Raw genomic sequence first — 113944 nt, 5'->3', positions numbered from 1 at the left:
ACGGGTGTTTCCTCGTGGATGACAGGGACGTGGCCCTACAGTACGAGGCGGGTTGGCTGTGGCCATAAGACGAGTTCGTTCTGGTCTGATAGGTAGCGCTTATGGCTAAAACGGTGCGTGCCGGGCACCGCATTGGTGCGCAAGGCACTGCTGGCGTGCCATAACCAGGGCTTATACCTGGGCGGCGGCCTGGCCTGGGTCTTGCAAACCTTGGATAAACCTACCCTGTAGCCGCTGCCGCAGGCTGCGATAAGGGCCGAAGGACCTTCAAAAAGCAGGGTCGCTTCGCAACCCATCGCAGCCTGCGGCAGCGGCTACAGAGACGCGCAATGCAGTTCCTTTATTTTAAACAAGAGCATCGCCATCGTGAATCTGCGTCGTTTGAAATACTTCGTGAAGCTGGTGGATATCGGCAGCATGACCCAGGCCGCCGATGTGCTGCATATCGCTCAACCCGCCTTGAGCCAGCAACTGGCGACCCTCGAAGCCGAGGTGCAGCAGCAGTTGCTGATCCGCACCAAGCGCGGGGTCACGCCTACCGCTGCGGGCAAGGTGTTGTACGGCCACGCGCAGTTGATCCTGCGCCAGTGCGAGCAGGCGCAAAACGATATCAACACCTGCGGGCAGGCCCTGTCCGGGCAGGTGTCGGTGGGCCTGGCGCCCGGTACGGCGGCCTCGGCGCTGTCCTTGCCCTTGCTGCGTGCAGTGCGTGAGCGCCACCCCGGGATCGTGCTGTACCTCAACGAAAACTACGGTATCACCCTCAGCGAGCTGATCATGAACGGGCGCATGGACATGGCCGTGCTCTATGGCGGCCGCGAAGTGCATGGCCTGAGTTTTGTCTCGCTGCTGCGCGAGCCGCTGTTCCTGGTCACGGCCGACCCCGCGCTCAAGGGCCGCGAGCAGATTGCCCTGGCCGAGCTGGCCGCGATGGACATGCTGATGCCGCGCCCCTACAACGTCATTCGCCGCCTGGTCGACGAAGCCTTTGTGCGCATCGGCGCCAGCGCCCGGGTGGTGGCCGAGATCGAATCGCCCTCAACCTTGAGCGCCGCTGTCGCCGGCCATTTTGGCTGCACCATCCTCCCCGAATCGTCGGCGCGAGTGATGTTGGGCAGTGGCGATTTGCAGATGTGCCGCATCGTCGAACCTGAAGTCGAAGCGCCGCTGGCCCTGTGTCTGTCGGGGCATTTGCCGTTGTCAGTGCCCGCGCAGGCGGTCAAGGCAATCATCCTGGAACTGGTGGCGCAGATGCGCGGCAGCCTGATCTGAGGGGTCATAAGGGCGGCTTATTACCCCACATTCAAAGCGTCTTGGCCGGGTTTTGCCCGTCTCGCTACATTGGCCCCATCTACTTAGACACGCTCGAAGCAAGGGGCCATGTATGGATTCAGAACGCATCAAAGGGCTGATGGAGTTGCTCGCCGAATCCGATCTGCTCGAACTGAGCCTGACCGAAGGCGACACCACGGTGCGCCTGTACAAGCAGGCGGGCACCGCGCAGCTCGTGCCCCCGGTGGTCAGCGAGCGCCCGCCGGCAGCGCCTCGACCCAAGGCGACGGCCGCTGTGGCGGGGGGTGAAATCAAGTCCAGCCTCTACGGCGTTCTGCACCTCACCCCGGCGGCCGGTGAGCCGCCCTTTGTCACGGTCGGCGCGCAAGTCGAGGCGGGGCAAACCGTGGCCATTATCGAGGCGATGAAGATGTTTCATCCGGTCAAGGCCAAGAACGCCGGGCAGATCAGCGAGATTCTCGTCCAGGGTGGTAACGAAGTCGACGCTGGCCAGACGCTGTTTCGTCTCGGCTGATCCATGCCCTTTAGCTTTCAGGTGAATGCCATGTTCGACAAAGTACTGATCGCCAACCGTGGCGAAATCGCCCTGCGTATACAGCGTGCCTGCCAGGGGTTGGGGATTAAAACCGTGGTGGTGCATTCCGAAGCCGACCGCGACGCGCAGTATGTGAAAAACGCCGATCAGGCCCTGTGCATTGGCCCTGCGGCGCCAGGCCAGAGCTATCTGAATCAGGCGGCGCTGCTGTTTGCGGCCAAGGTCAGCGGTGCTCAGGCGATCCATCCGGGCTACGGTTTTCTCTCCGAAAACGCCGGTTTTGCCGAGCGCATCGAAGCCGCCGGGCTGACGTTTATCGGCCCCAGCGCCGCCTGCATCCGCACCATGGGCGACAAGGTCGCGGCCAAGCGCGCCATGCGGGAGTCCGGCGTACCCTGCGTGCCCGGCCCCGATTCGGTAATGCCCACCGATGAGGCGAGCATCCAGGCCATTGCCCGCGACATCGGCTACCCGGTGATCGTCAAGGCCGCCGGTGGTGGCGGCGGGCGCGGCATGCGCGTGGTGAGGCAGGTACACGACCTGATCGAAGCCATCAACCTGACCCGCGAAGAAGCGCGGCTGGCGTTTGGCAATCCCGAACTGTATATCGAAAAATTCCTCGACCACCCGCGTCATGTCGAAATTCAGGTGCTCTGTGATGCCTACGGCCATGCGATCTGGCTGGGTGGCCGCGATTGTTCCTTGCAACGCCGTCACCAGAAAGTGCTGGAAGAAGCCCCTGCGCCGGGTATCGACCCGCAACTGATCGCCAGTGTGGGCGAGCGTTGCGCGGCCGCCTGCCGGCAGATCGGCTATCGCGGCGTGGGCACTTTCGAGTTTTTGTATGAAGACGGCGAGTTCTTTTTTATCGAGATGAACACCCGTTTGCAGGTCGAGCACCCGGTCACGGAAATGACCACCGGCATCGACATCGTGCAGCAGCAACTGCGCATGGCCCGGGGCGAAGTGCTGAGCTTGCGCCAGCAGGATGTGCAGCTCAACGGCCATTCGCTGGAGTGCCGGATCAACGCCGAAGACCCGCAGACTTTTATGCCCACGCCGGGGCTGGTGCAGCGCTGGGAAGTGCCGGGCGGCTTTGGTGTGCGGGTCGATTCCCATGTCACAACCGGCTACCGGGTGCCGCCTTATTACGACTCGATGGTGGCCAAGGTCATCACCCACGGCGCCACCCGTGACGAAGCGCTGGCCCGTATGCGCCTGGCCCTGGGGGAAATGTGCGTGGAAGGCATCACCACCAATATACCGCTGCATCTGGCGATTCTCGACGATCCGGGGTTCTGTGCCGGCGGCGTTGACATTCATCATCTGGAGCACTGGCTGCAGCACAGGAGTCCGACATGAGCGAGCAACCCGTGATCAGTTTGCTGGGCTCTACGGCCCTGCTGTTCGAAGCACCGGGGGCGCTGGCGCTGGTCCCGCAGCAACACCTCTGGAACCTGGCTTTACAGGCCGCGCAATGGCCCGAGATCGACGAAGCCGTGCCCGGCATGAACAACCTGATGCTCACCTTCCGCACGCCACCCCGCGACCTTGCCGGGTTGCGCGAGCGCTTGCTGCAGGCGTGGCAGCAAAGCACGCCGCTGGCGCTGGAAGGTCGCATTATCGAACTGCCGGTGGTGTACGGCGGTGAGCATGGCCCGCATATGCAGGATGTGGTTGAGCACACCGGGCTGGATATCGACACCATTGCCCATCTGCATAGCGAGCCGTTGTACCCGGTGTATGCCTTGGGCAGCCACCCTGGCTACTGCTACCTCGGTGGCATGGACGGGCGCCTGGCAACCCCGCGCCGGCAAGTGCCGGTGCTCAATATCGGCGCCGGGGCGGTGTCGATCGGTGGCGTGCAGACCGGCGTTTCGGCCTCGGCCGGCCCCAGCGGCTGGAACACCATCGGGCGTACCGAGATGGCGTTTTTCGACCCGACCCAGAACCCTCCGGCCATTCTGCGGCCGGGCGATCAATTGCGCTTTCGCATCGAGAGGATCATCCGATGATCGAGATCATTTCTGCGACTGCCCTTGCCACCGTGCAAGACACCGGTCGCTCCGGCAGCCTGGGTTACGGCGTCGGCACCAGCGGTGCGATGGACCAGTTGGCGCTGGCGGTTGGCAACCTCCTGCTGGGCAACCCCGAAGGCGCAGCCGCCATCGAAATTCCGCTGTTTCCGTTTGAGGTGCGCTTTATTCAGGACTGTGCCTTCGCCGTGACCGGCGCGGCGGGTGAGGCCACCCTGGATGGCCAGCCACTGCTGCCGTACTGGGTGATGCAAGCCCGCGAAGGCCAAGTGCTCAGCCTCGGTTATCCCACCTCCGGCAGCCGCGCCTATCTATGTTTGGCGGGTGGTGTTGACGTGCCGCCTGTGCTCGGTTCACGCAGCACCCAATTGCGCGGCGAGTTTGGCGGCTTCGAAGGCCGCGCCTTGCAACAGGGCGACCGGCTGGCGGCGGCACGTCCGGGGCTGAGCGAGGGGCCGGTGGACTTCGGCGTGATTGCGCCCAGTCAGGCACTGGCGCTGCACTGCGACGGTGTGCCAGCCATGCGTGTGCTACCTGCAGCCGAATATGAATGCTTTGTTGAAGACTCGCGCAACGCCTTCTGGGCTGACGACTGGAAAATCACCGGGCAGAGCAATCGCTACGGCTATCGCCTGGAAGGCACGCCGCTGGTGCCGGTCGCGCCGATGGAAATCCGCTCCCACGGCATCGTCCCCGGCGTGATTCAGGTGCCCCACGGCGGTCAGCCGATTATCCAGATGCGCGACGCCCAGCCCAGCGGTGGGTACCCGAAATTCGGCACGGTAATCGAAGCTGACCTGTGGCGATTGGGCCAGGCCCCGGTCGGCAGCAAGGTGCGCTTTATCCACTGCAGCTACCCCGAAGCACTCGACGCCCTGGACGACAATCGGCGCTACCTCGAAGAAGTCGCCCGCTTGATTAACCTTCACCGCATGGCCCCGCGCCAAGGACACTGACCCATGAGCAATGAAGAAATTCGCCAATTGGCGCGGTGGTTGAGCGAGGCCGGTCTGGGCGGTGTGGAACTGCAACGGCCGGGCGTGCAGCTGGTGCTCAAGCGCCACCTTGAAAGCGTCGCGGTGCACGAATCGATTGACCCGCCGACGCACGCCAATCAGGTGTCGATCCGCACCCGTGGCCTGGGCCAGTTGCTGCTCAGCCACCCCGATCAGCCACAAGTGCTGATCGCAGAAGACAATCACGTGGACAAGGGCCAGATCGTTGCGCTGCTGCAAGTGGGCGACCTGCTGTTGCCCGTGCGCAGCCCTCAAGCCGGGCACATCAGCCAGGTGCTGTTGCAGCACGGCGCAACGGTGGGTTACGGCGAAGCCATCATGCAACTGGAGGTGGCGTGATGAGGATCGATTTGAACGCCGATCTGGGCGAGGGCTTCGGCCCGTGGCGCATGGGCGAAGACGAAGCACTGCTGACGCTGGTGTCCTCGGCCAACGTCGCTTGCGGTTTGCATGCCGGTGACCCGTTGATCATGGACAACACGGTGCGCATGGCCAAGGCCGGCGGCATTGATGTGGGTGCCCATGTCGGTTTCCCTGACCTGGTGGGCTTTGGCCGGCGGCAGATGAACATCGACCTCAAGGAACTCACGGCGCTGGTGGTTTACCAGCTTGGCGCGCTGGCGGGCATCGCGGCGGTCAACGGCCACCCCATGACCCATATGAGCTTTCACGGTGCGCTGGGCAATCGGGTTGCGGCGGATGCCGAGCTGGCCGGGCCGCTGGTGGCGGCCGTGGCGGCCTTTGACTCGCGGCTGATCATCAGCTCGTCGAGCAGCCGGGCGATTGAAGCGGCTGCCGACAAAAACGGCTTGCGGGTGGCCACCACCTTTCTCGCCGACCGCGCCTATGACGATGATTGCCTGCTGGTGCCACGCTCGGTCACAGGCTCGGTGATCAAGGATCCGGCGCAGGTGTTGCAGCGTGTCCGCCAGTTGCTGGAGGAGGGCACCGTCACCAGCCTCAACGGCAAGCGCCTGGCAGTGCCTGCGCACTCGATCCTGCTGCACGGCGACACCGCCGGCGCGGTGGAACTGGCGCGCACCATTCGCCGCGAAATCGAGCAGGGCGGCGGGCGGATTACGCCCATTTCCCGGCTATTGAACTAGGTCATAAGCAAGGCTTATTGCCTCACAACCATTGCGTCTTGGTGACCGGGCTCAGGGCTGGATAGAGTCGAAGTCACCAGCAGCCTTAACTGAACTGCCCCGCCACACAGGGAACGATTTATGCCATTTGCAGACTACAAAACCGCGCTGGTCACCGGCGCTTCTTCGGGTATCGGTGCAGCGGTTGTCGAACGTTTGTGCCAGGAAGGCGTAGAAGTCCACGCCCTGGCCCGCAGTGCCGACAAGCTGGCCGAGCTGGCTGACAAGACGGGCTGTATCGCCCATGCCATCGACGTCACCGACCTGGCCGGGCTGACCGCGCTGTTTGCCCGCCAGCGCTTCGATATTGTGGTCAACAACGCCGGGGTCGACCGTCCGGGCTCGATCCTCAAGGCCGACGCCGAAGGCATCGACCTGTTGATCGACGTCAACCTGCGCGCCGTTCTGCACCTGTCGCGTCTGGCCTTGCCGGGTATGGTCGAGCGCGATTGCGGGCATATCATCAATATCAGCTCGATTGCCGCGGCCTATAACTTCGGCGGCAACTCCACCTACCACGCCACCAAGGCCGCGGTGAGCATGCTCTCAAAGCAACTGCGCATCGATGCGTTCGGCAAGCGCGTGCGGGTCACTGAAATCTGCCCGGGGCGGGTGTCTACCGACATCTTTGCCCATGTGCATGGCGACTCCGAAGCCACCTACAAGCGCTTTGTCGAAGGCTTCGAATTGCCCCAGGCCAAGGACATCGCCGATGCCATTGCCTTCGCCATTGCCGCGCCGATTGCGGTAAATATCGGCCATATGGAAATCACCCCCACCCTGCAAGTGCCCGGCGGCCTGTCCACCGCGCGTCCCGAGGACTACCAGGGTTAAGGCTGCACCCCAAAACAGAACGGAATCATCCGTCGTTGCCGTACCTGCGTCAGGGTTGAAACTGACGTTTTTTTTCTGCCCTCATCCCACTGTCGATGGGGAATGACCATGACGCATGACTTCGATTTGGCCGCGGTGCTGCGAGGCGAATACGCCGAGCTGATCGTCAAGGGCATCGAAACAACCCTGCAGCTGGCGCTGTATGCCTGGCTGCTGGCAATGACGCTGGCGCTGGTGCTGGTCACCGTGCGCCTGACCGGCAATAAAATCGCCGACCGCCTGGTGGCGGCGTATGTGTCTTACCACCGCAATGTGCCGACTCTGGTGCAGTTGATGATGTGGTATTTCGGCGTGCCCAACCTGCTCAGCGAATCCACCCAGATGGCGCTGGCCAACTACAACACCGAGTTCCTGTTTTCGGTGATTGCCTTGGGGCTGTGCCAGGCTGCGTACTTTTGCGAGGACATCCGCAGCGGCCTGCGCGCCATTCCCGGCGGCCAGACCGAAGCCTCGCGGGCCTTGGGCTTGGGCTATATCCGCTCGATGCGCTACGTGATCCTGCCTCAGGGTGTGCGCAACTGCCTGCCTTCACTGATCAACCACACCGTGTTGCTGTTCAAGAACACCAGCCTGGCCATGGCCATTGGCGTGGTGGAGCTTACCTACGCCACCCGCGAAGTCGAGAACTACACCTTCCGCGCGTTCGAGTCTTATCTGGTTGCCACCGTGGTGTATCTGGTTTTTTCACTGCTGTTGATGGGCGGCGGCGCACTGCTGGCGCGCCACTTCAACAAAGCGTTGGCGAGGTAAGCGGCCATGTTCGATATTGTTTCGATCCTGCAGAACAACTGGACGCTGTTTCTGATCGGCCAATACCCCCACGGGCCGTTGGGCGGGTTGGCCAATACGCTGATTCTGGCGGTGCTGGCCCTGGTGCTGGCGTTCCCCTGCGGGCTATTGCTGGCGCTGGCGCGGGTGTCGCCGTGGAAGGGCCTGCGCTGGGCGGCGACCGTCTGGGTTTATGTGCTGCGCGGCATCCCGCTGCTGATGGTGATTTTCTGGACCTACTTTCTGGTGCCCTTGCTGCTGGGTCACAACATCACCGGTTTTATGACCATGCTCTGCACCCTGGTGATCTACCAGAGTGCCTACCTGTGCGAAATCATTCGCGGCGGCATCCAGGCCCTGCCAGCGGGGCAGTACGAAGCCTCGCGGGCCCTGGGCTTTGGCTATATGCGCACCACGATCTGGGTGATCTTGCCGCAGGCCTTGTACAACACGCTGCCCAGCCTGATCAGCCAGTTTATTTCGATCATCAAGGAAACCTCCCTGGGCTATGTGATCAACGTCCAGGAACTGACCTTCGCCGCCAACCAGGTCAATAACCAGCTGCTGACCAAACCGTTCCAGGTGTTCCTGATCCTGGCGGTGATCTATTACCTGCTGTGCTTCGGCCTGACCCAACTGGCCGGCTGGGTGGAGCGCCGCATCGCCCGCAAGCGCCTGGGTTCGGGGGTGCAAACCGTAACGCCCGGCGCCGTACTGGCTACTGATAATTGAAGAGGGCTGCGTCCATGCATCCGATGATCATGTTTTCCAATATCAACAAGTGGTACGGCGATTACCACGCCCTCACGGACATCACCGCCGAGGTCAAGCCGGGTGAAGTGGTGGTGCTGTGCGGGCCCTCGGGCTCCGGCAAATCGACCCTGATCCGCACCGTCAACCGCCTGGAAGACATCCAGAAAGGCCAGATTCTGTTCGATGGCCAGGATGTCAGCGGCACCGATGCCAACCTCAACCGCCTGCGCAGCCGGGTGGGGTTTGTGTTTCAGAGTTTCAACCTGTTCCCGCACTTGTCGGTGCTGGAAAACATCATTCTGGCGCCGACCAAACTGCGCAACCTCAAGGGTGCGGCAGCCCGCGAGCAGGCCATGCAATTGCTCGACCGCGTGGGCCTGGCACACAAGGCCGGGGCCTATCCGGCGCAGTTGTCCGGTGGCCAGCAACAGCGGGTGGCGATTGCCCGGGCGTTGGCGATGGAGCCGCCGGTGATGTTGTTTGATGAGCCCACCAGCGCCCTGGACCCGGAAATGGTCGGTGAAGTGCTGAGCGTGATGAAAGGTCTGGCCAAGGACGGCATGACCATGATGTGCGTGACCCACGAGATGAATTTTGCCCGCGAAGTGGCCGATACCATCTGGTTTATGGACGCGGGGCAAATCCTGCAAAAGAGCGCGCCCGAAGCGTTTTTCAATCAGCCGTCGCATCCACGGGCGCAGCGTTTTATCGCTGACCTGCGGGCGCATTGAACGTTGTTCCTTTGAGGAGTGTTGTTATGGCGATAAAGCAACTGTTGGCCACGCTGGCGCTGAGTACCCTGACCTGCGCAATGGCCCAGGCCGATCAATTGAGCGACGTGATGAGCAAAAAATCCCTGGACTGCGGCGTGTATGCCGACGTGCCGCCGTTCTCCGCGCCGGACCCGGTCAGCCGCGAGCTGGTGGGCATGGACGTGGACCTGTGCAAGGCCCTGGCCAAGACCCTGGGCGTGGAGCTGCAGCTCAAGCCGATGTCGGTGGAAGCGCGGATTGCCGAAGTGAAAATGGGCCGCGTGGATGTGATCTTCGCCAATCTTGCGTACACCAAGACCCGTGCCGACCAGATCCAGTTCAGCGACCCGTACTACATCGCCAAGGAGACCCTGGTGGTGCGTGCGGTCAATGCCGACCAGCCGAAAAGCTTTTTCAAGGACAAACGCATCAGCTCCACCAAGGGCTCGACTTCCGAACAGTCGATCCGCATCGCCGGCGCCAACCCGGTGACCTTCCAGGATACGGGCTCGGCCTATATGGCCTTGCAGCAGAACAAGGTAGTGGGGCTGGTGACCAACACCATGACCGCGATCAAATTGGTCAACCAGGCCGGGGAGAGTGGTGTGCAACTGGCGCTGGCCAAGGAGCCGATGGCCCTGGAGCCGATTGGCGCGGGCATGCGCCTGGGCGAGCCGGCGTTTTTGCACAAGGTCAACGAAGCGCTGGCGAGCATGGAAGCGTCGGGTGAAATCGATGCGATCTGGGATCGCTGGATTGGCCCGAATACCCCTTACAAGATGGTGCGTGAAGACAAGGTGCAGTCGCTGGCGGATTTGAAATTTGATCCGTTGCCTTGAGGCTTGAGGTTTTTTGTAGCAGCTGACGAGCGGAGCGAGGCTGCGTCCGGCTGTTACGCCTCGGATGCCGCTTTACGACCGCTTCGCGCCCGGACGCAGCCTCGCTGCGCTCGTCAGCGGCTACGGATTTGGGTGAGGCTCGGCGGTGCGTGGTGGTTTTGCAGGCACTGTAAAGTTGGGTAAACCTTTGCTTCAGGCCTGACCGGCACTGGTATAAGGGCGGCGTTTTTTCCCTGTTGAAAATGAGCGTTCGGTCATGAAATTGAAGTCTGTTGTTAAAGCACTGGTTGTAGCGGTTGCGGTATCGGCCTTGTCAGGCTGCTGGATGTTTATGCCGCCAGGCGGCGGTGGCGGTGGCGGTGGTCATGGCGGCGGTGGTCAGCACGGCGGCCAGCGCTGATCGGGTGAGTCGCATTATTGTGGGAGCGGGCTTGCTCGCGATGGCATCGGCGCGGTTTAACCCAACACCGCATCGCTTGTATCGCAGGCAAGCCAGCTTGCACAGGATGCCATTACAACTCCAGCTTGTAGCCCACCCCATACAAAGACTGGATCGGGTCATGCCCCGGGCTGGCCTGGGCCAGTTTGCGCCGCAGGTTGCGGATGTGGCTGTCCACCGTGCGGTCGGTGACCACGCGGTGGTCGGAATAAAGTTTGTCCAGTAACTGGTCACGGGAAAATACCCGCCCCGGGGCGCGGGCGAAGGTGTTGAGCAGGCGCAGTTCCACCGGTGTCAGGTCCAGCGCCACGCCATCGAACGAGGCGCGATACTGCGCTTCGTCGATCTGCAGGCGGGCCTGGGCTATCTGCTCTAACTGCGGGCTGCGACGCAAGATGGCCTTGACCCGTGCCACCACTTCCCGCGGGCTGAACGGCTTGCAGATATAGTCGTCGGCACCCAGGTCCAGCCCCAGCAGGCGGTCCACTTCTTCGACGCGGGCGGTGATCATGATCACCGGTATTGCGCTGAAACCGCGCAGCTCCCTGCAGATGTCCAGGCCATCGCGGCCGGGTAGCATCAGGTCGAGCAGGATCAACCTCGGCGCATGGCTGCGCACCCACGGCACCACCTCCAGACCGTTATCCAGGCAATGCACGGCGTACCCGGCAAGGCTCAGGTAGTCGTGCATCAATGCGGCCAGTTTGGGTTCATCTTCAACAATCAGAATAGTGTCCATGGTTTACACCTTGCGCGGCAGGCGCAGGCTAAGCCACAGGCCGCCCAGGGGTGAGTGGTCCGCTGTCAGGCTGCCGCCGTGGGCCAGCACGATGCTGTGACAGATCGCCAGCCCCAGCCCGGCGCCGCCACTGGCACGGTTGCGCGAGGCTTCGCCGCGATAGAAACGCTCGAACAGACGCGGCAATTGCTGCGGGTCGACGCCGGGGCCGGAGTCCATCAGGCTGACCAGAATGTTTTCATCCTCAAGGGAAGCGCTGATCAACAGCAGGCCGCCAGCATCGGTATAGCGCACGGCGTTTTCCAGCAAGTTGCCAAACAGCTGTTGCAGGCGCTTGGCATCAGCCTCCAGCCGCAGCGGGCCAGTTGGCAGTCGCAACTCGACCCTTAACCCGGCTGCGTTACAGCGCTCCTGGTACATGGCCACCGAGGTCTGCAGCAGGTCGTTGAGGTCACACTGGCTTTTACGGTAGGTCAGGGCGCCGACATCGGCCAATGACAGCTCATACAGGTCGTCCACCAGTTTGCTGAGCATGCCGACTTCGCCCTGCAGGGACTTCATCGAACTGTGATCGAGGGTGCGCACACCGTCCTCGATGGCCTCCAGTTCACCGCGCAGAATCGACAACGGTGTGCGCAGTTCGTGGGACACATCGGCCATAAATTCGCGGCGCATTTTTTCGTTGCGCTCAAGGGTGTAGGCCAACTGGTTGAAGTCGCGGGCCAGTTGGCCGACTTCGTCATTGGACGAGACCGCCACCCGGTTGCTGTATTCCCCGGTGGCCAGTTTGTGGGTGGCAGCGGCCACGCGCTTGACCGGATCGAGCAGGGTGCGGGCAATCCACCAGGCAATCAGCATGGCCAGCAGCAGCGAGAGAACCCCCACGCCCAAACTGGTTTGCAATTGATATTGCTGGAACCGCTCGCCACCGGCCTCGGTCACGCTCTGGAACGGGGTCACGGCCAGCCAGCCGACGGTTTTGCCATCGACGTCAATCGGCCGCAGCAACGCGTCATCGCCAATCGAGGGGTAGCCGGTGACGCGTTTTTTGTCCTGGTCGAGCAGGGCGATGCGAAACAGTGCGCCGGTCAGGTCGGAGGGCAGCGGGTTTTTCAGGTCGCCACGTTTGGGTTCATCCCCGGCGTCAGGCCGCATCAGCTGGAACCAGCGCTCCGGGTTGTGGCGCAAGAACGCCCAGCTGCCTTCGCGCTGCCAGGCGCTGACCATGCGCGGCTGCACGGACTCCATGCGCTCCAGCGCCTGCTCATTGAGGTAGCCGAGAAAGCCCCGGGTGAAACTCCAGCTGGTGGCCAGGCCCATGCTCAGGATCACAAACAGCACGCTGGCCAGAACGGCGATAAACAGTTTGGTGGAGATACTCAGTTTCATCGGCTCGGCTTACTGGCGAAATGGCCTGCTCATTTAGGCCCTGCGCCGGAGAAGATTCAAGGCTTGCGGGCAATCTTCAATTTTCCTGCACATTTGCCTCGCACCATGACATCAGCCAACTGTCTTGTAGAGGCCGCCATGTCGATCAAACTGTTTACCAAATCCCTGGTAACCGCCGCTGTTGTTGTGTCCTTGCTGGTTCTTTTTGTGCTGAGCGGCTGCTCGGCAGGGGACTCCGCTCCTGTAGCCGAAAAACCCAAGGTGTCAGTGCTGACTGTGCAACCCCAGCGTCAGGCATTGACCGCCGAGCTGGCCGGTCGTACCCAGGCCTTTATGGTTGCCCAGATTCGCCCGCAGGTGGGCGGCATCGTGCAGCAGCGTCTGTTTGTCGAAGGTGCCGAGGTCAAGGCCGGGCAGGCGCTGTATCAAATTGACGCGGCGCCGTACAAGGCCGCCCTGGCGCAGATGCAAGCCACCGCCGCCAAGGCCCGTGCCACGCTCAAGTCGGCGCAGTCCACCGCCCGGCGCGATGCGCAGCTGGCGAAAATTGATGCCCTCAGCCAGCAAGACAACGAAGACGCCCAGGTCGCGCTGCAAACGGCCCAAGCCGATGTGCAAGTGGCGCTGGCCGATGTTGAAACCGCACGTATCAACCTGGCTTATACGCGGATCAGTTCGCCGCTCAGTGGCCGCATTGAAACCTCGACAGTGACCCCCGGCGCACTGGTGGTCGCCAGCCAGGACACCGCGCTGACCACCGTGCAGCAACTGGACCCGATCTATGTTGACGTGACCCAATCGACCACCGAGCTGCTGCGTCTCAAGCGCGACCTGGCCAGCGGAGCCCTGCAGGGCAGCAGCGCAATTGAGGCGCCGGTACTGCTCAAGCTGGATGATGGCAGCACCTATAACCACGCCGGCAGCCTCAAGGTCAGTGGCGTAACGGTGACTGAAGGCACCGGCACCGTCACCTTGCGTGCCGTGTTCCCCAACCCGGATCACCTGTTGTTGCCCGGCATGTATGTACGCGCCGTGCTGGACCAGGCTACCGATGACAAGGCCATCCTGATCCCGCAAAAGGCCGTGACCCGCAGCGCCAGTGGCGTGACCTCGGTGCTGGTGGTGGTCGACGGCAAGGTCGAGCAGCGCGTGGTGAGCATTGACCGTGCCGTGGGCAATCAGTGGTGGGTGACCGCCGGCCTGAATGCCGGTGACCAGGTGATTGTCGAAGGCGGGCAGAAGGTCCGCGTGGGCAACGAAGTCCTGGCGCAGAACAGCGAAACCCGGCCGTTGCCGACCCGTGCCGCACCCACTGCCATTGCGCAGGAGGGTTGAGCATGGCGCGTTTCTTTATCGATCGACCGATTTTCGCCTGGGTGATTGCCATCGTGATCATGCTGGCAGGGGCCATGTCGATCACCCAGTTGCCCCTTGAGCAATACCCGGATATTGCTCCGCCCACGGTGAAAATCGCCGCCACCTACACCGGCGCATCGGCCAAAACGGTAGAGGACTCGGTGACCCAGGTTATCGAGCAGCAAATGACCGGCATCGACAAACTGACCTATATGTCGGCCTCCAGCAGTTCGGCGGGTAGCGCCAGTATCAACCTCACTTTTGAGGCCGGTACTGACCCCGACGTAGCGCAGATGCAGGTGCAGAACAAACTCCAACAGGTGGAATCACGCCTGCCGGCATCGGTGCAAAGTGAAGGCCTGACCGTGACCAAGGGCGGCTCGGACTTCCTGATGATTGCGGCCCTGGCGTCGGATAACCCGAGCGTTACCGGCACCCAGATCGGCGATTATATTTCCAGCACCTTGCTCGACTCCATCAGCCGTATCGATGGCGTGGGCGAGGTCAAGACGCTCGGCTCGGGCTATGCCATGCGCATCTGGCTGGACCCGGCGTTGCTGCAAAAATACGCCCTTATGCCTTCTGACGTGACCACCGCCCTGGAGGCGCAAAACACCGAGGTGTCGGCCGGGCAGTTGGGTGCCTTGCCTGCCGTGGCCAGCCAGCAACTCAATGCCACCATCAGTGCGCGCAGCAAACTGCAAACCGCCGAAGAGTTTCGCAATGTGGTGGTCAAGTCCACCAGCAGCGGTGCCGTGGTGTTGCTCGGTGATGTGGCCACGGTGGAGCTGGGCAGTGACAGTTATGACGTCAATTCGGCCCTTAATGGCAAACCCGCTGCGGCCATGGGCGTGCAACTGGCCACGGGCGCCAATGCGTTGCAGGTCGGTGAAGCGGTCAAGGCCAAGCTTGCCGAACTGGAGCCGTACTACCCGAGCGAAATGCAGCTCAAGAACGTGATCGCCTACGACACCACGCCCTTTGTCAGCCTGTCCATCGAAGAGGTGGTCAAGTCCCTGGGCGAGGCCATCGTGCTGGTGGTGCTGATCATGTTCTTGTTCCTGCAGAATTTCCGCGCCACGCTGATCCCCGCGATCACTGTGCCGGTGGTGTTGCTGGGTACCTTCGGGGTGCTGGCGGTGTTTGGCTATTCGATCAATACCCTGACCATGTTTGCGATGGTCCTGGCCATCGGCCTGTTGGTGGATGACGCCATTGTGGTGGTGGAAAACGTCGAGCGGGTGATGAGCGAAAAGGGCCTGTCGCCCCTTGAAGCCACGCGCCAGTCGATGGACGAGATCACCAGCGCGCTGATCGGCATCGCCCTGGTGCTGAGCGCAGTGTTTATTCCCATGGCGTTTTTCAGTGGTTCCACGGGGATTATCTACCGGCAGTTTTCCGTGACTATTGTGTCGGCCATGGTGCTGTCGGTGCTGGTGGCCATGACCCTGACCCCGGCCTTGTGCGCAACGTTGCTCAAGCCGGTTGACGGTAAGGACCACGGCCCGCAGAGCGATTTTTTTGGCTGGTTCAACCGTAGTTTCGAGCGCAGTGCCGCGGCTTATGAAAAGCTGGTGGGCGGCATTTTGCGCCGGGGCGGGCGCAGCCTGGTGATCTATGCGCTGGTGGTTGCGGCCATGGCGGTGGGCTACGCCAAGTTGCCCACCTCGTTTTTGCCCGATGAAGACCAGGGCATCCTTATGGCGCAGGTGCAATTGCCGGTAGGTGCCACCGATGATCGCACCCAGGCGGTGCTCAAACAGTTCGAGAGCTACATGCTTGAGCAACCAGAGGTTGAGGCGATGATTAGTATTTCCGGGCTGGGCATGGGCGGAAACAGCCAGAACTCGGCGCGGGCTTTTATCCGCCTCAAGGACTGGAGCGAACGCAGCGGTGCCGGGCAGGATTCGGCCTCTATCGCACAGCGTGCCACTCTGGCGTTGTCGAGCATTGGCGATGCCAATGTGTTTGTCATGCAACCGCCTGCCGTGCGTGGGCTCGGGCAGAGTTCGGGGTTTGACCTGCAACTCAAGGACCTCGCCGGGCTGGGGCACGAAGCCCTGGTGGCTGCCCGCGAGCAGTTTATCCAGTTGGCCAGCCAGGACCCGCGCCTGCAGGGCGTGCGCAGCAACGGCCTGGACGACACGCCGCAACTCAAGGTCAGCATCGATGACCGCAAGGCCGGGGCGCTGAGCCTGACCACCAGCGATATCAACGCCACCTTGTCCACTGCCCTGGGCGGTACTTACGTCAATGATTTCCTTAATCAGGGCCGGGTGAAAAAGGTCTATGTGCAGGGCGAGGCCTCGGCGCGCATGCAGGCGGCCGATCTGGATCACTGGTTTGTGCGCAACAGCAACGATGAAATGGTGCCGTTCTCGTCGTTCGCCAGCAGTTCGTGGAGCTATGGTTCGCCGCTGCTGGAACGCTACAACGGCAGCTCCTCGCTGGAAGTGGTGGGCGATCCGGCGCCGGGTGTGAGCTCCGGGGTGGCGATGGACGCAGTCGAGTCGATCATCAAGCAACTGCCTGAAGGCATCAGCTATGAATGGACGGGGCAGTCCTATCAACTGCGTTTGTCCGGCTCGCAAGCGCCGTTGCTGTATGCGATTTCAGTGCTGTTTGTGTTCCTGTGTCTGGCGGCGCTGTACGAGAGCTGGTCGGTACCGTTCTCGGTGATGCTGGTGGTGCCGTTGGGCGTGGTGGGCGCGGTGTTGGCCACCCGTTTCAGCGGCTTGAGCAATGACGTGTACTTCCAGGTCGGGCTGTTGACCACCGTGGGGCTGGCGGCGAAAAACGCCATTTTGATCGTCGAATTCGCCAAGCACCTGCAAGAGCAGGGCAACAGCCTGGTGGACGCCACCCTGATCGCCGTGCGCCAGCGGTTGCGGCCGATTTTGATGACCTCACTGGCCTTTATGTTTGGCGTGTTGCCGCTGGCCATTAGTTCCGGCGCAGGTTCTGCCGGGCGCCAGGCCATCGGTACCGGCGTGCTGGGCGGCATGTTCAGCGCCACGGTACTGGGGATCTTCTTTGTGCCGCTGTTTTTCGTGATGATTCGCCGCCGTTTCAGTCGTGTACCGCAGGCGCAGGCATCCACCACCACTGACCGTACAGGTGAAGCATGAGTCGCTTTCATTGGCCGCTGCTGGCCGTTTTCGCGCTGCTGGGCGGCTGTATCAATCTGGCGCCTGAGTACCAGCGCCCGCAAGCACCGGTAGCCGCACAATGGTTGCCGGGCACCGCTACGCCCAAAGGGCAGGTGGCGGCCGATATTCAATGGCAGCAGTTTTTCACCGATCCGCGTCTGGCGCAGTTGCAGACCCTGGCCCTGGCCAATAACCGCGACCTGCGCCTGGCCAGCCTGAATATCGAAAAGGCCCAGGCGCAATACCGGATCCAGCGGGCGGCGTCATTTCCGGGGATCGATGCCAGTGTCAGCGGCAGTTCCAGCCGGGCCAACAGCAGCACCAGTCACAGCTACAGCGCCGAATTGGGGCTGAGCAGCTACGAAGTGGATGTGTTCGGTCGGGTCAAAAACCTTCAGGACGAAGCACTGCAAGCCTATCTGGCGCTGACCGAAACCCGGCGCAGCACCCAGATCAGTCTGGTCGCCGAAGTGGGCACCGCGTGGCTGACGTTGGCGGCGGACAATGAGCGTCTGAAGTTGGCGCAAGAGACGCTGGCCAGCCAGCAGTCCACCTATGAGCTGACCCAGCGCAGCCATGGTTTGGGCGGTTCATCGGGGCTGGCGGTGTCTGAGGCGCAAACCACCGTAGAGTCGGCGCGGGTGGATGTGGCGCAGTACGCCAGCCAAATCCTGCAGGACCAGAATGCCCTGACCCTGCTGGTGGGCAGCGAAATCCCGGACAACCTGTTGCCGGGTGAAAGCCTGGAGTCAGCGGCGATGCTGGTGCAGGTACCCGCCGAGTTGCCGTCCACCTTGTTGCAGCGCCGTCCGGACGTACTCGCCGCCGAGCACACCCTGCAGTCGGCCAATATCGATATCGGCGCGGCGCGGGCGGCGTTTTTCCCCAGCATTACCCTGACTGCCGGTGCAGGTTCGGCCAGCACCAGCCTGTCGAGCCTGTTCAAGGCCGGCAGCGGTGCCTGGAGCTTTGCCCCGAGTATCAGCCTGCCGATCTTCGACGCCGGCAGTAATCGGGCTACGCTGGACTCAGCCAAGGTGGAACGCGAGATCCAGGCGCAGACCTATCAGCAGACCCTGCAGACCGCGTTCAAGGAAGTGGCCGATGCACTGGCGGTACGCAGCACCCTGGACCAGCGCCTGGCGGCGCAGCAGGCATTGACCGATGCCAGCCGCAAAAGCTACGAGCTATCGGATGCGTTGTACCGGGGCGGTTCGCAGAGCTTCCTTGAGGCTCTGGTGTCGCAGCGCTCGCTGTACAGCGCCGAGCAGGACTTGATTACCCTGCGTCTGGCCGAGCAGAGCAACCGGGTGACGCTATACAAAGTGCTGGGAGGTGGTTGGAACTGAGCGCAGGAATGCGCACAAAACCTGTAGCCGGATCACGCTTGCACCTGTAGCAGCTGACGAGTAGAGCGAGGCTGCGTCCGGCTGCGTAGCAGTCGTAAACCAGACACATGCGGTGTGCCAGTTGGACCCGACTCCCGGGCTTTACGGCCGCTGCGCAGCCGGACGCAGCCTCGCTCCGCGAGTCAGCTGCTACAACGAGCTCTTGATCGGCAACAGAGCATCTACAGGCTTTTAAAACCGGATCTTTCATTAACAAGGAGCTGTCATGATTCCCCTCCAAACCTTGCGCCGACTCTTACTCGGCACCAGCGTGCTACTCCTGCAATTGCCCGCACTGGCCCACGCCGAACCGCCCATCGCAGTGTTGCCAGTGGTCAAACCCGCCATCAGTTGCGCGGCGCTGAGCCAGGTTGATCTGCAGGCTATCGGCGGCAAGGGCAGTCAGGTGCTGTCGGCCAGCGAAATCACCAGCAATGGCGTTACCGCCTGTGAAGTGCAGGGTACGCTGGCACCGAGTATCGGTTTCAAAGTCCAGCTGCCCACTCACACCTGGACCCAGCGTTATCTGCAAGTGGGTTGCGGCGGGCTGTGCGGGCGGATTTCGTTGCAGGTGGGCGCGGCTGAAGGCTGTGCGCCACTGAACAGCGGCGGCTTTGTACTGGCCGCGACCGATATGGGCCACGAGGGCATGGACAACAGCTGGGGCAACGATGCACAAAAACGCGCGGACTTTGCCCATCGCGGCGTCCACTTGACGGCACTGGCCGCCAAGCAACTGATTGGCGCCTATTACGGCCAGCAACCTGCATACGCCTATTTCACCGGCTGCTCCGATGGCGGGCGCGAAGCCCTGATCGAAGCCCAGCGCTATCCCGATGACTTCAACGGCATCATCGCCGGGGCGCCAGCATTGAATTTTCTGGTGCAGAATGCGATTTATCACGCCTGGCAGGCCCACGCCAATCAGGACGAGCAGGGCAAGGCGATTCTGATTGCCTCGCGCCTGCCGATCCTGCACAAGGCCGTGTTGCAACAGTGCGATACGCTGGACGGTCAGGTCGATGGCCTGATCAGCGACCCGCGGGCCTGCCGCTTTGACCCCGCCACCGTGCAGTGCAAGGCCTCGGCGACCGACACCTCGGACTGCCTGAGCGCCAGGGAAGTCGAGGCGGCCCGACGCCTGTATGACGGCCCGCATGACCCGGCCACCGGTGAGCGCCTGACCATTGGCGGGCCGCAGCCGGGGTCCGAACTGGCCTGGGCCGGGGTGTTTGTGCCGGACAGTGTCGATCAGCCAATCAACAGTGAAAAAATGGCGCTGGATGTATTGCGCAATCTGGCCTTCGAACACAACCCGGGAGCGGATTACAGCCTGGCAGACGTGAAGTTTGATCGCAGCACCCTGGATCAATTGCGCGCCCTGCACCCGTTGTATGACGCCACCAACCCGGATCTGTCGGCATTCGCAGACCGCGGCGGCAAGCTGATCTTGTGGCACGGCTGGGCCGACCAGCATATTTCGCCCCTGAACACTATCGCCTATCACCAGGCGGTGCAGGTGCAGATGGGCCAGTCGAAGGCCGAGTCCTTCGAGCGGCTTTACCTGTTGCCGGGGGTTTACCACTGTGGCGGCGGTGAAGGTCCGAGCCTGCTGGACCTGCTGACGCCGATGATGTCATGGATCGAAAAGGGCCAGGCCCCGGCCGCCATCGTGACCTTGCAGGCCAGCAGCAAGCAGGCCGCTGCCAGCGAGTTTGGCGCGCCGACCAATCTGCCGGGCCAGGCAACGGCAGACAAAAAGCCGTCAATGGCGGCGCCCCGGCCTGTCACGCACGACCCTGCCAACGAGGGGCGCACCCGCCTGGTGTTCCCGTACCCGGATGTGGCGGTGTATGACGGCAAGGGCGAGGTGAAATCGGCTGACAGTTATGTGCGCAGCCAGAGCGCGGTAGATGAGAAAACCCCGCAGTGGCTGGGTTCGGACTTTTTCACCCCCTATGCACCGCTGCAACGCTGAGGGCTTCAGCCTTCGGCACTGCGGGCCAGGCTCTGGATGACCTGGGTGAGGGTGTCATCCGATAACGGCACATCACTGCGGCGTGCCTGACGATACTCACTGGGGGTACAGCCCGCGTATTGCTTGAATGCGCGGGCAAAGTAGGAGGGGTCTTTGAACCCCACTTCATAGCCGATGCTGGTGATGGGCATCTGGCTGTTGTCGAGCAGGTCCTTGGCGCTTTCCATGCGTTTGCCCAGCACATAGTCCATAAAGCCCAGGCCATAGACTTCCTTGAACAGGCGGCTGAAACGAAAGGTGGTCATGCTGCAGCGCCTGGCCAGGTCTTTCTGGTCGATGCTTTCGCAGTAATGCTGGTCGATGTACTGCAACACGTTGTGCAGGGCGTTGTGCTTTTGATGGTCGGTGGTCAGGCGGATGCTGTCGGGCAGTGCGGGGCCATGCTCGATCGGCAATGTCTTGTTGCTGTTGCCAGCGGCACTTCGCAGGATGCACAACTGCTCAAGGGCGCTCAGGTAGCGGCTGATCTCAGCAGCACTCAGGGGCAGTACCACATATTCCCAGACCCGCGAACGCATGGCCCAGACCGCGAGTTCTTCGGAGTGCTGTACGGTAAACATGGTGATCGGGATGGAGGGGGACTTGAATTTGATCTCCTGCAACAGATTGAGCCCCGACAGGTCGGGGCAGTCAAAATGCATGCAAATCATGTCTGGCGCCGGCTCGCGGTGCTTGTTGGCCCAGGCCCGGGGGGTGTCCAGCAGGCAGTGGCAGGTAGCGCGAAAGGGCAGCATCAGTTCTTCAGTGGATTGATTGCGGGTAAGGTCGAACCACAGCAGATGAGGTTTTTTGACAGCTTCAGATTTCATTCACGTGATCCTTTCTTGTGCAATGCGCTGTCGGGTTAAAGTTTCGAATCATTATCGCCGTGCCGCTTGAAGTTCACTTTCAATTGGATCCGATAATGCTGTTTTAATACCTGGTTACTGCAAAAAAATCCTGCTGTTCGACAATAAACTCCTAACTGCTCTTGTCACCGCTGGCTAGCCTTGAATCAGGCGGTGCATTAAGTAATCGCTTTGGGCAAGCCACTCAAATGAGGTGAACAACATGAACTTGCAAACCATTCAAACTTCCGTCCAGGCCTTCATCCATGATGAAGACGGCCTGACCATTGTCGAGTATGCCGTGGCCGGTGGCCTGATAACCCTGGGGGCGGTGGCGGCATTTGTCACCCTGGGTGGCAACGTCAAGGACGCCATCACCAGCCTGGGCTGTGCGGTCAAGGGGCTTGCCTGCTGATGTGCGGCTAGCGATCATTGGGGCCTGGCTCCTGTTTGCAGTTGTTGGCTGCCGATGTGCAGCGCCAATGATACGAACCTGTACACAAGTATTGCCGTTGCTTTGAGGTTGTGAAGATTAAATCCTGCTATGAAACCCCCGGCTTAGTCTGTTGCGCTATACGTCCCCTCTAGCGCAGCACCCTTAAGCCGGTTTTTTTATGCCTGATTAGTTGAAGTACGGCCAGCATATAAAGCGGGTGTTAATGGCAGTCAGGTTGTCTTGTTTGTGGCTGCTTTAACTCTTTTCAGTGTTGGCAATAAAGTCCTAACAGTTAGCAAAAATCTCCTAACCCTTAAATAGTGCACTGGCTAAGATTCAATCAAGCAGTGCAATTGGCCCTGCTTCTTAATATCAAACATTGAGTGAGGTGGACGAAATGAGCCTGCAATCAATCAAGACTTCAGTAGTGAAGTTCATCAACGACGAAGATGGCCTGACCATTGTGGAATATGCAGTGGCAGGCGGGCTGATAACCCTGGGCGCTGTCGCCGCGTTTATCACCCTGGGTGGCAATGTGAAAACAGCGATTACCAGTCTGGGATGTGCTGTGAAGGGCACTGTCTGCTAACACGATGTCTCCTGTTGAGGGTGCAGCCATGAGCGAGGTACAGATTGTTGCTGTTGCGTTGCTGTCAGGGCTGCTGGGAGTTGCGGTGGTGAGCGATCTTCGCCGTCACCGCATTCCCAATCTTCTGGTTTTGCTGGGGCTGGTGCTGGGCCTGGTCGGCCAGACTTGGGCCGCAGGTTTTATCGGGTTGGGGCATTCGCTGCTGGGCATGCTGATCGGCTTCGGGGTTTTCCTGCCCATGTACGCCGCTGGCGGGATGGCCGCCGGGGACGTCAAGTTAATGGCTATGGCCGGCGCCTTTTTAACCCCCCATGACGCCCTCTGGGCTGCGTTTTTCAGCCTGATTGCGGGTGGCGCATGCGGATTGCTGATCGTGCTGGTGCGCGGTCAGGCAGTGCAGACCCTGGGGCGCTACTGGTTGATGCTCAAGGCCCGGGCCTACTTTTCCCCCCAGGCTGATGAAGTGGCCGGTAAGCCTTTCCCTTATTCGGTCGCAGTTTTGCTTGGCACCTTGGCCAGTGTCTTTTGGCTGCCCTTGGGCCATTAGTTCAGGAGAACACCATGTACGCCATCAGCAGCAACCGTGTTTCTCTCGATGAGCGCGAAGCGGTACAGCAACTGGCTCCACAACCACGCACAATCCTTGAAACCGGGTTGGCGGACAATTTTCTCGGTGATCTGGTATGCAAGCATTTATACGATGCGGGTGTGCTGGACATGGTGCAACTGGTGGCGCGACTGGCGCTCACCGGTGCGGTGATGGAAGAAATCCTCACGTTCCTGCGCAAGGACCGTCGCGTTGAAGTACTGGGTCAGGCCGGGGGGCAGGCCATGCGCTACGGCTTGACCGAACGCGGCCGCAACAGTGCCCGCGATGCCCTGGCCCGCAGTGGCTATATAGGTGCAGCGCCTTTCCCGGTGAGTGCCTACCGCTCGCTGCTCAAGCTGCAGACCATTCACCACGGTCGTATCAGCGCCCATGACATGCACCACTGCTTCGGTTCGATGGTGCTGGCGCAAACCATGCTCGATCAACTGGGTGTTGCCCTTAACTCCGGGCGCGCCATCATGATTTACGGGCCTGCGGGTACCGGCAAGACCTATGTCAGCAGTCGGCTGATCCGCTTGTTTGCCGAAGCGATCTGGGTGCCCCATGCCATCGCCATCAATGAATCGGTGATCGAGATCTATGACCCTCAGGTACACAAGCGCCTGGGCGATGACGAACATCAAAACGGCTTGATGCTCAATGAGGGCATAGACCGTCGCCTGCTGTGCTGCGAACGGCCGATCGTGATCACCGGCGGTGAACTGACGATGGAGCAACTGGATGTGCGGTATGACCCTTATGCCCGTCAGTACCAGGCACCGTTGCAACTCAAGGCCAGTAACGGCCTGCTGATCATCGACGATCTGGGCCGTCAGCGCATGACCCCGGGCGAGTTGTTGAACCGCTGGATTGTGCCTATGGAGGAGAGACGCGACTTCCTCAACCTGGGCGGCGGGCGCCATTGCGAGCTGCCGTTTGACCTGATCCTGGTGTTCTCCACCAACCTCAACCCGCTGGAGCTGGCAGACGAAGCGTTTTTGCGGCGCATTGGCTACAAGCTGCAATTTGGTTACCTCAAGCCTGGCGAATACGAACGAATCTGGATTCAAGAGACGCAGCGGTTGGGCATTGCCTATGACCCGATGTTGCTCAGTTTTGTGCTGCACGATCTCTATGGCGCCGAAAACATGCCCCTGGTGCCATGTCATCCCCGGGATCTCTTGAATATGGCGTGCGATCGCCAGCGTTATCTGGAGGGGGCGGGGCCACTGACTACTCAGGAGCTTGAGTGGGCGTGGCGCAACTATTTCGTCCAACTCGATTTTCTTGGGTAAGGAGTTACCGTCATGAACTCGCGCACGCTGACTTTGATTGTCCTGTCCGTGATCCTCGGCCTGGGCGCCACCTGGATGGCCAACAACTGGCTCACGGCACGACTTAACACCACCCCCGACGACAACCAGGAAAACGTGGTGATTGCCACTGTGGAAATCGCATTCGGGCAAATGATCGAGCCCCAGCAAGTGACGGTGGTGCGCATGCCCAGGGATGCTGCCCCCGAGGACGCCTTTGATGCCACTGAAAAAGTGGTCGGCAAGATTGCCACCTTCTCCCTGTTGCGCGGCGACATTCTGCGCGGGGCGCGGTTGGCCGAGCATATGGGGGGCAGCACCCTGGCCTCGCTGATCGAGCCCAGCAAACGGGCGATCTCGGTGCGGGTGGATGATGTGGTCGGTGTCGGCGGCTTCCTGCTGCCGGGCAACCGGGTCGACGTGCTGGCAACCCGGCAAGTCGGCAGCGAGGGCAATGCCGAGTCCAAGACCATCCTCGAAGATCTGCGGGTACTGGCAGTTGACCAGACCGCCAGCACCGACAAGACCCAACCGGTGGTGGTGCGTGCGGTAACCCTGGAGATGACCCCGGCCCAGGCCGAGGTACTGGTCAAAGGCATGACCGCAGGCAAGGTGCAACTGGCCTTGCGCAACCCGCTGGATAACAACAAGACACCGCTTGCGGCTGAACCCGTTGCCATGGCGGCGCCGGTACTGCCGGCCGTGATGGCCAAGCCGGTAGCTCGCCGTCGTGCACCTGCCAATGACGGTAGCGTGATCGTGATTCGCGGTGTCGCGGCCACGGTAGAAAAGGCGATGTAGAGGGCCGGGCAGCAGCGCAACACTAATGAAGGTGACGCATCATGAACGCGCGTATCCAACAACCCCACACCGCGTTTCCCCGGCAACAGCGCGGCGCCATGCTGGTCCTGGTGGTGATTGCCATGGCCTCGCTCTTGTTGATGGGGGCCCTGGCCCTGGACGGCAGCCATATGCTGCTGAACAAGACCCGCCTGCAAAACGCAGTGGATGCGGCGGCGCTGAGCGGGGCCAAGACGCTGAGCATGGTGGTTGGCGCGACCGGCTCGGCCAGCCTGACGCAAACTGCGGCGCTCAATACCCTGAGCCTCAATGCCAATGCGACGGGCAACGAGGAACTGGGCAGGGCCATCACGGCCAACCCGTCCGGCTTTGCCACCGTTGAACTGGCGAGCAGTGTCTACGGGCCGTTTTCGTTCCCCGGGCCGACAAATGCGACCTTTGTTCGGGTGACGGTGAACAACTACCCCCTGAGCAGTTTTTTCTGGGGCGTGTTTCAGGCGCTGGACAACGGTAACGCCACAGGCAAGGCCGTCGCCGCGGTGGCTACTGCCGGGCCCAGCCCGAGCAGCGGCCCCTGTGATCTGACCCCGTTGCTGGTGTGCGGCGACCCGGCGCAGAACAACCCGGCTGCCGGGATGTTCTGGGGCTTCAAGTTCGGTGATCTGCAAGTACTGAAAACCGCCGCCAACAACAGTTCGGCCATCGGCCCGGGGAATTTCCAGCTGCTGGACTTCGGTTCGGGCGGCAAGACGGTCAGGGAAGGTCTGGCAGGCGGGATCGATCAGTGCAATATCGTCGGTGCCACCGCCCAGACCAAACCGGGCAATACCGTGGGCCCTGCTTCCCAGGGGCTTAATACGCGTTTCAACGAATACAAGGGTGGCCTCAGCGCTTCTGACTATCCGCCGGATCTGGTGATTACGGTCAATCCCAAGTCATTTACCTACGCCGGCTCGCCTGCGCCGATCCTGTATGACGGCAAGACGGTTACCTCCAGCAGCGGCAACCTGTCCACCAGCAGCGGTGCCCTGTATGACTACAACAACTGGAAGCAGGACGAGTCTGCGTGTGTGGGGGGCGGCGCCGGTTGCCAGGGTAATGGCGTATTTGAACGGCGGATCCTGAAAATCGTGATTGGCGATTGCTCGGGCAAGAACGATGGTGCCTCGGCGATCCCGGTGCTGGGCTTTGGTTGTTACTTCGTGATGCAACCAGCCGCACAACAAGGTAATGAAGCACAGATTTTCGGCCAATTCGTCAGTGTGTGCGAAGGCGATAACGTGCCTGGCCCCAACCCTGCGGCTAACGTCGGGCCACAGATCATCCAGTTGTACAAAACCTATATCGACAACAACCAGACGCCGAGCACCGACTCCTAGGAGGTCTCATGAGACGCTGTGGATTCAGGTCGGCCCGCGCCCAGCGGGGTCTGGCGATGGTCGAGCTGGCACTGACCCTGCCGCTGCTGGTGTTGCTGATGCTGGCCTTCGCCGAGTTCGGCCGCATGCTGTTCCAGTACAACAGCCTGCAACAGGCCAGCCGTGATGCCGGCCGTTATGCGGCCAGCCAGGCGTGGAACGCCACCCTGGGCACGCTGGACCTCAACGCTGCGCTTGTATCGCAGACCAAGAACGTAGCGGTTTACGGCCTGCCGGCCAACCCCAATGGGTACCCGGCGGCGGCACCGGGCCTGACCACCGGTAATGTCACGGTCAGTGCGGTGGGCACCAACCATGTACGGGTCAGCATTGCCTACACCTTTGTCCCGGCGCTCGGCAGCGCCATCCCTGCGCTGTATGGCAGTAGCGTGCCGCTGGGCCTGCTGCTGACTTCAACGGTTGTAATGAGGGCCTTGTGATGAACCGCAAACGCATGGGCGGCGTGTATATCGTCGAGTTCGCCATCACCGCTCTGGTGCTGTTCACCCTGCTGTTTGGCGCACTGGAAATGGGCCGGCTGTACTTCACCGTCAACGTGCTGAGCGAGTCGGTGCGTCGCGGCGCGCGGCTGGCAGCAGTGTGCAATATCCAGGACCCGATCATCCTGCGTCGTGCCATGTTCAACACGGCGGGCAATGCCGGGCCAAGCAGCCTGATTGCCAGCCTCACCAGTGCCAATCTGAACCTTGTCTATCTGGACGCCAACGGTGCAGTGGTCACCAGCCCCAATGATCTGGTGGGGGCCGGCGGTTTTGCCGCCATTCGTTATGTGCAACTGCAGGTGACCAACTTCAGTTTCAATCTGTTGATCCCCGGCTTCAGAGGGGTCTTCATCCTGCCCACGTTCAGGTCGACGGTGCCGCGCGAGAGCCTTGGCCGCCAGCCTGATCCGACGGTTACACCGGGGATAACGCCATGTTAAGTGTCCGAGAAGTGACGGCGGCAACGTCATCAGACCGCCAGGGCATACGTCTGTTGATCAGCGGCCGTGATGCCACGGCCTTGAACCATCTCAAGACCTTGAGCCAGGGCATTGCCCATCTGCAGGTGAGCACGCGGCTGGTGAGCAATGGCCACACCGATCCGCTCTATGGCCTGGAGCAGATGCCTGATTTCCTGCTGTTGCGCGTCAGCCATTTATGGCGCGAAGAGCTGGCGGCACTGTTGCAGCACCCGCTCAAGGAGCGTCCGCCACTGTTGGTGTGCGGCCCGCTGGATGAGCTTGAAGGCATGCGCCTGGCGATGCAGGCCGGGGCCCGCGACTTCTTGCCGGAGCCGGTGTCGGGCGAAGACTTGCAGTCGGCACTGGAGCGCATGCAGATCGAACTGCACAGCGAGCATGGCAGCAAGGGCAAACTGGTGTCCGTAATGAATGCCAAGGGCGGTTCGGGGGCCTCGATGCTGGCCTGCAACCTGGCCCATCAGTTGAGCGTGCAGGGCGGCCGGACCCTGTTGCTGGATCTGGACCTGCAATTTGGTAGCCTGGCCCACAGCCTGGATGTGTTGCCCACCCACAGCCATACCGATGTGCTGCAACAGATCGATACCCTGGACAGCGTGGCGCTGCGTGGCTTTTGCAGTCATTTCAGCCCCAGTCTGCATGTGCTGGGCGGACGCACCGATGAACTGTGCCTGCCTCAGGAAATCCGCCTGGAGCAACTGGACAGTTTGCTCAAGCTGGCGCGCAGCACCTATGACTGGGTGGTGGTGGATTTGCCACGGCATATCGATCACCTCACCGGTATCACCCTGGAACAGTCGGACCGGGTCTATATCGTGCTGCAACAAAGCTTGAGCCATCTGCAGGACGCCAACCGCCTGGTGCGCATTCTGCGCGACGACCTGGGAGTGCAGGGCAATCGCCTGCATGTGGTGCTCAATCGCTTTGACAAGGCGTCGCCCTTCAAACCCAAGGACATCAGCGAAGCCTTGCGCTGCGCGGAGCTGCAAAAGTTGCCCAATGACTATGCGGTGGTCAGTGAAAGCCAGAACACCGGGGTGCCCCTGGAGCTGCATGCTCCGCGCGCCGGTATCACCTTGAGCCTGCGTGAATTGAGCCAGAGCCTGATCGGCATCGAGGCCACTGAAGCAGGTTTGCTCAAACGTACATTCAACCGTCTGTTCGGAGGATAAGCCATGCTTAGCGACTTTCGTAATCGCCTGCGTCAGCAAGCCAGCAAGCTGGCCTCTGCAGAGGTGGTGGCATTGCCCGTCGAGGGCGCCGATTGCACCAGTGTACTGATGGCCTGGGAAGCCAGCGTGCCGGATGTGGTGTATGAAACCCGCACCAAGCTCAGTTCGATGGAGGCCGAGTGGCGGGAGAAGATTTATCAGCAGCTGCTCAAGGTCATGGACTTGTCCTTGCTCGACACCCTGGAGCTGGCCGACGCCGGACGGCAGATTCGCGAGATCAGTTTGCGCCTGCTGGACGAATACTCGGCGCCGGTCAGTACCAGCAGCCGTCAGCTGATCATCAAGCAAATCACCGACGAGGTGCTGGGCCTCGGGCCACTGGAGCCACTGCTGGGTGACAGCAGCGTATCGGACATTCTGGTTAATGGTTTTGACTCGGTGTACGTCGAGCGCTTTGGCAAATTGCAGCGTACCGATGTGCGTTTTCGCGACGATCATCACCTGCTCAATATCATCGACCGTATCGTCTCCAGCCTCGGGCGGCGCATCGACGAGTCCTCGCCGCTGGTGGATGCACGGCTCAAGGACGGCTCGCGGGTCAACGCGATCATTCCGCCGCTGGCCATCGACGGGCCGAGCATGTCGATCCGCCGTTTTGCCGTGGACCTGCTCAATACCCAGAGCCTGGTGCAGATGGGCACCCTGACCCCGGCCATTGCCCTGATGCTCAAGGCCATCGTGCGCGGGCGCCTCAATGTGCTGATTTCCGGCGGCACCGGCAGCGGCAAGACCACCATGCTCAATGTGCTGTCCAGTTTTATCCCGCACAACGAACGCATCGTCACCATCGAAGACTCCGCCGAACTGCAATTGCAGCAGCCCCATGTGGTGCGCCTGGAAACCCGGCCTTCGAATATCGAGGGGCGCGGTGAAGTGGGCCAGCGTGAGCTGGTACGCAACAGCCTGCGCATGCGCCCGGACCGGATTGTGATCGGTGAGGTGCGTGGCGCCGAGGCGCTGGACATGCTGACGGCCATGAACACCGGCCATGACGGTTCGCTGACCACCATCCACGCCAACACCGCCCGCGATGCATTGGGGCGGATCGAAAACATGGTGTCGATGAGCGGCGCCACCTTTCCGATCAAGGCCATGCGTCAACAGATCGCCTCGGCCATTGGCGTGGTGATCCAGCTGGAGCGCCAGGAGGACGGCACCCGGCGCCTGGTCAGCGTGCAGGAAATCAATGGCATGGAGGGCGACATCATCACCATGACCGAGATCTTCGCCTTTGTGCGCAGCGGCATGGGCGAGAAAGGGGAAGTGCTGGGCGAGTTTCGCTCAACCGGCATGGTGCCGGCATTTCGTGATGTGCTGGCCAAACGGGGTATTGAGCTGCCGCTCAGCCTGTTTCGGCCGGAATGGATGGAGGGGCAGTCATGAATCAGGTTCCTGGCGAATTTATCCTGGCGTTCCTGGGCATGGTGTTCACGGCCATGTTTCTGCTCAGCCAGGGTTTGACGATTCCGGTGTTCGGTGAAGCCAACCAGGTACGCAAGCGCATTCGCGGGCGCCTTAACCTGTTGGAGCGGGCGAACAATCTGCCCAATATGCAGTCGATCCTGCGCCAGAAATACCTGCGCCGTCTGCCGCCGCTTGAGGCTCGCCTCGAGCAGTTGCCGATGATGGAAACCCTGGCGCAGATGATCGAGCAGGCCGGGCATGAATACAGGGCCTACCGTGTGCTATTGCTGGGGCTGGTGCTGGCTACGGCGGTGGGGCTGGTGTTGTGGTCGTTCTTGCAACTGTGGTGGGTGGCATTGCCGGCGGCGTTTGTCTGTTTCTGGCTACCCATATGGAAGATTTCCCACGACCGCATCAAGCGTTTCGCCCAGTTCGAGGAGGGCCTGCCCGATGCGCTGGATGCCATGTGCCGGGCTTTGCGCGCCGGGCATCCGTTTAACGAAACCTTGCAACTGGTTGCCGATGAGCATCAGGGGCCGGTTGCCTACGAGTTCGGCCTGGCGTTTGCCGATATCAACTATGGCAATGATGTGCGTCGGGCCATGCTCGGCCTGCTGGAGCGTGTGCCGAGCATGACGGTGATGATGCTGGTGACCACGGTGCTGATCCACCGTGAAACTGGCGGCAACCTGACTGAAGTTTTGACCCGTTTGAGCAGCCTGATTCGCGGCCGCTTTCGCTTCCATCGCAAGGTCAAGACCCTCTCGGCCGAGGGGCGCATGTCCGGCTGGATCCTGGTGTCGATGCCCTTTGTACTGGCGCTGGCCATCCTGATTTCCAGCCCGACTTACATGCCCCTGCTGTTCAAGGAACCCATGGGCCAGAAGCTGATCATGGGGGCTTTTGTGGCCATGATCATCGGGATTTTCTGGATCCGCAAAATCATCCGGATTCAGGTTTGAACACGGCTCGTCCTGGAGGGTATGGACATGAACTATTTACTGGGTCTGATCAATCGGCTAGTGGGTGACGAGCAACTGACCCGAATGCTGTTTGCGGCAGTTATCGGCCTGAGTGTGGTGTTGGTGGTGGTAGCCCTGGCGGTGCTGGTCAAGGGCCTGCAAAGCCCGGTGCAGCGGCGTTTGATGTTGATCAAGCGCGGTCATGGCATCGACCACCGGGCGCCGCCGAGCAACCTGCAAATGATGCTGGAGCAGGTCGGGCAGCGTTTCAGTTCTGCAGAGACCAGGCAGGCCTCGGCCACCCGGACCCTGCTGATCCATGCCGGCTACCGCTCCCCGTCGGCGGTGCAGGTGTACTGGGCGATTCGCTTGCTGCTGCCACTGTTACTGCTGGGCATAACACTGCTGGCATTGCCGTTTATTCCCAACATGTCGCTGCTGCTGGGGGGCGGTATCCTGGCTGTGGTCCTCGGTGTGGGCTGGCTGTTGCCGGCGATCTATGTCAGCTCGCGCAAGGAATCGCGCATGTCGCGGCTGCTGATTGCCTTCCCGGATGCCCTGGACTTGATGGTGGTGTGTGTGGAATCAGGCCTGGCCCTGCCCCAGGCCATTGAGCGGGTGGCCGAGGAAATGGCTGTCAGCCAGCCCGACCTGGCGATGGAGCTGGCGCTGGTCAACGCCGAGGTGCGTGCCGGTGTGCCCAGTACCGAAGCGCTCAAGCATCTGGCAGAGCGCACGGGCCTTGAAGATATTCGCGGGCTGGTGAGCTTGCTGGCGCAGAGCATCCGCTTCGGTACCAGCGTGGGCACCACCTTGCGCATCTATGCCGAGGAGTTTCGCGATCGACGTACCCAATTGGCCGAAGAAAAGGCCGCGAAAGTGGGCACCAAGCTGGTGTTTCCGTTGATCTTTTGCCTGTGGCCGAGCTTTTTTCTGGTGGCCATCGGGCCGGCGATCATCAGTGTGTTCAAGGTGTTCGGCAAGATTTGAGTAGAAAAGCAGGCCAGTACGCGCGGGCGTGTTAAACACCTGATAAGAAAAATCGATACCCGCTTAAGGATTTCCCAGAGGCGGGACAGGCCCTGGCGGCCTTAGAGTCATGCCCAACAGTTCGACTGTTGGGCATGACTTTTTTGGCCTGCGCTTATGTCAGCGCCAGTCGCAATTTCTACAAAAATAATAAGGTGGAAAACATGACTCACGAAACGGTCGATATCAAGGCCTGGATCGATGACAGGCCCGTCGCCAAATACCAGTGGTTGATTCTTGCACTGTGCTTTTTCGTTGTGTTGTTCGATGGTTTCGATGTGGCGGTGATGGGCTTTGTCGCGCCGTCACTGATCCAGGAATGGGGCCTGTCGCGCGCCGCTTTCGGCCCGGTTATGAGCGCCGGTATGGTCGGGTTGGCCATCGGCGCCCTGACTGCCGGGCCTTACGCTGACCGCCTGGGCCGCAAGAAAATCATGCTCTTTGCCGTCACCGGTTTCAGCGTCCTGAGCCTGGCCTGCGCCTTTGCCCGCAACCCCTATGAGCTGGCCGCCCTGCGCCTGCTGACCGGTGTGGCGCTGGGGGCTGCGTTGCCCAATACCACCACGCTGCTGGCCGAATACCTGCCAGAGCGCAACCGCTCGCTGTTTATCACCCTCATGTTCACCGGCTTCAATATGGGCTCGGGGCTGGGCGGCTTCGTCGCGGCCTGGTTGATACCGAGCCATGGCTGGCAGTCGGTGCTGCTGTTTGGCGGGATCATGCCGTTGTTGTTACTGCCGTTCCTGTGGCTGCTGCTGCCCGAATCCGCACGCTTTCTGGCCGCACACAATGCTTCGGCCAGCCAGATTGCCAAGGTGTTGAACAAGCTGGGCGGTACCTTCACCGCCGCCACCCGGTTTGTCATGTCCGAACCCCAGGTGCAGCATAAGGCGCCAGTGCGCATGCTGTTCACCGAGCAGTATCGCTTCGGCACGCTGGCCCTGTGGCTGACCTATTTCATGGGCCTGTTGGTGATCTACCTGACCATGGGCTGGATGCCGACCCTGTTGCGTGATGGCGGACTGTCCATCGAGCGTGCCGCAACCATTACCGGGCTGTTCCAGATCGGCGGCACGGTGGGCGCCATTGTGGTGGGCTGGGCAATGGACCGGCGCAATCCCAATGCGGTGATCGCGACCTCCTATGCCCTGGGCGGTGCCTTTATCCTGCTGCTGGGCGCCTTCAGCCTGGAATCCAGCCTGCTGGCCGTGGGCGTGATTGCCGCAGGCTTTTGCATGAGCGGGGCGCAAACGGGTCTCAATGCCTTCGCGCCGGGTTATTACCCGACTGATTGCCGGGCGACCGGGGTGAGCTGGATGCTGGGCATCGGCCGTTTTGGTGCGATTTTTGGTTCGCTAGTCGGCGGCGCGGTGCTCAGCCTGGGGCTGGACCTGCCGCTGTTGTTCGCCCTGCTGGCGGTGCCGGCCTTTATCGCCGCGCTGGCGATCATGGGCAATGGCCGGGCACGTCGGCGGGCGATCGGCCGTACAGTGCTGGCGCAATAAATTCTTTCATTCAAGGAACTCTTCATGGCTCGTATCATCGGTGGCCTCGCTGTCTCCCACACCCCGACCATCGGCTTCGCGGTCGATCACGACAAACAGAGCGAGGCTGCCTGGGCGCCGATCTTTGAAGGTTTCGAACCGATCAAGGTGTGGCTGGAAGAGCAGCAGCCGGACGTGCTGTTCTACATTTTCAACGATCATGTGACCTCGTTTTTCTTTGACCACTATGGCGCGTTTTCCCTGGGCGTGGATGAGCGCTACGAAGTGGCCGACGAAGGCGGCAACCCGCGTGCATTGCCCGGCATCGGCGGCCACGCGGCGCTGTCGCGGCACATTGGCGAAAGCCTGATGGCCGATGAGTTCGACATGAGCTTTTTCCGCGACAAGCCGCTGGATCACGGGTTTTTCTCGCCCATGTCGGCACTGCTGCCGTGCGAGCCGGACTGGCCGGTGCAGATCGTGCCGTTGCAGGTCGGGGTCTTGCAGTTCCCGATTCCCAGTGCGCTGCGTTGCTACAAACTGGGGCTGGCGCTGCGCCGCGCCATCGAAAGCTACCCCGAGGACTTGAAGGTCGCCATCGTCGCCACCGGCGGGGTCTCCCATCAGGTGCATGGCGAGCGCTGTGGCTTCAACAACCCGCAGTGGGACGCGCAGTTTGTCGACTTGCTGGTCAACGACCCGGTACGGCTGACCGAAATGACCCTGGCCGAATTCGCCACCCTCGGCGGGCTCGAGGGGGCGGAGGTGATCACCTGGCTGATCATGCGCGGTGCGTTGTCGGCTGTGGTGAAAAACCTGCATCAGGACTACTACCTGCCGTCCATGACCGGGATTGCCACCCTGTTGCTGGAGAACCAGGACCGCGCGGTGCCGGCCGAGGTCAATGCCCGTCATCGGGCCCATATGCAGCACCAACTGGCGGGGATCGACAAGCTGCCAGGCACTTACCCCTTCACCCTGGCCCGCAGTGCCAAGGGTTATCGCCTGAACAAGTTTTTGCATCGCATGATCGAGCCCCAATGGCGCCAGCGCTTTCTGGCCGAGCCTGAGGCATTGTTTGCCGAATCCGGGCTCAGTGAAGAAGAACGCGACCTGTTGCGCCGCCGGGACTGGCGAGGGTTGATCCACTACGGGGTGATTTTCTTTGTACTGGAAAAACTCGCGGCGGTATTGGGCATCCCCAACCTGCAGGTCTATGCCGCCATGCGCGGCGAAAGCCTGGAAGATTTTATCCAGACCCGCAATCAGCAAGTGCTCTATTCAGTGGCGGGCAAAGCTTCGCGCTGATCGTGTTGCCCCCTGCAAAGGGGGCGTTTAACCAAAACAAACGGAAAACAATAACAATGACTGTCACCCTCAACTCACGCAATTTCTGCGCGTTGGCGCTTGCCTGTGCGTTGCCTTTACCAGGCCAGGCGGCCGGCTTTGTCGACGATGCCAGCGTCAACCTGAACCTGCGCAACTTCTTTATCAACCGCAATTTCACCAACCCGGGTAATGCCCAGGGGCTGGCCCAGGAGTGGACGCAGAACTTTATCCTCGACGCCAGATCGGGCTTTACCCAGGGCACTGTCGGCTTCGGGGTGGATGCCCTGGGCCTGTATTCGATCAAGCTCGATGGCGGCAAGGGCAGTGGTGGTACCCAATTATTACCGGTGGGCAGTGACGGGCGCCCGGCCGATGATTTCGGGCGGTTGGGGGTGGCCGCAAAAATGAAGATCGGCAAGACCGTGCTCAAGGTCGGTGAATGGATGCCGGTGCTGCCGATCCTGCGCTCCGACGATGGCCGCTCGTTGCCGCAAACCTTTGAAGGCGCTCAGGTGACCTCGCAGGACATTGATGGCCTGACGCTGTATGGCGGCCAGTTCCGCAAAAACAGCCCGCGCAACGATTCGAGCATGGACGACATGTTTATGCAGGGCAAAGCGACGGTCACCTCCGATCGCTTCAACTTTGTCGGCGGTGAATACACCTTCAACGAAAAACGCACGATGGTCGGCTTGTGGAATGCCGAGCTCAAGGACATCTACCAGCAGCAATACCTGCAAGTGACCCACAGCCAGCCGCTGGGCGACTGGACCCTGGGGGCCAATCTGGGTTACTTCCGCGGCACTGAAGACGGCAGTGCCAAAGCTGGCGACCTGGATAACCGCACGGTCTCGGCGCTGCTTTCGGCCCGTTACGGCGCCAGCACCTTCTATGTGGGCCTGCAAAAGGTCACCGGCGATGATGGCTGGATGCGGGTCAATGGCACCAGTGGTGGCACCCTGGCCAATGACACGTACAACTCCAGCTACGACAGCGCCCGGGAGAAGTCCTGGCAGGTGCGCCACGACTATAACTTTGCGGCGCTTGGCGTGCCGGGCCTGACGTTGATGAACCGCTACCTCAGTGGCAGCAACGTGCACACCGGCACTGTCACCGACGGCAAGGAATGGGGCCGGGAAACCGAGCTGGCTTACACCCTGCAGAGCGGCACGTTCAAAGACCTCAACCTGCGGCTTCGCAACTCCACGATGCGCCGCGACTACAGCACCAACGAGTTCGATGAAAACCGCCTGATTGTCAGCTATCCGCTGAATATTCTCTGAGGGCTTGATCCCGTAGCAGCTGCCGAAGGAACGAGGCTGCGTTCGATTGCGAAGCAATCGCAAAATATGAACCCGCGATTTAATTGAAAGACCGCGATTTCAGGTTTTACGACGGCTGCGCCGCCGGACGCAGCCTGCGGCAGCTGCTACGGGTTCAAGGTTCAGGGGGCTGCTCCTGGATCACCTGACGGATCACGTCCATCAACGCCTTTGCCACCGGTGAGTGCAGGCTGGCGGTGCGTGAGGTGAGGCCGATGGCGCGAGAGGTATGGCGCAGCTCCAGCGGCAGGATGCACAGCTCGCCACTGGCAATTTCTGCCTCCAGCTGGTGTGCGGACACCGCCGCCAGCATGTCCGAGCGCAGCAGCAAACCACGGATGATCGCCATGTCGCCGCTCTCGACCATCGGGCGCGGCGGCGCAATGCCAAATGCAGTAAAACAGTCGTCGAGCATGTGCCGCGCCGGCGAACCGGCTCGTGGCAGCACCCATTGCGCATCAGCCAGTTCGGCCTGCACGGTGCTTTTCGAATACAGCGGATGACCGCGCCGCGCCAGTACCACCATCTCCTCCGTCAGCAAGGCTTCGCCCGACAGGTCGCTGGCGTATGCCGTCGAGCGCAAGGCGCCGAATATAAAATCCACATCCCCCGCGCGCAATTCGGTAGCCAGCAGGTCGAACGGGCTTTCGTTGGTAATCACCTGGATGCCCGGGTGTTCGGCCATCAGGCGCACGATGGCCTCGGGCAGGATGCGGGTGCGGCCCAGGGGCAGGGCACCGACCTGGACCACGCCCTGCAGCGTTCCCTGCAGGGCGCTGATATCGGTGTCGATATGGCGCAGTTCATTGAGGGCGCGGCGCACCGGGAACAGGATGTCGAGGCTGGCGCGTGTCGGCAGCAGGCCCCGTGGCGTACGCTCGAACAGGGTGTGGCCGCAACCGCTTTCGAGCACCTTGAGGGTCGAACTGATGGCGGGCTGGCTCAGCCCGAGCAAGCTGGCCACGGTTTGCATATGGTGGGTTTCGCACAATTTGACGAACACTTGCAGGCGCCGGGCCTGGAACAGGTACAGCGGCTCGGTCCGGGCTTTGTCAGTACCGTTAAGCAGATGCGGGACGCTGTCCAGTTCGGCCAGCACGCGGCGGGCGCGGGGCAGCAGGCGGGTGCCGTAATCAGTCAGGCGCATGCCGTTGGCGTGGCGCTCAAACAACAGCACGCCGAGGCGAGCCTCCAGTTCGGAAATCGAGCGGGTCACTACCGACTGTGCCCGGAACAGGGCTTCAGAGGCTTTGGACACACTGCCGTAGTCGGCCACCCGAACAAAGGCGCGCACGTGCATCAGGCTGGGTAGCTCACTCGATTGCATGGGGGCAGGCTCTTTGATTGGGCAATACAGTGGGACTATGCCTGCCTGGCAGATGAGCTGGCAATAAATAAAACGCATACCTGTAGCAAGCTTATGCATTACTCCGGGGCGGCAGGTGGGTGCGATCCTTTGGCCAACTGTTGAAGGAGCCCGCACATGAATGCATCACCCAAAACCGCACTGGTCGTCAGTGCTCATTCGGCCGATTTTGTCTGGCGTGCCGGCGGTGCCATCGCCCTGCATGCGCAACAGGGCTACGCGGTACATATCGTCTGCCTGTCATTCGGCGAACGCGGCGAATCCGCCAAGCTGTGGCGCAAGGGCGAGATGAGCGAACAGCGGGTCAAGCAGGCGCGGCGCGAGGAAGCGCAGCAGGCGGCGGATATCCTGGGGGCCAGTGTCGAGTTCTTCGATATCGGCGACTACCCGATGCGCGCCGACAAGGACACGCTGTTTCGCCTGGCGGATGTGTTTCGCCGCGTACAGCCGGAGTTTGTACTCAGCCATTCGCTCAAGGACCCGTACAACTACGATCACCCGCTGGCCATGAACCTGACCCAGGAGGCGCGCATCATCGCCCAGGCCGAAGGTTACCGGCCGGGCGAGAAGATTGTCGGCGCGCCGCCGGTGTACAGCTTCGAGCCCCATCAGCCGGAGCAGTGTGAATGGCGCCCGGATGTGCTGCTGGACATCACCGAAGTGTGGGACAAAAAGTACGCGGCCATTCAGTGCATGGCCGGCCAGGAACATCTGTGGGAGTACTACACCCGTGTCGCTTTGCAGCGCGGCGTGCAGGCCAAGCGCAACGTGGGCATCGCCTCGGGTCGCACTATCGAATATGCCGAGGGTTACCAGAGCATTTTCCCCCGTGTGACGGAGAATCTGGCATGAGCGCGCTAATCGGTAAAACCGGCCTGGTGGTACGCAGCATTCCCCGGGCCGACGCGGCGCTGGTCAATGAGCTGGGCCGCTACGGGGTGGCCACGATCCACGAAGCCCAGGGCCGTAAGGGCCTGCTGGCACCCCGTATTACGCCGATCCAGCGCGGTACGGTGATCAGCGGCACGGCAGTGACAGTGCTGGTAGCGCCGGGAGATAACTGGATGTTCCATGTTGCCGTGGAGCAGTGCCAACCCGGGGACATTTTGGTGGTGGCGCCGACTTCACCTTGCACTGACGGTTATTTTGGCGACCTGCTGGCCACCTCGCTCAAGGCCCGCGGTGTGCGTGCACTGGTGATCGATGCTGGGGTGCGAGATACCCACACCCTGCGCGGCATGGGTTTCCCGGTGTGGTCGCGGGCCATCAGCGCCCAGGGCACGATCAAGGAAACGTTGGGCTCGGTTAACCTGCCGATCATCTGCGCAGGGCAACTGGTCAACCCCGGGGATGTGGTGGTGGCGGATGACGACGGGGTGGTGATTGTGCGTCGCGTCGAGGTGGCGAAGGTGGTCGAGGCCAGCCGTGAACGGGCTGATCTGGAGGACCACAAGGCGTTGCGCCTGGCCAAGGGCGAGCTGGGGCTGGATATCTACAACATGCGCGGGCGACTGGCCGAGAAAGGTTTGCGTTATGTCGACAGCATCGAAGAGCTTGAGGGCTGAGCATGACCCAGACCCGTATTCCTTGCCTGTTGATGCGCGGCGGCACGTCAAAGGGCGGGTACTTTCTGGCCCGCGACTTGCCCGCAGAGCCGCTGCTGCGTGATCGCGTGCTGCTGGCGGTGATGGGCTCGCCGGACAGCCGTCAGATTGACGGCATCGGTGGTGCCGACTCGCTGACCAGTAAAGTAGCGATCATCCAGCCGTCTGCACGCGCGGACGCCGATGTCGACTATCTGTTTGCGCAAGTGCTGGTGGACGAGCCGCGGGTCGATTACGGCCAAAACTGCGGCAATATCCTCGCCGGGGTCGGGCCGTTCGCCATTGAACGGGGGCTGGTGCCGGTGGCGGGGGATGTGACCCCGGTGCGGATTTTTATGCAAAACAGCGGGCAGGTCGCGATCGCTCATGTGCCGACACCTGCCGGCCATGTGCGCTACAGCGGTGAAGCGCGAATTGATGGCGTGCCGGGCTTGGCTGCGCCCCTGATCGTCGAGTTCGAGGACATCGCAGGAGCCAGTTGCGGCGCACTGTTGCCGACCGGTAACGCTGTGGATGTGCTGGACGCAATTGAAGTGACCTGCATCGACAATGGCATGCCGGTTGTGCTGCTGCGGGCCCGGGACCTGGGTTGCAGTGGCTATGAAAGCCCGGCGCAGCTGGAGGCGGACAGTGCGCTCAAGGCCCGGCTGGAGTCGATCCGTTTGCAGGCCGGGCTGCGCATGAATCTGGGCGACGTACGCCAGCGCAATGTACCGAAGATGTGCTTGGTGGCACCTGCGCAGGCAGGCGGGGCGTTGTGTACGCGAACATTTATTCCACATCGCTGCCATACCAGTATCGGTGTATTCGGGGCGGTCAGCGTGGCTGCCGCGTGTTTGATCGAGGGGAGTGTGGCGGCAGGGCTGGCCCGGGTTGGCATGGGGGATGTGCAGCAACTTTCGGTAGAACACCCCACAGGAGAGTTCACGGTGGAGCTGCGCTTGCACCACGGCCAGTTGGCAGGGTGCGGGCTGATGCGCACGGCGCGGTTGTTGTTTGACGGGGTGGTGTGTGTGCCGGCGGCGGTCTGGGCAGGCTAAGAGACCTGGTCATGTGGGGGCTGGCTTGCCTGCGATGCAGGCGCTGCGGTCAATCAGGCAGTGCACATTAATTAATAGCATCGCGAGCAAGCCTGTTCCCACAGGACGAATGCGCGCTGGCGTGGTCTATGCTCTTGTTCCCACCGGTTTACCGGTGTTCGCACAAACAGGAGGTTGATCATGAGCAAGAAGATTTTGGTGGTACTGACCAGCGTCGAGAAATACCCCGATCTGGATCGCCCCACCGGGCTATGGCTGGGCGAAGCCGTGCATTTTGTACACAAGGTGCAGGCGGCAGGTTTCAAGGTCGACTATGTCAGCCCCCAGGGTGGCTACACGCCGATCGACCCCCACAGCCTGGCCGCCGACATGGCGTCGCCGATTGACTGGCAGTGGTATCACGACAAGGCCTTCATGAACCGGCTGGGTGCGACGCTCAAGCCCGACCAGGTCAACCCCGATGACTACATCGCCATTTATTACGCGGGCGGCCACGGGGTGATCTGGGATTTCCCGGACAACACTCAGTTGCAGGCCCTGAGCCGGCGTATTTATGAACAGGGCGGGGTGGTGTCATCGGTGTGTCATGGCGCAGTGGGGTTGCTCAATATCAAACTGAGCGATGGCGAACTGCTGATCAAGGGCAAGAAAGTCACCGGCTTCTCCAATGAAGAGGAAGAACTGGCCGGCCTGACCAAGCATGTGCCGTATTTGACCGAAACCGAGCTGGTCAAGCGCGGTGCGATCTATCAAAAGGCCGATGCACCCTGGGCACCCTTTGCCATTGCCGACGGGCGCCTGATTACCGGGCAAAACCCGGCATCCGGTGGTCCGGTGGCGGAGCTGGTGTTGAAGGCTATCGGGTAAATTCAGTTAATCCCCTCGATGCTGGCCACCCCGGCCAGCATCGGTTCTGCTCTAGCCGTCGCCATCGCAACATTAAACTTTTGAATCCCAAGGATATTCTGTAGCCTTGTCGCGCTTCAGTGCTTGTCCGTGCCTGATACATACATTCTCCCAGCGGGGCTTGACGGCCCGGAGCTGGTGGTACACTCGACTTTCGCGCAACAGCGCTTGCAGGTCTTGCGAACATGACGCAAATTTCTGAACGACTTCTGGTTCAAGCTCACCTTGATGCCAAGCAGCCCAAGCCGTTGACTGAGGCTCAAGCCCTCAGCCTGCGGGCGCAGATCGCCGCCGAGCTCAAAGCCCGCGACGCAGTGCTGGTGGCGCACTTTTATTGTGATCCGGTGATTCAGGCCCTGGCCGAAGAAACCGGCGGCTGTGTGTCCGATTCCCTGGAGATGGCCCGCTTTGGCGCGGCTCACCCGGCCAAGACCATTCTGGTCGCCGGTGTGCGCTTTATGGGCGAAACGGCAAAAATCCTCACCCCGGAAAAACGCGTGCTGATGCCGACGCTGGAGGCCACCTGCTCGCTGGATCTGGGCTGCCCGGTGGAGGAGTTCTCGGCGTTTTGCGACAAGCATCCCGAGCGCACGGTGGTGGTGTATGCCAACACGTCGGCGGCGGTCAAGGCCCGGGCTGACTGGGTCGTAACGTCAAGCTGCGCGCTGGAGATCGTCGAAAGCCTGATGGATAACGGTGAAACCATTATCTGGGGGCCTGACAAGCATCTGGGTCGTTATATCCAGCGCCAGACCGGTGCCGACATGCTGCTGTGGGACGGTGCCTGCATCGTTCACGAAGAGTTCAAGTCCAAGCAGCTGGAAGACATGAAGGCGCTGTATCCGGATGCTGCGATCCTCGTGCACCCGGAGTCGCCGGAGTCGGTGATTGATCTGGCCGATGCCGTGGGCTCTACCAGCCAGTTGATTGCTGCGGCGCAGAACCTGCCCAACAAGACCTTTATCGTGGCCACCGATCGCGGCATTTTCTACAAGATGCAGCAGTTGTGCCCGGACAAGGTGTTTATCGAAGCACCGACCGCAGGTAACGGTGCGGCGTGCCGTAGTTGCGCGCACTGCCCGTGGATGGCGATGAATACCCTGGAGCGCACGCTGGAATGCTTGCAGCAGGGTACGAACGAGATTTTCGTTGACCCGGCGCTGGTGCCCCATGCCATTCGCCCGCTCAAGCGCATGCTCGATTTCACCCAGGCGGCGCGGTTGAAACTGGCGGGCAATGCCTGATTAGCCAGCACTGTTCTCTGTGGGAGCGGGCTTGCTCGCGATGGGGTCAACAAGGTCAAACTGACATACCGAGTTGCCTGAATCGCGAGCAAGCCCGCTCCCACAGGAACTGAGCCAGTCAGGCTCAGTTCATCATTTCCTTGAGCGCCCGCTCCTGATCCATCAGTTCCCGCTTGCGCGCATCCAGGCGTGCCGACAGCTGGAAGTTGTTGGTCAGCTTCTGGGCGAAGTCCAGTTGCTGAATGGCCTGGCGATAATCCCCTACCAGCGCGAAGTATTCGGCACGGGCCTGGTGCAGGCCGATGATATTGCCTGACAAACCGCGGGTTTCGGCCACCGAGTACCAGACATCCGGGTCATCCGGGCGGCTCTTGAGCAGCGCTTCAAGGGCCTTGTCGGCTTCCTTGGGATTGTTTTGCTTGAGCAGCAAATCCACCCGGGCCTGGTTGAGCGGGTAATTGCCGGGGTACAAGGTGCGCATCCGGTCGATGCGCTGCTGGGCTTCGCTCAGGCGGTTGCTGTCCATGTCCAGCTCGATCTGCGCCAGGTTGTAGGTGATGTCGTTGGGCGACTTTTCCAGCAGCGGCTTGAGGGTCTCGCGGGCTTCGTTGAACTGGCTGCCTTTGATGTAGGCAATCGCCAGGCCATAACGGGCTACGTCGTTCTTCGGGTTCTCATCCAGTTGCTGGCGAAAACGCTTGGCGGCCAGCCCGGGGGTTTCTTCGTAGTTGAGCTGCACCCGGGCGCGGATCAACTGATAGCGCAGGCTGTCTTCGGTGCCGCCCGGCCGGGCCTGTTCGGCGCGGTTGCGGGTGTCGGCGATACGGGATTCGGTGACCGGGTGAGTCAGCAGGAATTCCGGTGGCCGGCCATCAAAACGGTACTGGCGCATCAGACGCTCAAACATGGTGGGCATGGAGCGCGGGTCGTAACCGGCCTTTTCCAGGTTGAGAATGCCGATTCGGTCAGCTTCCTGCTCGTTCTGACGCGAAAAGCGCCGTTGTTCCTGCAGGGCCGCAGCCTGGGTGCCGGCAATCGCAGCAATGCCGGCGTCGCCTGCGCCAGAGGCCGCCACGATAATCCCGGCGAGCAGCGCAGCCATCATTGGCAACTGCATGCGTTGCTGGGCTTCCACGCCACGGGCAAAGTGGCGCTGGGACAAGTGGGCCAGTTCGTGGGCCATGACCGAGGCGTATTCACCTTCGGTCTGGGCGTTGAGGAACAGCCCACCGTTAACCCCGATGATCCCGCCAGGTGCGGCGAAGGCGTTGAGCTGCGGGCTGTTGATCAGAATGAATTCGAGGCGGCGGTCCTGCACCTGGCTGGTTTCGACCAGTTTGTAGACGCTGGTCTCGACATAGTCCTTGAGCTGGGGGTCGTTGAGCTGTGACACCTGGCTACGCAACATGGCCAGCCAGGCGCGGCCCAGTTGGTATTCTTGCTGTGGCGAGACAATGGACGAACTGGCGTCACCCAGAGACGGTAAATCGTCGGCGAAACTCGGTGATGCGAGCAGGCAAGCGAGCGTCAACAGGGTAGGGCGCAGAAAAGTCATGCACAAAGCTCTGGTTGGTAAAGCGCTTACTGTAGCTGGACACTCGGCTGGCGACCAGTGGCGGGGTTGCTTGGGGTATTCTAGCTGGCATAAAAAATGCCCTCTGTGGAGATGTACGCAATGACTGATGTGTTGGCCCATGATGCCGAACTGGATGCTGCGGGTCTGAATTGCCCGTTGCCGCTGCTCAAGGCCAAGATGGCGCTGAACAAGATGGGCAGTGGCCAGACCCTCAAGGTGATCGCCACGGACGCGGGCTCACAACGTGATTTTCGTACCTTTGCCCGCCTGGCAGGCCATGAGCTGCTGCGTGAAGAAGAGGATGCCGGCACCTATCGCTACTGGTTACGCAAGGCCTGAGCCCAGGCCTTTCTTCTAAGGAATATCGATGTTCAAGGTTTTACGTGGTTGGGTGCAGCGCTATTTCTCTGATGAAGAAGCGGTGGTGCTCGCGGTGTTGCTGGTGCTGGCGTTTACCGCCGTTCTGACATTGGGCGGTATGCTCGCACCCGTGCTGGCGGGCATGGTGCTGGCGTATCTGATGCAGGGCCTGGTGGTGGCACTGGAGCGCATGCGGGTGCCGGCCGCAGCGGCGGTCGGGCTGGTGTTTGCGCTGTTTATGGGCTTGTTGCTGGTGTTTCTGGTGGTAGTGGTGCCCTTGCTCTGGCATCAGCTGATTACGCTGTTCAACGAGCTGCCGGGCATGCTCGCCAAGTGGCAATCGTTGTTGCTGTTATTGCCTGAGCGCTACCCGCATCTGGTGTCGGATGAGCAGGTGCTGCAGGCCATTGAAGTTGCACGGGGTGAAATCGGCAAGTTCGGGCAACTGGCACTGACCTTTTCGCTGTCAAGCTTGCCGCTGCTGGTCAACATCATGATTTATCTGGTGCTGGTACCGATCCTGGTGTTTTTCTTTCTCAAGGACCGCGCGGTCATTGGCCGCTGGGTGCGCGGCTATCTGCCTCGCGAACGGGCATTGATTACCCGCGTGGCCGAAGAAATGAACCGCCAGATTGCCAACTATATTCGCGGCAAGGTCATCGAGATCATTATTTGCGGCGGCGTGACCTATATCGCCTTTGTCACCATGGGCCTCAACTATGCGGCCTTGCTGGCGCTGCTGGTGGGGGTTTCGGTGGTGGTGCCCTATGTCGGGGCGGTGGTAGTGACGGTGCCGGTGCTGCTGATTGCACTGTTCCAGTGGGGCTGGAGCGATCAGTTTATCTACCTGATGGCGGTCTACGGGATCATCCAGACCCTGGACGGCAATGTGCTGGTACCGCTGCTGTTCTCCGAAGCGGTGAGCCTGCACCCGGTGGCGATCATTTGCGCGGTGCTGTTGTTTGGCGGGTTGTGGGGTTTCTGGGGGATATTCTTTGCCATCCCGTTGGCGACCTTGTTCAAGGCTGTGCTCGATGCCTGGCCGCGAGAGCAGCAAGTCGTGTCACCGCTGCTGTAGATCACTAAACGCCAGACATGAAAAAGCCCCGGCTCGTAAGAGTCGGGGCTTTTTCGTTACTGCATCAGCTTACGCTTGAATAACCGGGATATTGGCGTTTGCAGCCGCTTCACGGAATTCGGCGATCTGATCAAAGCTCAGGTAGCGGTACACGTCCGCGGCCATGGTGTTGATCTCTGCCGCGTAGGCCATGTATTCCTCAACGGAAGGCAGACGACCCAGGATCGAGGCCACCGACGCCAACTCGGCCGAAGCCAGGTAAACGTTCGCGCCGTCACCCAGACGGTTCGGGAAGTTACGGGTCGAAGTCGACACAACAGTCGAGTTCGGCTCTACCCGTGCCTGGTTACCCATGCACAGCGAGCAGCCCGGCATTTCCATGCGCGCGCCAGCTTTACCGTAGATGCCGTAGTAGCCTTCTTCGGTCAGTTGGTGAGCGTCCATCTTGGTCGGCGGCGACAGCCACAGACGGGTTGGCAGCTGGCCTTTGACCTTGTCCAGCAACTTGCCCGCAGCGCGGAAGTGGCCGATGTTGGTCATGCACGAACCGATAAACACTTCGTCGATTTTCTCGCCAGCAACGCTGGACAGCAGACGGGCGTCATCCGGGTCGTTTGGCGCGCAGAGCACAGGCTCCTTGATGTCAGCCAGATCGATTTCGATGATGTGCGCGTATTCGGCGTCAGCATCGGCTTCCATCAGCTCAGGGTTGGCTACCCAGGCTTCCATCGCTTGAGCGCGACGCTCAAGGGTACGAGCGTCGCCGTAACCTTCACCGATCATCCAGCGCAGCAGGGTGATGTTGGAGTTCAGGTATTCGGTGATCGACTCTTTGGACAGCTTGATGGTGCAACCGGCTGCCGAACGTTCTGCCGAAGCGTCGGACAGTTCGAAGGCTTGCTCGATGCTCAGGTTGTCCAGACCTTCGATTTCCAGGATGCGACCCGAGAATTCGTTGATCTTGCCTTTTTTCTCTACCGTCAGCAGACCCTGTTGGATCGCGACGTAAGGAATGGCGTGAACCAGGTCACGCAGGGTGATGCCCGGCTGCATTTCGCCTTTGAAACGAACCAGAACCGATTCCGGCATGTCCAGTGGCATTACGCCAGTGGCTGCGGCGAACGCTACCAGGCCCGAACCGGCCGGGAACGAAATGCCCATCGGGAAACGGGTGTGGGAGTCACCGCCAGTACCAACGGTATCCGGCAGCAGCATGCGGTTCAGCCAGCTGTGGATGATGCCGTCGCCCGGACGCAGGGACACGCCGCCACGGGTCATGATGAAGTCAGGCAGGGTGTGGTGGGTGGTCACGTCGATCGGCTTTGGATAGGCCGCGGTGTGGCAGAACGACTGCATCACCAGATCAGCGGAGAAGCCCAGGCACGCCAGGTCTTTCAGTTCGTCACGGGTCATTGGACCGGTGGTGTCCTGGGAACCTACGGTGGTCATCTTCGGTTCGCAGTAAGTGCCCGGGCGAACGCCGGTCACGCCGCACGCCTTGCCGACCATTTTCTGCGCCAGGGTGAAACCCTTGGTGCTTTCAACCGGTGCTTCAGGCTTCTTGAACAGATCGGTAGGGCCCAGACCCAGCTCAGCGCGAGCCTTCTCGGTCAGGCCACGGCCGATGATCAGCGGGATACGGCCGCCAGCGCGAACTTCGTCCAACAGAACCGGAGTTTTCAGTTCGAAGGTGGTGATGACTTCGTCAGTACCGTGCTTGCAGACTTTGCCGGCGTGCGGGTACAGGTCGATCACGTCGCCCATGTTGATGTTGGAAACATCGAACTCGATTGGCAGTGCGCCAGCATCTTCCATGGTGTTGTAGAAGATCGGAGCGATCTTGCTGCCGAAGCAGAAGCCGCCAGCACGCTTGTTCGGTACATAAGGCACGTCGTCGCCGAAGAACCACAGTACGGAGTTGGTTGCCGATTTACGCGACGAACCGGTACCGACTACGTCACCGACGTAAGCGATAGGGAAGCCCTGGCCGCGCATTTCTTCGATTTGCTTCATCGGACCGATGGAGCCTTGAACGTCCGGCACGATACCGTCACGGGCCATTTTCAGCATGGCCAGGGCGTGCAGCGGGATGTCAGGGCGCGACCAGGCGTCCGGTGCCGGCGACAGGTCGTCGGTGTTGGTTTCGCCGGTTACCTTGAACACGCGCAGGCTGATTTTGTCAGCCAGGGTAGGGCGGTTCTTGAACCACTCGCCGTCAGCCCAGGACTGCACCACGGCTTTGGCGTGGGCATTGCCGTTTTTGGCTTTTTCAGCGACGTCGTGGAAGGCGTCAAACATCAGCAGGGTGTGCTTGAGTTGCTCGGCGGCAACCGGTGCCAGCTCTGCGTCGTCCAGCAGGTCAACCAGAGTCACGATGTTGTAGCCGCCTTGCATGGTGCCAAGCAGTTCAACAGCGCGTTTTTTGCTGATCAGCGGGGAGGAGGCTTCACCTTTGGCGATCGCGGCCAGGAAGCCGGCTTTCACATAGGCAGCTTCGTCAACACCCGGCGGAATGCGGTTGGTGATCAGGTCAACGAGGAATTCTTCTTCGCCGGCAGGCGGGTTTTTCAGCAGCTCAACCAGGCCTGCAGTTTGTTCGGCGTTAAGCGGCTGGGGAACGATACCCAGTGCTGCGCGCTCTTCGATATGTTTGCGGTAGGCTTCAAGCACAGTTATTACCCTCATCATTGGTCCCAAATGGGTGTCCGGGACGCTCATCCAGGAATGCCGAGCACTCATGCGCTGCGGGGCTTTTTGAGCCGCTTAGCCAGAATTGCAAGGATTCCCAACAGAAGCTGTTTTCAAAGTTTTACGCCTTCCGAACGGGGGAGATGATGAATGCTGGTGCGGGTATCTGCAGTGCAAACACCCCTCACCAACACCGTTCTTCGGGATCAACTGTGCTCGTGACGCTTTGAAAACAGCTTCTAACGGACATTGGCGCCTTAAAAGGCAGGCCGATTCTACGGTAAAAACTTGTTAAAGGTAAGTTAGGCCCTGAAGGTTGAGGGGTGATCTGCGTTAGACAAAGGGCTAACATGGCCACCTGTTTCGTTCTGCAGTGCTCTATTTCGCCATGTCCAATCAAACCATCAAGACCCCCTGCATAGGCCTTTGTTCAACGGTTTACGGTGACCTTGTGTGCCGTGGTTGCAAGCGCTTCCATCATGAAGTGATCAACTGGAACGGTTACAACGAGGAAGAAAAGCGAGCCGTGTGGCGCAGGCTTGAGCAGCTGTTGGTGCAGGTGATGGCCGGCAAGGTCGAAGTGTTCGACCGTGCCACGCTGCGTGACCAACTGGTGGCGCGCAAGATCCGCTTTGTGCCTGCCCAGTCCGAGTATTGCTGGGCCTACCAGCTGATTGCCCGCGGGGCGCGGGTGATCAATCAGCTGGAGCTGTATGGCATGGTGCTGTTGCCGGAGTTTCGCGGCTGGCCGCTGACCGACCTGCGTGATGCCATTGATCGGGAATTTTTCCTCCTGTCCGAGGCGCACTACGAGCGTTACATCGCCCCGGGTTTTCTCAAGGACGCCTTTGGCGAATAAGCCGTTCAGCCTTTGCTTGCCAATTCTTCCAGATGCTCGGCCATGTCATCGGGCTTGAGCACCAGGATGTCGCTTTCCAGCTTGTCGATCACCACTTCCGCGGTATTGCCGATCAGCGCTCCTGAAAGCCCGGTGCGCGCCACTGTGCCCATCACGGTCACGACAGCACCGAGGGTTTTGGCGACCCGCGGGATGATTACGTCAGCCGGACCTTCCTCAATGTGCAGGCGGCTGTCATCAATTTCGCACTGTTGTTGGAACACCTTGCACTCGGCCCTATAGGTTTGTTCCAGTTCGGTGTCCAGCGGGTAGACGGCGTCTACCGTTGCCAGCATCGGGGCCGGGTGGGCGCTGACAACATGAAATTCCCCGCGGGCCATGCTGGCAATGCGAAAGCCGTGGTCGACGATGCTCGTGTGCAGGGCCATATGCTCGGGGTCGTTGTTGCCTACATCCACGGCCGCCAAAACAACGGCGTTCTCCCAGGTTTCAGCGGTTTTAACCAGTAATACCGGGCTGGGGCAGTAGCGCAGCAGTTTCCAGTCTTCCGGGGTCAGCAACACTTTTTTCAGCGGGTTGTCGGGCACATGCTGCTTGATCACCAGGCCGCAATTGTGGGCTTGCTGCACCTTGATGATGGTGGCGTGCTGGCTTTCATGCCAGGCCTGCTCGCTAGTCACGTTGTAGGCTTCGCTTTTGAGGCTGCTTTCAAGCACGCTGAGCAGGGCCGAATGGTCATGCTTTTTATCGCAGATCAACAGGTGCAAATGCGCCTTGGTGTGGCAGGCGATGTGTTTGGCGCGCTTGAGGGCGAGGCTTTCCATCAGGTGGGGCTCGATGACGACCAACAGGCTGTTGATGCTGTGCATGACCGTTGTCTCCACAGGTTATAAAAGTGGCTTTCAATCACTATAGTTGCTTGGCAGTTGTCGCTGTGTTGATGCATATCAAGTTAGGTCGTTGGTGCTGCGCCCCGTGCCCCGTATAATCCCCGGCTCGCCTCAATTCAGTCTTTGTGAGCCTCATGTCTGCAATCGTTCAAAACTCTGCCGGTCTGCCGGGCAACTCCCTTTTGTCGGGAGTGTGCGTGTGATTCTTCCTGAAATTCATGAGTTCCTGGGCTGCCGCACGCCTGATGGCTGGATCGCGGCTGCGCTGGCTGATCAGGAAACCTTGCTGATCGATCACAAAAACTGTGAGTTCAAGGCTGCCAGTACGGCGCTGAGCCTGATCGCCAAGTACCACTCCCATGTTGATCTGATCAATATGATGTCGCGCCTGGCGCGTGAAGAGTTGGTGCACCACGAGCAAGTCATGCGCCTGATGAAAAAGCGCAAGATCGAACTGCGCCAGCTGTCAGCCGGGCGCTATGCCTCGGCGCTGCGCAAGGTGGTGCGTAACCATGAGCCGGTCAAGCTGGTGGACACGCTGGTGGTGGGGGCGTTTATCGAGGCGCGTAGTTGCGAGCGTTTCGAAGCGCTGGTGCCCCATCTGGACGAAGAACTCGGCAAGTTCTACTTCGGCTTGCTCAAGAGCGAGGCCCGGCATTTCCAGGGCTACCTGAAACTGGCTTATCAATATGGCGATGCCAAGGATATTGCCCAGGTGATCGAGCGGGTGAGGGCGGCTGAGCAGGAGCTGATTGAGTCGCCGGATGTTGAGTTCCGCTTTCATAGTGGTGTGCCAGCCGTTTCTTGAGTCTTCTATAGATCTACTGTGGGAGCGGGCTTGCTCGCGATGCAGGCGCTGCGGTCTGTCAGGCAAGCCGGGGCGATGCCATCGCGAGCAAGCCCGCTCCCACAACAATCCCGCCATCATCAAGATAGTTGCTCTCTTGGGCGCCGGTTTGAGTGCTCGTTTAACAACCAGATAGATAGCCACCTAATAATCGGCTTGACATTAGCTGCCTAGACAGTAATATTTCGTAACATTACTGCCTAGGCAGCTTCCTGGTGCCCTGATGAAACACTTTCACCCCGATAACTTTCAAAATTGCACCCTGGGTTTGCTCCTGGGGCGCACGGCCATGCTCAAGGACAAGATCATTGACCGCCATATGGAGCCTTACGGCATCACGGCGGCGCAGTTCAAGGTGCTGATCATCATGGCCCAGTTCGACGTCGACACCCCGGCCGAGCTCTGTCGTCACCTGTGCCTGGACAGCGGTTCGATGACCCGCATGCTTGACCGTCTTGAGCAAAAAAACCTGCTGATGCGCCAGCGCTCCGAAGCCGATCGGCGTCAGGTGCGGTTGGTGCTCACCGACGACGGCAAGGCGCTGGCCGATTTGTTGCCCAAGGTGGGCGCCGACGCCATGAACCAGCTGGCAGGTGCCATCAGCCCGCAAGAACTGCAAAGCCTGGAACAGATCCTCAAGAAAATACTGCTGGCCGCCGGTGATCCAATCACGGTCATGCGCTTAGGTGAAAAATGAGCAACAAAACGCTGCGTACAGGCTTGAGCCTGGTATTTACGTCGATGGTGCTGGCCGGTTGTGCAAACTACAGCGGGTTGTCTACCGTGGGCGTGAGCCAGGATGCGAAGAACCTCAAGGCTGCCCGATCCCTGGAGGGCGCCACCGTCAGCCCTGCGGCCTGGCCTGAAAAGGACTGGTGGAAACGCCTTGGCGACGGGCAACTGGATGGCCTGATCGAAGAAGCGCTGCGTGACAGCCCGGACATGCAAATTGCCAGCGCCCGTGCTCATCAGGCCTCTGCCGCCGCCGGTGCGGCCGATGCCGCACGCATGCCGACCCTGAATGCTGAAGCCGATGTCACGCGTTCGCGCCTGTCGCGCTCCCAGGATCCGACGGGGCAGGGTGGTCGCTATGACACGTTGCGCAATGCCAGCCTGAGCTTTAATTACACCTTCGATCTGTGGGGCGGCCAGCGTGCGGCCTGGGAAGCGGCATTGGGCCAGGCCCGTGCGGCCGAAGTCGACAGCCAGGCTGCGAGCCTGACCCTGGCGGCCGATGTAGCGCGGGGCTACAGCAGCCTTGGGCATGCCTTTATTGTGCTCGACCTGGCCAAGGACGACCTTGAGCGCACCGGCAAAATGCTGGACTTGAGCAAGCGTCGCCTGCAAGCCGGTATCGACAGCCACTATCAGTACCAGCAGACCGAAAGCCTTGAGGCCAGCTCCCGCGAGCAGTTGATCAATGCGCAAAAGCAACTCAACAGCGCGCGCATCGCGTTGGCGGTGTTGCTGGGCAAGGGGCCGGATCGCGGGTTTGATATTGCGCGTCCGAAAATTCTCGCCCCAGGCGCCGTGGCATTGCCGAGCACCTTGCCAGCCGAACTGCTGGGCCGGCGTCCCGATCTGGTGGCAGCGCGCTGGCGGGTGGAGGCCGCGAGCAAGAATATTGCCGCTGCCAAGACCCGCTTCTACCCGAACCTCAATCTGAGCGCGGCGGCGGGTACCCAGTCGCTGCTGGGGGATGCGCTATTCGGCTCCGCCAGCCGCTTCCTCAACATTGCCCCGGCAGTGTCGTTGCCGATTTTCGATGGCGGGCGCCTGCGTGCCGGGCTGGATGCTGAAGATGCCAATTACGACCTGGCGGTGGCGCAGTACAACAAGACGCTGGTGGGCGCCCTGGGCGACGTCAGCGACACCCTCGCGCAATTAGGCGCTGTAAAGCAGCAGATCAGCGCTCAGCAGCAGGCCACCCATATCGCCCAGGACTCGTTCGATACCGTGTTGCAACGCTACGGCTCGGGCGTGGGCAACTATCTGGACGTGCTCAGCATTGAGCAACAACTGCTTCAGGCCCAGCGCCAGCTGGCCGACCTGAATGCCGAGCAGATCGACCTTTCGATTCAACTGATGCAAGCCCTGGGTGGTGGATTTGAGCCCGGCACTACAGCCGAGACCGCTCCCACTGAAGTCCTCGCTGGCAGAATAATTTAGGTATCCGTCATGGCCACTGTGCAAACACCGAATGAAACGCAACAACCCCAGGACGCTGCCAACCAGCGCAAACGCAAACTCTGGCTCAGCGGGCTGGCGATTCTGGTCATCCTGCTGGGGCTGGCCGTGTGGGCCTGGCATGAACTATATGGTCGTTGGAGTGAAAGCACCGACGATGCTTATGTAAATGGCAACGTGGTTGAAATCACGCCGCTGGTCACCGGTACGGTAGTCAGCATCGGCGCCGACGATGGCGATCTGGTGCATGAAGGTCAGGTGCTGATCAATTTCGACCCGAGCGATGCGCAGGTCGGCCTGCAAAGTGCCGAGGCCAACCTGGCCCGTACCGTGCGCCAGGTGCGCGGCCTGTTCAGTGATGTGAAGGGCATGAAGGCCCAGGTTGCTGCGCAGAAGGTTGAAGTGCAAAAAAACCAGGACAACTACAACCGCCGTAAAAGCCTGGCGGCTGGCGGGGCCATTTCCCAGGAAGAGCTGTCCCACGCCCGCGATGATTTGTCTTCGGCACAAAGTGCCCTGCGCAATGCCGAGCAAAAGCTCGACACGACCAGCGCACTGGTCGACAACACGGCGGTGGCCGATCACCCCGATGTGAAGGCTGCCGCGGCGCAGTTGCGTCAGGCGTACCTGGCCAATGCCCGCTCCACCCTGATCGCTCCGGTCACCGGTTATGTGGCCAAGCGTACCGTGCAACTGGGCCAGCGGGTTCAGCCGGGCACGGCGTTGATGGCGGTGATCCCGCTCAACCAGCTGTGGATCGATGCCAACTTCAAGGAAACCCAGTTGCACAAGATGCGCATTGGCCAGCCGGTAGACATCGAGTCGGATATTTACGGCAGTAATGTGAAGTACAGCGGCACCATCGACAGCATCGGTGCCGGCACCGGCAGCGCATTTGCCTTGCTGCCTGCGCAAAACGCCACGGGCAACTGGATCAAGATTGTCCAGCGTGTGCCGGTGCGTATCCATATCAATGCCGATGAACTGGCCGAGCATCCACTGCGTGTGGGCTTGTCGACCACAGTTGACGTGAACCTGCGCGACCAGACCGGCCCGGTATTGGCCCAGCAACCGCCGCAAAAAGCCTCGTTCTCCACCAACGTGTATGCACAACAATTGGCCGATGCCGAAGCCCTGATCACGCGCTTGATTGACAGCAACAGCGCCGGGGCAGGCGACATGGCTGCCCAGCGCTGATTCGCCAATCCATAAGCCTCGCTGCACAGGCGGGGCTGCATCCCCGGTTTTAAAGGATTTGCGATGAGTACAAACGCGTCTTTTTCCCCTCCCAGCCTGGTGATGGCCACGATCGGCCTGTCGCTGGCGACCTTTATGCAGGTGCTCGACACCACCATCGCCAACGTTGCCTTGCCGACCATCTCCGGCAATCTTGGGGTGAGTTCGGAGCAGGGAACGTGGGTAATTACCTCCTTTGCCGTCAGTAACGCCATTGCCTTGCCGTTGACCGGCTGGCTAAGCCGGCGTTTTGGCGAGGTGAAGTTGTTTCTGTGGGCCACCATGCTGTTCGTGCTGGCCTCGTTTCTGTGCGGTATTTCAACGTCGATGCCCGAGCTGGTCGGATTTCGCGTGCTCCAGGGGTTAGTAGCGGGGCCGCTGTACCCCATGACCCAGACCCTGCTGATTGCGGTCTACCCCCCGGCAAAAAGGGGGATGGCATTGGCATTGCTGGCGATGGTCACGGTGGTTGCACCGATTGCCGGGCCCATTTTGGGCGGCTGGATCACCGACAGTTACAGCTGGCCGTGGATCTTCTTTATCAATATCCCGATCGGCATCTTTGCCGTGATGGTGGTTCGCCAGCAATTGAAGGCGCGGCCGGTGGTGATTACCCGGCAACCGATGGATTATGTGGGGCTTATCACCCTGATCATTGGTGTGGGCGCGCTGCAGATCGTGCTCGACAAAGGCAATGACCTGGACTGGTTCGAGTCCAGTTTCATCCTGCTGGGTACTGCATTGTCCGTGGTGGCGCTGGCGGCCTTTGTTATTTGGGAAATGACTGACAAGCATCCGATCGTCAACCTGCGCTTGTTTGCCCACCGCAACTTCCGTATTGGCACCATTGTGCTGGTGCTGGGTTATGCCGGGTTCTTTGGTATCAACCTGATTCTGCCGCAGTGGCTACAGACGCAGATGGGCTACACCGCCACCTGGGCCGGGCTGGCAGTGGCGCCGATCGGGATTCTGCCGGTACTGATGTCGCCGTTTGTGGGCAAATACGCCAATAAATTCGACTTGCGCCTGTTGGCCGGGCTGGCGTTTTTGGCCATTGGCCTGAGCTGCTTTATGCGTGCCGAATTCACCAATCAGGTGGATTTCCAGCATATCGCGATGGTGCAACTGTTTATGGGGATTGGCGTGGCGCTGTTCTTTATGCCGACGCTGACCATTTTGATGTCGGATTTACCGCCGCATCAGATTGCCGATGGCGCCGGGCTGGCGACGTTCCTGCGCACGCTTGGCGGCAGCTTTGCGGCGTCCCTGACGACCTGGATCTGGATTCGCCGGGCTGACCAGCATCATGCCTATATGAGTGAAAGCATCAGCGCCTATGACCCGGTAACCCGGCATACGCTCGAAAGCCTGGGCGGCGCCAGTACACCAGCCTACGCGCAGATGGATCAGATTCTGACCAGCCAGGCGTATATGTTCTCCACCGTGGATTACTTCACCATGATGGGTTGGCTGTTTATGGGCTTGATTTTGCTGGTGTGGTTGGCCAAGCCGCCATTTGCAGCGAAGGCGGGGCCGGCGACCAGCGGGCATTGATGTGGGGGCTTCTTGCCCTCACCCCAGCCCTCTCCCGGAGGGAGAGGGGGCTGATCGGTGGTGTTCTTGAATCTGCATGCGGTCAGTTCCCTCTCCCTCCGGGAGAGGGCCAGGGAGAGGGGCTTTTGACTCTAGGCGGGTGCAAAATCAAATGGCGCCATCTGCATGCCTTGTTCATCCACTTGCAGCACCCAGCCTTGACGGTCCCAGTCGCCCAGCACAATACGGCGGGCGGCCTGATCGCCGATCTGCAGCTTGTGAATCGCCGGGCGATGGGTGTGGCCGTGAATCAGGGTGTGTACGCCAAAGTGCGCCATGATCCGCGGTACTTCCTCGGCGGTCACGTCAACAATGTCATTGGCTTTCATGCGGGTTTGCGCGCGGCTTTCGCTGCGCAGCTTGCGCGCCAGTTTGTGCCGCGCGCTCAAGGGCAGGTGGCGCAGGACCCACAAAGTGACGGGGTTGCGCAGGATGCGTCGCAGGCGCATATAGGCTTCGTCGCGGGTGCACAGGCTGTCGCCGTGCATCAGCAAAACCGGCTCGCCATAGAAGTCGACCACGCTGGGGTCTTTGATCAGGGTGCAGCCAGCCGCTTTGCAAAAGGCCTGGCCAAGTAAAAAGTCGCGGTTGCCGTGCATCAGAAAAATCTGCGTGCCGGTGTCGCTGAGTGTTCGCAGCGCTTCACAGATCGAGCGCTGATAGGGTGTCATGGCATCGTCGCCAATCCAGGCTTCAAAAAAATCGCCCAGGATGTAGAGCGCCTGAGCCGAGCGCGCACGCCCGGTCAGGAAATCCAGAAACGCCCGGGTAATATCCGGGCGCTCCTCTTCCAGATGCAAATCTGAAATCAGCAGTATCACTCAATGATCTCTGCTTTCTCGACGATCACGTCTTCTTTTGGCACGTCCTGGTGGCCGGCTTTGGAAGTGGTGGCAACGCCTTTGATCTTGTCTACTACGTCCTGGCCGGCAACGACTTTACCGAATACAGCGTAGCCCCAACCCTGGGCGGTTTTGCCGCTGTGGTTCAGGAAGCTGTTGTCAGCCACGTTGATAAAGAACTGGGCGGAAGCCGAATGCGGCTCCATGGTGCGAGCCATGGCCACGGTGTACTTCTCGTTTGGCAGGCCGTTGTCGGCTTCGTTCTGGATGCTTGGGCGCTTGTCTTTCTTTTCTTTCATGCCTGGCTCAAAACCGCCGCCCTGGATCATGAAATTGCCGATTACACGGTGGAAAACGGTGTTTTCGTAGTGGCCGGCTTTTACGTATTCGATGAAGTTGGCTACGGTGATCGGTGCTTTTTCAGCGTTCAGTTCGATCACGATGTCGCCGTGGTTGGTGCTCAGTTTTACTTGGGTCATGGTCGTATCGCTCTATCAGGGAATTCGTCGGGCCAGGGAGCGGGGTGAACACACCTCAATCCCCCGGGCTGGCTGGGTAGATACAGCCGCGGGCGGAGTTTAGCGTGCTCGCACGGCATTTCGATGGTGTTTTTCCCATATGGGGACTAAAAGCCGGCATTTCAATCGCTTTGATTGAGCACCTGCTCTGTCGGTGACTTGACGGCATCGGCTATGATAGGCGCTTTGATTTAGTCGGCCGACCCAGGCCGCGCACCCTGTTACGTTCAAGGATCCTATGAGCAAGCCCACTGTCGACCCCACTCTGAATCCAAAGGCTGGCCCTGCTGTCCCGGCTAACTTCCTGCGTCCAATCGTTCAGGCGGACCTAGACTCGGGTAAATACACGCAGATCGTGACCCGCTTTCCGCCGGAGCCCAACGGCTACCTGCACATCGGTCACGCCAAATCCATTTGTGTGAACTTCGGGCTGGCTCAGGAATTCGGCGGCGTAACGCATTTGCGTTTTGACGACACCAACCCGGCCAAGGAAGACCAGGAATACATCGACGCCATTGAAAGCGACGTCAAGTGGCTGGGCTTTGAGTGGTCTGGCGAAGTGCGCTATGCCTCGCAATATTTCGACCAGTTGCACGCGTGGGCGATTTACCTGATTAAAGAAGGTAAGGCCTACGTTTGCGACCTGACCCCTGAGCAAGCCAAGGAATACCGCGGCAGCCTGACCGAGCCTGGCAAGAACAGCCCGTTTCGCGAGCGCAGCGTCGAAGAGAACCTGGACCTGTTCGCCCGCATGACCGCCGGTGAGTTCGAAGACGGCAAGTGCGTGCTGCGCGCCAAGATCGACATGGCGTCGCCGAACATGAACCTGCGCGATCCGATCATGTATCGCATCCGCCATGCCCATCACCACCAGACCGGTGACAAGTGGTGCATCTACCCGAACTATGACTTCACCCACGGTCAGTCGGATGCCATTGAAGGCATCACCCATTCGATCTGCACCCTGGAGTTCGAAAGCCACCGTCCGCTGTACGAATGGTTCCTGGACAACCTGCCAGTGCCGGCGCACCCGCGTCAGTACGAATTCAGCCGTCTGAACCTGAACTACACCATCACCAGCAAGCGCAAGCTCAAGCAACTGGTCGATGAAAAGCACGTCAATGGCTGGGATGACCCGCGCATGTCGACGCTGTCGGGTTTCCGTCGCCGTGGCTACACGCCCAAATCGATCCGCAATTTCTGCGATATGGTCGGCACCAACCGTTCCGACGGTGTAGTGGACTTCGGCATGCTGGAATTCAGCATTCGTGACGATCTGGACCACAGCGCGCCGCGTGCCATGTGCGTGCTGCGTCCGTTGAAAGTGATCATCACCAACTACCCTGAAGACAAGGTCGAAAACCTTGAGCTGCCTTGCCACCCGAAAGAAGACATGGGTGTGCGGGTATTGCCGTTCGCGCGTGAAATCTACATCGACCGTGACGACTTCATGGAAGAGCCGCCAAAAGGCTACAAGCGTCTTGAGCCTGCGGGCGAAGTGCGTTTGCGCGGCAGCTATGTGATCCGCGCCGACGAAGCAATCAAGGATGCCGATGGCAACATCGTTGAACTGCATTGCTCGTATGACCCGGAAACCCTGGGCAAAAACCCGGAAGGTCGCAAGGTCAAAGGTGTTGTGCACTGGGTGCCGGCAGCAGCCAGCGTCGAGTGCGAAGTACGTTTGTATGATCGTCTGTTCCGTTCGCCGAACCCTGAAAAGGCCGAAGACGGTGCGGGCTTCCTGGAAAACATCAACCCTGACTCGCTGCAGGTACTGACCGGTTGTCGTGCTGAACCCTCGCTGGGCAATGCACAGCCGGAAGACCGTTTCCAGTTCGAGCGCGAAGGTTACTTCTGCGCAGATATCAAGGACTCGAAACCCGGTCACCCGGTATTCAACCGTACCGTGACCCTGCGTGATTCGTGGGGCCAGTGATCAAGTTTTGAAGGAACAAGCCGTGCTTACGATCTACAACACGCTCACCAAGAGCAAAGAAGTTTTCAAGCCGCTGGACGGCAACAATGTTCGCATGTATGTGTGCGGCATGACCGTGTACGACTACTGCCACATTGGCCATGGTCGCAGCATGATCGCCTTCGATCTGGTGACCCGCTGGTTGCGTTTCAGCGGTTATAACCTGACCTATGTGCGCAATATCACGGACATTGAAGACAAGATCATCAATCGTGCCCGCGAAAACGGCGAGCCTTTCGAGGCTCTGACCGAGCGCATGATTGCGGCAATGCATGAAGACGAGGCGCGCCTCAATATCCTCAAGCCGGATATGGAGCCCCGTGCCACGGACCATATCCCTGGCATGCACGCAATGATCCAGACCCTGATCGACAAGGGTTACGCCTATGCCCCGGGCAATGGTGACGTGTACTACCGCGTTGCCAAGTTCATGGGCTACGGCAAGCTGTCGCGCAAAAAGATCGAGGATCTGCGTATCGGTGCGCGCATCGAGGTCGATGAGGCCAAGGACGATCCGCTGGACTTCGTGCTGTGGAAAGGCGTCAAGCCGGGCGAGCCGAGCTGGGAATCGCCGTGGGGCCCGGGTCGTCCGGGCTGGCATATCGAATGCTCGGTGATGTCCACCTGCTGCCTGGGTGAGACGTTCGATATTCATGGCGGCGGCAGCGACCTGGAGTTTCCGCACCATGAGAACGAAATCGCGCAAAGCGAGGCGGCCACGGGTAAAACCTACGCCAATGCCTGGATGCATTGCGGGATGATTCGCATCAATGGCGAGAAGATGTCCAAGTCCTTGAACAACTTCTTCACCATTCGCGACGTTCTGGCGAAATATCACCCGGAGGTGGTGCGTTATCTGTTGGTGTCGAGCCACTACCGTAGCTCGATCAACTATTCGGAAGACAATCTCAAGGATGCCAAGGCAGCCCTGGATCGTTTCTACAACGCGCTTAAAGGCTTGCCGAAAGTTGCACCGGCCGGTGGTGAGGCATTTGTTGAGCGTTTTACCCAGGTCATGAACGACGACTTCGGTACGCCGGAAGCCTGTGCGGTGCTGTTCGAGATGGTTCGCGAGATCAACCGCTTGCGTGAAACCGATTTGCAGGCGGCTGCCGGTCTGGCAGCGCGCCTCAAGCAGTTGGCCGATGTGTTGGGCGTGTTGCAGCTTGAGGCTGACGACTTTCTGCAGGCAGGTGCTGAAGGCAAGGTCGATGCCGCTCAGGTGCAGGCTTTGATCGATGCGCGTCTGGCTGCCCGTGCCGGCAAGGACTGGGCGGAGTCTGACCGTATCCGTGATCAGCTCGCGGCAATGGGTGTAGTGCTGGAAGACAGTAAAGGCGGGACAACCTGGCGGCTGGCTGACTAGGTTGCTCGTTGTTTGAACAACGGCCCGCCAAGTGCGTAATGTTGTTCACTTAAACGATTTGTGCCTGTGTGGGAGCGGGCTTGCTCGCGATGGTCGTAAATGATGACGCGTATTTACCAAGTAAATGCGGTGTTCTGAAGGCCATCGCGAGCAAGCCCGCTCCCACACTTGAACTGCGTTGCTCTTAAGTGAACAGCATTGCGCCAAGTGCGGGCTTTTGTTTGCCCGGATTTTAGCGGCGCCAATAAAAAACGGCACCCGAAGGTGCCGTTTTTTTGCAGCGCTTTGCACTATTTGCCGTGCAATTCTTCGGCTGCGTACAAGGTGTTTTCCAGCAGGCAGGCACGGGTCATCGGGCCAACGCCGCCCGGCACCGGGGTGATCCAGCCGGCGCGGGGCAGGGCGGTCTCGTAAACCACGTCGCCCACCAGCTTGCCATCCGCCTGGCGGTTGATGCCCACGTCGATCACGATGGCGCCTTCCTTGATCCACTCGCCCTTGACCAGGCCAGGCTTGCCGGCAGCTACCACCACCAGATCGGCGCGGCCAACGTGGCCGGCCAGGTCCTTGGTGAAGCGGTGGGTCACGGTCACGGTGCAGCCAGCCAGCAACAATTCCATCGCCATCGGGCGGCCAACGATGTTGGAAGCGCCGACAATCACTGCGTCCATGCCGTACAGGTCCTGGCCGGTGCTTTCCAGCAGGGCCATGATGCCTTTGGGAGTGCATGGGCGCAGCAGCGGGATGCGCTGGGCCAGGCGGCCGACGTTATAAGGGTGGAAACCGTCGACGTCTTTGTCCGGGCGAATGCGCTCCAGCAATTTGGAGGCGTCCAGATGGGCGGGCAATGGCAGTTGCAGCAGGATGCCGTCGATGTTCGCGTCGTCATTGAGACGGTCGATCAGGTCGGTCAGGTCCTGTTGGGTAGTGTCAGAAGGCAGGTCATAGGCTTGGGAAATAAAGCCTACCTCTTCGCAGTCTTTACGCTTGTGCGAAACATAAACCTGGGAAGCAGGATCGCTGCCGACCAGAATCACTGCCAGACCAGGGGTGCGCAGGCCTTGCTCGTGACGCTCGGCGACACGTTTGGCAATCTGCTGGCGCAGGCTGGCGGCGATCGCTTTACCGTCGATTAGTTGTGCAGTCATTACGCGTGATTAACCATCGTAAAGGGTGGAAAAAGGACGTGCATTCTCGCATGCCGTGGCGCGAGGGCAAAGGCGCCTGGTCTGTTTATTGCCCTAACTCCTTTATATTTCTAAACTTTTTTTAAAAAACAGTTGACGGGTTACAGGCTCACCTATAACATTCGTCGCACTTGTCGGGCACAGCCTAGCACTGGTTAAGAAGGTAGAGCGAAGTTGTTGTCCAGCTTGGTGATACTGAAGGCAATTGGTTTGTAGTCGTCAAAGAATACAGGCTAACAATGCGCCCGTAGCTCAGCTGGATAGAGCATCCGCCTTCTAAGCGGATGGTCGCAGGTTCGAGTCCTGCCGGGTGCGCCATTAGGCAGCTTTGGCACAAGTAAAGCAGTACAGGCAATATGGTGGGCGTAGCTCAGTTGGTAGAGCACGGGATTGTGACTCCCGTTGTCGAGGGTTCGATCCCCTTCGTCCACCCCATATTTAGAAAGCCGCCAGATTAAAAATCTGGCGTCTTTGCTTCAGAAGTTTGAAATGCGGATGTGGTGGAATTGGTAGACACACTGGATTTAGGTTCCAGCGCCGCAAGGTGTGAGAGTTCGAGTCTCTCCGTCCGCACCAAATTTGGATAGGCCGCTTGTAGCGGCTTTTTCTTTGGTTGTAACTGTTTGCTTTCAGGAGCGGGCAGGGTTGTAAGCGCACTATGGTGGGCGTAGCTCAGTTGGTAGAGCACGGGATTGTGACTCCCGTTGTCGAGGGTTCGATCCCCTTCGTCCACCCCATATTAAAAGAAAACGCCAGACTAATCCTCTGGCGTTTTTTTGTATCTGCGGTTTGACAATCGCACACAGGGGTGTCGCTCGGCGCCTTGTTTCCCGCATGCTTAGCGTCCTCTGCGATTTGTGTGACAATGCGCGCAGATCGGGGTGGCTCCAAAGGCTGCCCGTTATCGCCAATTGATCAGTGCAGTCTTCTATCTATATAGAAGGCGAGGCGGATGGCTGCTTTTACTTAATTTCTGTCGGCCGTTTCCCAGGGTGTTTGCGGTAGGGTGACTTCTTGAGTTTGACCCACTAGAATGCTTGCCCTTGATTATGGGGTCGGAAACGGCCGGCTAATGTCTGTGCAACGAGGAATATCCATGCAAGTTTCTGTTGAAAATACTTCCGCTCTTGAGCGTCGCATGACCATTGGCGTGCCAGCTGAGCGTATTGAGGCTGAAGTCAACAAGCGTCTGCAACAGACTGCCCAAAAGGCCAAGATCCCGGGCTTCCGTCCAGGCAAGGTGCCAATGAGCGTAATCCGTCAGCGTTACGAAGCTGATGCGCGCCAGGAAGCGCTGGGCAATGTAGTCCAGTCTTCGTTCTACGAAGCTGTGGTTGAGCAGAAGCTGAACCCGGCCGGTGCTCCTTCGATCGAGCCTAAAGTTTTCGAAAAAGGCAAAGATCTGGAATACGTTGCTACTTTCGAAGTATTCCCTGAATTCGAAGTAACCGGTCTGGATACCATCGCTATCGAGCGCCTGAGCGCCGAAGTGGCTGATGCCGACCTGGACAAGATGCTGGACGTGCTGCGCAAGCAGAACACCCGCTTTGAAGTGACTGACCGTGCTGCCCAGAACGATGATCAACTGAACATCGATTTCGTTGGCAAGGTAGACGGCGAAGTATTCGCTGGCGGCTCCGCCACCGGTACTCAGCTGGTTCTGGGTTCGGGCCGCATGATTCCTGGCTTCGAAGAAGGCCTGGTAGGCGCCAAAGCCGGTGAAGAACGCGTTCTGAAACTGACTTTCCCTGCTGACTACCAGAACCTGGACCTGGCTGGCAAAGAAGCCGAGTTCACCGTAACCGTGAACACTGTTTCCGAGCCTAAGCTGCCAGAACTGAACGAAGAGTTCTTCGCCCAGTTCGGCATCAAGGAAACCGGTCTGGAAGGTTTCCGCGCCGAAGTTCGCAAGAACATGGAGCGTGAACTGCGTCAGGCGATCAAGTCCAAGGTCAAGAACCAGGTAATGGACGGCCTGCTGGCTGCCAACCCGATCGAAGTGCCTAAATCCCTGCTGGCCAACGAAGTTGACCGTCTGCGCGTGCAGGCTGTTCAACAGTTCGGTGGCAACATCAAGCCAGACCAACTGCCGGCCGAGCTGTTCGAAGAACAAGCCAACCGCCGCGTAGTGCTGGGCCTGATCGTGGCTGAAGTGGTCAAGCAGTTCGACCTCAAGCCTGACGAAGATCGCGTTCGCGAAATGATTCAGGAAATGGCTTCCGCTTACCAGGAGCCAGAGCAGGTTGTAGCTTGGTACTACAAAAACGACGCTCAATTGAACGAGGTTCGTTCGGTTGTGCTGGAAGAGCAAGTTGTGGATACTGTTCTGCAGAAGGCCAAGGTGACCGATAAAGCGGTCTCTTACGAAGAAGCTGTCAAGCCGGTGGAAGCTCCACAAGCCGACTGATTTCTGACTCGTTAGAAAACACAACCATAAGCCAGCCTCGAGCTGGCTTATGCGTATCCAGACAAGACTATTTGGGAGTGACTGCCGGACATGTCCCGCAATTCTTATATTCAGCAGAACTCTGATATCCACGCCGCTGGCGGCCTGGTCCCGATGGTTGTCGAGCAGTCCGCCCGTGGCGAACGCGCTTACGACATCTACTCGCGCCTCCTGAAGGAGCGAATCATCTTCCTGGTCGGCCCCGTAGAAGACTACATGGCCAACCTGGTGGCGGCGCAGCTGCTGTTCCTTGAAGCCGAGAACCCGGACAAGGACATCCACCTGTACATCAACTCGCCGGGCGGTTCGGTGACTGCAGGCATGTCGATCTACGACACCATGCAATTCATCAAGCCTGACGTGTCGACCATCTGCATCGGCCAGGCCTGCAGCATGGGTGCCTTCCTGTTGGCCGGTGGCGCACCGGGCAAGCGTCACTGCCTGCCGAACTCGCGCATGATGATTCACCAGCCGCTGGGCGGTTTCCAGGGCCAGGCGTCGGATATCGACATTCATGCCAAGGAAATCCTTAACATCCGTCATCGCTTGAACTCGCTGCTGGCTCACCACACGGGCCAGACTCTCGAAACCATCGAGCGCGACACCGAGCGTGACAACTTCATGAGCGCCGAGCGTGCAACCGAATACGGTTTGATCGACTCTGTGTTCAGCAAGCGTCAAATGCCCGCTTAAGCAGCTCAAATTGGGGGTGGTTGGGCTAACCGACCACCTGCGGGCTTGAAAAAGCCCGCAGTTGCCTTCATCTTGTGTTGCAAGCCTATCGGATTTGGATCGATCGAATGACTGACACCCGCAACGGCGAGGACAACGGCAAATTGCTCTATTGCTCCTTCTGTGGCAAAAGCCAGCATGAAGTGCGCAAATTGATTGCCGGCCCCTCGGTCTTTATCTGCGACGAATGCGTTGACCTGTGCAATGACATCATCCGTGAGGAGGTGCAGGAAGCCCAGGCCGAGAGCAGCGCGCATAAATTACCATCGCCAAAAGAAATCAGCGGCATCCTTGATCAATACGTCATTGGTCAGGAACGTGCCAAAAAGGTTTTGGCTGTAGCGGTATACAACCACTACAAGCGCCTTAACCAGCGTGACAAGAAGAACGACGACGTCGAACTCGGCAAGAGCAACATCCTGCTGATCGGCCCGACCGGCTCGGGTAAGACTCTGCTGGCAGAAACCCTGGCGCGACTGCTGAATGTGCCTTTCACCATCGCTGACGCGACCACGCTGACCGAAGCCGGTTATGTGGGCGAAGATGTTGAAAACATCATTCAGAAGCTGCTGCAGAAATGCGATTACGACGTAGAAAAAGCCCAGATGGGCATTGTCTACATCGATGAAATCGACAAGATTTCGCGCAAGTCTGACAACCCTTCGATTACCCGTGATGTTTCCGGTGAAGGTGTGCAGCAGGCATTGCTCAAGCTGATCGAAGGCACCGTGGCTTCCGTGCCGCCGCAAGGTGGTCGCAAGCACCCGCAGCAGGAGTTCTTGCAGGTTGATACCCGCAACATCCTGTTTATCTGTGGTGGTGCGTTCTCGGGCCTGGAGAAGGTTGTACAGGCTCGCTCGACTCGCGGCGGCATCGGCTTCAGTGCTGAAGTACGCAGCAAGGAAGAGGGCAAGAAGGTTGGCGAATCCCTGCGTGAAGTCGAACCTGACGATCTGGTCAAGTTTGGTCTGATCCCGGAATTCGTGGGTCGTCTGCCTGTTCTGGCAACGCTCGACGAGCTGGACGAAGCTGCCTTGATGCAGATTCTGACCGAGCCGAAGAACGCGCTGACCAAGCAGTATGGCAAGTTGTTCGAAATGGAAGGTGTAGACCTCGAGTTCCGTGCTGACGCCCTGAAAGCCGTGGCCAAGCGAGCGCTCGAGCGCAAGACTGGCGCCCGTGGCCTGCGTTCGATTCTTGAAGGCGTGCTGCTCGACACCATGTACGAAATCCCCTCGCAGTCCGAGGTGAGTAAAGTGGTGATCGACGAAAGCGTTATAGAAGGCAAGTCCAAACCGTTGTTGATCTATGAAAACAACGAAGCGACTGCCAAGGTTGCACCTGACGCGTAAATGCAGTGCCGGGCATTGCACATTGCGTGTTAAAGAAGGGGCCTTCGGGCCCCTTTGTTTTTCCTGTCGTTCAACGCTTGTTTTTTTTCAAGACTGCCCCCATCTTGGCTTCAAGCTTACATCCATCTGATTACGGCCTTATGGCCGCCGTAGAGGCGAAATCATGAAGACAACCATCGAATTGCCTCTCCTGCCATTGCGCGATGTTGTGGTTTATCCGCACATGGTGATCCCACTGTTCGTGGGACGCGAGAAGTCGATCGAGGCCCTTGAGGCTGCGATGACGGGCGACAAGCAGATTTTGCTGCTGGCTCAAAAGAATCCTGCTGACGATGATCCGGGCGAAGACGCTCTGTATCGGGTCGGCACCATTGCAACTGTCCTGCAATTGCTCAAACTCCCGGACGGCACGGTTAAAGTGCTGGTTGAGGGTGAGCAGCGCGGTGCGGTCGAGCATTTTGGCCAGGCAGATGGTTATCTGAGTGCCGAAGTCTCCCTGATTGATGAAGTGGCTGCCCCGGATCGTGAATCCGAAGTGTTTGTGCGCAGCCTGCTGTCCCAGTTCGAGCAATACGTACAACTGGGCAAAAAGGTCCCGGCCGAGGTGCTGTCATCGCTTAACAGCATTGATGAGCCAAGCCGTCTGGTCGATACGATGGCTGCCCATATGGCACTCAAGATCGAGCAGAAGCAGGAAATCCTCGAAATCATCGATCTGCAGGCCCGTGTTGAACACGTTCTGGCCCTGCTGGATGCCGAGATCGACCTGCTGCAAGTTGAAAAACGCATCCGTGGCCGCGTTAAAAAGCAAATGGAGCGCAGCCAGCGCGAGTACTACCTGAATGAGCAGATGAAGGCCATTCAGAAAGAGCTGGGTGATGGTGACGAAGGTCACAATGAAATCGAAGAGCTGAAAAAGCGTATCGATGCTGCCGGCCTGCCCAAAGATGCAATGGCCAAGGCCCAGGCCGAGCTGAACAAGCTCAAGCAAATGTCGCCAATGTCTGCAGAAGCCACGGTGGTGCGCTCCTACATCGACTGGCTGGTGCAGGTGCCGTGGAAGGCTCAGAGCAAGGTGCGTCTGGATCTCAAGCGCGCCGAAGACATCCTGGATGCAGACCACTACGGTCTGGACGAAGTCAAAGAGCGGATCCTCGAATATCTCGCCGTACAAAAACGCGTGAAGAAAATTCGTGGCCCGGTTCTGTGCCTGGTCGGTCCTCCGGGCGTCGGTAAAACCTCGCTCGCCGAGTCTATTGCCCACGCAACAAACCGTAAATTTGTACGCATGGCCTTGGGTGGCGTGCGTGATGAAGCGGAAATCCGTGGCCATCGCCGTACTTACATCGGTTCGATGCCAGGAAGATTGATTCAAAAGATGACCAAGGTTGGCGTGCGCAACCCGTTGTTCCTGCTCGATGAAATCGACAAGATGGGCAGCGACATGCGTGGCGATCCGGCTTCGGCATTGCTTGAGGTGCTGGATCCCGAGCAGAACCACAATTTCAACGATCATTACCTCGAGGTCGATTACGACCTGTCCGATGTGATGTTCCTGTGTACCTCCAACTCGATGAACATCCCACCAGCCTTGCTGGACCGGATGGAAGTCATTCGTCTGCCTGGCTACACCGAAGACGAAAAAATCAATATTGCCGTCAAATACCTGGCCCCGAAACAAATTGAAGCCAATGGCTTGAAGAAGGGCGAGCTGGCGTTTGATAACGAAGCCATCCGCGACATTATCCGCTATTACACCCGCGAAGCCGGTGTGCGGGGCCTTGAGCGCCAGATTGCGAAGATCTGCCGCAAGGCGGTCAAAGAGCATGCGCTGGAAAAACGCTTTGCCGTCACCGTCACCCCGGAGCTGCTCGAGCACTTTTTGGGTGTAAGAAAATTCAGCTACGGTTTGGCTGAAGTTCAGGATCAGATCGGTCAGGTGACCGGCCTTGCCTGGACCCAGGTGGGTGGCGAACTGCTGACCATCGAAGCGGCCGTTGTGCCTGGCAAAGGCCAGCTGATCAAGACCGGTTCGCTGGGCGATGTGATGGTCGAGTCGATCACCGCTGCTTTGACGGTGGTCCGCAGCCGCGCCAAAAGCCTCGGTATCCCGTTGGATTTCCACGAAAAACGCGATATTCACATCCATATGCCGGAAGGCGCCACACCTAAAGATGGCCCTAGTGCCGGTGTGGGCATGTGCACGGCCCTGGTCTCTGCATTGACGCTGATTCCGGTGCGCGCAGATGTTGCCATGACAGGTGAAATTACCTTGCGTGGTCAGGTACTGGCTATTGGTGGCCTGAAGGAAAAATTACTGGCAGCTCACCGTGGTGGGATCAAGACTGTAATTATTCCAGAAGAAAACGTTCGTGATCTGAAGGAAATTCCTGACAACATCAAACAGGATCTTCAGATCAAACCGGTTAAATGGATTGACGAAGTCCTGCAAATTGCGCTGCAATACGCCCCGGAGCCCTTGCCGGATGTGGCTCCCGAGATTGTTGCCAAGGACGACAAGCGAGAGTCTGACTCTAAGGAAAGAATTAGCACGCATTAATATGGCTTTGCCTGATGGGCTTGTTGACGCGTTTTGGAGCCCTTGTTATAAAGCGGCTCATAAGTGTCAACAAGTGCTTCAGCGGTCGTCTGCTTTTACCAAAAACTTTAGAAACATACTCAGATAGATATAAGGGGACTTAGAGTGAACAAGTCGGAACTGATTGATGCTATCGCTGCATCTGCTGATATCCCGAAAGCTGCAGCTGGCCGTGCGCTGGACGCAGTAATCGAATCCGTCACTGGCGCTCTTAAGGCTGGCGACTCTGTGGTACTGGTTGGTTTTGGTACTTTCTCTGTAACCGATCGCCCTGCTCGTATTGGTCGTAACCCACAGACCGGTAAAACGCTGGAAATTCCTGCTGCCAAAAAACCAGGCTTCAAAGCCGGTAAAGCACTGAAAGAAGCGGTTAACTAAGTTTCTGTAACACCTTTTACCCAACCGGGTCAGGCGCACGCCAGGCTTGGCAGCGGAGCGGTAGTGCAGTCGATGGCAACATCGATGTGTCACGCCGGGGGTCGCGGGTTCGAGCCCGGTCCGCTCCGCCAGTTACGAGAAGGCGCATCCTCGGATGCGCCTTTCTTCTATCCGGACTCTACCCACGCTCCACGGTTGCTCATTATGCAAGACCGTTTCTGGGGGAAGCATGCTGCAAAATATCAGGGACAATTCACAAGGCTGGATTGCCAAGACCATCATCGGTGTCATCGTCGCGTTAATGGCGTTGACCGGTTTCGATGCCATTTTTCAAGCCACCTCTACCAGCCAGGATGCTGCCAAGGTCAACGGTGAAGAAATCACCCAGGTTGAACTGAGCCAGGCCGTCGACATGCAACGTCGTCAGCTGCTGCAGCAACTGGGCAAGGATTTCGACTCGTCGTTGCTGGATGAAAAAATGCTGCGTGAAGCGGCCCTCAAAGGGCTGATCGATCGCAAGCTGTTGCTGCAAGGCGCCAAAGACGCGAAATTTTCGTTCTCTGAAGCCGCGTTGGACCAGGTCATTCTGTTGACCCCTGAATTTCAGGAAGACGGCAAGTTCAGCCCTGAGCGTTTCGACCAGGTGATCCGTCAACTGGGTTACGGTCGCTTGCAGTTCCGTAACATGCTGGGCGAGGAAATGCTGATTGGTCAGCTGCGTGCCGGTCTGGCGGGCAGTGGTTTCGTGACCGATGAGCAGGTGAATGCGTTTGCCCGTCTGGAAAAACAAACCCGTGATTTCGCTTCGTTGAACATCAAGGCCGACCCGGCTGCGGTGAAACTGAGCGACGCCGAGATCAAGGCTTACTACGACGAGCACGCCAAAGAATTCATGACCCCTGATCAGGTGGTGATCGACTATATCGAGTTGAAGAAATCTTCTTTCTTTGATCAGGTAGCCGTGAAGGATGATGAGCTGCAAGCCTTGTATCAGAAGGAAATCGCCAACCTGGCCGAACAACGCCGGGCTGCGCATATCCTGATCGAAGTGAATGACAAGGTTAGCGACGAGCAGGCCAAGGCCAGGATCGCCGAGATTCAGCAGCGTCTGGCCAAAGGCGAAAGCTTCGAAGCTATGGCCAAGGAGTTTTCCCAGGATCCGGGCTCGGCTGCCAATGGCGGTGACCTGGGCTTCGCAGGCCCGGGTGTTTACGACCCTGTGTTCGAAACGGCGGTTTATGGGTTGAAGCAGGACCAGGTATCGGAGCCGGTGCGCACCAGCTTCGGTTATCACCTGATCAAGCTGCTGGGCGTTGAAGCACCTGAAGTGCCGAGCTTTGCCAGCCTGAAAGACAAGCTGACCCATGACCTGAAAACCCAGCAGGTTGAACGCCTGTTTGTCGATGCGACCAAGCAATTGGAAGACTCGGCGTTTGAAGCGTCCGATCTGGCTCAGCCGGCTCAAGAGCTCAAGCTGACCGTGCACACCTCTGCGCCATTTGGTCGTGAAGGCGGCGACGGTGTTACCGCCAATCGCGCGGTGATTCAAGCTGCATTCAGCACCGAAGTGATGGATGAAGGTGCTAACAGTACGGCGCTGGAGCTGGATCCTGAGACCGTAGTGGTATTGCGCGTCAAGGAGCACCGCAAGCCTGAGCAGTTGCCGCTGGAGGCTGTGGCCTCGAGCATTCGTGCGCAACTGGTCAAGGAGCACGCCAGTGCCGCGGCCAAAACCCGTGCTGAAGAGATCATCAAGGAACTGCGCGATGGCAAACTGCCGTTGAACCAGCCGATTGATGGTCAGTCGTGGAAGGTCCAGGAAGCGGTTGCCCGTGGCCAGGAAGGTATTGATCCTGCCGTGCTGCAAGCCGTGTTCCGTATGCCTAAACCGGCAGCCAAGGACAAGCCGACCTTCGGCAGCGTCACCCTGGCTGATGGCACTGTGGTTGTGCTGCGTTTGAATGGCGTCAACGATGCAGTAGCGCCAACTGAAGAAGAGAAAGCGTCGTATCGCCGCTTCCTCGCTTCGCGTGTGGGTCAGCAAGATTTTGCTGCCTACCGCAAGCAGCTGGAAAACGAAGCCAAGGTTGAGCGCTACTAAGCGTTCTGCCTGCTTCACAAAAAAAGGCCGCTCATTGAGCGGCCTTTTTTTGCGCCTGTTTTTTTGTGGGAGCGGGCTTGCTCGCGATAGCATCAGCGCAGTGTGCCTGACACACCGCGTCGCTTGTATCGCGGGCAAGCCCGCTCCCACAGGTCATCTTCCACAGGTTTTCCTGAGACAAAAAAACGCCCGGTGCAATCACTGCACCGGGCGTTTTGTGTAGCGGCTACAGCGAAGGATTTACTCTTCGAGGCTGCCCATGGCGGTGGTGTTGAAGCCGCCGTCTACGTACATGATTTCGCCGCTGATGCCCGACGCCAGGTCCGAGCACAGGAAGGCGCCGGCATTGCCGACTTCGTCGATGGTCACGTTGCGACGCAGTGGGGTCTGCGCTTCGTTGGCCGCCAGCATTTTGCGGAAGTTCTTGATGCCCGACGCTGCCAGGGTACGGATCGGGCCTGCCGATACGCAGTTAACGCGAGTGCCCTCAGGGCCCAGGCTGCCTGCCAGGTAACGTACACCGGCTTCCAGGCTGGCCTTGGCCATGCCCATCACGTTGTAGTTAGGCATGGTGCGCTCGGCGCCCAGGTAGGACAGGGTCAGCAGGCTGCCATTGCGGCCTTTCATCATTGGGCGGCCAGCTTTGGCCAGGGCCACGAAGCTGTAGGCGCTGATGTCGTGAGCGATGCGGAAGCCTTCACGGGTGGTAGCGTCGGTGAAGTCGCCATCCAGTTGGTCGCCCGGGGCGAAACCTACGGAGTGAACGATGCAGTCCAGACCGTCCCACTTCTTGCTCAGATCTTCGAAAACCTTGGCGATTTCTTCATCGCTGGCCACGTCGCAAGGGAAGCACAGCTCAGGGTTCGAGCCCCAGCCTGCGGCGAATTCTTCAACACGACCTTTCAGCTTTTCGTTCTGATAAGTGAAAGCCAGCTCGGCGCCTTCACGGTGCATGGCGGCAGCAATGCCAGAAGCGATGGACAATTTGCTAGCGACGCCAACGATCAGTACGCGCTTACCGGTGAGAAAACCCATGTGTTGTTCCTCTATCAGGTTAATCGACAGCCACTGGTGCCAAAAAGGCGGCTTCCAGCAGCTGTTGTGTATATGGATGTTGCGGTGAGGCAAAGATACTTTGCGCATCACCCTGTTCGACCACTTGGCCATGCTTGACCACCATCAGCTGGTGGCTCAGCGCTTTGACCACAGCCAGGTCATGGCTGATAAACAAATACGTCAGGTTGTGCCTGGTTTGCAGTGAGCGCAGCAGCTCAACCACCTGGCGCTGTACTGTGCGGTCCAACGCCGAGGTTGGCTCGTCCAGCAAGATCAGCTCCGGCTTCAACACCAGGGCGCGGGCAATGGCGATTCGTTGCCGTTGTCCGCCTGAAAACTCGTGAGGGTAACGGTGCCGGGTTTCCGGATCCAGACCTACTTCTCGCAAGGCTTCAATAATTGCAATTTCCTGCTCCGCATCGGTACCCATGCGGTGGATGCGCAAGCCTTCACCGACAATCTCGCTGACGCTCATGCGCGGGCTGAGACTGCCAAAGGGGTCCTGGAACACCACCTGCATTTCCCGGCGCAGCGGCCGTACTTCTTTCTGCGACAAACAGTCTAGCCGTTTGCCTTCAAAACTGATCGAACCCTGGCTGGCAATCAAACGTAAAATCGCCAGCCCCAGGGTCGACTTGCCCGATCCGCTTTCGCCCACAATCCCCAGGGTCTGCCCCTGGGGCAGGCTGAAATTGATGCCGTCGACCGCTTTCACGTAATCGACGGTCTTGCGTAGCAGGCCTTTCTTGATCGGGAACCAGACTTTCAGGTCCTCGACTTGCAGCAATGGCGGGCCGGCAACCGTGTTGGCCGGGCCTCCGCTGGGCTCTGCACTGAGCAGTTCCCGGGTGTAGGGATGCTGCGGCGAACGGAACAGCTGCTCGCACGATGCTTGTTCGACGATTAAACCGCGCTGCATGACACATACTCGATGTGCAATTCTTCGCACAAGGTTCAAATCGTGACTGATCAGTAACAGCGACATGCCCAACCGGGCCTGCAGGTCCTTGAGCAAATCGAGAATCTTGAGCTGTACCGTGACGTCCAGAGCTGTGGTGGGTTCATCGGCAATCAGCAGCTCGGGCTCATTGGCCAGGGCCATGGCGATCATTACACGCTGCCTCTGGCCGCCTGAGAGCTCGTGTGGCAGGGCTTTGAGGCGTTTGTGTGGCTCGGGGATGCCTACCAGCTCAAGCAGCTCCAGGGTGCGCTGCGTGGCGGCCTTGCCGGTGAGCCCCTTGTGAATGCCCAGCACCTCATTGATTTGTTTTTCAATGTTGTGCAGCGGGTTGAGCGAGGTCATCGGCTCCTGAAAAATCATTGCGATGCGATTGCCGCGGATATGCCGCAGTTTTTTTTCATCCGCGCTCAGTAAATCATGCCCGCCATAGGTGATCGTGCCGGTAGGGTGGCGCGCAAGCGGGTAGGGCAACAGCCTGAGGATCGAGTGCGCAGTCACCGATTTGCCCGAGCCGCTTTCGCCGACCAGGGCCAGGGTTTCGCCACGCCTGATATCAAAACTGATGCCTTGTACCACCCTCTGCGGGGTTTCCCCCGCGACAAACTCGACACTGAGGTCGCGCACTTCGATCAGATTGTCCTGCGTCATGTTATTTCCTCGGGTCGAAGGCATCGCGGGCGGACTCACCGATAAATACCAGCAGGCTGAGCATGATGGCCAGTACCGCGAACGCGCTGATGCCCAGCCACGGCGCTTGCAGGTTGGACTTGCCCTGGGCCACCAGTTCACCCAGCGACGGTGCCCCCGGCGGCAGGCCGAAGCCCAGGAAGTCCAGCGCAGTGAGGGTGCCAATGGCGCCAGTGAGGATAAACGGCATAAAGGTCATGGTGGAGACCATCGCGTTGGGCAGGATGTGGCGGTACATGATGGCCATGTCCTGCATGCCCAGGGCGCGGGCGGCACGCACATATTCCAGATTACGCCCACGCAGGAATTCGGCGCGTACTACGTCCACGAGGCTCATCCAGGAGAACAGCAACATGATACCCAGCAGCCACCAGAAGTTGGGCTGCACGAAACTGGCAAGGATGATCAACAGGTACAGCACCGGCAAGCCTGACCAGATTTCCAGAAAACGCTGACCGGCAAGGTCGACCCAGCCGCCATAAAAGCCCTGCAGGGCCCCGGCGATCACGCCGATGATGGAGCTCAGTACCGTCAGGGTCAGGGCGAACAGCACCGATATGCGAAAGCCATAAATCACCCGTGCCAGCACATCGCGGCCCTGGTCATCGGTGCCCAGCCAGTTCTCGGCGGAGGGCGGGGCGGGGGCCGGGACTTTCAGGTCGTAGTTGATGCTCTGATAGCTGTAGGGGATAGGCGGCCACAGCACCCAGGCATCTTTCTTGGCCAGCAGTTCACGGATATACGGGCTTTTGTAGTTGGCTTCGAGGGGGAACTCGCCGCCAAAATCGGTCTCGGGATAGCGCTTGAGTGCCGGGAAATACCACTCCCCGTCGTAATTGATGACCAGCGGCTTGTCGTTGGCAATGAACTCGGCGTTGAGGCTGAGCCCGAACAGCACCAGAAAGATCCACAGCGACCACCAGCCACGCTTGTTGGCTTTGAATCGGGCAAAACGGCGTCGATTGAGGGGGGATAATTTCATCTCAATGCTCCCTGCTTTCAAAGTCGATGCGCGGATCAACCAGGGTGTATGAGAGGTCGCCGATCAGCTTCACCACCAGCCCGACCAGCGTAAAGATAAACAGGGTGCCGAATACCACGGGGTAGTCGCGGTTGATCGCCGCCTCGAAACTCATCAGGCCCAGGCCGTCGAGGGAGAAAATCACTTCGACCAGCAACGAGCCGGTAAAGAAAATCCCGATAAAGGCCGAAGGGAAACCGGCAATCACCAGCAGCATGGCATTGCGGAACACGTGGCCATAGAGCACGCGGTGGTTGGTCAGGCCCTTGGCTTTGGCAGTGACGACGTATTGTTTGTTGATTTCATCCAGAAAGCTGTTTTTGGTCAGCAGGGTCATGGTGGCGAAGTTGCCGATCACCAGCGCCGTGACGGGCAAGGCCAGATGCCAGAAGTAATCGAGAATCTTGCCGCCCAGGCTCAACTCGTCGAAGTTATTGGAGGTCAGGCCGCGCAAGGGGAACCAGTCGAGGTAACTGCCCCCGGCAAACAACACGATCAGGAGGATGGCAAACAGAAAGGCCGGGATGGCATAGCCGACGATGATCAGCGAACTGGTCCAGACATCGAAGTGGCTGCCGTGGCGCGTGGCCTTGGCGATCCCCAGGGGGATCGACACCAGGTACATGATCAGGGTGCTCCATAACCCCAGCGAGATGGAGACGGGCATTTTTTCCTTGATCAGGTCGATGACCTTGGCATCGCGGAAGAAACTCTCGCCGAAGTCCAGCCGGGCGTAGTTCTTGATCATGATCCACAAGCGTTCCGGCGCCGACTTGTCGAAGCCGTACATCTTTTCGATTTCCTTGATCAGCTCCGGGTCCAGCCCCTGGGCGCCGCGGTAGTTGGAACCCGCCACCGAGACTTCCGAGCCACCACCGGCAATGCGACTGGTGGCGCCGTCAAAGCCTTCGAGCTTGGCGATCATTTGTTCAACCGGGCCGCCGGGCGCCGCCTGGATAATGATGAAGTTGATCAGCAGTATCCCGAAAAGGGTCGGAATGATCAGCAGTAGTCGCCTGACAATATAAGCCAGCATTTAAGGCTCCTGGCTCGCGCTTGAAGGTGGGTTCGAGGGTGCAGGTTTGACGTCAGGTTTGGCCCACCAGGTGGTGGTGCCAATATCGTATTTGGGCGTGATTTCAGGGTGGCCAATATGGTTCGAGTAGGCCACGCGCCAGGTTTTGATATGCCAGTTGGGGATCACATAAAAGCCCCACTGCAGCACGCGGTCCAGCGCCCGGGCATGGTTGATCAGGCTTTGCCGGGACTCGGCGTTGATCAGGCCTTCGGTCAACTGGTCGATGGCCGGGTCCTTGAGGCCGATAAAGTTGCGGCTGCCGGGTTTGTCGATGCTCTGCGACTCCCAGTATTCGCGCTGCTCACTGCCCGGTGAGTTTGATTGCGGGAAACTGCCGACAATCATGTCGTAATCCCGTGAGCGCAGGCGGTTGAGGTACTGGGAGGTGTCGACCCGGCGAATCTGCAAATCGATGCCCAGGTCACTGAGGTTGCGCTTGAACGGCAGCAGGATGCGCTCGAACTCGGTTTGTGCCAGCAAAAACTCGATTTTCACCGGTTTGCCCTGGGCGTCGACCATCTTGTCGTCGACGATGCGCCAGCCGGCGTCTTGCAGCAGTTGGTAGGCGCGGCGCTGTTGCTCGCGAATCATGCCGCTGGCATCGGTAACACTGGGCTTGAACGCGTCCGTGAATACCTGCTCGGGAATCTGCCCGCGCAAGGGCTCCAAAATGGCCAGCTCGGCTTCGGTCGGCGGTGCCTTGGCGGCCATTTCCGAGTTCTCGAAGTAGCTGCCAGTGCGCGCATAGGCGCCGTTGAACAGTTGCTTGTTGGCCCATTCAAAGTCGAACAGCAGGCTTAGCGCCTCGCGAACGCGCACATCCTGGAACATGGGCCTGCGCAGGTTGAAGATAAAACCCTGCATGCCCGTCGGATTGTGATTACGAATTTCTTCTTTTTTCAGGCGGCCCTGGGTAAAGGCCGGGGCGTTGTAGGCCCCCGCCCAGTTTTTCGCGCTGATCTCCAGCCAGTAATCAAACTGACCGGCCTTGAGCGCTTCGAAGGCCACGCTGTTGTCGCGAAAGTAATCGACGGTGATGGCGTCGAAGTTGTACAGGCCCTTGTTGATGGGCAGGTCTTTGCCCCAGTAGTCCTTGTTGCGCTCGTAACGGATCGAGCGCCCGGGCTTGATCTCGGCGATGGTGTAGGGGCCGCTGCCGGGCGGGATTTCCAGGTTGCCCTTGTTGAAGTCGCGGGTTTCCCACCAGTGCTTGGGCAGTACCGGAAGCTGGCCAAGGATCAGCGGCAGTTCGCGGTTTTTGTTGTGCTTGAAGGTGAATTTGACCTGCAGCGGATTTTCCGCGATGGCCTGGTCGACATCGCTGTAATAGCCCTTGTACAGCGGTGAGCCGCTCTTCATCAGGGTGTCGAAGCTGAAAACCACATCTTCGGCGCGAATCGGATGGCCATCGCTGAATTTCGCTTCGGGGCGCAGGTAAAAACGCACCCAGCTGTTATCCGGGGCTTTTTCGATTTTCTCGGCAATCAGACCGTAGGACGTGAAAGGCTCGTCGAGGGTTTGCCGGGCCAGGGTATCGAAGGTCAGATCAATATCGTCGGCCGGTACGCCTTTGTTGATAAAGGGGTTGAGGCTGTCGAAGCTGCCCAGTGCGGACTTGCGAAACGTGCCGCCCTTGGGCGCGTCCGGATTGACGTATTCCACATGCTTGAAATTGGCCGGGTATTTCGGCGGCTCGTCGTAGAGGGTCAAGGCATGTTGGGGAGCGGCCAACGCGGCGCAGGCAAAACCGGCCAATAGCATGCTGCAAAGGGGCTTTAGCAAGGTATGCAGGGGCATCATTGTGTTTTCTCCGTAGGCTTAAGCCACCACGCGCTAAGGCCCAGTGTGTAGGGCGGCGTAGTCACAAAGGCGAACCGGTTGCGGTACGCCAGGCGGTGATAGTTCAGATACCAGTTGGGAATGATGTAGTGCTGCCACAGCAGGACGCGGTCCAGGGCCCGGCCGGCAGACAATTGCTCGTCGCGGGTCTGGGCGGCCAGCAAGCGCTCCAGCAACTGATCCACGACCGGGTTGGCCACACCTGCATAATTCTTGCTGCCCTTGACGTTGGCCTGGCTCGAATGGAAGTACTGCCACTGCTCAAGACCGGGGCTCAGGGTCTGGTCGAGGGTCATCAGGATCATGTCGAAGTCGAATTGATCCAGGCGCTGTTTGTATTGCGCGCGATCCACGGTGCGCAGTCGGGCGTCGATACCGATACTGGCCAGGTTTTCCACATAGGGCTGCAGGATGCGCTCAAGGTTGGGGTTTACCAGCAATATTTCGAACCGCAGCGGTTTGCCTTCACTATTGAGCAGCCGTTGCCCGGAGAGTTTCCAGCCACTTTCACCCAGCAGCGCCAAAGCCTGGCGCAAGGTTTCACGGGGGATACCGCGACCATCGGTGTGCGGCAGGGCAAAGGCCTGGTTGAACAGCTCGGCAGGCAGCTGGCTGCGCCAGGGAGACAGCATGAGCCACTCATGCCCCTGGGGGATGCCGCTGGCCGAAAATTCGCTGTTGGGGTAATAGCTCATGGCCCGCTTATAGGCGCCGTTGAACAGCGTGCGGTTAGTCCATTCAAAGTCGAACATCAGGCCCAGGGCTTCACGGACGTTGTCCTGGGCGAAGGTGGGGCGACGGCTGTTCATAAACAGCCCCTGGGTTTGTGTCGGGATCTGGTGGGTGATTTCGGCCTTGATCACCTCGCCGCGCCGCACCGCTGGAAAGTTGTAGCCGTTGGCCCAGTTCTTGGCCTGGTGCTCGATGTAAATGTCGAACTCGCGGGCCTTGAAGGCCTCGAACGCCACATCACTGTCGCGGTAGAACTCCACTTCGACCCGCTCGAAATTGTATTTGCCGCGGTTGACCGGCAGGTGGGCGCCCCACCAGTTTTTCACGTGTTCGAAGACCAGCTGGCGCCCGGGGGTGACCCTGGTGATGCGATAAGGTCCGCTGCCCAGCGGTGGCTCGAAGGTGGTGGCTTTGAAGTCGCGCGTTGCCCAGTAATGCTGGGGCAGCACGGGCAGTTCGCCAAGACGCAGGATCAGCAAGGGGTTGCCGGCGCGTTTGAATACGAAGCGAATCCGCTTGGGCCCCAGGATATCGACCCGCTGGACTTCCTGAAGGTTGGTGCGGTACTGCGGATGGCCTTCTTTAAGCAGCAGATTGTAGGAGAAGGCTACGTCGTAGGCCGTTATCGGCGCACCGTCGTGAAAACGGGCTTCGGGGCGCAGGTTAAAAACCACCCAACTGCGGTCTTCGTTGTACTCCACCGACTGGGCGATCAAGCCATAACTGGAGGTGGGTTCATCGCCGGAAGGGGCGTACTGGCCCGTGCCTGCCATCAGCGTTTCGTTGAGTTCATTGACCCCGTATTGCAGGAAGTTGGGGGTCGAGACCGGGCTGGTGCCTTTGAAAGTGTAGGGGTTGAGCGTGTCAAAGGTGCCGAACGCCATGACCTTCAAGGTGCCGCCCTTGGGCGCGTCAGGGTTTACCCAGTCGAAATGGGTAAAGGTGGCCGGGTACTTGAGTGTGCCGAACTGCGCATATCCGTGGCTTTCGCTCAGGGTTGCGCTGGCGGGGAAGCTCAAGGCCAGGCTGATAAATAGCGTAAGGAGGGGACGCGTCAAGTCAGAGATCCGATCCAGGCATTGGGCTTAAGGTTTCCTTACAGTAACAGCTTGTATCTGTAGGAAAAAGGCCACTCAGGAAAGCACTACGGGCAAGCTTCGCCCTACTTTTTTGTAGGAATCAGCTTGCCCGCATGGGTATCTGTAGTGTGCTTATCGCGGTTTGGAAACGGTCAGCATTTGCCCCGGCTTGAGGGCTTTGGCGCTGTTGGGATTCCAGCGCTTGAGATGTTGCATCTCAACGTTGAAACGCTTGGCAACGATATACAGCGAATCGCCTTTCTGCACCTTGTATTGCGTAGGCTTGCGGCCTGACGGTTTGCGCGTGTCCTGCATGACCAGGATCTGCCCGGCCTTGAGATTGTTGCCGCTGAGCTTGTTCCAGTGCTGCAGGTCTTTGACATTGACCTTGTTGGCCTTGGCAATCAGGGTCAGGTTGTCGCCGCTCTTGACCCGGTACTTGCGGTTCAGGCGGGCTGGGGATGTGCTTGCTACCTTGTCAAACACCGGCTTGTTGGGGCGCAGGCTGACCAGTTGGTCGGAGCTGAGATTGGACAGGCTGGCGGTCAACAGCTGGGCTTTGGCCGTGGGGACCAGCAGGTGCTGCGGGCCATCGGTGGTGGCGCGCTGCTTGTAGGCGGGGTTGAGCTGGAACATCTCGTCTTCGTCGATCTCGGCCAGGGCTGCCACGCGGGACAGGTCCATGGATTGCTTGATCTCGACCATTTCGAAGTAGGGTTCGTTGGCGATCGGGTTGAGGTTGATGCCGTAGGCTTCAGGGGCCAGAACCACTTGCGACAGGGCCAGCAGTTTTGGCACGTAGTCTTTGGTTTCCTGGGGCAGTGGCAGGTTCCAGTAGTCGGTAGGCAAACCGAGCTTTTCATTGCGCTCGATGGCCCGGCTGACGGTGCCTTCGCCGGCGTTGTAGGCAGCCAGGGCCAGCAGCCAGTCGCCGTTGAACATGTCATGCAGACGGTTCAGGTAGTTCAGGGCGGCGAGGGTCGAGGCCGTGATATCACGACGACCGTCATAGGCACGGGTTTGGCGCAGGTTGAAGTAACGGCCGGTAGAAGGAATGAACTGCCAGAGCCCGACTGCATTGGCGTGGGAATACGCCATAGGGTTGTAGGCGCTTTCGATGGCTGGCAGCAAGGCCAGTTCCAGCGGCATGTTGCGCTCTTCGAGACGCTCTACGATGTAGTGAATATAAAGGCTGCCGCGCTCGCCGGCGTTTTCCAGAAAGGACGGGTTGCTGGCAAACCACAGGCGTTGTTGTTCAATGCGGGGGTTGACGTTCTGCCCGTCCTGCAACTTGAAGCCCTGGCGCATGCGCTCCCATACATCCTGCGGGGGCAGGGGGCTGGGCTTCTGGCTGAGCCAGAGGGGATCCTGGGGTATGCGTTTGGCGATTTTAAGGCTGGCCCGCTCGGTGGTCTGCGCCGAATGATCCATGGATTGGCAGCCCGCGAGGGTGGCGGACACAGCCACCGCGATGGCTTTGACCAAGCGCGTCAATGCGTCTGAATTGATGGAGTTACCTTTAAATGACGACATTGTTTTGAAAAAAGTTCAGGAAAAAATGTCGGGGGATTCTAGAAAGCAGGGGGGGCGCGGTCAACTGTTGAGAATTTTTATGCTGACCGCACTCTATTTCAAAACTTGTCTTTCCAGCTGCGCAGGCTGGCAAAGACCGCACTGGGCGAGTCGTTGTTACGGGAGTTCCACTCGTCAGCTTTTTCTTTAACAGATGTTTCATCGACCCGCAGAAAGGGATTGGTGCGCAATTCGAGTGCTATAGAGGATGGCAAACTGATACGACCTTCAGCTCGCCACTGCGTGACTTGCGCAACGCGCGCGGCAATATCCGGGTTGTTCGGTTCCACTGCCTGGGCGAAGCGCAAGTTGCTCAAGGTGTATTCGTGGGTGCAGTACACGCCGGTGTGGGCGGGCAGCGCGGCCAACCGGCTCAGGGAGTGGTGCATCTGTTCGGGGGTGCCTTCGAATAGCCGTCCGCAACCGGCAGCAAACAGGGTGTCGCCACAGAACAGCAGAGGGGCTGCCGGGTTTTCGTGATAGTAGGCGATATGCCCCAGGGTATGGCCGGGCACCAGCAATATCTGGAACTCAAGGCCCAGCACCTCGATGCTGTCGCCATCGTTGAGTGCCACTTGTCGGGCCGGGATGCTCTCAAGTGCCGGGCCCCAAACCTTCGCGTTAGTGTGGGCGTGAAGCTGTGCAACCCCGCCCACATGATCGAAGTGGTGATGGGTGATCAGGATGTCACTCAGCACCCAGCCCGGGTGCCGCTCCAGCCACTCCATAACAGGCGCGGCATCACCCGGATCGACCACGGCACAGCGCTGGTTGGCGGTGTCCTGTAACAACCAGATGTAGTTGTCGTTGAAGGCGGGCAGGGCGTCGATCTGTAACATGGTGCAATTCCCAAGTGCGAGACAATGGCGCATCTTAGGGGCTGTTGACGTTTAATTGCGAGCCGCGTCGTCAGGGCTTGCGACAGGTAGATGGCGAGTTGGAGGAGCAATGACCGATAAAGCATTGGCTCAGGCAGACCCTGAGTGGCTGGCGCTGATCAGCACAGCACGGGAATGGCTGTCCGGCCCCCACGGGCAACTGTTGCTCGAAGATGAGCAGCGGGTACTTGAAGACGAGCTGGGCCGCTTTTTCGGCGGTTATCTGGTGCATTACGGCCCCGGTGCCGATCCTGCCCCACAGGCTGCGCAAGTGCGCCGCAGCGTGCGTCTTGGCGCACCTTTGCCGGGTGTGGAGATCTTCTGTGAAGAACAGGCCTGGCCACTGTGCGAACATGCGGCCGATGTGGTGGTATTGCAGCATGGCCTGGATTTTTGCCTTTCACCTCACGGTCTTCTGCGTGAAGCGGCCAGCAGCGTGCGCCCCGGCGGGCACTTGCTGATTGTCGGGATCAACCCCTGGAGCAGTTGGGGGTTGCGCCATGTTTTCGCCAAGGATGCACTGCGTAAGGCGCGCTGCATTGCACCTTCACGGGTCGCTGACTGGCTGAACCTGCTGGGCTTTGCGCTGGAGAAACGCCGCTTCGGGTGCTATCGTCCGCCGCTTGCGTCCAAGGCCTGGCAAAGCCGTTTGTCAGGGTGGGAGCGCAAGGCCGGTAGCTGGCAATTGGCCGGTGGCGGCTTCTATGTACTGGTTGCGCGCAAAATGGTGGTGGGCTTGCGCCCGGTCAACCCGATGCGCCGCGAACCGATGGGCAAGCTGGTTCCCTTGCAAATGGCCAAGGTCAATCGGCGCCACACAGACTCTTAATTTTATGTTGGGCCGGGTGCGCCCGGCTCAGGTGCTGGCCATTGCTGATGGTCGGGCCATAAGCAGCCTTTTCTGGATAGTTTGCAATGACCGATAGCGTTGAAATGTTCACCGATGGTGCCTGCAAGGGCAATCCTGGCCCTGGCGGCTGGGGTGCCTTGCTGGTTTGCCAGGGTGTAGAAAAGGAACTCTGGGGTGGCGAGCCTAACACCACCAACAACCGCATGGAGCTGATGGCCGCGATTCGTGGCCTGGAAGAGCTCAAGCGGCCCTGTGAAGTGTTGCTGGTGACCGACTCGCAGTATGTGATGAAAGGCATCACCGAGTGGATGGTCAACTGGAAGAAACGCGGCTGGAAAACCGCTTCCAAGGAGCCAGTGAAAAATGCCGACCTGTGGAAGCTGCTCGATGAGCAGGTCAACCGGCATACCGTGAAGTGGCAGTGGGTACGCGGTCACATCGGCCACCCAGGCAACGAACGTGCCGACCAGTTGGCCAACCGCGGGGTCGATCAGGTGCGGGGAATCAAGCATGCGTAGTGTTGTACTCGATACTGAAACCACCGGTATGCCGGTCACCGATGGCCACCGGGTGATCGAGATCGGTTGCGTCGAGTTGATGGGCCGTCGACTGACCGGCCGCCATTTTCATGTGTACCTGCAGCCCGATCGTGAAAGTGACGAGGGCGCCATTGGTGTCCACGGCATTACTAACGAATTCCTGGTGGGCAAGCCGCGCTTTGCTGAAGTAGCGGATGAATTTTTCGAGTTCATCAAGGGCGCGCAGCTGATCATCCATAACGCCGCGTTCGACGTGGGCTTTCTCAACAACGAGTTCGCCCTGATTGGCCAGACCGATCGCGCCGACCTGACTCAGCACTGCACCATCCTCGATACCCTGGCGATGGCCCGGGCCCGTCACCCGGGCCAGCGCAACAGCCTCGATGCCCTGTGCAAACGCTATGGCGTCGACAACTCGGGCCGTGAGCTGCACGGCGCTTTGCTCGACTCCGAGATCCTCGCAGACGTTTACCTGACCATGACTGGCGGGCAGACCAGCCTGTCGTTGGCCGGTAATGCATCTGACGGTAACGGTTCAGGCGAAGGCTCGGGTAACCAGGCCAGCGAAATCCGCCGCCTGTCGGCCGACCGTCAGCCGGGCCGGATTATTCGTGCAAGTGAAAGCGACTTGGCCGAGCATGCCGCTCGGCTTGAAGCCATTGCCAAATCGGCAGGCGGCCCGTCGCTGTGGGCGCAGCTTCTCGACGCGAAGGGGCAAACACTGCAATAACCTGGCGCCGTCTTGTTGTTGCTGGCGCAGGCCATGAACGGTTGCGCTGCAATCCGGTGTCAGCATCGACGACAGGAAAGAAGGATTTTTCATGCATCTGGTTGTGAACCCCAAGGACCCTCACGTCTCGGTACGCCTGGCCGACGAGGGTTTCGCGCCGTATGTATGGTGCAACGATTTCAGCTTTGAAGTGCGCGCCTACGCGCGTGCCGACCGCCATAAGAAGGTCGAGCACTGGCCGCTGGACCTGATTACCCCCTACCGCAAATGCTACGGCATCGACCCCGATGAGTTCGCCAGCTATCGCGGTGGCAAGGACAGCGACATTTTCATGGCCTACCTGGATAACCAGCCCGTCGGGCATGTGGTTGTCAGCACCAACTGGAACGGGTTTGCCCATGTCGATGAACTGGCCGTGATTGCCGGTGCCCGTCGCCACGGCGTGGCCAGGTCATTGCTGGAAGTGGTCAAGTTCTGGAGCCGCAAGAAGAACCTGCCCGGGATCATGCTGGAGACCCAGAACAACAACCTTGGTGCCTGCAGGTTGTACGAACGTTGTGGGTATCAGGTCGGAGGTATCGATGATTTACGCTATCGCGGTATCGATCCGCAGACCCGTGAAGTGGCGATTTTCTGGTATCTGATTTTCGAAAGTAAAAACCTGTAGGCGCAGCCTCGTTCCTTCGGCAGCGGCTACAGGGCTCGTGTTCTAAAGCACCACCAGGCCCTGATCCGCGAGTAACGCCTCGGCCTTTGCCCGCACAATTTCAATCAGCGCAGCCAGCGCCAGGCCCGGCTGGGTACCCTTGCGTGTGAGCGCATAGAGCGTCACCGGGATGGCCGGAGAGACCGGGCACACGTCCAGCCCGCTGGCTTTGGCCCCCACTGCCGTGAACGGGTCGACCAGCGCCAGCCCCTCGCCAGCTTCGACCATGCTGCGCATCATCCGGTAACTTTGCACCTGAATGTGCACCACCGGCGTCGGGCGCAAGGCCTGCAGCTTGCTATCGAGGCCGCGGCTCAAGCCGTCTTGCTGTTGCAGGCCAATCATTGCCTGACCGGCCAGCTCTGTCAGGGCGATGTATTTGTGCTTGGGGGATAGCCAGCCGTGAGGCGCCAAAAATTGCACTTTGCCCTGCACCACAGGCCAGCAGTCGAGCCCGGTCTGCTCTGATGGCTGCAAGCTGAAGCCGATATCGCATTCATCCATCAACAGGCGTCGCACGATTTCAGCGCAGGGGTAGCTGCCAAGTACGGCAGGGGTGTCGGGAAACCGGCGTCTCAGGGCACCGATGCAAGAGGGCAGCAGCGGTTCGGCCAGGGTTTCACTGCACGCCACGCGCAAGGCCGGCTCCTGATGCTGGCGCAACTCGTTGCCCAGTTGGCGTAACGGCTCAAGTGCCTGGTACAGCTGATTGATCAGGGGTTGCAGCACAAGTGTATCGCGGGTGGCTTGCAGCCGCCCGCGAACACTGGAAAACAGCATAAAGCCCAATTGCTGCTCGGCTTCCTGCAGCGTTGCGCTGAGGGTGGCCGTGGGCAATTGCAGCAACTCGGCAGCATGGCCGAGGTTGCCGGTTTGCAATAGGGCTTGAATCACTTCGATGTGGCGTAGACGCATGCTAATGTCCGGCAGATGAGGTTTCAGCGTTGCGAAGCCTGATCCATGTCTCATCCGTTGACTTCAGCGTTAGGCCATAAAACAGGTCAGGCTGCGACAACCGGGGAAGGATCGCGGACCAGGATGACGCCCGACTGCACCAGCTCGTAGTTGTTGTCATCATTTTTTTTGACACGATCGCCAATGGCCAGTTTGTAGGTCATTACGGGCTGATCGCCGGTTGCTTGTGTATCTTCAAACTCATGCACGGAATAAACCCGACCTTCCGCATCTCTTGCATGAAATTGCCCAACGAGAACTGCCGCCATTTGTAGAGAACCTCTGGAGATAAACACCCAATTTGCGGTTCTGTAGACCGTTGTTCAGCAGGGGAAGTTTAGCCATGTGAAAAAAATAGTCCCGCTACTTTACAGGCTTGCAGGCCGATAGGGTGAACTGGGGTGCAAGAAAGCCGTCCGATCATCTATAACTAGTCTTCCTACAGCTACTGACTCGGGGTTTTCCATGAGCAAGGTCTACAGTGTTGCAGTGTTGGTTGGCAGTTTGAGGAAGGACTCGCTCAATCGAAAAGTCGCCCAGGCCCTGGCAGAACTGGCGCCGCCAAGCCTGAAACTGTTTATTGTCGAAATCGGTGAGCTGGCGCTGTACAACGAAGACATTGACGGTGCGTCGCCGCCTGCGGCCTACACGGTGTTTCGCGATCAGATCCGCCCGGCCGATGCCGTCCTGTTTGTGACCCCCGAGTACAACCGCTCGGTGCCAGGCGTTTTGAAAAACGCCATTGATGTCGGTTCGCGGCCATATGGGCAGAGTGTGTTCAGTGGCAAGCCGGGCGCGGTGATCAGTGTTTCGCCGGGGGCCATTGGGGGCTTTGGGGCGAATCATCATTTGCGCCAGTCGCTGGTGTTCCTCGATGTGCCGTGCATGCAGCAGCCTGAGGCCTATCTGGGCGGAGCGGGCGATGCATTTGATGCGTCTGGCAAGCTGTCAGACAAAGTCCGACCGTTTTTGCAGAAATTTATCGACCAATTTGCCGGGTGGGTAGAGCGCTAGGGTTACCGCAAGCCGCAAGCCGCAAGTGATAGGCTTGCAGCTTGCGGCTTGACGTGATCAGTTGCTCTGCGGCATCTCGCCGCTGGCCAGGCGGCGATTGATATCGGCAATCACCTCAGGCAGGTCGCTGATGGTGTCGATCAAGTAATGCGGGCGAGAACCGGCAAACAGGGTGTGAATGCGGCTGCGCTCACTGGCCAGGGTTACCGGGTCCAGTGCCTGGTATTGCGCCCAGGTCAGGCCCAGCGCATTGCCGGAACACACCAGGGCCACGGTCCACATACCGGCGCGACGACCTTCAAGAATGCCCGGCACGGTGTCGTCGATCTTCACACAGGCGCCCACATCATCAATGCCCAGCGCAATCACGTTGGCCAGTGCCTGGGCTGGCCAGGGACGACCGTTCGGCACTTCATCAGTAGCCACCACATGGTCGGCTATATAGCCATTGGTGGCGGCCAGTTCAACCACTTTGGCCATCACTTGCGCCGGGTAACCCGAGCATGAACCGATCTTGATGCCTTGCTCGCGCAGTTGGGCGATGGTCTCCAGGGCACCCGGGATCAGCGCTGAGTGTTCGGCGATCTTTTCGATCTGCAGCGGCATGAAACGCTCATAAATTGCGGTCACGTCATCGTCAGTCGGGGCGCGCCCGAACACCTTTTTATAGCGCTCGGTGATCTGCGGTTGATCACACAGGGTGCGGATGTGGTCCCACTTGCCCATGCCCATCGGCCCGCGAGCCTCTTCGATGGAGACCTGTACATCGAATTCGGCAAAGGCTTCGACAAAAATCTGGGTCGGGGCGAACGAGCCAAAATCGACCACGGTGCCGGCCCAGTCGAGAATGGCGGCTTGCAGTTTGCTTGGGTTGGTGTAGTTCATGTCAGAGAATCCTGTAAGAGCGGGCGGTGCCGCGCGAAATAATAGGGGGTGTTTTAACCAGCACTTACACCATCAGATATCGAAGACTTCCATCTCCTGCAGCACCTGGCCTACGGCATTCACGGCAGCCTGCATCTCGGCCTGGTTGACGTGACCGATGCAGCCCACACGGAAGGTTTCGACCTGGGTCAATTTGCCCGGGTACAGGATGAAACCCTTGGCCTTGACCCGTTCGTAGAACGCCTTGAACTGGTAGCGCGGGTCTTTTGGCGCATGGAAGGTGACGATGATCGGTGCCTGGATGGCTTCTGGTAAAAAACTGCGGATACCCAGTGCGGCCATGCCGTCGAGCAGCGCCTGGCAGTTGTTGGCGTAACGCTGGTGACGGGCAGGCAAGCCGCCTTCTTCGTTGTATTGCAGCAGGGCTTCGTGCAAGGCCGCGACCACATGGGTGGGCGGGGTAAAGCGCCATTGCCCGGTTTTGGCCATATAAGTGTGTTGATCGTGCAGGTCCATTGCCAGTGAATGGCTGTTGCCGGCGGCGTTGGCCAGCGCTTCTTTGCGGGCGAACACAAAGCCCATGCCGGGTACACCCTCAAGGCATTTGCCGGACGCGGCGATCAGTGCATCAAAAGGCACTTGCTGCGCGTCGATGGGCAGGGCACCGAAAGAACTCATGGCGTCGATAATCAGACGTTTACCGTGGCTGGCAATAACAGCGGAAATTTCAGGCAGCGGGTTAAGGATGCCGGTGCTGGTTTCGCAATGGATCAACGCCACATGGCTGATGCTCGGGTCGGCCTGCAGCAGACGGTCGACGTCGGCCGCGGTGGTGGGTTCGTCTTCGGCGGTTTCAAACGTGCTGAAACGACGGCCCAGCACGTCGCAGATCTTGGCCAGGCGTTTGCCGTAGGCGCCGTTGATCAGTACCAAAACATGGCCATCGCGAGGCACCAGGGTGCCGATGGCGGCTTCGACGGCAAAAGTGCCGCTGCCTTGCAGGGGCACGCAATGATGGCTGTCGGCGCCGTTGATAATGGCCAGCAGTTGCTCGCACAGGCTGGCAGTCAGCTGGTTGAAGCTGTCATCCCATGAGCCCCAGTCGACCATCATCGCCTGGCGGGTACGCGCCGAGGTTGTCAGTGGGCCAGGGGTCAGCAGGATCGGCGCGGCAGTACTCATTCTGGTTTCCTCACAAGCATTGGATGGCTACTGGATACAGGGCATAAATTGCAGTTTGTGTTGATATCAATCAAATTGTTTGTTGTTATGCCTGCCATCAGTGAGGCTTATAGATATGAATTTATTCCAGCTCCGCGCGTTTGATGCGGTTGCCCGGGAGGGCAGTTTTACCCGGGCGGCGGCCCGGCTGTTTATCAGCCAGCCGGCGGTGACCGGGCATGTCAAGGCGCTTGAAGAGCACTACCAGATCACCTTGTTGCGGCGCACTGCGCGGCGGGTGGAACTGACCGAAGAAGGCACGCGGCTGGCCGCCATCACCCGGGCCATGTTTGGTTTGGTGGATGAGGCGCAGGTGATGCTTGAGGCCAATCGCCAGTTGCTGACCGGGCGCCTGGAGGTGGCGGCGGATGGCCCGCACCTGGTGATGCCGATGCTGGCGAGCCTGCGTGCGCGCTACCCGGGGATTACCGTGAACCTGCGCCTGGGCAATGCCCAGGAAACCCTGGCAGCCTTGCTGTCGGAGCACGTTGACGTGGCGGTGCTGACTGAAGTGGAACCGCGCAAGGGCCTGACCCTGCGTGCCCTCAACGAATCGCGGATTTGCGCCCTGGTGCCCGCCAACCACCCGTGGCTGGCCTTGCCGGATGGCATTGCAATTGCGCAACTGGATCAGGTGATCATGGTGTTGCGTGAACCGTCTTCGATTACCCGTCGAACTTTCGACAGCGCCTGTGAGCAGGCGAGCATCAACCCGCGGGTGCTGCTGGAGCTGGACAGCCGGGAGGCCGTAACCGAAGCGGTGGCAGCGCAGTTGGGGGTGGGGATTGTGTCGTCGGTGGAGGTCAGCCCTGACCCCCGAGTGCGAGCGGTACCCATCAATGGCGCGGGGTTGGTCAACCTGCATATGCTCGGCTGCATGGAGCGGCGCGCCGAGTTGCGGTTGATCAAGGCGTTTATGGAGTTGGCGGTGTAGCCACTGAGAAAGTCCGTAGCAGCTGCCGAAGGAACGAGGCTGCGTCCGGCGGCGCAGCCGTCGCGAAATCAGACACTGCGGTGTGCCAGTTAAAACCGGCTCTCAGGGTTTACGACGGCTTCGTCGGGGTGCCGCATCACGCCGGACGCAGCCTCGTTCCTTCGGCAGCTGCTACGGGTAGTGGGTTTACAAACTCTTGCGCACAATCTCCAGAAATGTCGCCACCACCCGCCGCGAACTCTGTTCTTGCAGGCATACCAGGGTTTCGGTCAGGCGCCTTGTGCAATCGGTAATGGGCAGTGCGCAGACCCGCGAATCAGAACCGAACTCGGCTGCCGAGACTACGCCCACACCAATCCCGACCACCACCGCTTCACGCGCCGCTTCGCGGCCTTCCACCTGGATCGCGGCGCGGATGCGCAAGCCGGCCTGGCTCATTTCTTCTTCCAGGGTTTGCCGGGTCACGGAGCCCACTTCGCGCAGTACCAAAGGCGTGTCATCCAGATCGGCCAGGCAAATGGCGTTGCGACTGGCCCAAGGGTGCGTTCGGGCCACAAAGGCCACCATCGGGTCGCTGCGCAAGGGCACGCTGAGCAGGCGTTCATCATTTACGTCACGCCCCAACAGGGCCAGGTCCGCCTGGTAGTTGAACAGCCGCGCCAGGCATTCGTCGGTGTTGCCAGTTTCGATTTTTACCGTGATCCCGGGGTAGCGCTGGCAAAAACGGGCAATTTGCGGCAACACATGCACCGGGGCATCCACCGCCAGGATCAGGCTGCCGGTTTGCAGGGCCTGGGAGTCCTGCAGTAATTCCTGAGCTTCGGCCTGCACCCCGAACAGGCGCTGGGTGATGCTCAGCAGGCGCTCGCCCAGGTCGGTCAGGCGTACCGAGCGTTTGTTGCGATGGAACAGCAGCACCCCGAAGCGTTCCTCAAGCTTTCTGACCTGATCGGAGATGGCCGGCTGGCTTAAAAACAAGCGTTCTGCCGCGCGGGTGAAACTGCCATGAACGGCAACGGCGTGAAAAGCCTTCAACTGCGCATGAGAAACCGACATCGGATTGCCTCTTACAAGCTGAGCTTATGATTGAAATACGATAAATCGATTTTACCTATTAGTCAGTAATTGCTTTGATCGACCTCAGCCCGCCGTTATGTCCTCGATAGCGGCGGGTCGTGACACATCGGTGTGCAACTGCGAACTCGAATAAAAACGGGCAGCTCACGGTGTGTCTGGCAAATACGGTCCTTGTCTGAAGGGCGGTATTGAAGTGCTCAACACAATAAAAAAACAGGCGTTCTTTTCTGATTCTGCCGGCACATTCCACCTCTGAGGTCAGACCCGACATGAACAACTCCTATGCCACCATCAAGCGTTGGCGCGTGCAGATTTTTGCCATCACCTGGTTGGCCTACGCGGCCTTTTACTTCACTCGCAAGGCATTCTCCGTTGCCAAGCTGGGCATCGGTGAAGACCCCAACTTTCATCTCGACAAGATGGCGATGGCCAACCTCGACGCTATCTACCTTGCTGCTTATGCCGTAGGGCAATTTACCTGGGGCATCCTCGCCGATCGCTTTGGCCCGCGGGTTGTGGTGCTGGGTGGCTTGATCATTTCGGCGCTGGCCGCGCTGGTCATGGGTACCTACGCCACCTTGCCGATCTTTGCCACCTGCATGCTGATCCAGGGCCTGGCGCAATCCACCGGCTGGTCGGGGTTGTGCAAAAACATCGGCAGCTTTTTCCCCGCGCAGCAACGTGGCCGGGTGTTGGGGCTGTGGAGTTCGTGCTACGCCTTTGGCGGGCTGGTGGCTTCGCCCTTTGCCGGGTGGTGGGCGTATACGCTGATCGGCAGCTGGCATGCGGCGTTTATTTCCAGCGCGGCGGTGGTGGCGCTGGTGGCGGTGCTGTTCTTTATCTTCCAGCGCAATACGCCGCAAGATGTCGGCCTGCCCGCCGTCGAGCCAGAGCCCGACATGAGCGCTGAGGAAATCGCCGCCGAAAAACGCATCAGCATTTGGGCGCCGCTGCGCGAGATCATGCGCAATCGCACGGTGCTGACCCTGGGGCTGGCGTATTTCATGCTCAAGCCGGCGCGCTACGCGATTCTGTTGTGGGGCCCGGTGATCGTGTTCGAGCAAATGCCGCAGGTGGGCAAGGTCGGCGCTGCGATTATTCCTACGGCATTTGAGCTGGCGGGCTTGCTGGGGCCGATCATGATCGGTCTGGCGTCCGATAAGCTTTTCGGCGCCCGGCGTATGCCAGCCTGCATTTTGAGTCTGCTGGCGCTAACCATTTCCCTCGCGTTCTTTATGGGGGCATTGCATTCAGGCAGCGTGGCACTGGTGGTGGCCTTGCTGTTTGTCATGGGCCTGACCCTGTACGGGCCGGACTCGATGATCAGCGGTGCGGCCGCAATTGATTTTGGCACCGCCAAGGCCGGAGCTACGGCGGCGGGGTTCGTCAATGGCTGCGGTTCGGTCGGGGCGATTCTGGGTGGCCTGTTGCCGGGCTATTTCGATACGGTCACGGTATTTATCGTGTTTGCCTGCTGCGCGCTGTTTTCTTCGCTGGTGCTGATACCCCATTGGAATAGCCGGCCTGCGGGGCTCAAGGCTGCGTGCCCGTTTGTGCCCAACCATCCATTGCTGATCAAGCCTTTACGCACCTGAGCAGGAGAATGACCCATGCGACCTTTTTGGCTGGAACAGGCACTGGCCCTGGAAAATGAAGCACCCTGCGATGCGCTGGCGGGTGAGACGCGTGCCCAGGTGTGCATTGTGGGGGGCGGTTATACCGGATTATGGACCGCAATCATGCTCAAGGAGCAAAGCCCTGAACTGGATGTAGTACTGATTGAAGCCGATATTTGCGGTGCAGGTGCCAGCGGGCGCAATGGCGGCTGCGCGCTGTCGTGGTCGGCCAAGTACTTCACTCTTGAGCGGCTGTTCGGGGTGGAGGAGGCGGTGCGGCTGGTCAAGGCCTCGGAGCAGAGCATTTATGCGATTGGTGCGTTCTGTAAGCAGTATGGGGTGGATGCCGACTACCGCCTCGATGGCACGTTGTATACCGCGACCAATCAGGCCCAGGTCGGTTCGACCGACAGCGTGATTGCGGCGCTGGCGCGACAATCCATCAACTCGTTCAGCAAGTTGCCGGTTGAAGATCTACAGCGCCGGGCCGGATCGGCCCTGCACAGGGAGGGCTGGTTTTCTCCGGCGGCGGCCAGTGTGCAGCCGGGCAAACTGGTGCGCGGGTTACGGCGGGTGGCGCTGCAGCTGGGGGTGAGGATTTACGAAAGCACGCCTATGACCGGGTTGGAGGAGGGCGCCCCGGCGCTGATCCGCACCCCGGCCGGCAGCATTCGCGCCGACCGTGTGGTGCTGGCCATGAATGCCTGGATGGCCCGGGCCTTCCCGCAGTTCGAGCGCAGTGTGGCGATTGTTTCCAGCGACATGCTGATCACCGAACCGCGCCCCGACCTGTTGCAGGAAATCGGCCTGACCAGCGGCGTCACGGTGCTCGATTCGAGAATTTTCGTGCACTACTACCACAACACCCCGGACGGGCGAATCATGCTGGGCAAGGGCGGCAATACCTTTGCCTACGGTGGCCGCATGTTGCCGGTGTTCGATCAGCCGTCGCCCTACGCCGGATTGCTGGGCAAAAGCCTGACGCAGTTTTTTCCGGCCTTTGTCGGGGTAAGGGTGGAGGCGACCTGGAACGGGCCTTCAGATCGGTCTGTCACGGGTTTGCCTTTTTTCGGTCAGATGAGCAGCCACGGTAATGTGTTTTATGGCTTTGGCTACTCGGGCAGTGGCGTAGGGCCTTGCCATATGGGCGGTCAGATCCTTTCTTCGCTGGTGCAGGGGCAGGCCAATGACTGGACACGTTCGCCGCTGGTCAACGGACCGCTGGGGTATTTTCCGCCAGAGCCGATTCGCTACCTGGGCTCGCTGATGGTGCGCAATGCCATCAGGCGCAAGGAACGGGCCGAGGATCATGGTCGTCGGCCCCGGCATCTGGACGTGCGCCTGGCCAGGTTTGCCGCGGCGGCGGGCAAGGCTGACAAGGGCTAAGCAGGGATTGATTGGATTTTTTGGTCGATTGCCGACTTCTGGCCGGTTAAACTTGCGCCCATTCGACGGCCGACAGGCTGCGACACACCAGATTGAGAGAGTGAGTAATGGGCGCACAGTGGAAGGTTAAACATAAAGCGGACGCCGCCAACAGCCGCGGCAAGATTTTTGGCAAGCTGGCCAAGGAATTGACGGTTGCTGCGCGCAACGGCGCCGATCCTGACATGAACTCGCACCTGCGCCTGGTCTATGAACAGGCGAAAAAAGCCTCGATGCCGGCTGACACCATCAAGCGCGCGATCAACAAGGGCGCCGGTATCGGTACAGAGGCCGTGCAATACCACCGCGTGACTTACGAGGGCTTCGCCCCGCATCAGGTGCCGCTGATCATCGAGTGCCTGACCGACAACATCAACCGTACCGTGGCTGAAATCCGCGTGGCCTTCCGCAAGGGCCAGCTGGGTGCTTCGGGTTCGGTGGCATGGGACTTCAACCACGTCGGCATGATTGAGGCCAAGCCGGACACCCCGGATGCCGATCCTGAGATGGCCGCCATTGAAGCGGGCGCCCAGGATTTCGAAGAAGGCGAAGAAGAAGGCACCACCTTGTTTATCACCGAGCCGACTGACCTCGACGCAGTGCAAAAAGCCTTGCCGGAGCAGGGTTTTACCGTGGTGTCGGCGAAACTGGGCTACCAGCCGAAGAACCCGGTGAGCGGTTTGACTGACGAGCAAATGGCCGAAGTACAAGAGTTTTTGGCCAAGCTGGAAGAGCAGGACGACGTGCAGGACATGTTTGTGGCGTTGGCATAAGCCACCGACCCGGCTCCCGTAGCAGCTGCCTCGTTCCTCGGCAGCTGCTACAGACCTAGCTCAGCAAGCGTATTACCTGCGCAAACCCCGGCCGTGCCAGCACCTCTGGCTGGATACAGCGCTGTTGCAACCCCTGCAGCTCACTGCGCTGTCGATCACTCAAACCCGAGTCGATCCGCTCCAGCAATTCCCCCAGCAAAATCCCGAATGCCCGCACTTCGATGCGCTGTAGTGCCCGGCTCTGTGGGCTGTCGTCGACGGCATGGAAACACGCCGCGCCAAAATCCCCCAGCAGGCAATCACCCCGGGCGTTGAACAAAATATTGTGCGCGTACAAGTCACCGTGGCAAATGCCCTGTGCATGCAGGTGGCCGGCCGCCGCGGCAATGCCACGCGCGATGCGCAAGGCGCTGTCACCGGTGAAACGGGTGCTGTCGGCATACACGTCACGGCTGCAGGTCTCAAAGCTGGGCAGGGCCGCCAGGTTGAGAAAGGACGGATCGATCAACTGCATCACCAGCGCCGCTTGATCGTCAGGGGCGCCAACCACGCGGCCCAGTACCTTGATCAGGTTAGGGTGCTGGCCCGCAGCGATGCAGGCGTTCATTTCATTGAGCGGTGAGCCGTCGCTGGTGATGCTGCCCTTGTACAGCTTGACCGCCACCGACTGCACCGGCTGGCCAGGGGCGCTCCACTGTGCCTGATAAATGACCCCCGAGGCACCTTCGCCCAGTTTTTGCCCAAGCGTAAGCTGCGACCAGTCAATATTCGGTGTGTTGTCGGCCGCGCGCTGAGCACTGGCATCTTCACGCAGCGGGTTGCCGGCATAGGCCAGCCAGCTCAGGGCTGGCAGTGACAGCAGGGTGTCGGGCAACTCGGTGAAGTGATTGGCGGCCAGGCGGATCAACTCGAGACGCTCGCAGTTGGTCATGCTGGCGGGCAGTTGCTGCAAGCGGTTCCCGGCCAGCATCAGCTTTTGCAGCAGCGGGCGCTGGCCCAGTTCCTCGGGCAGTTGCTCTATGCAGTTGTCGGTCAGAATCAGCCAGCGCAGCAAGGGCGGCAGTGCCTCGCCCGGCACATGCTCGATGCGGTTGGCCTTGAAGCCGATCATGCTCAGTTGCGCACACTGCCCAAGGCAAGCCGGCAGCTCGGTGAATTGGTTGTCCGAGCAGAACAGGATGCGCAAACGGGTCAGGCGATGCAGGTCATCGGGCAGGCTGCTCAGAGCATTCCCGCTCAGATTGAGGATTTCCAGCGAGTCGGCCAGCTGGAATATCTCGGCCGGGAACTCGGTCAGCCCGCACGACAGATCAAGACGTTTGAGGCCCGCCAGTTGGCCGGCGCGCAGTTTAGCGAGGGTATCCATAAGCAGGGTCGGAACTCGTGGGCAGGGGCAAAAAGTGTTGCGCATGATAGCCATTTATCGGCCCGAGGCCGAGCCTTTGCACGGCCTAGAGCGGCAGCGGCTGGTGATGAATGGTATCAGTTCGTTTAATTACGGTCGTAATTGGACGAATGTTTCTTCACTGCTAGCCTTTAATTTATAAAAGCACGAAGGGAATGATCGTGGAGCATCGTCTAGGGACAGTCATCATTGGCTCCTTGTTCAGTACATGTGCCTGGTCGGCGCAGTACGAGGTGCAGGTGCGAGTCATCGTCGAGCGGGGCTGCCAACTGGCAGGCATTACCCGTGACGCGGGTGGCGATTACCTGGGCCTGCTCGATTTCGGCCGCGCCCCACGGCTGGATGGCCCTTCGGCCCCTTTGGGTGCCACCCTGATAAACCCGCGTTTACCTCGCCTGGAATGCAACCCGGATACCACTTACCAGCTTCAGATTGACGGTGGCCAGCATGGTGGCATCGCAGATGTCCGTTACCTGGCTCTGGGCCCGGGTGGTCCGCAAATTCCTTATCGACTGTTCCGCGACCCGGCCCGGCAAATTCCCTTGCTGGTAGATGTACCTGTCAGTGGCACCGTGCCCGATAGCGGTTCGGTGGAGTTGCCGTTGTACGGCCGCATAGAACCTATGCAGCAGGTCCCCCCGGTCGGGCTGTATGCCGACCTGTTGAAAGTCACACTCACTTGGTAGCGCCAGGAGCATGGATATGATCGGTCCTGCCCAACGTTGTGTGCTGTACGCAGCCTGTGCCCTGCTGAGTGTGCAGGCGCAGGCAGGCATGCTCAACGGGCAGATCCAGGCGCGCCTGGTGATTATGGCCAGCTGTCAGGTGAGCAGCGGCACAGGTGTGGAAGACAACAGCCTGTCCAACCTTGGCTTGCTCAATTTCGGCTCGCGCGGCCCAACCTGGAATACCCCGGTCGAGGCGCTGCTTGAGGGCGGCGAGAGTAATTTGAAGGTGATCTGCAACCCTGCGGTACGGGGTTTTTCAGTGTCCATTGACGGTGGTAATCACGGTAATGGCACGACGCGCCAACTGAGTAATGGCCAGCAAATGATTCCTTACCGCTTGTTTCTGGATGCTGCTGGCAACAACAGCTACAGCATCGGCAAGCAACACGATTTTGTGGTGGCAAGTGGTGGCCATGTACCGATCCCGGTGTATGGCATGGTGATGGCGAGTCCAAAATCACTGCCAGCAGGTGTCTATCGGGACACGCTACGGGTGACGCTGGATTGGTAAACAGGAGTGGGGTGCAAGATGCGCGTACTTAAATCAACGCTGGGGTTCTCATTGTTGGGGTTGATGCTGGCCGGTCAGGCACAGGCCGTCACGACCGTCACCGGCACTGTCAACGCTTCGTTAGTGCTGACGACCAGTTGCCTTATCAACGGGGTGGTGGGGGCCAACGGGGCAGTCTTCGGGGCGCTGGACTTCGGTACGGCCACGTCCTTGTTTGACACCGCAAGTGCCCAGGTATTGAGCGGCACTGGCGCCATGACGGTCCTGTGTACGGCGGGAACCACCCCGTCGGTCACCCTGGGGGCCGGTGCCCATGACGGCATGGCGGCCGCACAAGGCACGCGGGCCTTGGCCAGTGGCAGCAATTATGTGGGTTATGACCTGTACAGCGACGTTGGCCACGGCACGCCGGTGGCTATCGGTGGCAACGTTACGCTGTCGCAGAGTACCGGGGTGGTGCAAACGGTCAATATCTACGGCAAGGCGACCGGCAAGGTCGGGCTGCCGGCTGGCACCTACACGGACACCATTGCCGTAGTGCTGACCTTTTAACCGGGTGGCGTGGCCAGGTGCTGTATCACTGCTGTTGCTGGGTGCGATCAGCGGGGGTGTGTGTGCCGCGACTTCAACAACCCTGCAGGTCAGCGCCAGCATCGTGGCCGGTTGCGTGATCAGCAATCCCGGGGGCTTGTACGGCAACTTGAATTTCGGGACCTACGCGGCGTTGTCGACCGCACCGGTGAGCGTTGCCCTGACCGGAGGAGTGACACTGCAATGCACTCCGGGGGTGACGCTGAGCATGACCGTTGATGGCGGCTTGCATAACGTTGGCGGGCGCCGCTTGCAGCTTGCCGGTGGTACTGCGCAGATTGCCTACCAATTGTTTCGGGACGCGGCCCGCAGTCAAAGCCTGGGTATCGCGCAATCGGTCAATGTGCCTTACACCGACGCAAATGCCATCAGCCTGCCGATTTTTGGTTATGTGCTTTTGCCCGGCAACCAGCCGGTGGGCAGCTACAGCGACACGTTGCAGGTGCAACTATCTTATTGATATCCAGGGATCAGGAGTCTGTTTATGCATTCATTCTTACGGCCACTTCAGGGCATGGCTTTTTGCTTGCTGACACTGGGTGTGGCCCAGTCGGCGCAGGCAGCCAGCTCGATTTTGATCTGGCCCATCGATCCGGTTCTGGAGGCCGACCAGCAGGCCAGTGCGTTGTGGCTGGAGAACCGCGGCGATACCCCCGCCAACCTGCAGGTAAGGGTGTTTGCCTGGAACCAGGAAGGTTTCGACGACAAGTATCAGAACCAGCGTGACGTGGTTGGCAGCCCGCCTGTGGCCACTATCCAGCCCGGGCAAAAACAGCTGATTCGCCTGACCCGCGCCAAGACCTTCCCGGCAGGCGAGGAGCACGCCTACCGCATCATCATTGATGAAATCCCGCTGCCGCTGCCCCCGGCCGAGGCCGGTAGCGACAAGACGGCGGCTGCCGTGCGCTTGCAGATGCGCTATTCGGTGCCTTTGTTTGCCTACGGTGCCGGGCTGTGGAGCAAGCCGGATGCAAGCCGCCCGCGTGACCCCAACGGTGCGGGTTTGCCGCAATTGAGCGGGCGCACCCTCAAGGTGGATGGCAAGTCCTATATCGAGCTGGTCAACCGTGGCGCTGTGCATGCGCGCTTGACCGAGGCCTCGCTCAAATCGGGCAGCCAGTCAAAGCCGGTAGTGGAGGGGTTGTTCGGTTATGTCTTGCCAGGAGCCACTATGCGCTGGCCCGTACCGGTGACGCAGGGAGATGTGCTGCAGGTACGGGTCAATGGCCAGACGTCGTTGCAGACGTTGTCTCTGGGGCAATAAACCTGGCAGGAGCCAGTGATCGCAAGTGACCCTCGGCAAGCCCCCTGCTCATGCTATCGCTCGGCATGCGGGGTAATGCTGTCGACGGAGCTATAGCAAGGAGCGGCTATTGAATGTACGGACGTGCAAGTGAACAGGGCAGGGCTGTGGGCCTGCCTGGGCCTGTGTGGCGTGCTCTGGTGGCCGATGATTGAAGCCGGGGACTTGCCGCCGCCGCCCGCCAGCCTGGAGGCTGTCGCCGATGCCCAGTTATATCTGGAACTGGTGGTCAACCAAATGAATACAGGGAGCCTGGTGAACGTGCAGCAACGTGCTGGCCAATTGTATGTAGACGCCAACGTGCTAAAGGACGCCGGGATTCACCTGCCCATCACGCCGCCTGCGCAGGTCGGCCTGGACAGCGTGCCCGGCCTGCACAGCGAGTACGATATTCCGGGCCAGCGTCTGCTGCTGGATGTGCCACCCGACTGGTTGCCCGAGCAAGTGCTGGGCCGGCGCTCGAATTACCCGCGCAGCGAAGCCATGAGCAGCTTTGGCGTGTTGTTCAACTACGATCTGTACCTTAACGATACCGACGACGCAGGCTCCTATCTGGCCGCCTGGAACGAAGTGCGGCTGTTCGACAGCTGGGGCACGCTGTCCAGTACCGGGCAATACCGGCGCAGCCTCGTCAGCGTCGGCGACAACCAGCTCGACAACGGTTACCTGCGCTATGACACCACCTGGCGCTTCTCCGACGATGAACGCATGCTCACCTACGAGGTGGGTGACCTGATCAGTGGCGCTCTGGCCTGGACCAGTGCCATCCGCATGGGCGGTGTGCAGATATCACGGGACTTTGGCGTGCGCCCGGATCTGGTGACCTATCCTTTGCCGCAGTTTTCCGGGGAGGCAGCAGTGCCTTCCTCGGTGGATCTGTTTATCAACGGTTACAAGTCCTCCAGCGAAAACCTCCAGCCCGGGCCCTATACCCTGACCAACGTGCCGTTTATCAATGGCGCCGGTGAAGCCGTGGTGGTGACCACCGATGCCCTGGGCCGGCAAGTCTCCACCAGCGTGCCGTTTTACGTGACCAGTACCTTGTTGCAACAAGGCCTGAGTGACTTCAGCGTGTCGGCGGGCAGTGTGCGCCGCGGTTACGGTATCGACGATTTTGCCTACGGGCCCGGGGTGACTTCAGGCAGTCTGCGCTATGGGTTGAGCAACAGCCTGACCCTGGAAAGCCATCTTGAAGCGTCTGACTCGCTTGCCCTGGGCGGGGTGGGGGCGAACTTCAAGCTGGGCAATTTCGGCGTCCTCAACAGTGCCGTCAGTCAAAGCCGGTTCGATGGCCGTGGCGGCCGTCAGGCAAGCCTGGGCTACCAGTACAGCGCACAACGCTTCAGCTTTGCCTATCAGCGTTTGCAACGGTTTGCCGACTACGCTGACCTCTCGGTTATCGACGCCGATTACATCAGCCTCAGCCGACGCAGTGAACAAGTGACTCTGGCCCTGAACCTGGACCGCTTTGGCAGCCTGGGGGCCGGGTACTTTGATGTGCTGGCCGCCGATGCTTCACGCACGCGCTTGCTCAACCTGAGCTGGAGTACGCCGCTGTGGTTCAACAGCAGCCTGTATGTGTCGGCCAACCGTGACCTGGATGACAGCAACTGGGCCATGCAGGCACAGATCGTGGTGCCCTTTGATGTGCGCGGCAACTTCAGTTTCGGCACCGAGCGCAGCGCCACCGGGGTCACCCAGAACCGGGTCAATTACAGCCGCAGTGCGCCGACCCAGGGCGGCGTTGGTTTCAATCTGGGCTATGCACATGGCGATACCGCGGATTATCGCCAGGCCGACCTGACCTGGCGGCTGCAATCCGTGCAGCTGCAGGCGGGCGTCTATGGCTCCTCGGCCCAGCAGACCCGCTGGGCCGATGCCAGCGGCTCGCTGGTATGGATGGACGGGCAGACCTTTGCCGCCAATCGTATTGACGATGCGTTTGTGGTCGTCAGTACCGGGGGCTTTGCCGATGTGGGGGTGCGATACGAGAATCAATGGATCGGCAATACCGATAAAAACGGCCACCTGCTGGTGCCCTGGAGCAGCGCCTACTATCGTGGCAAATACGAGATCGACCCGCTCAATCTGTCGGCCACTGTCCTGAGCCCCAACGTCGAACAGCGCGTGGCTGTGCGCCGGGGTAGCGGTTATTTGCTGGAGTTCGAGTTGAGCCGGGCGGCGGCGGCCAGCGTGCATCTGGTCGATGGCAAACAGCAGGATCTGGAGCTGGGCAGTGCGGTGCTCAATGAGCAAAACGGCGGCCGGGCAGTGGTGGGGTGGGACGGGCTGGTCTATCTGGAAAACCTGGTACAGCACAACTCGTTGCAGGTCATCAGGCCTGATGGACAGCAATGCAAGGCGCAGTTTGTCTTGCCCCCGGCAACCGATCAGGTGCCCTTGATCGATCCGGTGGTGTGCCAGTGAAACGCTTGATCGCGGTGTTGCTGACGTGCGGCCTTGCGGCTTTTGAGGCGCATGCCGGTTGTACCGCGGCCGCGACTGCTGGCCCGGCCGGTTTTGGCACTGTCAGCTCGAGCCTGGTGTACAGCACAGCGCAAAGCACCTCCATCACCAATGCCGGGCTGACCTGCACCCCTGCAGGCATTGAGCTGTTCAACAGCGCCTACTTCAAGGCCACGATTACCTCGACTCAAAGCGGCCTGGTCGGCCCTACGGGCGATGTCATCACTTACACCATTTACCCAGGCAGCAATAATGCCCACCCCATCACCCGAGGAGTGGCGTTCGACTTCACCAGTTTTGGCTTGCTGGGCCATAACGCTCCCGCTGCCATCCCCCTGTACTTCACGACGGTGGTCAACAACGTGGCAGCAGGGGTGTACAGCGAAACCCTGAAGGTGCAATGGGACTGGTACTACTGCACCGGGTTGGGAGTCGGTAACTTGTGCATCGGCTCGGATTCGGGGGTTGGCAAGATCAGCCTGCTGACGGTGAACATGACAGTTGCCAACGACTGCACTATCACCGCGGCCAATATCGGGTTTGGCAGCGCACCTGTCGTCAGTGCATTTACCCCGGTAAGTCAGACTGTCAGCCTGGCCTGTACCAAAGGCAGCGCCTATACGGTGGGGTTCGGTGATGGCCTGTATCCGCTGGCTGCCGGTGGGCGGCGGCGGATGATTTCCGGCAGTAATTACCTGGCTTACGATATTTTCAAGAGCGCCGGGACTACTCGCTGGGGCAGCGTCGGCGCGGCGCGGCGCGCCAGTTCCACGGCCGAGATCAACCCGGGGAACGGGTTGGGCCACAATCCGGGCAGCGGCAGCCAGATTTTCAACTACAACGCCCGAATCTATACCGACCAAAGCACGCCGTCAGTCGGTGCCTATACCGACAGCGTGCTGCTGGATGTGGCCTTTTAGCGCAGTTCCCTGACCATCGCCGACAGGGTCGTCAGCACGTCCTTGGCCAATTGCTTGGAGCGTTTGCCATCCCAGCCGGTCTGCGGGTTGGGCGCATCGTCGTTGTCCTTGAACGGCATCTCCAGGGTCAGTGCCAGGCAGTCGAAGCGCTGGCCGACGCTGTTGCAGGCCAGGGTCATGTTGGCTTGCCCTGGCTCGTCGCGGGTATAGCCATGCGTAGTCTGGAAGTCTTTGGTCAGGCCGCTGAGGTGGCTGCGAAAGCGTTCCTCAAGCGCTGCCAGGCGCGGGGTGTAGCCCGGGTTGCCCTCGCAGCCTGCGGTAAACACGTAGGGGATTTCTTCGTCGCCATGAATGTCCAGGAACAGATCGACGCCGTTCTGGCTCATTTGCTCAAGGGCAAAGAACACTTCGGGGCTGACCTGCGGGCTGGTGTTCTGCCAGGCGCGGTTCAGGTCCTGGCCGTTGGCATTGGTGCGCAAGTGCCCGTGGAACGCACCGTCGGGGTTCATGTTGGGGATCAGGTACAGGTCGGCGTAGTCCAGCAGCTTGCGCAATTGTGGGTCGCTGCCTTGCTCCAGGCGCTCCAGCAGACCTTCCATAAACCATTCGGCCATATGCTCGCCGGGGTGCTGCTGGGCGATGATCCAGATCTTGCGCTTGTGGCTGGCGCCGTTGCCTTTGCGCAACAACTGAATGTCGCGGCCTTCGGCACTTTTGCCGGTGGCCAGTAACTGGCAACCCGACCACTGCAGGGCGTTCTTGATCAACTGCTCGTGACGTTCGCGGCTGTAGGGTTCGAAGTAGGCAAACCAGACCTGCGGCTGTTTCGCTTCGAGATGGACGTTGAGCGAGGTGCCGTCGAATTCAGTCGGGACCCGGAACCAGTTTTCCTGATCATAAGACGCCACGGCCTGATAGCCATCCCACGCTTTGTTGTAGGAAGACTGGCTGGCGTTGCTCAATTGAAAATGGTGAGTGTGCCCCGGTGTCAGGCCATCGACCTTGAAATGGAACCACTGAAAGTGCGGGCTCTTGGTGTCCGGCTTGATGGCCAGTTTCACCTGCAGCGGGTTGCTGGCGTCCAGCACCTGGATATTGCCGCTGTCGAAATCGCTGCTGATATGAAGTGAGGAGGGCGCCACGGTCATCGTCCAAATCCCGAAATCTGATAATTGTGGACGTTACTGTACCTTGCTATGGCGATAGGCCAATACGGAATTTTGGGCAAAAGAAGAAGGAAGTCGCGAAGGGGGGCGTCATCCTTGACGCGGCGCAATTGTAGGGTTTTTGCGAGTGATTCTCAAGTGCTAGATTGCCATTACGGCCATAGTCCAGGACTTCAGGCTTCCGTTGGCCGATGTTCATTTGCTATGATGGCTAAATCGTGACGGCCATCGCAGAAACGGCCGCACACCAGACTTCATTAGCCTGAAGCACGCAGAGCCAGAAAACTGGCCGCAAAAAAAAAGACCCGGCCAGAAGCCGGGTCAAATAACCGTGATTAGCCTGATGAGGAGCTAATTCAAAAGACCGACCTAAGGTCCTCTGAATTATCGACTGATCTCGCGACCAGCTGCATGCAATAATAATCATTATCATTTGCAAATCAAGCTATTTCCCGCGCTTTTGCCAAAATAATTTTTTCTTCCCCGGCCCAATGCTCTATCCCGCGGCCTGCAGACCTAATCAAGCAACAACTCAGTGGTGCGTTTGACCTCACTCATGGCGATATTGGAGTGGGCTTCCTGAACGTGTGGTTTCTGCAGCAAGTGATCACGCAAAAAACGTTCATAGCTGTCGATATCGTGGGTGACTACCTTGAGCAGGTAGTCCATGTCCCCTGCCATCGTGTAGCACTCGATCACTTCGGGGTAATCGGTGATCGCTTCTTCAAATTCGGTCAGATGCCGTCGGCCGTGGCCCGACAAGCGCACATTGACGAACACCACCACATTGAGCCCGAGCTTTTTCGGATTGAGCAGGGCCACCTTGCGCTCGATCAGCCCTTCCTCTTGCAACCGATGGATCCGCCGCCAGCAGGGCGATTGCGACAACTCCACATGCTCCGCCACCTCGGCGGCAGACAGGTCGGCATTGTGCTGCAACAAGCGCAGGATCTTGCGGTCGATGGCGCTTAATTTTATCTGCATGAATTGATCTGATTTCTTATTGTTTTTGAATGATGCATGCAGATTAGCAGAACATTTCCTGCAATTTAGAAAGAAAAATCCTGGGTAAAACCCTCACTCTTTGGCTTCGGGTCACAGACTGACTTTACGGTCTGACTCGCCTCCAGGGCTAAAAACAAGAGAGAGAATGCAATGCCGATTTTTGCTCACCCCGAATTCGATCACCATGAACAGGTGCAGTTCTGCCATGACCAGGCCACGGGCCTGAAGGCGATTATTGCGGTACACAACACCCGCCTGGGTCCCGCGTTGGGCGGCTGCCGCATGTTCCCCTACGCCGACGAGCAACAGGCCCTGAATGATGTGCTGCGCCTGTCCCGTGGCATGACCTACAAGTCGGCGCTGGCCGGGCTGCCCTTGGGCGGTGGCAAGGCAGTGATCATTGGTGACCCGCACAAAGACAAGAGCGAGGCGCTGTTTCGGGCCATGGGCGAGTTTGTCGAAAGCATGGGCGGGCGTTACATCACTGCAGCGGACTCCGGCACTGGCGTGGCCGAGATGGCCCTGATGGGGCAGCGCACCCGCCATGTGGTGGGGGCGGGCAGCCGTGAGCAGTTGGGCGGAGGCACACGCAGTGGCGATCCGTCCCCGGCCACGGCCCTTGGCGTGTTTATAGGCCTGCGTGAAGCGATCTTGCAGCGTTTGGGGCGCAGTGACCTGACAGGCCTGCGGGTGGCGGTACAGGGCCTTGGGCAAGTGGGGTTCAACCTGGCCCGGCAGCTGCACGAGGCGGGTGCCGAACTGTGGGTCCATGATATCCAGGAGGCCAATGTGCGACGTGCCGTCGATGAGCTGGGGGCTCACGCGGTGAGCGCGCTGGATATTTACGGGCTGGATGTGGATGTGTTCTCGCCCTGCGCGATGGGTGCCATCATCAACGATGAAACCTTGCAGGTATTGCGTGCGCCGGTGATTGCCGGGGCGGCCAACAACCAGTTGGCCAAGGCGGCCCATGCCGATGAGCTGTGGCGTCGCGGTTGCCTGCATGCGCCTGATTATGCAATCAATGCGGGTGGCATCATTGACGTGTCCTACGAGTACAACGGCGGCACGCCCGAGCAAGTACGTCAGCACGTTGAAGGCATTGGCCAGACCTTGCGCCAGATCTTTCTACGGGCCAAAGCCGAGGATCAAAACACCACGCGTATTGCTGACAGCCTGGCACAGGAGCGTCTGAACCGCTGATGGCCAAGGCGCAGGTGGCCGTTGCGGCACCGGCGCCTTCCTGGGGTCAACGGGCAGACAATTGCTGCACATCAATCGCCCTGTCGATCAGTTGCTTGGACGACTCGATGAGAAACAGCAGATTGAGCAGTAGATCACGCGGGGGGCCGAACTGATGTTCGGCTCCCCCTTGCGCATTGGCAATGGCGCAGCGCAGATAATCCGAAGCGTGCAGCAGGGCTTCTTCCTGGGTCAGGTCGCTGTTCACCAGGAACACTTTCTTCTCGGGAGGGGGTTGGGAAACAGCTGGTTTCAAATAATAATCGAGCGCTCGCTGGGTGGCAGCGCTGTCCTTGAGGGATTCGAGCTCAGGATCGGACTCGGTGACGGGTGCAATTTTTGTTAGAGGCGTCATGATTTACCTGCGTTTCAGGAAATGGTCGAATCAGCAGATCTATATTAGTACATAAAGTATTCATGACAATATTATAAATAGTACGATATGTGTATTGTTGCGCCGATTCCAATCCGTATTGTTTGGCGCATGGATAAATGGATCGCTTTAGTCAGAACAAAATTGCGCGAGCTCAAGCTCACGCAAGAAAAACTAGCCGAACGCGTCGGGGCTTCCCAGGGCGGGGTCGGTCATTGGCTCAACAAACGCCGCCAACCCGACTTGCCGACGATGAACAATGTGCTGCATGCCCTTGGGCTTGAGCACCTTGAAGTCGCCCTGGTGATTCGTGAGCGCAATGAGGCAGGCGACACGCCAGGTGCCGACGAATACACCTATGAGATCACTTCGGCATTCCGCTATCCGGTCAGGGACTGGGTATCGGCCGGTCAGGTCAACGAGAAAGTACAGCCCGACTACGCCTCGCCCGGCACTGTTTTCGAAGTCAGCGATCATTACGCCAAAGGTGCTGCGTTCTGGCTGCAGGTAACGGGCGATGCCATGACCGCACCGGTGGGGGTCAGCATCGCGCAAGGCATGATGATTCTGGTTGATCCGGATATCGAGGCCACGCCCGGCAAAATGGTGATCGCCCTGACGCCAGAGTCCGAGGCCACCACCTTTCGGCAGTTGATCGAAGAAAGCGGCCAGCGTTACCTCAAACCGCTCAACCCGACTTATCCCAAAACCCTGTTTGATGATAAATGCCGGATTATCGGCGTCGTGGTACAGGCCACGGTCAAGTTCTAGATACTGCCCGCTGCGGCTGTGAAAAAGGCGGATACCGGTTACGGTATCCGCCTTTTGTCATTCCAGCTCGACCAGCGCCGAGCCCTCACTGACCATTTCGCCTTCCTGGAAGAACAACGCCTTGATCACGCCTGCATGGGGGGCGCGCAGGCTGTGTTCCATTTTCATGGCCTCCAGCACCACCAGTTGCGCACCGGCCTCGACAGTTTGCCCGATCTCAACCAGTACCCGCACGATGCTGCCGTTCATCGGTGCGGTCAGGCCGCCCTGGGCCGTGTGGCTGGCGTCCACGGCGCTGATCGGGTCGTGCAGGCGCACGCAGTGCAGCTCACCGTCCCAGCGCAGGTACAGTGCATCGCCGCGGCGTATTGCCAGGTGCTGGCGGCGCACACCGTCCTGTTCGATAACCAGTTGCTCATCGCGCAAGGTGGCCGTGTTGGCGCTGAGGTGGATGACCTCTTGCTCGCCATTGCAGGTCAGGGCCAGCAAGGTCTGTGCTGGCAGACCGCTGCGAAAGCCGTTGTGGGCCGACCAGGGGGAGGCCGGATCATCAGTGCGTACCCTGGGCGGCTGGCTCTGATCGAAGGCTTGTGCGCCAGCAGACCAGAAGGCTGCAGGCAAAGGCTCTGCTGCAGGCAGCAATTGTTCTTCGAAGCGCGGGATAAAGCCGGTGTCGAGTTCGGCCGCAGCGAAGGCCGGGTGGCCGATGATACGGCGCAAAAAGCTCAGGTTGGTTTTCAGCCCGCCAATGGCGAACTCATCAAGCATGGCCAGCAAGCGCAGACGGGCCTGTTCACGGTCTTCCCCCCAGGCAATCAGCTTGCCCAGCATCGGGTCGTAGAACGGCGACACCTCGTCGCCTTCGCAGACCCCGCTGTCCACACGACGGCCCGGGCCTGCGGCCGACTCGCGATACACCTCAAGACGGCCGGTTTGCGGCAGAAAATCATGGCTCGGGTCTTCGGCATACAGGCGCACTTCGATGGCATGCCCGTTCAGCGGCACTTGCGCCTGGCTGATCGGCAGGGCTTCACCGCGGGCCACGCGGATTTGCCAGGCCACCAGGTCCAGCCCGGTAATGGCTTCGGTAACCGGGTGCTCAACCTGCAGGCGCGTGTTCATCTCCATAAAGAAGAATTCGCCTCGCGCATCCAGTAAAAATTCCACGGTGCCCGCACCCACATAGCCGATGGCCTGCGCCGCGCGCACGGCGGACTCGCCCATGGCCTGACGCTGTTCGACACTCAGCCCCGGTGCGGGTGCTTCTTCCACGACTTTCTGATGGCGGCGCTGAATCGAGCAGTCGCGCTCATTGAGGTACAGGCAGTTGCCATGCTGGTCGGCGAAAATCTGGATCTCGACATGACGCGGCTTGAGCACATACTTTTCCACCAGCATCCGCGCGTCGCCAAAGGACGACAAGGCTTCGCGCTGTGCCGAAGCCAGTGCTTCTGCCAGCTGGCTGACGTCTTCGACCACCTTCATGCCCTTGCCGCCACCACCTGCCGTGGCCTTGAGCAGCACCGGATAGCCGATGCGTTCTGCGGCCAGGCGAAAGGTTTCCAGATCCTGGTCTTCGCCGTGGTAGCCGGGCACCAGCGGCACGCCGGCCACTTCCATTAAGGCCTTGGCGGCGGACTTGCTGCCCATGGCATCAATGGCACTGGCGGGCGGGCCGAGAAAAATCAGCCCGGCCGCTTCAATGGCACGGGCAAAGCCTGCGTTCTCCGACAAAAAACCGTACCCGGGGTGTATCGCCTGGGCACCGCTGGCCTTGGCGGCTGCGATGATCTTGTCGATTTTCAGGTAGCTGTCAGCCGCTTTGCTGCCGCCCAGATCCACGCAGATATCGGCTTCGCGGCAATGCCGCGCGTCGCGGTCGGTCGCGCTGTGGACGGCGACCGTGGTGAGGCCCAGGGCCTTGGCCGTGCGCATCACCCGGCAGGCGATTTCGCCACGGTTGGCCACCAGTATGGATGTCAGAAGAGGGGCGGTCATGAGCGCGGCTCCAGGCTCGAGGGATCGGCTTGCCAACTGGGGGCACGTTTTTGCAAAAAGGCACGCAAGCCTTCCTGGCCCTCGGGGCTCACCCGGATGCGGGCGATGGCGTTCTCGCAGTAACGGCGAATGGCCAGGGTCGGTGCGCCGTGACTGACTTCGCGCAGCAGGTCCTTGCAGGCGCGCATGGCTTGCGGGCTGTTGAGCAGCAGGTTGTCGGTCCAGCGGGCGATGTGCTGTTCCAGTTCCGCGAGGGGGTAGCATTCCGAGAGCAAGCCCAGTTCGCGGGCGCGTTCACCGCTGAAGCGCTCTGCGGTCAGGGCATAGCGCCGGGCAGCGCGTTCGCCGATGGCCTGCACCACAAACGGGCTGATGACCGCGGGAGCCAGGCCGATGCGCACTTCCGACAGGCAGAACTGTGCGTCATCGGCGCCGATGGCCATGTCACAGGCACTGATCAGGCCCAGCGCGCCACCATAAGCGGCGCCCTGGACGACTGCCAGGGTCGGCATTTTCAGCTTGGCCAGGTTGTACATCAGCTCGGCCAGGTGGCGAGCGTCGTCGAGGTTGGTGTGGTAGTCCAGCTCGGCCGATTGCTGCATCCAGGCCAGATCGGCCCCGGCACTGAAATGCTTGCCACGCCCGCGCAGGAGCAAAAAGCGGACGGCAGGATCAGCCTGTACCGCGTCCAGGGCCAAAATCAGCTCGCGGATCATCTCGGCATTGAAGGCGTTGTTCTTCTGCTCACGGCTCAACCACAGGGTGGCAAAGCCCCGGGGATCGGTGTGCAGTTCGAGGGTGTTGAAATCCATCATGTTGGTCAGTCCTGAAAGGCTGTGGGGTTACATCCGGAACACACCGAAACGGGTGGCTTCGACAGGGGCGTTCAAGGCTGCCGACAGGCCCAGGGCCAATACGTCACGGGTTTGCGCCGGATCGATCACGCCGTCATCCCACAAACGCGCGCTGGAGTAGTAGGGGTGGCCCTGGTGTTCGTACTGGTCAAGGATCGGCTGCTTGATCTCGGCCTCTTCGCGGGCCGAGAACGCAACGCCATTGCGCTCGGCCTGTTCACGCTTGACCTGCACCAGCACACCGGCGGCTTGCTCCGCGCCCATCACGCCGATCCGCGCGTTCGGCCACATCCACAAAAAGCGCGGGTCGTAGGCGCGACCGCACATGCCGTAGTTGCCGGCGCCAAAACTGCCGCCGATGATCACGGTGAATTTCGGCACCCTGGCGCATGCCACGGCGGTGACCAGTTTGGCGCCGTGCTTGGCAATGCCGCCCGCTTCGTATTTTTGCCCGACCATAAAGCCGGTGATGTTTTGCAAAAACACCAGGGGGATACCGCGCTGGCAGGCCAGCTCGATAAAGTGCGCGCCTTTTTGCGCAGCCTCGGCAAACAGGATGCCGTTGTTGGCCAGAATCGCCACCGGGTAACCGTGCAAGTGGGCAAAGCCGCACACCAGCGTGGTGCCGAACAGGGCCTTGAACTCATCGAACACCGAACCGTCCACCAACCGCGCAATCACTTCGCGTACATCAAATGGCTGCTTGGCATCGGCTGGCACAATGCCGTACAGCTCATCGTGGCCATACAGCGGGGCCATTGGGGTACGTTGTTGCACCTGGCCCAACTTGCGCCAGTTAAGGTTGGCCACGCTGCGCCGGGCCAGTGCCAGGGCATGCTCGTCGCTGTCGGCATAATGGTCGGCCACCCCGGAAATCTTGCAATGCACATCGGCACCGCCGAGGTCTTCGGCGCTGACCACTTCACCCGTGGCGGCTTTTACCAGGGGTGGCCCGGCGAGGAAGATGGTGGCTTGCTGGCGCACCATGATGGCTTCGTCGGCCATTGCTGGCACATAGGCGCCGCCTGCGGTGCAGGAACCCATGACCACGGCAATCTGCGGGATGCCTGCCGCGCTCATGTTGGCCTGGTTGAAGAAGATCCGCCCAAAGTGCTCGCGGTCGGGGAACACTTCGTCCTGACGCGGCAGGTTGGCACCGCCCGAATCCACCAGGTAAATGCACGGCAAGCGGTTTTGTTCGGCGATGGTTTGCGCCCGCAGGTGTTTTTTGACCGTCAGCGGGTAGTACGAACCGCCTTTGACCGTGGCGTCGTTGGCGACAATCATGCATTCCACGCCTTCGACCCGACCTATGCCGGCAATGATTCCGGCGGCCGGAACGTCTTCGCCGTACACGTTGTAAGCCGCTAACTGACTCAACTCAAGGAAGGGCGAACCGCTGTCGAGCAGGCGGTCAATCCGTTCCCGTGGCAGCAATTTGCCCCGCGAGGTATGCCGCTCCTGCGCCTTGGCGCCGCCGCCCTGTTGCACCTGCGCCAGCAGGGCGTGCAAGGCCTCGACCTGTTTAAGCATGGCGTCGCGGTTAAGCCCGAACTCGGCCGAGCGCGGGTTGATCGTCGTCTGCAAGATGGACATGCCGGCGCTCCTTAGCGGGTTTCGTTGAAGAGTTCGCGACCAATCAACATGCGTCGGATTTCGCTGGTGCCCGCGCCGATTTCATACAGCTTGGCATCACGCAGCAGGCGCCCGGCCGGGAATTCATTGATGTAGCCGTTGCCACCGAGAATCTGGATGGCGTCCAGGGCCATTTGCGTGGCGCGTTCGGCGCTGTACAAAATCACCCCGGCGGCATCCTTGCGCGTGGTTTCGCCACGTTCGCAAGCGGCGGCCACGGCATACAGATAGGCGCGGCTGGCATTGAGCTGGGTGTACATGTCGGCCACCTTGCCCTGGATCAGCTGGAACTCGCCGATGCTCTGGCCGAACTGCTTGCGGTCGTGGATGTAGGGCACGATCAGGTCCATGCACGCTTGCATGATTCCGGTAGGGCCGCCCGAGAGCACCACGCGCTCGTAGTCAAGGCCACTCATCAGCACCTTGACCCCGGCGTTGAGGGTGCCCAGCAGGTTCTCCTCTGGCACTTCGACATCGTCGAAAAACAGCTCGCTGGTGTTGGAACCGCGCATGCCCAGCTTGTCGAAATGTTTGCTGCGGCTGAAGCCTTTCCAGTCGCGCTCGACGATAAAGGCGCTGATCCCGTGCGGGCCCTTTTCCAGGTCGGTCTTGGCGTAGATCACATAGGTGCTGGCGTCCGGGCCATTGGTGATCCAGGTCTTGCTGCCGTTGAGGACGAAGTGGTCGCCACGTTTATCGGCGCGCAGCTTCATCGATACCACATCGGAACCGGCGTTCGGTTCGCTCATGGCCAGGGCGCCGACGTGTTCGCCGCTGATCAGCTTGGGCAGGTATTTGAGTTTCTGTTCATGGGTGCCGTTACGGTTGATCTGGTTGACGCACAAATTGGAGTGGGCGCCGTAGGACAGGGCGACCGAGGCTGAGCCGCGGCTGATTTCTTCCATGGCCACCACATGGGCCAGGTAGCTGAGGCCGGTGCCGCCGTATTCTTCCGGGACAGTGATGCCAAGCAGACCCATGTTGCCAAACTTGCGCCACATATCGGCGGGGAACAGGTTGTCCTTGTCGATTTGCGCCGCGCGAGGTGCCAGCTCGGCGGCAACGAAGGCCTGTACCTGATCGCGCAGCATATCGATGGTTTCGCCCAGGGCGAAGTTCAGGGTGGGGTAGCTCATGGGGCACCTATAGTCATTGTTCTTGTGGAGGCGGTTACTACGTCGCCATCGATAACCTTTACGTTAACGTAAACTTGGGACCGCTAACTGTCAACGACCTTTACGTTAACGTCAACTTAGGCCAGAGTATTTGCTGTTCTTCAAATGAGCCGGTGCAGTGCGTGCCTTGCTCATGCTCCCAAAACAATCACAAGAGGAGTTGTCATGAAGTTGCAATCCGTCCCCAGTTACAGCCAGGGCGCGCAGGACAAGGCGCTGCTGGCGATGACGATAGGCCAGGCTTTCGATCGGACTGTTGCGCGTTACCCGCAGGGTGAGGCGTTGGTGGTGCGCCATCAGCAGCAGCGCTACACATGGGCACAATTGGCCGAGGCGGTCGACCTGCATGCCAGGGCACTGCTGGCCTTGGGGTTGCAGGCAGGGGACCGGCTGGGGGTGTGGGCGCCCAATGGTGCCGAATGGTTTATCTGCCAGTTTGCCAGCGCCAAGGTCGGTGTGATCCTGGTCAATATCAACCCGGCTTACCGGCTCTCGGAGCTGGAATACGTGCTCAAGCAATCGGCCTGCCAGTGGCTGGTGTGCGCCGGCGCGTTCAAGACTTCCAACTACCACGCCATGCTCCAGGAGCTGATTCCAGAGCTGGCGCAGCAGTCGATCGGGGCTCTGGATTGTGAACGCTTTGCCGATTTGCGTGGGGTCATCAGCCTCGCGGTTGAGCCGCCGCAAGGTTTTTTACCCTGGTCGCAACTTGCCACATTAGCGGGCGAGGTCGAGCCGCAGCAGTTACGTGACCGCGAAGCCAGCCTGCACGTCGACCAGCCGGTCAATATCCAGTACACCTCGGGCACTACGGGCTTCCCCAAGGGCGCGACCCTCAGCCATCGCAATATCCTCAACAATGGCTATATGGTCGGCGAAAGCCTGGGGCTGACGGCCAATGACCGGTTGGTGATCCCGGTACCGCTTTATCATTGCTTTGGCATGGTGATGGGCAACC

Annotated in this window: 104 protein-coding genes and 4 tRNA genes (2 of these 108 cut by a window edge); 76 read left to right on the top strand and 32 right to left on the bottom strand. The window is 59.8% G+C overall.

Features of this window, described 5'->3' with window-relative positions:
* Positions 1-2: a 2-nt sliver of an aspartate transaminase gene (locus tag AB3G35_RS19805; protein WP_106116051.1), read on the bottom strand. 1207 nt of this gene lie to the left of the window's left edge; just 2 of its 1209 coding nucleotides fall inside the window; its start codon straddles the left edge of the window (only 2 of its three bases are visible, at positions 1-2); its stop codon lies beyond the left edge, outside the window.
* 364 nt (positions 3-366) lie between these two features.
* On the opposite strand from AB3G35_RS19805, the gene nac reads away from it, so the two are divergent.
* The 13 genes from nac (at position 367) to AB3G35_RS19740 (ending at position 10431) form a co-directional block, all read left to right on the top strand.
* Positions 367-1272, top strand: coding sequence for a nitrogen assimilation transcriptional regulator NAC (gene nac, locus AB3G35_RS19800; RefSeq protein WP_086798189.1), 906 nt, complete (start codon positions 367-369; stop codon positions 1270-1272).
* A 112-nt stretch (positions 1273-1384) separates the two neighbouring features.
* The gene (locus tag AB3G35_RS19795) at positions 1385-1807 is read left to right on the top strand and encodes an acetyl-CoA carboxylase biotin carboxyl carrier protein subunit (RefSeq protein WP_086798187.1); all 423 of its coding nucleotides are present in this window, start codon (positions 1385-1387) and stop codon (positions 1805-1807) included.
* A gap of 30 nt (positions 1808-1837) precedes the next feature.
* A complete protein-coding gene (accC, locus tag AB3G35_RS19790; RefSeq protein ID WP_369781973.1) occupies positions 1838-3190 on the top strand; it encodes an acetyl-CoA carboxylase biotin carboxylase subunit in 1353 nt (450 codons plus the stop codon).
* Complete coding sequence (gene pxpB / locus AB3G35_RS19785) at positions 3187-3843, top strand: 5-oxoprolinase subunit PxpB (RefSeq protein WP_315245723.1); 657 nt, start codon at positions 3187-3189, stop codon at positions 3841-3843. The genes accC and pxpB overlap by 4 nt, the downstream gene beginning before the upstream one ends.
* Positions 3840-4820: a biotin-dependent carboxyltransferase family protein gene (locus tag AB3G35_RS19780; protein ID WP_106116052.1), complete on the top strand. Its 981-nt coding sequence runs from the start codon at positions 3840-3842 to the stop codon at positions 4818-4820. Before pxpB ends, AB3G35_RS19780 begins: the two co-directional genes overlap by 4 nt.
* 3 nt (positions 4821-4823) lie before the next feature.
* Complete coding sequence (locus tag AB3G35_RS19775; protein WP_106116053.1) at positions 4824-5219, top strand: biotin/lipoyl-containing protein; 396 nt, start codon at positions 4824-4826, stop codon at positions 5217-5219.
* Positions 5219-5986: a LamB/YcsF family protein gene (locus AB3G35_RS19770; protein WP_134049998.1), complete on the top strand. Its 768-nt coding sequence runs from the start codon at positions 5219-5221 to the stop codon at positions 5984-5986. Before AB3G35_RS19775 ends, AB3G35_RS19770 begins: the two co-directional genes overlap by 1 nt.
* 120 nt (positions 5987-6106) lie before the next feature.
* Positions 6107-6859, top strand: a complete 753-nt coding sequence (locus AB3G35_RS19765; RefSeq protein ID WP_134050000.1) for an SDR family oxidoreductase — start codon at positions 6107-6109, stop codon at positions 6857-6859.
* A 108-nt stretch (positions 6860-6967) separates the two neighbouring features.
* A complete protein-coding gene (locus AB3G35_RS19760; RefSeq protein WP_086798173.1) occupies positions 6968-7669 on the top strand; it encodes an amino acid ABC transporter permease in 702 nt (233 codons plus the stop codon).
* Between the two features lie 6 nt (positions 7670-7675).
* Complete coding sequence (locus tag AB3G35_RS19755) at positions 7676-8419, top strand: amino acid ABC transporter permease (protein ID WP_086798171.1); 744 nt, start codon at positions 7676-7678, stop codon at positions 8417-8419.
* A gap of 23 nt (positions 8420-8442) precedes the next feature.
* Positions 8443-9171 carry an amino acid ABC transporter ATP-binding protein gene (locus tag AB3G35_RS19750; protein ID WP_169869964.1) on the top strand — a complete coding sequence of 243 codons (729 nt, stop codon included), beginning with the start codon at positions 8443-8445 and terminating at the stop codon, positions 9169-9171.
* A gap of 26 nt (positions 9172-9197) precedes the next feature.
* Positions 9198-10031 carry an ABC transporter substrate-binding protein gene (locus AB3G35_RS19745; protein ID WP_095040109.1) on the top strand — a complete coding sequence of 278 codons (834 nt, stop codon included), beginning with the start codon at positions 9198-9200 and terminating at the stop codon, positions 10029-10031.
* A gap of 256 nt (positions 10032-10287) precedes the next feature.
* Positions 10288-10431 (top strand): hypothetical protein, encoded by a 144-nt coding sequence (locus AB3G35_RS19740; RefSeq protein WP_016782265.1) that lies wholly within the window; start codon positions 10288-10290, stop codon positions 10429-10431.
* A gap of 112 nt (positions 10432-10543) precedes the next feature.
* Here AB3G35_RS19740 and AB3G35_RS19735 read toward each other — a convergent pair whose 3' ends face one another.
* Positions 10544-11209 carry a response regulator gene (locus tag AB3G35_RS19735; protein ID WP_016782266.1) on the bottom strand — a complete coding sequence of 222 codons (666 nt, stop codon included), beginning with the start codon at positions 11207-11209 and terminating at the stop codon, positions 10544-10546.
* Between the two features lie 3 nt (positions 11210-11212).
* A complete protein-coding gene (locus AB3G35_RS19730) occupies positions 11213-12598 on the bottom strand; it encodes an ATP-binding protein (RefSeq protein ID WP_369781972.1) in 1386 nt (461 codons plus the stop codon).
* A gap of 138 nt (positions 12599-12736) precedes the next feature.
* Between AB3G35_RS19730 and AB3G35_RS19725 the strand changes: the two genes are divergently transcribed.
* The 4 genes from AB3G35_RS19725 (at position 12737) to AB3G35_RS19710 (ending at position 20469) form a co-directional block, all read left to right on the top strand.
* Positions 12737-13933: an efflux RND transporter periplasmic adaptor subunit gene (locus tag AB3G35_RS19725; protein ID WP_106116058.1), complete on the top strand. Its 1197-nt coding sequence runs from the start codon at positions 12737-12739 to the stop codon at positions 13931-13933.
* Between the two features lie 2 nt (positions 13934-13935).
* Entirely contained in the window at positions 13936-17082 is a 3147-nt protein-coding gene (locus AB3G35_RS19720; RefSeq protein WP_369781971.1) for an efflux RND transporter permease subunit, read from the top strand.
* The gene (locus AB3G35_RS19715; RefSeq protein WP_169909607.1) at positions 17079-18452 is read left to right on the top strand and encodes an efflux transporter outer membrane subunit; all 1374 of its coding nucleotides are present in this window, start codon (positions 17079-17081) and stop codon (positions 18450-18452) included. The genes AB3G35_RS19720 and AB3G35_RS19715 overlap by 4 nt, the downstream gene beginning before the upstream one ends.
* A 265-nt stretch (positions 18453-18717) precedes the next feature.
* A complete protein-coding gene (locus AB3G35_RS19710; RefSeq protein ID WP_369781970.1) occupies positions 18718-20469 on the top strand; it encodes a tannase/feruloyl esterase family alpha/beta hydrolase in 1752 nt (583 codons plus the stop codon).
* A 5-nt stretch (positions 20470-20474) separates the two neighbouring features.
* On the opposite strand, the gene AB3G35_RS19705 is transcribed toward AB3G35_RS19710, so the two are convergent.
* Positions 20475-21338: a response regulator transcription factor gene (locus tag AB3G35_RS19705; RefSeq protein WP_095040104.1), complete on the bottom strand. Its 864-nt coding sequence runs from the start codon at positions 21336-21338 to the stop codon at positions 20475-20477.
* Positions 21339-21579: 241 nt separating this feature from the next.
* Here AB3G35_RS19705 and AB3G35_RS19700 point away from each other — a divergent pair, with 241 nt between their 5' ends.
* The 15 genes from AB3G35_RS19700 to AB3G35_RS19630 all read left to right on the top strand — a co-directional run bounded on the left by AB3G35_RS19700 (position 21580) and on the right by AB3G35_RS19630 (position 36207).
* Positions 21580-21771 carry a Flp family type IVb pilin gene (locus AB3G35_RS19700; RefSeq protein ID WP_016782273.1) on the top strand — a complete coding sequence of 64 codons (192 nt, stop codon included), beginning with the start codon at positions 21580-21582 and terminating at the stop codon, positions 21769-21771.
* A 418-nt stretch (positions 21772-22189) separates the two neighbouring features.
* Positions 22190-22381: a Flp family type IVb pilin gene (locus AB3G35_RS19695; protein ID WP_016782274.1), complete on the top strand. Its 192-nt coding sequence runs from the start codon at positions 22190-22192 to the stop codon at positions 22379-22381.
* A 28-nt stretch (positions 22382-22409) separates the two neighbouring features.
* Positions 22410-22928 (top strand): prepilin peptidase, encoded by a 519-nt coding sequence (locus tag AB3G35_RS19690; protein ID WP_016782275.1) that lies wholly within the window; start codon positions 22410-22412, stop codon positions 22926-22928.
* Positions 22929-22942: 14 nt separating this feature from the next.
* Positions 22943-24265 (top strand): AAA family ATPase, encoded by a 1323-nt coding sequence (locus tag AB3G35_RS19685; protein WP_369781969.1) that lies wholly within the window; start codon positions 22943-22945, stop codon positions 24263-24265.
* A 12-nt stretch (positions 24266-24277) separates the two neighbouring features.
* Positions 24278-25084: a Flp pilus assembly protein CpaB gene (gene cpaB, locus AB3G35_RS19680; protein ID WP_016782277.1), complete on the top strand. Its 807-nt coding sequence runs from the start codon at positions 24278-24280 to the stop codon at positions 25082-25084.
* A gap of 38 nt (positions 25085-25122) precedes the next feature.
* A complete protein-coding gene (locus tag AB3G35_RS19675) occupies positions 25123-26463 on the top strand; it encodes a TadE/TadG family type IV pilus assembly protein (RefSeq protein ID WP_029611578.1) in 1341 nt (446 codons plus the stop codon).
* Between the two features lie 8 nt (positions 26464-26471).
* Positions 26472-26942: a TadE/TadG family type IV pilus assembly protein gene (locus AB3G35_RS19670; protein WP_029611579.1), complete on the top strand. Its 471-nt coding sequence runs from the start codon at positions 26472-26474 to the stop codon at positions 26940-26942.
* Positions 26942-27445 carry a TadE/TadG family type IV pilus assembly protein gene (locus tag AB3G35_RS19665; RefSeq protein ID WP_016782280.1) on the top strand — a complete coding sequence of 168 codons (504 nt, stop codon included), beginning with the start codon at positions 26942-26944 and terminating at the stop codon, positions 27443-27445. The genes AB3G35_RS19670 and AB3G35_RS19665 overlap by 1 nt, the downstream gene beginning before the upstream one ends.
* The gene (locus tag AB3G35_RS19660) at positions 27439-28656 is read left to right on the top strand and encodes an AAA family ATPase (RefSeq protein ID WP_029611580.1); all 1218 of its coding nucleotides are present in this window, start codon (positions 27439-27441) and stop codon (positions 28654-28656) included. Before AB3G35_RS19665 ends, AB3G35_RS19660 begins: the two co-directional genes overlap by 7 nt.
* A 3-nt stretch (positions 28657-28659) precedes the next feature.
* Positions 28660-30099, top strand: a complete 1440-nt coding sequence (locus tag AB3G35_RS19655) for a CpaF family protein (protein WP_086798156.1) — start codon at positions 28660-28662, stop codon at positions 30097-30099.
* A complete protein-coding gene (locus AB3G35_RS19650) occupies positions 30096-31082 on the top strand; it encodes a type II secretion system F family protein (protein WP_016782283.1) in 987 nt (328 codons plus the stop codon). Before AB3G35_RS19655 ends, AB3G35_RS19650 begins: the two co-directional genes overlap by 4 nt.
* A 27-nt stretch (positions 31083-31109) precedes the next feature.
* Complete coding sequence (locus tag AB3G35_RS19645; protein WP_134050017.1) at positions 31110-32072, top strand: type II secretion system F family protein; 963 nt, start codon at positions 31110-31112, stop codon at positions 32070-32072.
* A gap of 203 nt (positions 32073-32275) precedes the next feature.
* Positions 32276-33616: an aromatic acid/H+ symport family MFS transporter gene (locus tag AB3G35_RS19640; protein WP_106116106.1), complete on the top strand. Its 1341-nt coding sequence runs from the start codon at positions 32276-32278 to the stop codon at positions 33614-33616.
* Positions 33617-33640: 24 nt separating this feature from the next.
* Positions 33641-34903 carry a gallate dioxygenase gene (locus tag AB3G35_RS19635; protein ID WP_106116064.1) on the top strand — a complete coding sequence of 421 codons (1263 nt, stop codon included), beginning with the start codon at positions 33641-33643 and terminating at the stop codon, positions 34901-34903.
* A gap of 56 nt (positions 34904-34959) precedes the next feature.
* Positions 34960-36207, top strand: a complete 1248-nt coding sequence (locus tag AB3G35_RS19630) for an OprD family porin (protein ID WP_169909611.1) — start codon at positions 34960-34962, stop codon at positions 36205-36207.
* Between the two features lie 154 nt (positions 36208-36361).
* Here AB3G35_RS19630 and AB3G35_RS19625 read toward each other — a convergent pair whose 3' ends face one another.
* Positions 36362-37573 (bottom strand): LysR family transcriptional regulator, encoded by a 1212-nt coding sequence (locus AB3G35_RS19625; protein ID WP_369781968.1) that lies wholly within the window; start codon positions 37571-37573, stop codon positions 36362-36364.
* 156 nt (positions 37574-37729) lie between these two features.
* Between AB3G35_RS19625 and galB the strand changes: the two genes are divergently transcribed.
* From galB to nadA, 5 genes are all read left to right on the top strand, one after another.
* Positions 37730-38464: a 4-oxalmesaconate hydratase gene (gene galB, locus AB3G35_RS19620; protein WP_088377863.1), complete on the top strand. Its 735-nt coding sequence runs from the start codon at positions 37730-37732 to the stop codon at positions 38462-38464.
* On the top strand, positions 38461-39177 hold the full coding sequence (locus tag AB3G35_RS19615; RefSeq protein WP_095040099.1) for a 4-carboxy-4-hydroxy-2-oxoadipate aldolase/oxaloacetate decarboxylase: 717 nt from the start codon (positions 38461-38463) through the stop codon (positions 39175-39177). The genes galB and AB3G35_RS19615 overlap by 4 nt, the downstream gene beginning before the upstream one ends.
* 2 nt (positions 39178-39179) lie before the next feature.
* Positions 39180-40256 carry a 4-oxalomesaconate tautomerase gene (locus AB3G35_RS19610; RefSeq protein ID WP_095004485.1) on the top strand — a complete coding sequence of 359 codons (1077 nt, stop codon included), beginning with the start codon at positions 39180-39182 and terminating at the stop codon, positions 40254-40256.
* A 180-nt stretch (positions 40257-40436) separates the two neighbouring features.
* Positions 40437-41123 (top strand): type 1 glutamine amidotransferase domain-containing protein, encoded by a 687-nt coding sequence (locus AB3G35_RS19605; protein WP_095004484.1) that lies wholly within the window; start codon positions 40437-40439, stop codon positions 41121-41123.
* A 224-nt stretch (positions 41124-41347) separates the two neighbouring features.
* Positions 41348-42406, top strand: coding sequence for a quinolinate synthase NadA (gene nadA, locus AB3G35_RS19600; RefSeq protein ID WP_016782293.1), 1059 nt, complete (start codon positions 41348-41350; stop codon positions 42404-42406).
* Between the two features lie 124 nt (positions 42407-42530).
* Here the strand turns inward: nadA and AB3G35_RS19595 are convergent, their stop codons facing one another.
* A complete protein-coding gene (locus AB3G35_RS19595; RefSeq protein WP_016782294.1) occupies positions 42531-43961 on the bottom strand; it encodes a M48 family metalloprotease in 1431 nt (476 codons plus the stop codon).
* A gap of 120 nt (positions 43962-44081) precedes the next feature.
* On the opposite strand from AB3G35_RS19595, the gene AB3G35_RS19590 reads away from it, so the two are divergent.
* Complete coding sequence (locus tag AB3G35_RS19590; RefSeq protein WP_016782295.1) at positions 44082-44321, top strand: sulfurtransferase TusA family protein; 240 nt, start codon at positions 44082-44084, stop codon at positions 44319-44321.
* 28 nt (positions 44322-44349) lie between these two features.
* Entirely contained in the window at positions 44350-45420 is a 1071-nt protein-coding gene (locus AB3G35_RS19585; protein ID WP_029611582.1) for an AI-2E family transporter, read from the top strand.
* A gap of 69 nt (positions 45421-45489) precedes the next feature.
* Here the strand turns inward: AB3G35_RS19585 and acnB are convergent, their stop codons facing one another.
* Positions 45490-48090: a bifunctional aconitate hydratase 2/2-methylisocitrate dehydratase gene (gene acnB / locus AB3G35_RS19580; protein ID WP_083369583.1), complete on the bottom strand. Its 2601-nt coding sequence runs from the start codon at positions 48088-48090 to the stop codon at positions 45490-45492.
* A gap of 406 nt (positions 48091-48496) precedes the next feature.
* On the opposite strand from acnB, the gene AB3G35_RS19575 reads away from it, so the two are divergent.
* Entirely contained in the window at positions 48497-48967 is a 471-nt protein-coding gene (locus AB3G35_RS19575) for a DUF1289 domain-containing protein (protein ID WP_029611583.1), read from the top strand.
* A gap of 5 nt (positions 48968-48972) precedes the next feature.
* On the opposite strand, the gene AB3G35_RS19570 is transcribed toward AB3G35_RS19575, so the two are convergent.
* Positions 48973-49836, bottom strand: coding sequence for a universal stress protein (locus AB3G35_RS19570; RefSeq protein ID WP_016782300.1), 864 nt, complete (start codon positions 49834-49836; stop codon positions 48973-48975).
* A 220-nt stretch (positions 49837-50056) separates the two neighbouring features.
* Here AB3G35_RS19570 and AB3G35_RS19565 point away from each other — a divergent pair, with 220 nt between their 5' ends.
* From AB3G35_RS19565 to AB3G35_RS19545, 5 genes are all read left to right on the top strand, one after another.
* Positions 50057-50665, top strand: a complete 609-nt coding sequence (locus tag AB3G35_RS19565; RefSeq protein ID WP_086798135.1) for a tRNA-(ms[2]io[6]A)-hydroxylase — start codon at positions 50057-50059, stop codon at positions 50663-50665.
* A gap of 262 nt (positions 50666-50927) precedes the next feature.
* Entirely contained in the window at positions 50928-51401 is a 474-nt protein-coding gene (locus tag AB3G35_RS19560) for a MarR family winged helix-turn-helix transcriptional regulator (protein WP_016782302.1), read from the top strand.
* The gene (locus tag AB3G35_RS19555) at positions 51398-52873 is read left to right on the top strand and encodes an efflux transporter outer membrane subunit (protein ID WP_340078811.1); all 1476 of its coding nucleotides are present in this window, start codon (positions 51398-51400) and stop codon (positions 52871-52873) included. The genes AB3G35_RS19560 and AB3G35_RS19555 overlap by 4 nt, the downstream gene beginning before the upstream one ends.
* Positions 52874-52882: 9 nt before the next feature.
* Entirely contained in the window at positions 52883-54088 is a 1206-nt protein-coding gene (locus tag AB3G35_RS19550) for an HlyD family efflux transporter periplasmic adaptor subunit (RefSeq protein WP_016782304.1), read from the top strand.
* A gap of 63 nt (positions 54089-54151) precedes the next feature.
* Positions 54152-55681 (top strand): DHA2 family efflux MFS transporter permease subunit, encoded by a 1530-nt coding sequence (locus AB3G35_RS19545; protein WP_134050035.1) that lies wholly within the window; start codon positions 54152-54154, stop codon positions 55679-55681.
* 131 nt (positions 55682-55812) lie between these two features.
* Here AB3G35_RS19545 and lpxH read toward each other — a convergent pair whose 3' ends face one another.
* Both lpxH and AB3G35_RS19535 read right to left on the bottom strand, forming a co-directional pair.
* Positions 55813-56541: a UDP-2,3-diacylglucosamine diphosphatase gene (gene lpxH / locus AB3G35_RS19540; protein WP_324708664.1), complete on the bottom strand. Its 729-nt coding sequence runs from the start codon at positions 56539-56541 to the stop codon at positions 55813-55815.
* Complete coding sequence (locus AB3G35_RS19535) at positions 56538-57041, bottom strand: peptidylprolyl isomerase (protein WP_016782307.1); 504 nt, start codon at positions 57039-57041, stop codon at positions 56538-56540. The genes lpxH and AB3G35_RS19535 overlap by 4 nt, the downstream gene beginning before the upstream one ends.
* Positions 57042-57318: 277 nt before the next feature.
* Here AB3G35_RS19535 and AB3G35_RS19530 point away from each other — a divergent pair, with 277 nt between their 5' ends.
* A complete protein-coding gene (locus AB3G35_RS19530) occupies positions 57319-59016 on the top strand; it encodes a glutamine--tRNA ligase/YqeY domain fusion protein (RefSeq protein ID WP_016782308.1) in 1698 nt (565 codons plus the stop codon).
* A 22-nt stretch (positions 59017-59038) separates the two neighbouring features.
* Positions 59039-60421 (top strand): cysteine--tRNA ligase, encoded by a 1383-nt coding sequence (gene cysS / locus AB3G35_RS19525; protein WP_016782309.1) that lies wholly within the window; start codon positions 59039-59041, stop codon positions 60419-60421.
* A 290-nt stretch (positions 60422-60711) separates the two neighbouring features.
* On the opposite strand, the gene folD is transcribed toward cysS, so the two are convergent.
* A complete protein-coding gene (folD, locus tag AB3G35_RS19520) occupies positions 60712-61569 on the bottom strand; it encodes a bifunctional methylenetetrahydrofolate dehydrogenase/methenyltetrahydrofolate cyclohydrolase FolD (RefSeq protein WP_106116070.1) in 858 nt (285 codons plus the stop codon).
* Between the two features lie 280 nt (positions 61570-61849).
* Here folD and AB3G35_RS19515 point away from each other — a divergent pair.
* The 10 genes from AB3G35_RS19515 (at position 61850) to AB3G35_RS19470 (ending at position 71216) form a co-directional block, all read left to right on the top strand.
* Positions 61850-61926 (top strand) — tRNA-Arg (locus AB3G35_RS19515).
* Positions 61927-61967: 41 nt separating this feature from the next.
* Positions 61968-62043: transfer RNA gene (locus AB3G35_RS19510), tRNA-His, on the top strand.
* A gap of 56 nt (positions 62044-62099) precedes the next feature.
* Positions 62100-62184: transfer RNA gene (locus tag AB3G35_RS19505), tRNA-Leu, on the top strand.
* A gap of 85 nt (positions 62185-62269) precedes the next feature.
* Positions 62270-62345: transfer RNA gene (locus AB3G35_RS19500), tRNA-His, on the top strand.
* 359 nt (positions 62346-62704) lie between these two features.
* Positions 62705-64015 carry a trigger factor gene (tig, locus tag AB3G35_RS19495; RefSeq protein ID WP_029611584.1) on the top strand — a complete coding sequence of 437 codons (1311 nt, stop codon included), beginning with the start codon at positions 62705-62707 and terminating at the stop codon, positions 64013-64015.
* A 90-nt stretch (positions 64016-64105) separates the two neighbouring features.
* Positions 64106-64747 (top strand): ATP-dependent Clp endopeptidase proteolytic subunit ClpP, encoded by a 642-nt coding sequence (gene clpP, locus AB3G35_RS19490; protein WP_016782312.1) that lies wholly within the window; start codon positions 64106-64108, stop codon positions 64745-64747.
* 107 nt (positions 64748-64854) lie between these two features.
* On the top strand, positions 64855-66138 hold the full coding sequence (gene clpX, locus AB3G35_RS19485) for an ATP-dependent Clp protease ATP-binding subunit ClpX (RefSeq protein WP_016782313.1): 1284 nt from the start codon (positions 64855-64857) through the stop codon (positions 66136-66138).
* A 163-nt stretch (positions 66139-66301) separates the two neighbouring features.
* Positions 66302-68698 carry an endopeptidase La gene (gene lon, locus AB3G35_RS19480; RefSeq protein ID WP_016782314.1) on the top strand — a complete coding sequence of 799 codons (2397 nt, stop codon included), beginning with the start codon at positions 66302-66304 and terminating at the stop codon, positions 68696-68698.
* Positions 68699-68842: 144 nt separating this feature from the next.
* Positions 68843-69115: an HU family DNA-binding protein gene (locus tag AB3G35_RS19475; protein WP_016782315.1), complete on the top strand. Its 273-nt coding sequence runs from the start codon at positions 68843-68845 to the stop codon at positions 69113-69115.
* Positions 69116-69344: 229 nt separating this feature from the next.
* Positions 69345-71216: a SurA N-terminal domain-containing protein gene (locus AB3G35_RS19470; RefSeq protein WP_369781963.1), complete on the top strand. Its 1872-nt coding sequence runs from the start codon at positions 69345-69347 to the stop codon at positions 71214-71216.
* Positions 71217-71456: 240 nt separating this feature from the next.
* On the opposite strand, the gene fabI is transcribed toward AB3G35_RS19470, so the two are convergent.
* The 8 genes from fabI to gloB form a co-directional block, all read right to left on the bottom strand.
* Positions 71457-72251 carry an enoyl-ACP reductase FabI gene (gene fabI, locus AB3G35_RS19465; RefSeq protein WP_016782317.1) on the bottom strand — a complete coding sequence of 265 codons (795 nt, stop codon included), beginning with the start codon at positions 72249-72251 and terminating at the stop codon, positions 71457-71459.
* Positions 72252-72270: 19 nt separating this feature from the next.
* Entirely contained in the window at positions 72271-73881 is a 1611-nt protein-coding gene (locus tag AB3G35_RS19460; protein WP_324708666.1) for an ABC transporter ATP-binding protein, read from the bottom strand.
* Position 73882: 1 nt separating this feature from the next.
* Entirely contained in the window at positions 73883-74902 is a 1020-nt protein-coding gene (locus AB3G35_RS19455) for an ABC transporter permease (protein ID WP_016782319.1), read from the bottom strand.
* A 1-nt stretch (position 74903) separates the two neighbouring features.
* Positions 74904-75977, bottom strand: a complete 1074-nt coding sequence (locus AB3G35_RS19450; RefSeq protein WP_016782320.1) for a microcin C ABC transporter permease YejB — start codon at positions 75975-75977, stop codon at positions 74904-74906.
* Entirely contained in the window at positions 75978-77819 is a 1842-nt protein-coding gene (locus AB3G35_RS19445) for an extracellular solute-binding protein (RefSeq protein WP_369781961.1), read from the bottom strand.
* Positions 77816-79648: an extracellular solute-binding protein gene (locus AB3G35_RS19440; protein WP_369781960.1), complete on the bottom strand. Its 1833-nt coding sequence runs from the start codon at positions 79646-79648 to the stop codon at positions 77816-77818. The genes AB3G35_RS19445 and AB3G35_RS19440 overlap by 4 nt, the downstream gene beginning before the upstream one ends.
* Positions 79649-79801: 153 nt before the next feature.
* Positions 79802-81202, bottom strand: coding sequence for a lytic transglycosylase domain-containing protein (locus tag AB3G35_RS19435; RefSeq protein ID WP_016782323.1), 1401 nt, complete (start codon positions 81200-81202; stop codon positions 79802-79804).
* Positions 81203-81300: 98 nt separating this feature from the next.
* Positions 81301-82080: a hydroxyacylglutathione hydrolase gene (gloB, locus tag AB3G35_RS19430; RefSeq protein ID WP_169909631.1), complete on the bottom strand. Its 780-nt coding sequence runs from the start codon at positions 82078-82080 to the stop codon at positions 81301-81303.
* A 109-nt stretch (positions 82081-82189) separates the two neighbouring features.
* On the opposite strand from gloB, the gene AB3G35_RS19425 reads away from it, so the two are divergent.
* From AB3G35_RS19425 to AB3G35_RS19410, 4 genes are all read left to right on the top strand, one after another.
* Complete coding sequence (locus AB3G35_RS19425) at positions 82190-82948, top strand: methyltransferase domain-containing protein (protein ID WP_016782325.1); 759 nt, start codon at positions 82190-82192, stop codon at positions 82946-82948.
* Positions 82949-83034: 86 nt separating this feature from the next.
* Positions 83035-83487 (top strand): ribonuclease HI, encoded by a 453-nt coding sequence (rnhA, locus tag AB3G35_RS19420; protein ID WP_016782326.1) that lies wholly within the window; start codon positions 83035-83037, stop codon positions 83485-83487.
* A complete protein-coding gene (dnaQ, locus tag AB3G35_RS19415; protein WP_083369580.1) occupies positions 83480-84238 on the top strand; it encodes a DNA polymerase III subunit epsilon in 759 nt (252 codons plus the stop codon). Before rnhA ends, dnaQ begins: the two co-directional genes overlap by 8 nt.
* Before the next feature lie 91 nt (positions 84239-84329).
* Positions 84330-84905, top strand: coding sequence for a GNAT family N-acetyltransferase (locus AB3G35_RS19410; protein WP_016782328.1), 576 nt, complete (start codon positions 84330-84332; stop codon positions 84903-84905).
* A 42-nt stretch (positions 84906-84947) separates the two neighbouring features.
* Here AB3G35_RS19410 and AB3G35_RS19405 read toward each other — a convergent pair whose 3' ends face one another.
* On the bottom strand, positions 84948-85859 hold the full coding sequence (locus tag AB3G35_RS19405) for a LysR family transcriptional regulator (RefSeq protein ID WP_134050052.1): 912 nt from the start codon (positions 85857-85859) through the stop codon (positions 84948-84950).
* A gap of 86 nt (positions 85860-85945) precedes the next feature.
* Positions 85946-86167 (bottom strand): hypothetical protein, encoded by a 222-nt coding sequence (locus AB3G35_RS19400; protein WP_029611585.1) that lies wholly within the window; start codon positions 86165-86167, stop codon positions 85946-85948.
* Positions 86168-86363: 196 nt separating this feature from the next.
* Between AB3G35_RS19400 and AB3G35_RS19395 the strand changes: the two genes are divergently transcribed.
* A complete protein-coding gene (locus AB3G35_RS19395; protein WP_016782331.1) occupies positions 86364-86912 on the top strand; it encodes an NADPH-dependent FMN reductase in 549 nt (182 codons plus the stop codon).
* A gap of 57 nt (positions 86913-86969) precedes the next feature.
* On the opposite strand, the gene phnX is transcribed toward AB3G35_RS19395, so the two are convergent.
* Entirely contained in the window at positions 86970-87797 is an 828-nt protein-coding gene (gene phnX / locus AB3G35_RS19390; protein ID WP_134050054.1) for a phosphonoacetaldehyde hydrolase, read from the bottom strand.
* Between the two features lie 72 nt (positions 87798-87869).
* Positions 87870-88979, bottom strand: a complete 1110-nt coding sequence (locus tag AB3G35_RS19385; protein WP_134050056.1) for a 2-aminoethylphosphonate--pyruvate transaminase — start codon at positions 88977-88979, stop codon at positions 87870-87872.
* Positions 88980-89094: 115 nt separating this feature from the next.
* Here AB3G35_RS19385 and AB3G35_RS19380 point away from each other — a divergent pair, with 115 nt between their 5' ends.
* The gene (locus tag AB3G35_RS19380) at positions 89095-89952 is read left to right on the top strand and encodes a LysR substrate-binding domain-containing protein (RefSeq protein WP_086798120.1); all 858 of its coding nucleotides are present in this window, start codon (positions 89095-89097) and stop codon (positions 89950-89952) included.
* 186 nt (positions 89953-90138) lie between these two features.
* On the opposite strand, the gene AB3G35_RS19375 is transcribed toward AB3G35_RS19380, so the two are convergent.
* Positions 90139-91008, bottom strand: coding sequence for a LysR substrate-binding domain-containing protein (locus AB3G35_RS19375; protein ID WP_169886182.1), 870 nt, complete (start codon positions 91006-91008; stop codon positions 90139-90141).
* A gap of 290 nt (positions 91009-91298) precedes the next feature.
* Here AB3G35_RS19375 and AB3G35_RS19370 point away from each other — a divergent pair, with 290 nt between their 5' ends.
* From AB3G35_RS19370 to AB3G35_RS19360, 3 genes are all read left to right on the top strand, one after another.
* Positions 91299-92624: an MFS transporter gene (locus tag AB3G35_RS19370; RefSeq protein ID WP_016782336.1), complete on the top strand. Its 1326-nt coding sequence runs from the start codon at positions 91299-91301 to the stop codon at positions 92622-92624.
* A gap of 15 nt (positions 92625-92639) precedes the next feature.
* Positions 92640-94031: an FAD-dependent oxidoreductase gene (locus AB3G35_RS19365; protein ID WP_369781958.1), complete on the top strand. Its 1392-nt coding sequence runs from the start codon at positions 92640-92642 to the stop codon at positions 94029-94031.
* 107 nt (positions 94032-94138) lie between these two features.
* Positions 94139-94843 (top strand): YebC/PmpR family DNA-binding transcriptional regulator, encoded by a 705-nt coding sequence (locus AB3G35_RS19360; protein WP_016782338.1) that lies wholly within the window; start codon positions 94139-94141, stop codon positions 94841-94843.
* A gap of 55 nt (positions 94844-94898) precedes the next feature.
* Here the strand turns inward: AB3G35_RS19360 and AB3G35_RS19355 are convergent, their stop codons facing one another.
* On the bottom strand, positions 94899-96209 hold the full coding sequence (locus AB3G35_RS19355; RefSeq protein ID WP_369781957.1) for a leucine-rich repeat-containing protein kinase family protein: 1311 nt from the start codon (positions 96207-96209) through the stop codon (positions 94899-94901).
* Between the two features lie 194 nt (positions 96210-96403).
* Between AB3G35_RS19355 and AB3G35_RS19350 the strand changes: the two genes are divergently transcribed.
* The 7 genes from AB3G35_RS19350 to AB3G35_RS19320 all read left to right on the top strand — a co-directional run bounded on the left by AB3G35_RS19350 (position 96404) and on the right by AB3G35_RS19320 (position 102767).
* A complete protein-coding gene (locus AB3G35_RS19350) occupies positions 96404-96934 on the top strand; it encodes a spore coat U domain-containing protein (protein WP_369781956.1) in 531 nt (176 codons plus the stop codon).
* A gap of 16 nt (positions 96935-96950) precedes the next feature.
* The gene (locus AB3G35_RS19345) at positions 96951-97487 is read left to right on the top strand and encodes a spore coat U domain-containing protein (RefSeq protein WP_016782341.1); all 537 of its coding nucleotides are present in this window, start codon (positions 96951-96953) and stop codon (positions 97485-97487) included.
* An 18-nt stretch (positions 97488-97505) separates the two neighbouring features.
* Positions 97506-98039 (top strand): spore coat U domain-containing protein, encoded by a 534-nt coding sequence (locus AB3G35_RS19340; protein WP_016782342.1) that lies wholly within the window; start codon positions 97506-97508, stop codon positions 98037-98039.
* A 4-nt stretch (positions 98040-98043) separates the two neighbouring features.
* Positions 98044-98538, top strand: a complete 495-nt coding sequence (locus AB3G35_RS19335; protein WP_016782343.1) for a spore coat U domain-containing protein — start codon at positions 98044-98046, stop codon at positions 98536-98538.
* A gap of 24 nt (positions 98539-98562) precedes the next feature.
* Positions 98563-99342 (top strand): molecular chaperone, encoded by a 780-nt coding sequence (locus AB3G35_RS19330; protein WP_086798105.1) that lies wholly within the window; start codon positions 98563-98565, stop codon positions 99340-99342.
* A 186-nt stretch (positions 99343-99528) separates the two neighbouring features.
* A complete protein-coding gene (locus tag AB3G35_RS19325; protein WP_369782758.1) occupies positions 99529-101808 on the top strand; it encodes a fimbria/pilus outer membrane usher protein in 2280 nt (759 codons plus the stop codon).
* Positions 101805-102767 (top strand): spore coat U domain-containing protein, encoded by a 963-nt coding sequence (locus AB3G35_RS19320; RefSeq protein WP_369781954.1) that lies wholly within the window; start codon positions 101805-101807, stop codon positions 102765-102767. The genes AB3G35_RS19325 and AB3G35_RS19320 overlap by 4 nt, the downstream gene beginning before the upstream one ends.
* On the opposite strand, the gene AB3G35_RS19315 is transcribed toward AB3G35_RS19320, so the two are convergent.
* Together AB3G35_RS19315 and AB3G35_RS19310 are read right to left on the bottom strand one after the other, a co-directional pair.
* Positions 102764-103915, bottom strand: coding sequence for a M14-type cytosolic carboxypeptidase (locus AB3G35_RS19315; protein WP_369781953.1), 1152 nt, complete (start codon positions 103913-103915; stop codon positions 102764-102766). The two genes, AB3G35_RS19320 and AB3G35_RS19315, sit on opposite strands and share 4 nt — an antisense overlap.
* 534 nt (positions 103916-104449) lie before the next feature.
* The gene (locus AB3G35_RS19310; protein ID WP_016782348.1) at positions 104450-104917 is read right to left on the bottom strand and encodes an Lrp/AsnC family transcriptional regulator; all 468 of its coding nucleotides are present in this window, start codon (positions 104915-104917) and stop codon (positions 104450-104452) included.
* Between the two features lie 171 nt (positions 104918-105088).
* On the opposite strand from AB3G35_RS19310, the gene AB3G35_RS19305 reads away from it, so the two are divergent.
* On the top strand, positions 105089-106141 hold the full coding sequence (locus AB3G35_RS19305) for a Glu/Leu/Phe/Val dehydrogenase dimerization domain-containing protein (protein ID WP_369781952.1): 1053 nt from the start codon (positions 105089-105091) through the stop codon (positions 106139-106141).
* Between the two features lie 46 nt (positions 106142-106187).
* On the opposite strand, the gene AB3G35_RS19300 is transcribed toward AB3G35_RS19305, so the two are convergent.
* Positions 106188-106535, bottom strand: a complete 348-nt coding sequence (locus AB3G35_RS19300; protein WP_169909651.1) for a DUF3077 domain-containing protein — start codon at positions 106533-106535, stop codon at positions 106188-106190.
* 129 nt (positions 106536-106664) lie between these two features.
* Between AB3G35_RS19300 and AB3G35_RS19295 the strand changes: the two genes are divergently transcribed.
* Positions 106665-107324, top strand: coding sequence for a LexA family transcriptional regulator (locus AB3G35_RS19295; protein WP_016782351.1), 660 nt, complete (start codon positions 106665-106667; stop codon positions 107322-107324).
* A gap of 57 nt (positions 107325-107381) precedes the next feature.
* Here AB3G35_RS19295 and AB3G35_RS19290 read toward each other — a convergent pair whose 3' ends face one another.
* Genes AB3G35_RS19290 through AB3G35_RS19275 form a run of 4 tightly spaced genes read right to left on the bottom strand, consistent with a single transcriptional unit; the run spans position 107382 to position 112947 of the window.
* Positions 107382-109322: a biotin carboxylase N-terminal domain-containing protein gene (locus AB3G35_RS19290; RefSeq protein ID WP_369781951.1), complete on the bottom strand. Its 1941-nt coding sequence runs from the start codon at positions 109320-109322 to the stop codon at positions 107382-107384.
* On the bottom strand, positions 109319-110137 hold the full coding sequence (locus AB3G35_RS19285; protein ID WP_016782353.1) for a gamma-carboxygeranoyl-CoA hydratase: 819 nt from the start codon (positions 110135-110137) through the stop codon (positions 109319-109321). The genes AB3G35_RS19290 and AB3G35_RS19285 overlap by 4 nt, the downstream gene beginning before the upstream one ends.
* 27 nt (positions 110138-110164) lie before the next feature.
* Positions 110165-111772, bottom strand: a complete 1608-nt coding sequence (locus AB3G35_RS19280) for a carboxyl transferase domain-containing protein (protein ID WP_106116085.1) — start codon at positions 111770-111772, stop codon at positions 110165-110167.
* A gap of 11 nt (positions 111773-111783) precedes the next feature.
* The gene (locus tag AB3G35_RS19275; protein WP_016782355.1) at positions 111784-112947 is read right to left on the bottom strand and encodes an isovaleryl-CoA dehydrogenase; all 1164 of its coding nucleotides are present in this window, start codon (positions 112945-112947) and stop codon (positions 111784-111786) included.
* Between the two features lie 204 nt (positions 112948-113151).
* On the opposite strand from AB3G35_RS19275, the gene AB3G35_RS19270 reads away from it, so the two are divergent.
* Positions 113152-113944, top strand: the 5' portion of a protein-coding gene (locus AB3G35_RS19270) for an AMP-binding protein (RefSeq protein WP_369781949.1). 890 nt of this gene lie beyond the right edge of the window; the window shows 793 of its 1683 coding nt (coding positions 1-793); it begins with the start codon at positions 113152-113154; the stop codon falls past the right edge of the window.

Origin of the sequence: Pseudomonas sp. WC2401 (genome assembly GCF_041200115.1) — a bacterium.
GTDB lineage: Bacteria > Pseudomonadota > Gammaproteobacteria > Pseudomonadales > Pseudomonadaceae > Aquipseudomonas > Aquipseudomonas fragi.
Note: the sequence above shows the minus strand (reverse complement) of the source record. Positions and strands in the feature narration are given on the sequence as shown.

Coding starts and splice junctions, on each gene's coding strand:
- AB3G35_RS19795 (WP_086798187.1), top strand. CDS start 1,385: ATGGATTCAGAACGCATCAAAGGGCTGATGGAGTTGCTCGCCGAATCC.
- accC (WP_369781973.1), top strand. CDS start 1,838: ATGTTCGACAAAGTACTGATCGCCAACCGTGGCGAAATCGCCCTGCGT.
- pxpB (WP_315245723.1), top strand. CDS start 3,187: ATGAGCGAGCAACCCGTGATCAGTTTGCTGGGCTCTACGGCCCTGCTG.
- AB3G35_RS19780 (WP_106116052.1), top strand. CDS start 3,840: ATGATCGAGATCATTTCTGCGACTGCCCTTGCCACCGTGCAAGACACC.
- AB3G35_RS19775 (WP_106116053.1), top strand. CDS start 4,824: ATGAGCAATGAAGAAATTCGCCAATTGGCGCGGTGGTTGAGCGAGGCC.
- AB3G35_RS19770 (WP_134049998.1), top strand. CDS start 5,219: ATGAGGATCGATTTGAACGCCGATCTGGGCGAGGGCTTCGGCCCGTGG.
- AB3G35_RS19765 (WP_134050000.1), top strand. CDS start 6,107: ATGCCATTTGCAGACTACAAAACCGCGCTGGTCACCGGCGCTTCTTCG.
- AB3G35_RS19760 (WP_086798173.1), top strand. CDS start 6,968: ATGACGCATGACTTCGATTTGGCCGCGGTGCTGCGAGGCGAATACGCC.
- AB3G35_RS19755 (WP_086798171.1), top strand. CDS start 7,676: ATGTTCGATATTGTTTCGATCCTGCAGAACAACTGGACGCTGTTTCTG.
- AB3G35_RS19750 (WP_169869964.1), top strand. CDS start 8,443: ATGATCATGTTTTCCAATATCAACAAGTGGTACGGCGATTACCACGCC.
- AB3G35_RS19745 (WP_095040109.1), top strand. CDS start 9,198: ATGGCGATAAAGCAACTGTTGGCCACGCTGGCGCTGAGTACCCTGACC.
- AB3G35_RS19740 (WP_016782265.1), top strand. CDS start 10,288: ATGAAATTGAAGTCTGTTGTTAAAGCACTGGTTGTAGCGGTTGCGGTA.
- AB3G35_RS19735 (WP_016782266.1), bottom strand. CDS start 11,209: ATGGACACTATTCTGATTGTTGAAGATGAACCCAAACTGGCCGCATTG.
- AB3G35_RS19730 (WP_369781972.1), bottom strand. CDS start 12,598: ATGAAACTGAGTATCTCCACCAAACTGTTTATCGCCGTTCTGGCCAGC.
- AB3G35_RS19725 (WP_106116058.1), top strand. CDS start 12,737: ATGTCGATCAAACTGTTTACCAAATCCCTGGTAACCGCCGCTGTTGTT.
- AB3G35_RS19720 (WP_369781971.1), top strand. CDS start 13,936: ATGGCGCGTTTCTTTATCGATCGACCGATTTTCGCCTGGGTGATTGCC.
- AB3G35_RS19715 (WP_169909607.1), top strand. CDS start 17,079: ATGAGTCGCTTTCATTGGCCGCTGCTGGCCGTTTTCGCGCTGCTGGGC.
- AB3G35_RS19710 (WP_369781970.1), top strand. CDS start 18,718: ATGATTCCCCTCCAAACCTTGCGCCGACTCTTACTCGGCACCAGCGTG.
- AB3G35_RS19705 (WP_095040104.1), bottom strand. CDS start 21,338: ATGAAATCTGAAGCTGTCAAAAAACCTCATCTGCTGTGGTTCGACCTT.
- AB3G35_RS19700 (WP_016782273.1), top strand. CDS start 21,580: ATGAACTTGCAAACCATTCAAACTTCCGTCCAGGCCTTCATCCATGAT.
- AB3G35_RS19695 (WP_016782274.1), top strand. CDS start 22,190: ATGAGCCTGCAATCAATCAAGACTTCAGTAGTGAAGTTCATCAACGAC.
- AB3G35_RS19690 (WP_016782275.1), top strand. CDS start 22,410: ATGAGCGAGGTACAGATTGTTGCTGTTGCGTTGCTGTCAGGGCTGCTG.
- AB3G35_RS19685 (WP_369781969.1), top strand. CDS start 22,943: ATGTACGCCATCAGCAGCAACCGTGTTTCTCTCGATGAGCGCGAAGCG.
- cpaB (WP_016782277.1), top strand. CDS start 24,278: ATGAACTCGCGCACGCTGACTTTGATTGTCCTGTCCGTGATCCTCGGC.
- AB3G35_RS19670 (WP_029611579.1), top strand. CDS start 26,472: ATGAGACGCTGTGGATTCAGGTCGGCCCGCGCCCAGCGGGGTCTGGCG.
- AB3G35_RS19665 (WP_016782280.1), top strand. CDS start 26,942: ATGAACCGCAAACGCATGGGCGGCGTGTATATCGTCGAGTTCGCCATC.
- AB3G35_RS19660 (WP_029611580.1), top strand. CDS start 27,439: ATGTTAAGTGTCCGAGAAGTGACGGCGGCAACGTCATCAGACCGCCAG.
- AB3G35_RS19655 (WP_086798156.1), top strand. CDS start 28,660: ATGCTTAGCGACTTTCGTAATCGCCTGCGTCAGCAAGCCAGCAAGCTG.
- AB3G35_RS19650 (WP_016782283.1), top strand. CDS start 30,096: ATGAATCAGGTTCCTGGCGAATTTATCCTGGCGTTCCTGGGCATGGTG.
- AB3G35_RS19645 (WP_134050017.1), top strand. CDS start 31,110: ATGAACTATTTACTGGGTCTGATCAATCGGCTAGTGGGTGACGAGCAA.
- AB3G35_RS19640 (WP_106116106.1), top strand. CDS start 32,276: ATGACTCACGAAACGGTCGATATCAAGGCCTGGATCGATGACAGGCCC.
- AB3G35_RS19635 (WP_106116064.1), top strand. CDS start 33,641: ATGGCTCGTATCATCGGTGGCCTCGCTGTCTCCCACACCCCGACCATC.
- AB3G35_RS19630 (WP_169909611.1), top strand. CDS start 34,960: ATGACTGTCACCCTCAACTCACGCAATTTCTGCGCGTTGGCGCTTGCC.
- AB3G35_RS19625 (WP_369781968.1), bottom strand. CDS start 37,573: ATGCAATCGAGTGAGCTACCCAGCCTGATGCACGTGCGCGCCTTTGTT.
- galB (WP_088377863.1), top strand. CDS start 37,730: ATGAATGCATCACCCAAAACCGCACTGGTCGTCAGTGCTCATTCGGCC.
- AB3G35_RS19615 (WP_095040099.1), top strand. CDS start 38,461: ATGAGCGCGCTAATCGGTAAAACCGGCCTGGTGGTACGCAGCATTCCC.
- AB3G35_RS19610 (WP_095004485.1), top strand. CDS start 39,180: ATGACCCAGACCCGTATTCCTTGCCTGTTGATGCGCGGCGGCACGTCA.
- AB3G35_RS19605 (WP_095004484.1), top strand. CDS start 40,437: ATGAGCAAGAAGATTTTGGTGGTACTGACCAGCGTCGAGAAATACCCC.
- nadA (WP_016782293.1), top strand. CDS start 41,348: ATGACGCAAATTTCTGAACGACTTCTGGTTCAAGCTCACCTTGATGCC.
- AB3G35_RS19595 (WP_016782294.1), bottom strand. CDS start 43,961: ATGACTTTTCTGCGCCCTACCCTGTTGACGCTCGCTTGCCTGCTCGCA.
- AB3G35_RS19590 (WP_016782295.1), top strand. CDS start 44,082: ATGACTGATGTGTTGGCCCATGATGCCGAACTGGATGCTGCGGGTCTG.
- AB3G35_RS19585 (WP_029611582.1), top strand. CDS start 44,350: ATGTTCAAGGTTTTACGTGGTTGGGTGCAGCGCTATTTCTCTGATGAA.
- AB3G35_RS19575 (WP_029611583.1), top strand. CDS start 48,497: ATGTCCAATCAAACCATCAAGACCCCCTGCATAGGCCTTTGTTCAACG.
- AB3G35_RS19570 (WP_016782300.1), bottom strand. CDS start 49,836: ATGCACAGCATCAACAGCCTGTTGGTCGTCATCGAGCCCCACCTGATG.
- AB3G35_RS19560 (WP_016782302.1), top strand. CDS start 50,928: ATGAAACACTTTCACCCCGATAACTTTCAAAATTGCACCCTGGGTTTG.
- AB3G35_RS19555 (WP_340078811.1), top strand. CDS start 51,398: ATGAGCAACAAAACGCTGCGTACAGGCTTGAGCCTGGTATTTACGTCG.
- AB3G35_RS19550 (WP_016782304.1), top strand. CDS start 52,883: ATGGCCACTGTGCAAACACCGAATGAAACGCAACAACCCCAGGACGCT.
- AB3G35_RS19545 (WP_134050035.1), top strand. CDS start 54,152: ATGAGTACAAACGCGTCTTTTTCCCCTCCCAGCCTGGTGATGGCCACG.
- AB3G35_RS19535 (WP_016782307.1), bottom strand. CDS start 57,041: ATGACCCAAGTAAAACTGAGCACCAACCACGGCGACATCGTGATCGAA.
- AB3G35_RS19530 (WP_016782308.1), top strand. CDS start 57,319: ATGAGCAAGCCCACTGTCGACCCCACTCTGAATCCAAAGGCTGGCCCT.
- folD (WP_106116070.1), bottom strand. CDS start 61,569: ATGACTGCACAACTAATCGACGGTAAAGCGATCGCCGCCAGCCTGCGC.
- tig (WP_029611584.1), top strand. CDS start 62,705: ATGCAAGTTTCTGTTGAAAATACTTCCGCTCTTGAGCGTCGCATGACC.
- clpP (WP_016782312.1), top strand. CDS start 64,106: ATGTCCCGCAATTCTTATATTCAGCAGAACTCTGATATCCACGCCGCT.
- clpX (WP_016782313.1), top strand. CDS start 64,855: ATGACTGACACCCGCAACGGCGAGGACAACGGCAAATTGCTCTATTGC.
- lon (WP_016782314.1), top strand. CDS start 66,302: ATGAAGACAACCATCGAATTGCCTCTCCTGCCATTGCGCGATGTTGTG.
- AB3G35_RS19470 (WP_369781963.1), top strand. CDS start 69,345: ATGCTGCAAAATATCAGGGACAATTCACAAGGCTGGATTGCCAAGACC.
- fabI (WP_016782317.1), bottom strand. CDS start 72,251: ATGGGTTTTCTCACCGGTAAGCGCGTACTGATCGTTGGCGTCGCTAGC.
- AB3G35_RS19460 (WP_324708666.1), bottom strand. CDS start 73,881: ATGACGCAGGACAATCTGATCGAAGTGCGCGACCTCAGTGTCGAGTTT.
- AB3G35_RS19455 (WP_016782319.1), bottom strand. CDS start 74,902: ATGAAATTATCCCCCCTCAATCGACGCCGTTTTGCCCGATTCAAAGCC.
- AB3G35_RS19450 (WP_016782320.1), bottom strand. CDS start 75,977: ATGCTGGCTTATATTGTCAGGCGACTACTGCTGATCATTCCGACCCTT.
- AB3G35_RS19445 (WP_369781961.1), bottom strand. CDS start 77,819: ATGATGCCCCTGCATACCTTGCTAAAGCCCCTTTGCAGCATGCTATTG.
- AB3G35_RS19435 (WP_016782323.1), bottom strand. CDS start 81,202: ATGTCGTCATTTAAAGGTAACTCCATCAATTCAGACGCATTGACGCGC.
- gloB (WP_169909631.1), bottom strand. CDS start 82,080: ATGTTACAGATCGACGCCCTGCCCGCCTTCAACGACAACTACATCTGG.
- AB3G35_RS19425 (WP_016782325.1), top strand. CDS start 82,190: ATGACCGATAAAGCATTGGCTCAGGCAGACCCTGAGTGGCTGGCGCTG.
- rnhA (WP_016782326.1), top strand. CDS start 83,035: ATGACCGATAGCGTTGAAATGTTCACCGATGGTGCCTGCAAGGGCAAT.
- dnaQ (WP_083369580.1), top strand. CDS start 83,480: ATGCGTAGTGTTGTACTCGATACTGAAACCACCGGTATGCCGGTCACC.
- AB3G35_RS19410 (WP_016782328.1), top strand. CDS start 84,330: ATGCATCTGGTTGTGAACCCCAAGGACCCTCACGTCTCGGTACGCCTG.
- AB3G35_RS19405 (WP_134050052.1), bottom strand. CDS start 85,859: ATGCGTCTACGCCACATCGAAGTGATTCAAGCCCTATTGCAAACCGGC.
- AB3G35_RS19400 (WP_029611585.1), bottom strand. CDS start 86,167: ATGGCGGCAGTTCTCGTTGGGCAATTTCATGCAAGAGATGCGGAAGGT.
- AB3G35_RS19395 (WP_016782331.1), top strand. CDS start 86,364: ATGAGCAAGGTCTACAGTGTTGCAGTGTTGGTTGGCAGTTTGAGGAAG.
- phnX (WP_134050054.1), bottom strand. CDS start 87,797: ATGAACTACACCAACCCAAGCAAACTGCAAGCCGCCATTCTCGACTGG.
- AB3G35_RS19385 (WP_134050056.1), bottom strand. CDS start 88,979: ATGAGTACTGCCGCGCCGATCCTGCTGACCCCTGGCCCACTGACAACC.
- AB3G35_RS19380 (WP_086798120.1), top strand. CDS start 89,095: ATGAATTTATTCCAGCTCCGCGCGTTTGATGCGGTTGCCCGGGAGGGC.
- AB3G35_RS19375 (WP_169886182.1), bottom strand. CDS start 91,008: ATGTCGGTTTCTCATGCGCAGTTGAAGGCTTTTCACGCCGTTGCCGTT.
- AB3G35_RS19370 (WP_016782336.1), top strand. CDS start 91,299: ATGAACAACTCCTATGCCACCATCAAGCGTTGGCGCGTGCAGATTTTT.
- AB3G35_RS19365 (WP_369781958.1), top strand. CDS start 92,640: ATGCGACCTTTTTGGCTGGAACAGGCACTGGCCCTGGAAAATGAAGCA.
- AB3G35_RS19360 (WP_016782338.1), top strand. CDS start 94,139: ATGGGCGCACAGTGGAAGGTTAAACATAAAGCGGACGCCGCCAACAGC.
- AB3G35_RS19355 (WP_369781957.1), bottom strand. CDS start 96,209: ATGGATACCCTCGCTAAACTGCGCGCCGGCCAACTGGCGGGCCTCAAA.
- AB3G35_RS19350 (WP_369781956.1), top strand. CDS start 96,404: ATGATCGTGGAGCATCGTCTAGGGACAGTCATCATTGGCTCCTTGTTC.
- AB3G35_RS19345 (WP_016782341.1), top strand. CDS start 96,951: ATGATCGGTCCTGCCCAACGTTGTGTGCTGTACGCAGCCTGTGCCCTG.
- AB3G35_RS19340 (WP_016782342.1), top strand. CDS start 97,506: ATGCGCGTACTTAAATCAACGCTGGGGTTCTCATTGTTGGGGTTGATG.
- AB3G35_RS19330 (WP_086798105.1), top strand. CDS start 98,563: ATGCATTCATTCTTACGGCCACTTCAGGGCATGGCTTTTTGCTTGCTG.
- AB3G35_RS19325 (WP_369782758.1), top strand. CDS start 99,529: ATGATTGAAGCCGGGGACTTGCCGCCGCCGCCCGCCAGCCTGGAGGCT.
- AB3G35_RS19315 (WP_369781953.1), bottom strand. CDS start 103,915: ATGACCGTGGCGCCCTCCTCACTTCATATCAGCAGCGATTTCGACAGC.
- AB3G35_RS19310 (WP_016782348.1), bottom strand. CDS start 104,917: ATGCAGATAAAATTAAGCGCCATCGACCGCAAGATCCTGCGCTTGTTG.
- AB3G35_RS19305 (WP_369781952.1), top strand. CDS start 105,089: ATGCCGATTTTTGCTCACCCCGAATTCGATCACCATGAACAGGTGCAG.
- AB3G35_RS19300 (WP_169909651.1), bottom strand. CDS start 106,535: ATGACGCCTCTAACAAAAATTGCACCCGTCACCGAGTCCGATCCTGAG.
- AB3G35_RS19295 (WP_016782351.1), top strand. CDS start 106,665: ATGGATAAATGGATCGCTTTAGTCAGAACAAAATTGCGCGAGCTCAAG.
- AB3G35_RS19290 (WP_369781951.1), bottom strand. CDS start 109,322: ATGACCGCCCCTCTTCTGACATCCATACTGGTGGCCAACCGTGGCGAA.
- AB3G35_RS19285 (WP_016782353.1), bottom strand. CDS start 110,137: ATGATGGATTTCAACACCCTCGAACTGCACACCGATCCCCGGGGCTTT.
- AB3G35_RS19280 (WP_106116085.1), bottom strand. CDS start 111,772: ATGTCCATCTTGCAGACGACGATCAACCCGCGCTCGGCCGAGTTCGGG.
- AB3G35_RS19275 (WP_016782355.1), bottom strand. CDS start 112,947: ATGAGCTACCCCACCCTGAACTTCGCCCTGGGCGAAACCATCGATATG.